The organism is Caballeronia sp. PC1 (assembly GCF_021353155.1).
Taxonomy (GTDB): Bacteria; Pseudomonadota; Gammaproteobacteria; order Burkholderiales; family Burkholderiaceae; genus Caballeronia; species Caballeronia cordobensis.
Genome location: NZ_JAJUBH010000003.1, coordinates 1,200,780 through 1,316,122, shown reverse-complemented (window position 1 = coordinate 1,316,122; position 115,343 = coordinate 1,200,780). Strand labels below are relative to the sequence as shown.

The 115,343-nt window shown below is 63.1% G+C and carries 102 protein-coding genes and 1 pseudogene (2 of these 103 cut by a window edge); 52 read left to right on the top strand and 51 right to left on the bottom strand.

Annotated elements, in window-relative coordinates:
* A protein-coding gene (locus LY284_RS30545) for a DUF2126 domain-containing protein (RefSeq protein WP_233389904.1) crosses the window boundary here: on the bottom strand, positions 1-1,392 show its beginning. It extends 2,019 nt beyond the left edge of the window; 1,392 of the gene's 3,411 nt are visible here — the first part of the coding sequence; it begins with the start codon at positions 1,390-1,392; its stop codon lies off the left edge, out of view.
* A gap of 107 nt (positions 1,393-1,499) precedes the next feature.
* Here LY284_RS30545 and LY284_RS30540 point away from each other — a divergent pair, with 107 nt between their 5' ends.
* Positions 1,500-2,570, top strand: a complete 1,071-nt coding sequence (locus tag LY284_RS30540; RefSeq protein ID WP_156903263.1) for a putative zinc-binding metallopeptidase — start codon at positions 1,500-1,502, stop codon at positions 2,568-2,570.
* Between the two features lie 10 nt (positions 2,571-2,580).
* Here the strand turns inward: LY284_RS30540 and LY284_RS30535 are convergent, their stop codons facing one another.
* Both LY284_RS30535 and LY284_RS30530 read right to left on the bottom strand, forming a co-directional pair.
* Positions 2,581-3,603, bottom strand: coding sequence for an alpha-E domain-containing protein (locus LY284_RS30535; RefSeq protein WP_233389902.1), 1,023 nt, complete (start codon positions 3,601-3,603; stop codon positions 2,581-2,583).
* A 51-nt stretch (positions 3,604-3,654) separates the two neighbouring features.
* Entirely contained in the window at positions 3,655-5,127 is a 1,473-nt protein-coding gene (locus tag LY284_RS30530) for a circularly permuted type 2 ATP-grasp protein (protein WP_014252570.1), read from the bottom strand.
* 299 nt (positions 5,128-5,426) lie between these two features.
* Here LY284_RS30530 and LY284_RS30525 point away from each other — a divergent pair, with 299 nt between their 5' ends.
* From LY284_RS30525 to LY284_RS30510, 4 genes and pseudogenes are all read left to right on the top strand, one after another.
* On the top strand, positions 5,427-6,134 hold the full coding sequence (locus LY284_RS30525) for a YceH family protein (RefSeq protein ID WP_233389900.1): 708 nt from the start codon (positions 5,427-5,429) through the stop codon (positions 6,132-6,134).
* 3 nt (positions 6,135-6,137) lie between these two features.
* Positions 6,138-6,848, top strand: a pseudogene (gene mnmD / locus LY284_RS30520) (tRNA (5-methylaminomethyl-2-thiouridine)(34)-methyltransferase MnmD); the annotation flags it as partial.
* 20 nt (positions 6,849-6,868) lie between these two features.
* Positions 6,869-7,804: an LLM class oxidoreductase gene (locus tag LY284_RS30515; RefSeq protein ID WP_233389899.1), complete on the top strand. Its 936-nt coding sequence runs from the start codon at positions 6,869-6,871 to the stop codon at positions 7,802-7,804.
* Positions 7,805-7,843: 39 nt separating this feature from the next.
* Entirely contained in the window at positions 7,844-9,304 is a 1,461-nt protein-coding gene (locus LY284_RS30510) for an amidase (protein WP_233389897.1), read from the top strand.
* A 19-nt stretch (positions 9,305-9,323) separates the two neighbouring features.
* On the opposite strand, the gene LY284_RS30505 is transcribed toward LY284_RS30510, so the two are convergent.
* Both LY284_RS30505 and LY284_RS30500 read right to left on the bottom strand, forming a co-directional pair.
* Positions 9,324-9,896, bottom strand: coding sequence for an H-NS family nucleoid-associated regulatory protein (locus LY284_RS30505; protein ID WP_233389895.1), 573 nt, complete (start codon positions 9,894-9,896; stop codon positions 9,324-9,326).
* 254 nt (positions 9,897-10,150) lie between these two features.
* Complete coding sequence (locus LY284_RS30500) at positions 10,151-10,591, bottom strand: DUF3331 domain-containing protein (RefSeq protein ID WP_231927964.1); 441 nt, start codon at positions 10,589-10,591, stop codon at positions 10,151-10,153.
* Between the two features lie 345 nt (positions 10,592-10,936).
* On the opposite strand from LY284_RS30500, the gene LY284_RS30495 reads away from it, so the two are divergent.
* The gene (locus tag LY284_RS30495; protein ID WP_233389893.1) at positions 10,937-11,305 is read left to right on the top strand and encodes a DUF1488 family protein; all 369 of its coding nucleotides are present in this window, start codon (positions 10,937-10,939) and stop codon (positions 11,303-11,305) included.
* A gap of 31 nt (positions 11,306-11,336) precedes the next feature.
* On the opposite strand, the gene LY284_RS30490 is transcribed toward LY284_RS30495, so the two are convergent.
* From LY284_RS30490 to LY284_RS30475, 4 genes are all read right to left on the bottom strand, one after another.
* On the bottom strand, positions 11,337-12,620 hold the full coding sequence (locus tag LY284_RS30490; protein WP_233389891.1) for a cytochrome c: 1,284 nt from the start codon (positions 12,618-12,620) through the stop codon (positions 11,337-11,339).
* A gap of 10 nt (positions 12,621-12,630) precedes the next feature.
* Positions 12,631-14,865 carry a xanthine dehydrogenase family protein molybdopterin-binding subunit gene (locus tag LY284_RS30485; RefSeq protein ID WP_233389889.1) on the bottom strand — a complete coding sequence of 745 codons (2,235 nt, stop codon included), beginning with the start codon at positions 14,863-14,865 and terminating at the stop codon, positions 12,631-12,633.
* A 1-nt stretch (position 14,866) separates the two neighbouring features.
* Positions 14,867-15,322, bottom strand: a complete 456-nt coding sequence (locus tag LY284_RS30480) for a (2Fe-2S)-binding protein (protein ID WP_014252580.1) — start codon at positions 15,320-15,322, stop codon at positions 14,867-14,869.
* Positions 15,323-15,575: 253 nt separating this feature from the next.
* Positions 15,576-16,442 carry a LysR family transcriptional regulator gene (locus LY284_RS30475; protein WP_053571526.1) on the bottom strand — a complete coding sequence of 289 codons (867 nt, stop codon included), beginning with the start codon at positions 16,440-16,442 and terminating at the stop codon, positions 15,576-15,578.
* 101 nt (positions 16,443-16,543) lie between these two features.
* Here LY284_RS30475 and LY284_RS30470 point away from each other — a divergent pair, with 101 nt between their 5' ends.
* The gene (locus LY284_RS30470; protein WP_233389887.1) at positions 16,544-17,548 is read left to right on the top strand and encodes a zinc-dependent alcohol dehydrogenase family protein; all 1,005 of its coding nucleotides are present in this window, start codon (positions 16,544-16,546) and stop codon (positions 17,546-17,548) included.
* 4 nt (positions 17,549-17,552) lie between these two features.
* Here LY284_RS30470 and LY284_RS30465 read toward each other — a convergent pair whose 3' ends face one another.
* The 7 genes from LY284_RS30465 to LY284_RS30435 all read right to left on the bottom strand — a co-directional run bounded on the left by LY284_RS30465 (position 17,553) and on the right by LY284_RS30435 (position 25,255).
* Entirely contained in the window at positions 17,553-18,080 is a 528-nt protein-coding gene (locus LY284_RS30465) for a chromate transporter (protein ID WP_014252583.1), read from the bottom strand.
* A gap of 4 nt (positions 18,081-18,084) precedes the next feature.
* A complete protein-coding gene (locus tag LY284_RS30460) occupies positions 18,085-18,693 on the bottom strand; it encodes a chromate transporter (protein WP_233389885.1) in 609 nt (202 codons plus the stop codon).
* 30 nt (positions 18,694-18,723) lie between these two features.
* Positions 18,724-19,710, bottom strand: a complete 987-nt coding sequence (locus LY284_RS30455; RefSeq protein ID WP_233391071.1) for an ABC transporter substrate-binding protein — start codon at positions 19,708-19,710, stop codon at positions 18,724-18,726.
* Between the two features lie 35 nt (positions 19,711-19,745).
* A complete protein-coding gene (locus LY284_RS30450) occupies positions 19,746-20,459 on the bottom strand; it encodes a class II aldolase/adducin family protein (RefSeq protein WP_233389883.1) in 714 nt (237 codons plus the stop codon).
* Positions 20,460-20,490: 31 nt separating this feature from the next.
* Positions 20,491-21,564 (bottom strand): tripartite tricarboxylate transporter substrate binding protein, encoded by a 1,074-nt coding sequence (locus LY284_RS30445; RefSeq protein ID WP_053571531.1) that lies wholly within the window; start codon positions 21,562-21,564, stop codon positions 20,491-20,493.
* 74 nt (positions 21,565-21,638) lie between these two features.
* On the bottom strand, positions 21,639-23,849 hold the full coding sequence (locus tag LY284_RS30440; protein WP_233389881.1) for a tripartite tricarboxylate transporter permease: 2,211 nt from the start codon (positions 23,847-23,849) through the stop codon (positions 21,639-21,641).
* A gap of 167 nt (positions 23,850-24,016) precedes the next feature.
* On the bottom strand, positions 24,017-25,255 hold the full coding sequence (locus LY284_RS30435) for an aromatic ring-hydroxylating dioxygenase subunit alpha (protein WP_045461213.1): 1,239 nt from the start codon (positions 25,253-25,255) through the stop codon (positions 24,017-24,019).
* 297 nt (positions 25,256-25,552) lie between these two features.
* On the opposite strand from LY284_RS30435, the gene LY284_RS30430 reads away from it, so the two are divergent.
* The 4 genes from LY284_RS30430 to LY284_RS30415 all read left to right on the top strand — a co-directional run bounded on the left by LY284_RS30430 (position 25,553) and on the right by LY284_RS30415 (position 29,554).
* Positions 25,553-26,107 carry a MarR family winged helix-turn-helix transcriptional regulator gene (locus LY284_RS30430; protein ID WP_053571533.1) on the top strand — a complete coding sequence of 185 codons (555 nt, stop codon included), beginning with the start codon at positions 25,553-25,555 and terminating at the stop codon, positions 26,105-26,107.
* Positions 26,104-27,276 carry a Gfo/Idh/MocA family protein gene (locus tag LY284_RS39120; protein WP_233389878.1) on the top strand — a complete coding sequence of 391 codons (1,173 nt, stop codon included), beginning with the start codon at positions 26,104-26,106 and terminating at the stop codon, positions 27,274-27,276. The genes LY284_RS30430 and LY284_RS39120 overlap by 4 nt, the downstream gene beginning before the upstream one ends.
* Before the next feature lie 41 nt (positions 27,277-27,317).
* The gene (locus tag LY284_RS30420; RefSeq protein WP_233389875.1) at positions 27,318-28,292 is read left to right on the top strand and encodes a PDR/VanB family oxidoreductase; all 975 of its coding nucleotides are present in this window, start codon (positions 27,318-27,320) and stop codon (positions 28,290-28,292) included.
* A gap of 137 nt (positions 28,293-28,429) precedes the next feature.
* A complete protein-coding gene (locus tag LY284_RS30415; protein ID WP_233389873.1) occupies positions 28,430-29,554 on the top strand; it encodes a VIT1/CCC1 transporter family protein in 1,125 nt (374 codons plus the stop codon).
* 46 nt (positions 29,555-29,600) lie between these two features.
* Here LY284_RS30415 and LY284_RS30410 read toward each other — a convergent pair whose 3' ends face one another.
* The 3 genes from LY284_RS30410 to LY284_RS30400 are packed head-to-tail and all read right to left on the bottom strand — an operon-like array spanning position 29,601 to position 32,538.
* Positions 29,601-30,593: an ABC transporter substrate-binding protein gene (locus tag LY284_RS30410; RefSeq protein WP_233389871.1), complete on the bottom strand. Its 993-nt coding sequence runs from the start codon at positions 30,591-30,593 to the stop codon at positions 29,601-29,603.
* A gap of 59 nt (positions 30,594-30,652) precedes the next feature.
* Positions 30,653-31,693: a 2Fe-2S iron-sulfur cluster-binding protein gene (locus LY284_RS30405; RefSeq protein ID WP_233389869.1), complete on the bottom strand. Its 1,041-nt coding sequence runs from the start codon at positions 31,691-31,693 to the stop codon at positions 30,653-30,655.
* A gap of 26 nt (positions 31,694-31,719) precedes the next feature.
* Complete coding sequence (locus tag LY284_RS30400) at positions 31,720-32,538, bottom strand: IclR family transcriptional regulator (protein WP_081478327.1); 819 nt, start codon at positions 32,536-32,538, stop codon at positions 31,720-31,722.
* A 488-nt stretch (positions 32,539-33,026) separates the two neighbouring features.
* Between LY284_RS30400 and LY284_RS30395 the strand changes: the two genes are divergently transcribed.
* The 6 genes from LY284_RS30395 to LY284_RS30370 all read left to right on the top strand — a co-directional run bounded on the left by LY284_RS30395 (position 33,027) and on the right by LY284_RS30370 (position 38,748).
* Positions 33,027-34,163 carry a porin gene (locus LY284_RS30395; RefSeq protein WP_233389866.1) on the top strand — a complete coding sequence of 379 codons (1,137 nt, stop codon included), beginning with the start codon at positions 33,027-33,029 and terminating at the stop codon, positions 34,161-34,163.
* Between the two features lie 211 nt (positions 34,164-34,374).
* Positions 34,375-35,409 carry an ABC transporter substrate-binding protein gene (locus tag LY284_RS30390; protein WP_014252598.1) on the top strand — a complete coding sequence of 345 codons (1,035 nt, stop codon included), beginning with the start codon at positions 34,375-34,377 and terminating at the stop codon, positions 35,407-35,409.
* Positions 35,410-35,418: 9 nt separating this feature from the next.
* Positions 35,419-36,246 carry an ABC transporter ATP-binding protein gene (locus LY284_RS30385; RefSeq protein ID WP_233389864.1) on the top strand — a complete coding sequence of 276 codons (828 nt, stop codon included), beginning with the start codon at positions 35,419-35,421 and terminating at the stop codon, positions 36,244-36,246.
* Positions 36,243-37,076, top strand: coding sequence for an ABC transporter permease (locus tag LY284_RS30380; RefSeq protein ID WP_233389862.1), 834 nt, complete (start codon positions 36,243-36,245; stop codon positions 37,074-37,076). The genes LY284_RS30385 and LY284_RS30380 overlap by 4 nt, the downstream gene beginning before the upstream one ends.
* Before the next feature lie 25 nt (positions 37,077-37,101).
* Positions 37,102-37,812, top strand: a complete 711-nt coding sequence (locus tag LY284_RS30375; protein ID WP_233389860.1) for a class II aldolase/adducin family protein — start codon at positions 37,102-37,104, stop codon at positions 37,810-37,812.
* A 9-nt stretch (positions 37,813-37,821) separates the two neighbouring features.
* On the top strand, positions 37,822-38,748 hold the full coding sequence (locus LY284_RS30370; protein ID WP_233389858.1) for a GTP-binding protein: 927 nt from the start codon (positions 37,822-37,824) through the stop codon (positions 38,746-38,748).
* A 23-nt stretch (positions 38,749-38,771) separates the two neighbouring features.
* Here the strand turns inward: LY284_RS30370 and LY284_RS30365 are convergent, their stop codons facing one another.
* On the bottom strand, positions 38,772-39,098 hold the full coding sequence (locus LY284_RS30365; RefSeq protein WP_014252603.1) for a non-heme iron oxygenase ferredoxin subunit: 327 nt from the start codon (positions 39,096-39,098) through the stop codon (positions 38,772-38,774).
* Positions 39,099-39,270: 172 nt separating this feature from the next.
* Between LY284_RS30365 and LY284_RS30360 the strand changes: the two genes are divergently transcribed.
* From LY284_RS30360 to LY284_RS30345, 4 genes are read left to right on the top strand one after another with little or no spacing between them, the layout of a single operon-like run.
* Positions 39,271-40,557 (top strand): aromatic ring-hydroxylating dioxygenase subunit alpha, encoded by a 1,287-nt coding sequence (locus LY284_RS30360; RefSeq protein ID WP_233389856.1) that lies wholly within the window; start codon positions 39,271-39,273, stop codon positions 40,555-40,557.
* Between the two features lie 43 nt (positions 40,558-40,600).
* On the top strand, positions 40,601-41,737 hold the full coding sequence (locus tag LY284_RS30355; RefSeq protein ID WP_083747051.1) for a zinc-binding dehydrogenase: 1,137 nt from the start codon (positions 40,601-40,603) through the stop codon (positions 41,735-41,737).
* Entirely contained in the window at positions 41,728-42,228 is a 501-nt protein-coding gene (locus LY284_RS30350) for a hypothetical protein (RefSeq protein ID WP_233389854.1), read from the top strand. The genes LY284_RS30355 and LY284_RS30350 overlap by 10 nt, the downstream gene beginning before the upstream one ends.
* A gap of 47 nt (positions 42,229-42,275) precedes the next feature.
* The gene (locus LY284_RS30345; protein WP_233389852.1) at positions 42,276-43,544 is read left to right on the top strand and encodes an MFS transporter; all 1,269 of its coding nucleotides are present in this window, start codon (positions 42,276-42,278) and stop codon (positions 43,542-43,544) included.
* A gap of 883 nt (positions 43,545-44,427) precedes the next feature.
* Here the strand turns inward: LY284_RS30345 and LY284_RS30340 are convergent.
* Together LY284_RS30340 and LY284_RS30335 are read right to left on the bottom strand one after the other, a co-directional pair.
* Positions 44,428-45,393 carry a PDR/VanB family oxidoreductase gene (locus LY284_RS30340; RefSeq protein ID WP_233389850.1) on the bottom strand — a complete coding sequence of 322 codons (966 nt, stop codon included), beginning with the start codon at positions 45,391-45,393 and terminating at the stop codon, positions 44,428-44,430.
* Positions 45,394-45,435: 42 nt separating this feature from the next.
* Positions 45,436-46,233 carry an IclR family transcriptional regulator gene (locus LY284_RS30335; protein WP_052485887.1) on the bottom strand — a complete coding sequence of 266 codons (798 nt, stop codon included), beginning with the start codon at positions 46,231-46,233 and terminating at the stop codon, positions 45,436-45,438.
* 136 nt (positions 46,234-46,369) lie between these two features.
* Here LY284_RS30335 and LY284_RS30330 point away from each other — a divergent pair, with 136 nt between their 5' ends.
* From LY284_RS30330 to LY284_RS30315, 4 genes are read left to right on the top strand one after another with little or no spacing between them, the layout of a single operon-like run.
* Positions 46,370-47,713 carry a Rieske 2Fe-2S domain-containing protein gene (locus LY284_RS30330; RefSeq protein WP_233389847.1) on the top strand — a complete coding sequence of 448 codons (1,344 nt, stop codon included), beginning with the start codon at positions 46,370-46,372 and terminating at the stop codon, positions 47,711-47,713.
* Between the two features lie 21 nt (positions 47,714-47,734).
* Positions 47,735-48,757 carry an aldo/keto reductase gene (locus tag LY284_RS30325; protein ID WP_233389845.1) on the top strand — a complete coding sequence of 341 codons (1,023 nt, stop codon included), beginning with the start codon at positions 47,735-47,737 and terminating at the stop codon, positions 48,755-48,757.
* A gap of 53 nt (positions 48,758-48,810) precedes the next feature.
* Positions 48,811-49,890 (top strand): ABC transporter substrate-binding protein, encoded by a 1,080-nt coding sequence (locus LY284_RS30320; RefSeq protein ID WP_045461256.1) that lies wholly within the window; start codon positions 48,811-48,813, stop codon positions 49,888-49,890.
* A gap of 49 nt (positions 49,891-49,939) precedes the next feature.
* The gene (locus LY284_RS30315) at positions 49,940-50,305 is read left to right on the top strand and encodes a VOC family protein (protein ID WP_233389843.1); all 366 of its coding nucleotides are present in this window, start codon (positions 49,940-49,942) and stop codon (positions 50,303-50,305) included.
* A gap of 13 nt (positions 50,306-50,318) precedes the next feature.
* Here the strand turns inward: LY284_RS30315 and LY284_RS30310 are convergent, their stop codons facing one another.
* Genes LY284_RS30310 through LY284_RS30280 form a run of 7 tightly spaced genes read right to left on the bottom strand, consistent with a single transcriptional unit; the run spans position 50,319 to position 57,458 of the window.
* Positions 50,319-51,392 (bottom strand): alcohol dehydrogenase catalytic domain-containing protein, encoded by a 1,074-nt coding sequence (locus tag LY284_RS30310; protein ID WP_233389841.1) that lies wholly within the window; start codon positions 51,390-51,392, stop codon positions 50,319-50,321.
* A 33-nt stretch (positions 51,393-51,425) separates the two neighbouring features.
* Positions 51,426-52,463 (bottom strand): NAD(P)-dependent alcohol dehydrogenase, encoded by a 1,038-nt coding sequence (locus LY284_RS30305; RefSeq protein ID WP_233389839.1) that lies wholly within the window; start codon positions 52,461-52,463, stop codon positions 51,426-51,428.
* A gap of 30 nt (positions 52,464-52,493) precedes the next feature.
* Positions 52,494-53,237 carry an SDR family oxidoreductase gene (locus LY284_RS30300; RefSeq protein ID WP_045461264.1) on the bottom strand — a complete coding sequence of 248 codons (744 nt, stop codon included), beginning with the start codon at positions 53,235-53,237 and terminating at the stop codon, positions 52,494-52,496.
* Between the two features lie 10 nt (positions 53,238-53,247).
* A complete protein-coding gene (locus LY284_RS30295) occupies positions 53,248-54,228 on the bottom strand; it encodes a sugar-binding transcriptional regulator (protein WP_014252617.1) in 981 nt (326 codons plus the stop codon).
* A 32-nt stretch (positions 54,229-54,260) separates the two neighbouring features.
* Positions 54,261-55,112 carry a carbohydrate ABC transporter permease gene (locus LY284_RS30290; protein ID WP_014252618.1) on the bottom strand — a complete coding sequence of 284 codons (852 nt, stop codon included), beginning with the start codon at positions 55,110-55,112 and terminating at the stop codon, positions 54,261-54,263.
* Positions 55,113-55,123: 11 nt separating this feature from the next.
* Complete coding sequence (locus tag LY284_RS30285) at positions 55,124-56,053, bottom strand: carbohydrate ABC transporter permease (RefSeq protein WP_041733453.1); 930 nt, start codon at positions 56,051-56,053, stop codon at positions 55,124-55,126.
* Positions 56,054-56,087: 34 nt separating this feature from the next.
* The gene (locus tag LY284_RS30280; protein ID WP_041733455.1) at positions 56,088-57,458 is read right to left on the bottom strand and encodes a sugar ABC transporter substrate-binding protein; all 1,371 of its coding nucleotides are present in this window, start codon (positions 57,456-57,458) and stop codon (positions 56,088-56,090) included.
* 180 nt (positions 57,459-57,638) lie between these two features.
* Here LY284_RS30280 and LY284_RS30275 point away from each other — a divergent pair, with 180 nt between their 5' ends.
* Both LY284_RS30275 and LY284_RS30270 read left to right on the top strand, forming a co-directional pair.
* Positions 57,639-58,760: an ABC transporter ATP-binding protein gene (locus tag LY284_RS30275; protein ID WP_014252621.1), complete on the top strand. Its 1,122-nt coding sequence runs from the start codon at positions 57,639-57,641 to the stop codon at positions 58,758-58,760.
* 349 nt (positions 58,761-59,109) lie between these two features.
* Entirely contained in the window at positions 59,110-59,994 is an 885-nt protein-coding gene (locus LY284_RS30270) for an EAL domain-containing protein (protein WP_233389833.1), read from the top strand.
* 88 nt (positions 59,995-60,082) lie between these two features.
* Here the strand turns inward: LY284_RS30270 and LY284_RS30265 are convergent, their stop codons facing one another.
* From LY284_RS30265 to LY284_RS30255, 3 genes are all read right to left on the bottom strand, one after another.
* Positions 60,083-61,990: a M60 family metallopeptidase gene (locus LY284_RS30265; RefSeq protein ID WP_233389831.1), complete on the bottom strand. Its 1,908-nt coding sequence runs from the start codon at positions 61,988-61,990 to the stop codon at positions 60,083-60,085.
* Between the two features lie 189 nt (positions 61,991-62,179).
* Positions 62,180-62,467, bottom strand: coding sequence for a DUF4148 domain-containing protein (locus LY284_RS30260; RefSeq protein WP_053571553.1), 288 nt, complete (start codon positions 62,465-62,467; stop codon positions 62,180-62,182).
* A 106-nt stretch (positions 62,468-62,573) separates the two neighbouring features.
* Positions 62,574-63,017: a MarR family winged helix-turn-helix transcriptional regulator gene (locus LY284_RS30255; protein WP_014252624.1), complete on the bottom strand. Its 444-nt coding sequence runs from the start codon at positions 63,015-63,017 to the stop codon at positions 62,574-62,576.
* A 103-nt stretch (positions 63,018-63,120) separates the two neighbouring features.
* Here LY284_RS30255 and LY284_RS30250 point away from each other — a divergent pair, with 103 nt between their 5' ends.
* Complete coding sequence (locus LY284_RS30250) at positions 63,121-64,662, top strand: DHA2 family efflux MFS transporter permease subunit (RefSeq protein ID WP_233389829.1); 1,542 nt, start codon at positions 63,121-63,123, stop codon at positions 64,660-64,662.
* 124 nt (positions 64,663-64,786) lie between these two features.
* Here the strand turns inward: LY284_RS30250 and LY284_RS30245 are convergent, their stop codons facing one another.
* Together LY284_RS30245 and LY284_RS30240 are read right to left on the bottom strand one after the other, a co-directional pair.
* Positions 64,787-65,101 (bottom strand): BON domain-containing protein, encoded by a 315-nt coding sequence (locus LY284_RS30245; RefSeq protein ID WP_375294305.1) that lies wholly within the window; start codon positions 65,099-65,101, stop codon positions 64,787-64,789.
* Positions 65,102-65,170: 69 nt separating this feature from the next.
* On the bottom strand, positions 65,171-66,292 hold the full coding sequence (locus tag LY284_RS30240; RefSeq protein WP_077161082.1) for a porin: 1,122 nt from the start codon (positions 66,290-66,292) through the stop codon (positions 65,171-65,173).
* A 304-nt stretch (positions 66,293-66,596) separates the two neighbouring features.
* Here LY284_RS30240 and LY284_RS30235 point away from each other — a divergent pair, with 304 nt between their 5' ends.
* The 16 genes from LY284_RS30235 to LY284_RS30160 all read left to right on the top strand — a co-directional run bounded on the left by LY284_RS30235 (position 66,597) and on the right by LY284_RS30160 (position 85,385).
* Positions 66,597-69,428 (top strand): LuxR C-terminal-related transcriptional regulator, encoded by a 2,832-nt coding sequence (locus tag LY284_RS30235; RefSeq protein ID WP_233389824.1) that lies wholly within the window; start codon positions 66,597-66,599, stop codon positions 69,426-69,428.
* Positions 69,429-69,724: 296 nt separating this feature from the next.
* Positions 69,725-70,864, top strand: a complete 1,140-nt coding sequence (locus tag LY284_RS30230) for an acyl-CoA dehydrogenase family protein (protein WP_077161083.1) — start codon at positions 69,725-69,727, stop codon at positions 70,862-70,864.
* A 39-nt stretch (positions 70,865-70,903) separates the two neighbouring features.
* Positions 70,904-72,088, top strand: a complete 1,185-nt coding sequence (locus tag LY284_RS30225) for a lipid-transfer protein (protein ID WP_233389821.1) — start codon at positions 70,904-70,906, stop codon at positions 72,086-72,088.
* Positions 72,089-72,093: 5 nt separating this feature from the next.
* Positions 72,094-72,528: a MaoC family dehydratase N-terminal domain-containing protein gene (locus LY284_RS30220; protein ID WP_233389820.1), complete on the top strand. Its 435-nt coding sequence runs from the start codon at positions 72,094-72,096 to the stop codon at positions 72,526-72,528.
* Positions 72,529-72,542: 14 nt separating this feature from the next.
* Entirely contained in the window at positions 72,543-72,959 is a 417-nt protein-coding gene (locus tag LY284_RS30215) for a MaoC family dehydratase (protein ID WP_014252634.1), read from the top strand.
* 33 nt (positions 72,960-72,992) lie between these two features.
* The gene (locus tag LY284_RS30210) at positions 72,993-73,814 is read left to right on the top strand and encodes an SDR family NAD(P)-dependent oxidoreductase (protein ID WP_014252635.1); all 822 of its coding nucleotides are present in this window, start codon (positions 72,993-72,995) and stop codon (positions 73,812-73,814) included.
* Between the two features lie 139 nt (positions 73,815-73,953).
* Positions 73,954-75,507, top strand: a complete 1,554-nt coding sequence (locus LY284_RS30205; RefSeq protein ID WP_233389817.1) for a long-chain fatty acid--CoA ligase — start codon at positions 73,954-73,956, stop codon at positions 75,505-75,507.
* 58 nt (positions 75,508-75,565) lie between these two features.
* Positions 75,566-76,339 (top strand): enoyl-CoA hydratase-related protein, encoded by a 774-nt coding sequence (locus tag LY284_RS30200; RefSeq protein WP_233389816.1) that lies wholly within the window; start codon positions 75,566-75,568, stop codon positions 76,337-76,339.
* A 121-nt stretch (positions 76,340-76,460) separates the two neighbouring features.
* Positions 76,461-76,970, top strand: a complete 510-nt coding sequence (locus tag LY284_RS30195) for a 2,4'-dihydroxyacetophenone dioxygenase family protein (RefSeq protein ID WP_233389814.1) — start codon at positions 76,461-76,463, stop codon at positions 76,968-76,970.
* A gap of 36 nt (positions 76,971-77,006) precedes the next feature.
* Entirely contained in the window at positions 77,007-77,717 is a 711-nt protein-coding gene (locus tag LY284_RS30190) for an SDR family NAD(P)-dependent oxidoreductase (RefSeq protein ID WP_233389812.1), read from the top strand.
* 31 nt (positions 77,718-77,748) lie between these two features.
* Positions 77,749-78,795, top strand: a complete 1,047-nt coding sequence (locus LY284_RS30185; protein ID WP_233389810.1) for an alcohol dehydrogenase catalytic domain-containing protein — start codon at positions 77,749-77,751, stop codon at positions 78,793-78,795.
* A gap of 67 nt (positions 78,796-78,862) precedes the next feature.
* On the top strand, positions 78,863-80,167 hold the full coding sequence (locus LY284_RS30180) for an MFS transporter (protein ID WP_233389808.1): 1,305 nt from the start codon (positions 78,863-78,865) through the stop codon (positions 80,165-80,167).
* A gap of 45 nt (positions 80,168-80,212) precedes the next feature.
* Positions 80,213-81,904, top strand: coding sequence for an alkyl sulfatase dimerization domain-containing protein (locus LY284_RS30175; RefSeq protein WP_233389806.1), 1,692 nt, complete (start codon positions 80,213-80,215; stop codon positions 81,902-81,904).
* Between the two features lie 13 nt (positions 81,905-81,917).
* Entirely contained in the window at positions 81,918-82,673 is a 756-nt protein-coding gene (locus LY284_RS30170; protein ID WP_233389805.1) for an SDR family oxidoreductase, read from the top strand.
* A 49-nt stretch (positions 82,674-82,722) separates the two neighbouring features.
* On the top strand, positions 82,723-84,468 hold the full coding sequence (locus LY284_RS30165) for an alkyl sulfatase dimerization domain-containing protein (RefSeq protein ID WP_233389803.1): 1,746 nt from the start codon (positions 82,723-82,725) through the stop codon (positions 84,466-84,468).
* Between the two features lie 11 nt (positions 84,469-84,479).
* On the top strand, positions 84,480-85,385 hold the full coding sequence (locus tag LY284_RS30160; protein ID WP_233389801.1) for an alpha/beta fold hydrolase: 906 nt from the start codon (positions 84,480-84,482) through the stop codon (positions 85,383-85,385).
* A gap of 61 nt (positions 85,386-85,446) precedes the next feature.
* Here LY284_RS30160 and LY284_RS30155 read toward each other — a convergent pair whose 3' ends face one another.
* The 10 genes from LY284_RS30155 to LY284_RS30110 form a co-directional block, all read right to left on the bottom strand.
* Positions 85,447-86,568, bottom strand: coding sequence for an acyl-CoA dehydrogenase family protein (locus LY284_RS30155; RefSeq protein WP_233389799.1), 1,122 nt, complete (start codon positions 86,566-86,568; stop codon positions 85,447-85,449).
* 9 nt (positions 86,569-86,577) lie between these two features.
* Positions 86,578-87,771, bottom strand: coding sequence for an acyl-CoA dehydrogenase family protein (locus LY284_RS30150; protein WP_233389798.1), 1,194 nt, complete (start codon positions 87,769-87,771; stop codon positions 86,578-86,580).
* Between the two features lie 16 nt (positions 87,772-87,787).
* A complete protein-coding gene (locus tag LY284_RS30145) occupies positions 87,788-88,582 on the bottom strand; it encodes a citryl-CoA lyase (RefSeq protein ID WP_233389796.1) in 795 nt (264 codons plus the stop codon).
* Between the two features lie 14 nt (positions 88,583-88,596).
* Positions 88,597-89,109 carry a MaoC/PaaZ C-terminal domain-containing protein gene (locus LY284_RS30140; RefSeq protein WP_233389794.1) on the bottom strand — a complete coding sequence of 171 codons (513 nt, stop codon included), beginning with the start codon at positions 89,107-89,109 and terminating at the stop codon, positions 88,597-88,599.
* A 9-nt stretch (positions 89,110-89,118) separates the two neighbouring features.
* On the bottom strand, positions 89,119-90,267 hold the full coding sequence (locus LY284_RS30135; RefSeq protein ID WP_233389792.1) for an acyl-CoA dehydrogenase family protein: 1,149 nt from the start codon (positions 90,265-90,267) through the stop codon (positions 89,119-89,121).
* Positions 90,268-90,288: 21 nt separating this feature from the next.
* Complete coding sequence (locus LY284_RS30130) at positions 90,289-91,041, bottom strand: SDR family NAD(P)-dependent oxidoreductase (protein WP_233389790.1); 753 nt, start codon at positions 91,039-91,041, stop codon at positions 90,289-90,291.
* A 180-nt stretch (positions 91,042-91,221) separates the two neighbouring features.
* Entirely contained in the window at positions 91,222-93,300 is a 2,079-nt protein-coding gene (locus LY284_RS30125) for a bifunctional diguanylate cyclase/phosphodiesterase (protein WP_233389789.1), read from the bottom strand.
* 106 nt (positions 93,301-93,406) lie between these two features.
* Complete coding sequence (gene cls, locus LY284_RS30120) at positions 93,407-94,678, bottom strand: cardiolipin synthase (RefSeq protein ID WP_233389787.1); 1,272 nt, start codon at positions 94,676-94,678, stop codon at positions 93,407-93,409.
* 87 nt (positions 94,679-94,765) lie between these two features.
* Positions 94,766-95,569: a DUF4410 domain-containing protein gene (locus tag LY284_RS30115; RefSeq protein ID WP_233389785.1), complete on the bottom strand. Its 804-nt coding sequence runs from the start codon at positions 95,567-95,569 to the stop codon at positions 94,766-94,768.
* 183 nt (positions 95,570-95,752) lie between these two features.
* Complete coding sequence (locus tag LY284_RS30110) at positions 95,753-96,610, bottom strand: hypothetical protein (protein ID WP_233389783.1); 858 nt, start codon at positions 96,608-96,610, stop codon at positions 95,753-95,755.
* A gap of 212 nt (positions 96,611-96,822) precedes the next feature.
* Between LY284_RS30110 and LY284_RS30105 the strand changes: the two genes are divergently transcribed.
* The gene (locus LY284_RS30105; protein WP_053571572.1) at positions 96,823-97,611 is read left to right on the top strand and encodes an SDR family NAD(P)-dependent oxidoreductase; all 789 of its coding nucleotides are present in this window, start codon (positions 96,823-96,825) and stop codon (positions 97,609-97,611) included.
* A gap of 21 nt (positions 97,612-97,632) precedes the next feature.
* Here the strand turns inward: LY284_RS30105 and LY284_RS30100 are convergent, their stop codons facing one another.
* Together LY284_RS30100 and LY284_RS30095 are read right to left on the bottom strand one after the other, a co-directional pair.
* On the bottom strand, positions 97,633-99,060 hold the full coding sequence (locus tag LY284_RS30100; RefSeq protein WP_233389781.1) for a UdgX family uracil-DNA binding protein: 1,428 nt from the start codon (positions 99,058-99,060) through the stop codon (positions 97,633-97,635).
* Positions 99,060-100,271, bottom strand: coding sequence for a putative DNA modification/repair radical SAM protein (locus LY284_RS30095; RefSeq protein ID WP_233389779.1), 1,212 nt, complete (start codon positions 100,269-100,271; stop codon positions 99,060-99,062). The genes LY284_RS30100 and LY284_RS30095 overlap by 1 nt, the downstream gene beginning before the upstream one ends.
* A 104-nt stretch (positions 100,272-100,375) precedes the next feature.
* On the opposite strand from LY284_RS30095, the gene LY284_RS30090 reads away from it, so the two are divergent.
* The 3 genes from LY284_RS30090 (at position 100,376) to LY284_RS30080 (ending at position 101,639) form a co-directional block, all read left to right on the top strand.
* Positions 100,376-100,597 (top strand): hypothetical protein, encoded by a 222-nt coding sequence (locus LY284_RS30090; RefSeq protein ID WP_053571575.1) that lies wholly within the window; start codon positions 100,376-100,378, stop codon positions 100,595-100,597.
* Positions 100,598-100,715: 118 nt separating this feature from the next.
* Complete coding sequence (locus tag LY284_RS30085) at positions 100,716-101,036, top strand: hypothetical protein (RefSeq protein ID WP_041733940.1); 321 nt, start codon at positions 100,716-100,718, stop codon at positions 101,034-101,036.
* A gap of 291 nt (positions 101,037-101,327) precedes the next feature.
* Positions 101,328-101,639 (top strand): hypothetical protein, encoded by a 312-nt coding sequence (locus tag LY284_RS30080; RefSeq protein ID WP_233389777.1) that lies wholly within the window; start codon positions 101,328-101,330, stop codon positions 101,637-101,639.
* A gap of 82 nt (positions 101,640-101,721) precedes the next feature.
* On the opposite strand, the gene LY284_RS30075 is transcribed toward LY284_RS30080, so the two are convergent.
* The 3 genes from LY284_RS30075 to LY284_RS30065 form a co-directional block, all read right to left on the bottom strand.
* Positions 101,722-103,143 (bottom strand): MFS transporter, encoded by a 1,422-nt coding sequence (locus LY284_RS30075; protein WP_233389775.1) that lies wholly within the window; start codon positions 103,141-103,143, stop codon positions 101,722-101,724.
* A 211-nt stretch (positions 103,144-103,354) separates the two neighbouring features.
* Entirely contained in the window at positions 103,355-103,609 is a 255-nt protein-coding gene (locus LY284_RS30070) for a DUF6723 family protein (protein WP_014252662.1), read from the bottom strand.
* A gap of 150 nt (positions 103,610-103,759) precedes the next feature.
* The gene (locus tag LY284_RS30065) at positions 103,760-104,686 is read right to left on the bottom strand and encodes a tetratricopeptide repeat protein (protein ID WP_233389773.1); all 927 of its coding nucleotides are present in this window, start codon (positions 104,684-104,686) and stop codon (positions 103,760-103,762) included.
* A gap of 523 nt (positions 104,687-105,209) precedes the next feature.
* Between LY284_RS30065 and LY284_RS30060 the strand changes: the two genes are divergently transcribed.
* Together LY284_RS30060 and LY284_RS30055 are read left to right on the top strand one after the other, a co-directional pair.
* Positions 105,210-110,063: a response regulator gene (locus tag LY284_RS30060; protein WP_233389770.1), complete on the top strand. Its 4,854-nt coding sequence runs from the start codon at positions 105,210-105,212 to the stop codon at positions 110,061-110,063.
* A gap of 487 nt (positions 110,064-110,550) precedes the next feature.
* Positions 110,551-110,826 (top strand): hypothetical protein, encoded by a 276-nt coding sequence (locus tag LY284_RS30055; protein WP_233389768.1) that lies wholly within the window; start codon positions 110,551-110,553, stop codon positions 110,824-110,826.
* 129 nt (positions 110,827-110,955) lie between these two features.
* On the opposite strand, the gene LY284_RS30050 is transcribed toward LY284_RS30055, so the two are convergent.
* Entirely contained in the window at positions 110,956-111,603 is a 648-nt protein-coding gene (locus LY284_RS30050) for a hypothetical protein (protein ID WP_233389766.1), read from the bottom strand.
* Positions 111,604-112,006: 403 nt separating this feature from the next.
* Between LY284_RS30050 and LY284_RS30045 the strand changes: the two genes are divergently transcribed.
* Both LY284_RS30045 and LY284_RS30040 read left to right on the top strand, forming a co-directional pair.
* Positions 112,007-112,168 carry a hypothetical protein gene (locus tag LY284_RS30045; RefSeq protein ID WP_233389764.1) on the top strand — a complete coding sequence of 54 codons (162 nt, stop codon included), beginning with the start codon at positions 112,007-112,009 and terminating at the stop codon, positions 112,166-112,168.
* A 311-nt stretch (positions 112,169-112,479) separates the two neighbouring features.
* Complete coding sequence (locus LY284_RS30040; RefSeq protein ID WP_233389761.1) at positions 112,480-114,246, top strand: DUF262 domain-containing protein; 1,767 nt, start codon at positions 112,480-112,482, stop codon at positions 114,244-114,246.
* A 405-nt stretch (positions 114,247-114,651) separates the two neighbouring features.
* Here the strand turns inward: LY284_RS30040 and LY284_RS30035 are convergent, their stop codons facing one another.
* On the bottom strand, positions 114,652-115,343 hold the 3' portion of the coding sequence (locus LY284_RS30035) for a 3-deoxy-7-phosphoheptulonate synthase (RefSeq protein ID WP_255724899.1). The gene runs 427 nt beyond the window's last position; only the last 692 of its 1,119 coding nucleotides appear in the window; the start codon falls outside the window, past its right edge — the gene reads right to left on this strand; its stop codon occupies positions 114,652-114,654.

Sequence of the window (115,343 nt, the reverse complement as noted above, 5' to 3'; positions counted from 1 at the left end):
GTTCACCGGAAGGCGGCGCTCGCGCCAGAGGTAGTACCACGTATCTTCGTAGGCCGGTTCTATGAATTTTGCATTCAAGGACAGCTTGCCGGCGAGATGGCGAATGAAGCGCGCGGCGTCGTCCGACGTGTACGAGGCGGGCTGCCGTTCATCCGCGAAGAGCGACGGATCGTGCCAGCACGGCTCGCCGTCCGCGCGCCAGTACAGAGACAGCGCCCAGCGCGGCAACTGCTCGCCCGGATACCACTTGCCCTGTCCGATGTGCAGAAAGCCGTTCGCGCCGTATTGTGAGCGCAATTTGTCCATCAGCGACACGGCGTAGGCGCGCTTGGACGGGCCGAGCGCATCGGTGTTCCATTCGGGCGCGTCGCGGTCGCGAACCGATACGTAGGTCGGCTCGCCGCCCATCGTCAGCCGCACGTCCGATGCGCTCAGCCGCGCGTCGACTTGCTCGCCCATGCGCAGCACCGCGTTCCAGTCGTCCTCGGTGTAGGGTTTCGTCACGCGTGGCGTTTCGAGCACGCGCGTGATCGACATCGTGTGGACGAATTCGACTTCGCACTTCTCGACCGCGCCGGAAACAGGCGCGGCGCTGTCCGGCTCCGGCGTGCACGCGACGGGAATATGTCCCTCGCCCGCGAGCAAACCCGATGTCGGATCGAAACCAATCCAGCCCGCGCCCGGCAGATACACTTCGCACCACGCATGCAGATCGGTGAAGTCCACTTCCGTGCCGCTCGGGCCATCGAGCGATTTGGTATCCGGCGCGAGTTGCAGGAGATAGCCCGACACGAAGCGCGCGGCCAGACCGAGATGACGCAGCGTTTCGACGAGCAGCCAGCCCGAATCGCGGCACGATCCCGCCGCGCTTTCGAGCGTTTCCTCCGGCGTCTGCACGCCCGGCTCCATGCGGATCAGATAGCGAATCTCGCTGGCCAGCCGCTGATTGAGCTCGACGAGAAAATCGATGGTCGTGCGCGGCGTCAGGTCGATACTTTCGACGAATGCGGCAAAACGCGGCGTCGGCTCGCGCTTGACCCTGTACGGCGCGAGATCGTGTAGCAAGTCCGGCGCGTACGTGAAGGGAAACTTCTGGGCCGTGGGTTCGAGAAAGAAGTCGAACGGGTTATAGACGGCCATTTCGGCGACGAGATCGATCGTCACCTTGAATTCGCGGGTTTTCTCGGGGAAAACCAGCCGCGCCTGATAGTTAGCGAACGCGTCCTGCTGCCAGTTGATGAAATGATCGCCGGGCTCGACGCGCATCGAATACGACACGACAGGCGTACGGCAATGCGGCGCGGGCCGCAGACGCACGACTTGCGGCGACAGGCCGACGAGCCGGTCGTATCGATAATGCGTGACATGGTTCAATGCAACACGAATGGACACACCGGACTCCTTTGTTCGAATGACGCCGTGCCTGCGGCATGATGTTTGCGAAGCACGACAGCGCGTGCATGGAACATTCCGCGTTTCTCACCTCTACCGGCCACACGATGAAGACCTTTCACTGCAACCGCTGCAATCAGCTGGTGTTCTTCGAAAACACGCATTGCGAAAAATGCGGCGCGCGGCTGGGCTATCTGCCCGAAATCAATCAGATAAGCGCGTTCGAGGAAACGGAGGACGGCCGCTGGCGCAGCCTTCATCCGCTCGCGAAAGATTCGCTTCATCGTCCGTGCCACAACTACGCGGTCGAAAACGTATGCAACTGGGTCGTGCCCGCCGACGAGAGCGATGCGCCCGACGCGCTGTGCCGTTCCTGCCAGTTGACGAGCACCATTCCGAACCTCTCGAATCCCGATAACCGCGTCTACTGGTATCGCATCGAATCCGCCAAGCGCCGCCTTCTCTACACCTTCGCCGAACTCGGCCTGCCTGTGGCGTCGCGTCAGGAAGATCCCGAGCGCGGCCTCGAATTCCAGTTTCTCGAAGGCGATGCGCAAGGCCACGGTGTGATGACCGGTCATAACAACGGCATCATCACGCTGAACATCGCCGAAGCCGACGATGCGCATCGCGAGCACACCCGTTCCGCGCTGCACGAGCCGTATCGCACGCTGCTCGGCCATTTCCGTCATGAATCCGGGCACTATTTCTTCGACCGCCTGATCGGCGATACCGCGCGCATTGCGCCGTTTCGCACCGCATTCGGCGACGAACAGGCCGACTATGCCGCCGCGCTCGATCGTCATTACAAGGAAGGCCCGCCCGCTCAATGGGAAGACAATTTCATCAGCGCCTATGCCACGATGCATCCGTGGGAAGACTGGGCGGAAACCTGGGCGCATTACCTGCATATCGTCGATACGCTCGACACCGCGGTTTCGTGCGGCCTCGTGCTCGTGCCCGACAGCCCGCACGAGCCCACGCTCACGGACCAGACGCCCATCGAGGAAACCACCTTCGATAACCTGATGAACCGCTGGTTTCCGCTCACTTATGTGCTCAACAGCCTGAACCGCAGCCTCGGCATGCCGGACGGTTATCCGTTCACGCTCGCGCCCGCCGTCATCGACAAGCTGCGCTTCGTTCATCGCGTCGTCGCGGCGGCTGCCCGGCGGTAAGCGCACGCCTTCAACTTTTGCTTTGCGTCTGACTTTGCGACTGAGTCTGCGTTTGCGTCTGCGTTTGTTCCGGCGCGGCAGGCGCTTCCGGTGCAATCGGCAAAAGAAACTCGCGGCTCACCAGGCTGGCGAGATCGTTCACGCGCGCGAGAAAATTCACGAGATACGCGTGCAATCCGCCTTTCAGAATGTCGGCGATGCGTCCGTTCCTCAGTTCCGCGCTCAATTGCGCCGCCAGCCGCGCCGCCTCCGTATCGCGCCCCTTCGTCACATGACCGATCAACTGTTCCGCTTCGGCAATGCTGGCCGCAAGCGAACGCGGCCAGTCGCCGTGGAGAATCAGCAAGCCCGCGACTCGCTCCGGCGTGACGACATCGCGATACACGCGCCGATACACCTCGAAGCCCGATACGGAACCAAGCACCGCGACCCAATGGTGGTAATCGAACGGTTGTGCGGAGGTATCGGCGCGTTGCTCCATCATTTCGAACTTCACGTCGAGAATGCGCGCGGTGTTGTCCGCGCGCTCGATGAACGTCCCGAGGCGCATGAAATAGAACGCATCGTCTTTCACGAGCGTGCCGAGCTGCACGCCCCGCGACAGATGCGAGCGGAACTTGACCCATTCGAAAAAGGCATAAGGCTCGCGTTCAAGAATGCCGTCGGCGAGCATGCGCTGACAATCGAGCCACGTCGTGTTGAGCGACTCCCATAGCTCGCTATTGGTGGAACTGCGCACGGCTCGCGCGTTCTCGCGGGCGGCGCGCAGACAACTGACGATCGACGACGGGTTCGACAGATCGCGCGCCATGAAGTCGATCACTTCGCGGCTTTTCATGCCGTGATGCGCAGCCGAATAGATGCCGCTCAACTCCGATATCGACAGCATGGCGCGCCAGCCCAGCTCGGCGTATTCGTCGGACTGCGGCAAGAGCGAAAGCTGATGGTTCGCATCGAGCATCCGTGCGGTGTTTTCAGCGCGTTCGGTATAGCGCGCCATCCAGAAGAGATGATCCGCGGTACGGCTCAGCATGGGTATTCCCGATTTGTTTGTCGTTGTCGTCAGAGCGGCAATGAATGTCGTCTAGCGCTCCAGTACCCAAGTATCCTTCGTGCCGCCGCCTTGCGATGAATTCACGACGAGCGATCCTTCCCGCAACGCGACGCGCGTCAGGCCGCCCGGCACCATCCGCACTTCGGTCCCGGACAGCACGAACGGACGCAGATCGATATGACGCGGCGCAATGCCCGCCTCCACATAGGTCGGGCAGGTCGAAAGCGCAAGCGTCGGCTGCGCGATGTATTTCTCGGGATGCGCTTCGAGCACCGCGCGGAATTCGGCGATCTGCGCCGCCGTCGACGCGGGGCCGACGAGCATGCCGTAACCGCCCGCGCCATGCGTTTCCTTCACGACGAGCTCGGGCAGATGATCGAGCACATACGCGAGGTCGTCGGGCTTACGGCACATCCAAGTCGGCACGTTGTTGAGAATCGGCTCTTCGCCGAGATAGAAACGCACCATGTCGGGCACGTAGGGATAAATGGATTTATCGTCGGCGATACCCGTGCCCACCGCATTGCACAACGCGACATTGCCCGCCCGGTACGCGCCGATCAATCCGGGCACGCCGAGCGCCGAATCCGGGCGGAACACGAGCGGATCGAGAAAGTCGTCGTCGATGCGGCGATAGATCACATCGACGCGCTGCGGGCCTTGCGTCGTGCGCATATACACATAGTCGTTCTCGACGAAGAGATCCTGCCCTTCCACGAGTTCGACGCCCATCTGCTGCGCAAGGAACGCATGCTCGAAATACGCCGAGTTATACATGCCGGGCGTCATCACGACGATGGCCGGATTCTCGGCGGCGGCGGGCGCGGCCGCGCGCAAGGTATCGAGCAGCAAGTCCGGATAATGCGCGACCGGTGCAACGCGATTGCGCGCGAAGAGATCGGGAAAAAGCCGCATCATCATCTTGCGGTTTTCCAGCATGTACGACACGCCAGACGGCACGCGCAGGTTATCTTCGAGCACATAGAACTCGCCTTGCCCCGCCCGCACGATATCGATGCCCGCGATATGCGCATAGATATCCCGCGCGACATCGACGCCGCGCATCTCCGGACGATACTGCGCGTTGCCGAGGATCTGCGCTTCCGGAATGATGCCCGCCCGGATGATGCTCTGCTCGTGATAGATGTCGTGAATGAAGCGATTGAGCGCATTCACGCGTTGCCGCAGACCGCGTTCCAGCGCGCGCCATTCGTCGGCGGGAAAGATGCGCGGAATGACGTCGAAGGGAATCGTGCGCTCGGGAATGATGCCGGGCAGATCGCTCGTGCCATACACCGCGAAAGTAATGCCGACGCGCCGGAAGTTGAGATCCGCCTCGGCGCGCTTGATATCGATCTGTTGATCGTTCTGCGTGGCGAGCCAGATCATGAAGTCGCGGTAATGCGTGCGCGGATTGGCCACGTCACGAAAAGCCGCCGCCGGCACGCCACGCGCTTCAAAATCACTGCGCTCGAACATCTCGTTGAAGAATGCTTGCGTCATAGCCGGTCTTCCATATGAAGTGCATGAGGTGGCGAATTCCATTTCGCTCGTCGTGCTGGTTGCACTCGCAAGACGCTTTGAAGTATCGACTGCATGGCAGCCCATTGCCGAAAATCAAAAAGCAACTTCAATGCCAATAATACGAAGACGTTTGCGCCGTGGGGCGCACGGTATTTGCACCAAAAACGATCATCCTCAAGACCGAAGCAGCGTTGAGATGCCGCATGACGGTGCGCGAGTTTCAGAACCGCGCCGCCACGCCGGTATCATAGGCGTCTCATCGCACGTTACCGACATCCATGAACACGCCTGCCGAAGCCGCACCCCGTCCTGCCCTGCGCGAACTCACGCCCCTCGAAACTCGCGTGCTCGGCGTGCTCGTCGAAAAACAGCATACCGTGCCGGACACGTATCCTCTTTCGTTGAATTCCCTAACTTCGGGCTGCAATCAGAAGACCGCGCGCGCGCCCGTGATGAACGTCAGCGAAGACGAAGTGCTGACGACCATCGACGGCCTCAAGCGTCTGAGCCTCGTCTTCGAAGGCAGCAGCAGCCGGGTGCCGCGCTTCGAGCATAACGTGAACCGTGTGCTCGGCGTGCCGAGCCAGTCGGTTGCGCTGCTCGCGACGCTCTTTCTGCGCGGTCCGCAAACCGCCGCTGAATTGCGCGCGAACAGCGCGAGACTGCATTCGTTTGCGGACATATCATCGGTCGAAAGCTTTCTCGACGAACTCGCCTCGAATGAGCCGCCGCGCGTCGTGAAGCTGCCGCGCACGCCCGGCGAGCGCGAAAGCCGATGGATGCATCTGCTGTGCGGCGAAGTGAACATCGCCGACATGCCTGTGCGTGAAGCGCAAGGCGGCGAGTCGTATTCGCTATCCGAATTCGAATCGTTGAAGTCGGAGCAAAAGCGCCTCGCTCACGAAGTCGCCCAGTTGCGCGCGATGGTTCAGCGCATGGCTGGCGAACTCGGCCTCGAACTCGATCAGCCTTCGCCCGATGCCTGAATCATGGACGAGCCGCTGATTTCGGCATCGCTCGTCTTTCGCGGCGATGGCACGCCGTACTCGCCGCGTCACGACGATATCTATCACAGTGCGGCGGGCGCGCTGGCCCAGGCGCGCCATGTCTTTATCGAAGGCAACGGCTTGCCTGAACGCTGGCGCGGCAAGTCATGCTTCAGCGTGATCGAGACCGGCTTCGGCATGGGCATCAATTTCCTTGCGACGTGGGCGGCCTGGCGTAACGACGCTTATCGCACGGCGACGCTCGACTTCGTTTCGATAGAAAAGCATCCGTTCAGCGCAAACGATTTGCGCGCGGCGCATGCGGCGATCATCGACGACCGCGCGGTTGCGCCGCTCGCTGACTCACTGGCCGCGGCATGGCCGCCGCTCGAACCCGGTCTGCATCGGCTTGCATTCGACGCGGGCGCGGTCACCTTGACGCTCGCTTTAGGCGACGCCGCCCAACTCCTGCCGCGGCTGGCCGATCATGGCGTTGCGGCAGACGCCATCTATCTCGACGGTTTTGCGCCGGCGAAGAACCCGGATATGTGGACGCCCGCGATTTTCGCGTCGCTCGCGCGCATCGCGAGACACGATACGACGTTCGCCACCTATACCAGCGCGGGTGCGGTCAAACGCGCGCTCATGCAAAACGGATTCGCCTATCGCAAAGTCGCGGGCTTTGGCGGCAAGCGTGCGATGCTCGTCGGCAAGCGCTCTTTTCACGGTGCATCATGACCGCAAGCATCGCGAATGCCGTGTTTTCGCCCGGCAAGCTCTCGATCGGCATGACATTGCCCATCACGGACGACGAGCAAGGCGTCGTCGATTTCAGCGAGCAGATCGCGCTCGCGCAACTCGCCGACCGGCTCGGCTTTCGCGCGCTCTGGGTGCGCGACGTGCCGCTCAATAGCATCGATTATCCCGATCCGGTCGGGCATCTCGATCCTTGGGTCTTGCTTGGCGCGCTTGCATCGCAAACGGAGCGCATCGCGCTTATCAGCGGCGCGATCGTGCTGACGCTCAGGCATCCGCTGCATGTCGCCAAAGGCGCGATCTCCGTCGCTACGCTTGCTAAAGGGCGTTTCATTCTCGGCGTCGGTTCGGGCGATCGTCCGCCTGAATATGCCGCGTTCGGCCGCGATCCCGATGATCGGCGCGATCTTTACCGGCGACATTGGGAAACGCTCGCCGCCGCCGTCACCGTGCCTTCGCGCGTGATTCCGGATAACGTTCCCGAAGGCGCGCCCGAGTTCTATCTGTTGCCGCGCCTAAATGCATCGATTCCGCTGCTTGCCGTGGGTTCGGGCGGTCAGAGCGTCGATTGGATCGCACGTCATTCGCTCGGCTGGATGACTTATCATCGCGAGCCGCAAGCGCAGCGAGGCCGCCATAGCATGTGGCGCGCAGCGGTCGATCGCGCGGCCTCCGGCGAATTTCGCGCGTTTGGCGTCGCCATGCGGCTCGATCTCGACGAAGATCCCGACGAGCCCGCAGCGGACATCCCGCTCGGCTATCGCACGGGACGTCGCGGGCTCATCACGGTGTTGCGGGACATGCGCGAAAGCGGCACGCATCACGTCACGCTCAACATAACATCGGAACGCCGGCCGGCGCGCGATATCATCGAAGAAGTCGCGGCTGATGTGCTTCCCGAGTTTCATCGCTGAATCCGCTCGTTCATTGCAACATGCATTCACGACAAGATCATGACTTCAACTTCCAACAACGATATCGTTTCGCTCGACGCCGTTGCGCTCTCGCAATCGATTCATGCACGCGAGATTTCCTGCGTCGAAGTGATGAACGCCTATCTCGCGCAAATCGATCGCCTGAACCCGACGGTCAATGCAATCGTCGCGATGCAGAATCGCGATGCGGTGCTTGCGCTAGCCAACGAACGCGACGCACAGTTATCCAGAGGCGAAAGCCTTGGTCCTTTGCATGGCTTTCCGCAAGCGCCCAAGGATATCTTGCCGGTCGCCGGCATGGTCACGACCAAAGGCTCGCCCATCTATGCAGGCGAAACCAGTCAGGTCGACGCAGTCGTATTCGAACGCGCGCGCAAGGCGGGCGCAATCTTTATCGGCCGCACGAATTCGCCTGAATTCGGTCTGGGCGGTCACACCTATAACCCGGTTTATGGCACCACGCGCAATGCATTCGACCCGTCGCGCTCGGCGGGCGGCAGCAGCGGCGGCGCGGCGGTGTCCGTCGCGCTGCGCATGCTTCCGTGCGCGGACGGCTCGGACATGATGGGTTCGCTGCGCACGCCCGCCGCATTCAACAATGTCTTCGGCTTTCGCACGACGCCCGGATGCGTGCCCTATGCGCCCAGCGACGATGTGTTCTTCCAGCAATTCAGCGTAGCCGGTCCGATCGCGCGCACCATTCCCGATCTCGGCTTGCTGTTGTCCGTGCAAGCGGGCTTCGATACGCGCGCGCCGCTATCGCGCAGAAGCGATAACCCTGCCGCTTTCGTCGATTCGCTGGAGCGCGCAACACACGATACGCGCGATACGCGCATCGGCTGGCTTGGCGATCTGAATGGACACTTGCCGACCGAAGCCGGTTTGATGGATACCTATACGTCGGCGCTGCGCCATTTCGAGAGCGCGGGTTGCATCGTCGATCCTGCAAGTATCGCCTTCGATTTCGATGTTCTCTGGGACGCGTGGATGGATCTGCGCAGCCTTACATTCTCCGGCACGAATGCGCCGCTCTATCGCGACGCTGCAAAGCGCAAGCTGCTAAAGCCCGAAGCAATATGGGAAATAGAACGCGGCCTGAAGTTATCGGGAGAAGATGTATCGCGCGCGGTTCGCGCTCGCGCTGCGTGGTATCAGGCGATCAATGCGCTGTTCGATCGCTTCGATTATCTCGTGATGCCATCCGCTCAGGTATTTCCATTCGACGCCGCGCTGGATTGGCCTCACGTCGTCGCGGACCGGGAGATGGATACGTACCATCGCTGGATGGAAACCGTGGTTCCGGCCACGATGGCTTCGTTGCCCGCCCTGAGCGCTCCGGCCGGCTTCGGGCCGAATGGCCTGCCCGCTGGATTGCAGATCATCGGCCCGACGCAGGACGATCTGGGCGTATTGCAAATCGGGCTCGCCTACGACCGCGCAAGTGGGTATTCGAGCGTGCGCAGTCCGTTGCTTGGCTGACCCATCGCGGTTATCACTATCAGCCCGCAGCGCTCCGGCCGTTCTTGCGCGTGGCTTTCTTGGCCGTCTTGCGGCCGGTTCGCTTGGCTGCCTTCTTTGAAGCTGTGCGGCCGGCCCGCGATGCCGCCCGGGCGCTTTTCCTTCCCGCACTCGAACCCGATGCGGAACCGGCGGCGCCGTCGATCAAAAACGCGCTGCGATCAGGCGCATCCTTGATCCATGCGGGCGGGCGCGCATGACCGCTCCACGTCGCGCCCGATACGGGATCGCGATACTTCGGCGGAAGTCTGGATGCTGTCTTTTTCTTTGCACTGGACGCATTCCCTGCGCCTGCCGGCCGGCCTCGCTTCTTGCCGGTGCCTGAACCGGCTTTCGCGAGATCGTCTGTCGTAATGCCGAATTCGTCCATCATGGCCCGAATCTTAGCGATAACTTCCCCTGACTTTTTCTCGCGCAATGCGTCCGCACGACGCTGCAATTTCTGAATCTGGCCTTCCAGTTGCGCCAGCGTAGCCATCTTCCCTCCTTTAACGTCCTGCATAACCTGACCTGGCCGCGCAAAGAACGCGCGCGACACTTGCAAGACGTTCATCTAATGAATCATTCGACATTTTATTTCCACCACACGCGCATCTTAGCCGCGCAATACGATGATAAGCACTCTTGTGCAAAGTTTATTTGCCTGAACGGGTAAATTTCCAAAATGCATATCATCAGCGCCAAAGCGCGCGATTCAAGCGCCGCTTGACGTGATCAGGCAAATGACGCGCACGCGCGATCGGCGCACCGGCGCGTGCGAATGAAAAACGCGTGCGTTGCGCACGCGTCACGACACTCCTCAGTCCATCAATCGGCGACGACGTCCGATTCCTCTTCGGCAGGCGTCAACGCAAGCGCGAGAATCATTGCACCGCTATTGAGCGGCACCGAGCTGCCGACTCGCCTTGGCCGATAAACCGGCTGTCCGCGCCTGATGGCCTGCCCGCTCAGCGCACAGGTTCCACGCTTGCGGGCGGTGCAGAGCGCCCACACCTGCTCCGAGTAATTGAACGAGGTGGGATCGTGCCAGGACAAGGCGAGTGTCGAATCGCTCAGCCGCTCCAGCACGCGAATATTGACGCAATGTCCCTCCGCCGCTCCTGTGCATGCGCTCTTGTCGGGCACATTGCGTACGAGCGATCGTGTCATCAACGCAAACTTCTCATTCACTTCCAACGGGCGGCTCGAACGGCTGTCGAGCATGGCCAGGGTACGGCTCCAGGGATCCATCAACGATGGATGCTTCATGTTCCGCTCCTGGTGGCGACAACGCACGCCGCAACAGAAGCCGGGGTGGACGTTGCCGGTGGAGTTCCGGGGAATGCGCCGCACGACCCGCTTCCTGAGCCGGTTTGCCGCGCCGCTTCGGATGATCGTTCCTAGAGTAGTACACCTCAGCATGCTTTTGCTTTCATTTTTTCGTGGACAAGCTAGAACATCGCGTCTGCGCGCCGTCCCGCATAGCCGGTGGCGTCATGAATCCGTAAAGGTGCGGAGCCGAACTAATCAGCAGGCAATTAATGCAGATGGCCATGCACGAACGTTCGATTTTGGGCGGGAACCAATGTGGGGCGCGCGCGTGCCCGATTTCGTTTGACCGTTTGCGCACGTTTCGTCCGCATTCGAGGATGCGCGAACTCGCCGATTTCTGACACAATAAAAACCAGTGAACCGCATTTCTCCTGTCGAATCATGACGAGCAAGATCACGATCCATGCCACCATTTCGGCGGACCGCGCGTCCGTCAGCTTCGTTGCGTTCTCCCGCGAGCAGGCGGTTCAGTGCAACATCACACGCAAGGCATTGGAACAGTGCTTCTGGGCGCCCACAGGCGCAAGCGACGAGCGCTTGCTAAAAGCCTTGAGCGATGGCTATGAGCGCATCAGCGCGCGCGTGCATCGAAAGTTTCTTGCGCATCCGTCCAGTTCGGTTCATCTGGACGTCGTCGATTTTGCGTCCTGAAGGCGTACCCGCCTGACACAAGCGGCGCGTGTCAGCGCGCCGCTTGTGTCGCCTTGCGCAGCTTGGCGACATCCTCGGCCTGTACCGCCGGCGTGTTGTTATTCCACGCGCCGCGAACGAAGGTCAGCACGTCGGCGATCTGCCTGTCGTTCAGCACGGGTGCGTAACGCGGCATCGGATAAGGCGCGGGCACGCCATGCAGCACGAGATCGCCGGTGCCGTTGAGCGTCACGTTGATGAGCGACGATGCATCCTTCTCCAACACGTTCGGATTGCCCGCGAGCGGCGCGAGCATCGGCGCAAAGCCGCGGCCGTCCGCGCCGTGGCAATGCATGCAGTAGACGGTATATAAGCGCGCGCCCGAATCCGATGCCGCCGGGCGCGTCAACGATACCTTGCTCGCCTTCGCATCATATGAATAAGGCGCGCGGCTATCGCCACCCGATGCGGGCAAAGACTTGAGATAGCGCGCCATCGCGGCGATATCGGCGTCGCTCAGTTCCTGCGTGCTGTTGTTGATGACGCTCGTCATCGAGCCGAATGCCGATGCATGCGCATTCGCGCCGGTCTTGAGGAAGGTCGCGATATCCTGCTCGGACCATCGTCCGAGACCGGTATTGTGTTCACCCGTCAGGTTGGACGCGAACCAGTTATCGAGCAGGCCGCCGGTCAGATAAGCGCCGCTGCTTTCGTCCAGTCCTTTTTCCTGAAACGCGATGCCGCGCGGCGTATGACACGAGCCGCAATGGCCGAGCCCCTGAATCAGATAAGCGCCGCGATTCCACGCAACATCTTTTCCGGTTTTGTTCTGATAAATGCCCTTGTCGAGAAAAACCGCATTCCATACCTTCAATGGCCAGCGCATGTTGAGCGGCCATTTCATGTCCGGTTCGCGATTGGCCTGTTTCACCGGCGTCACGCCTTGCATGAAATACGCGTAGAGCGCATGCATGTCTTCGTCGTTGATCTTTGCATACGAGGGATAAGGCATGGCCGGATAAAGGTTATGGCCGTCCTTCGCCACGCCGTCGCGCAACGCGCGCGCGAATTCTTCTTCCGTATAGCGGCCAATGCCGGTTTCGGCATCCGGCGTGATATTGGTCGTGTAGATCGCGCCCACGGGCGTCATCATCGGCAATCCGCCCGCGAGCGGCTTGCCGCGCGGGGCCGAATGGCAGGCAATGCAATCGCCCGCCTTGGCGAGATACGCGCCGCGTGCGACGAGCGCATCGTCTGCCGCACGCGCCGAAGACATCATGCCCAATGCGCCCGACGCACACAGCGCCGCAACGAGAGGCTTGAATGCATTTCTCATGACGGCCTCCTCACGCGCTGCGCAATTGATCGCCGACGGGCAACTTCCTCAATCGCTTGCCCGTTGCGGCATGGATAGCATTGGTAATGGCCGGTATCAGCGCGGCCGTGCCCGGTTCGCCGATGCCACCGGGCGCTTCGGTGCTCTTGACGATATGCACTTCCACCGGCGGCGTTTCGTGAATTCGCAGCATTCGATAATCGGTGAAATTGCTTTGCTCGACGCGCCCGTCCTTGATGGTGATTTCGCTATAGAGCGCCGCCGTCACGCCGAATAGAATGCCGCCCTGCACTTGCGCTTCGACCGTATTGGGATTGACGACCATGCCGCAATCCACCGCGCATACGATACGCTTCACCGCGACCGCGCCGTCTTTATCGACCGCGACATCAGCGACGACCGCGAAGAAGCTGCCGAAAGCGTGCATCACCGCAACGCCGCGCCCTTCGCCCTGCGGCACGGATTGCTGCCCCCATCCCGCCGCCTGTGTCGCGACATCGAGCACGTTGAGCGCGCGCGGCGACTTGCCGAGCAGATCGCGCCGGTACTTGACCGGATCGACCTTGGCCTGCACCGCCAGCTCGTCGATGAAGCTCTCGACGACGAAGGTCCCGCGTGTCGGGCCCACGCCGCGCCAGAACGCGGTGGGCACGTTGCGCGGTTCGAGCCGCACGTAATCGATCAACTGATTGGGCAGATCGTAGGGAAGATCGGCTGCGACCTCCACCGCGTCGGGATCGACGCCGTCTTTCACGGCGGGCGGCGCGAAACGCGCGAGGATCGACGACCCGACAATGCGATGCGTCCATGCCACCGGCTTGCCGTTGGCATCGAGTCCCGCCGATATCTTGTCGTAATAGCAAGGGCGATACATGTCGTGCTGAATGTCTTCTTCGCGCGACCACGTCACTTTGACGGGCACGCCGAGCGCCTTGCCGACCTTGAGCGCCTGCGTCGCCATGTCGAATTCGAGCCGCCGCCCGAAGCCGCCGCCAAGCAGATGGTTATGCACGAAGATCTTGTCCGCGGGCAGGCCGGTCGCCTGCATGCCGGCATCGCGAATACGCGTGGGCACTTGCGTGCCGAGCCAGATATCGCAGCCATCGGGGCGCACATGCACGGTGCAGTTGATCGGCTCCATCGTCGCGTGCGCGAGAAACGGCTGGACATAGACCGCATCGACGCGCGTCTTCGCCTTGCCGAACGCGTCATCGACATTGCCTTCCTTGCGCGCGACGGCGCCCCCACGCTGCGACGAATTCGCCATGTCATCGACGAGCTGCTTCGTCGATACGCTGGCGCTCGCGCCTTCGTTCCATTCGATCTTCAACGCGGCCGCGCCGCGTTTCGCGGCCCAGGTATGATCGCCGATCACCGCGACGCCATTGTCGAACCGCACGACCTGACGCACGCCGGGAATCTTTTTCGCATGGCTGTCATCAACGGATGCGAGCGTGCCGCCGAATACCGGGCAATTGACGATCGCGGCGTACACCATGCCGGGCAGGCGCACGTCGAGACCGAACATCGCCGTACCATCCACCTTTTCCGGCGAATCCAGCCGCCTGACCGGCGTTCCGACGATCCTGAAGTCCTTCGGGTCCTTGAGCTTGATATCCTGCGGCACCGGCATTTTCGCGGCCGCTTCGGCGAGCTCGCCATAACTCGCGCTGCGATCTCCCGATGCAAGCATGACCTTGCCATCCTGCGCATGACACGACGATGGATCGCATTGCCATTGCTGCGCCGCTGCCGCCACGAGCATCATGCGCGCGGCCGCGCCGGCCTTGCGCATCGGCTCCCATGCATAGCGCACGGAAGTCGAGCCGCCCGTCAACTGACCACCCAAGAGCGGGTCCGTGAAGAGCGCTTCATTGGGCGGCGCATGATCGATCGTGACGTTGTCGAGCGGCACGTTCAGTTCTTCGGCGATCAACATGGGCAGCGCGGTATAGACGCCCTGCCCCATTTCGACTTTCGGCACGATGAGCACGACCTTGCCGCTCTTGTCGATCTGCACGAAGGCATTCGGCGCGAACACGCCTTCTTGCGGCGTCTCGATGCCATCTCCGCCAATCACGGACTTGCCCTTGCCTTGATCCTGACTCGCGGCGGGCAAGCTGAAGCCGATCAGCAAGCCGCCGCCCGCAGCGACGCCCGCCGTCACGCCGAACTTGAGGAAAGCACGGCGCGAAAACCCTGCGCGCGCCGCGTGACGCCCCGCTTCGATCAATCCTTGCGACATGTCACGCCTCCTTCGCGGCCTGCTTGATGGCGGCGCGGATGCGGTGATAGGTGCCGCAGCGGCAGATATTGCCCGCCATCGCGGCATCGATATCGGAGTCGTTGGGATCGGGGACGGTCGTGAGCAAAGCGGCTGCGGACATCACTTGTCCGGACTGACAGTAACCGCATTGCACGACATCGAGCTTGCGCCAGGCTTCCTGCACTTTCTTGCCTGCGGGCGTGGCGGCAATGCCTTCGATCGTCGTGACTTTACGATCGCCGACGGCAGCGATCGGCAATACGCACGAACGGACGGCGGCGCCATCGAGATGCACCGTGCATGCGCCGCATTGCGCGATGCCGCAGCCGAATTTGGTTCCGGTGAGACCGACGATATCGCGCAATACCCAAAGCAGCGGCATGTCGGGCGGCGCATCGACCGTATGGGTCTGGCCATTGATGGAAAGCGTGGTCATGAGCGCTCCGGCTTATAGGTGGTGTCGGCGGATATCGCAAATGGCCGGCTGCGTGGGGACAGTCGGCTTTTAAGGCTTGGGGATTGTAGCGCCGCTTTTAAAAGCGAGCATGAATGGCGATGTTTCAAGAAAAGTTTTGTAATTGCATTGCCTGAAAGTCCGGCGTGCTTCTATTCGTGATGCGGCTATTGCCTTTGAAGGGGGTAAAGAAAAAGACGGTTAGTTGCAACGTAAATGCGAATGCTATGCGAAGTTATCGCTCGCCGAGGCTCATGGTTTCATCGAGCAATGCGCGCAAGCGGGCGACCCGTTTCAGATCGCGGTGATAACCGAGCCATACGTCGCGTCCCGGCGGCGCTTCGCCGAGATCGAAGCGCACGAGACGCTTATCGGCATCGCCAAGGCGGCATGGCAAGACCGCGAAGCCCGCGCCCAGCGCGCACATCCGCGCCTGCGCTTCGCGGTTATTGCTGCCGAAAACGATGCTCGCCCTGGGCAACATGCGCTTGATCCAGACCACATCCGGCAAATGATCGAATGCGCTATCCATGCTGATCAGCGTCTGCCCTTCTCCATTGCCTATTTCGGGCGAGCCGAGATGCGCGCAGCCATACAGCGCGTAGTCCATATGCATGAGCTTGCGCTGCACGATGTCCGGCTCGTCGAACGGCGTGATGCGAAAAACCAGATCCGCTTCGCGCCGCGCAAGGTTATAGCGGCGCGCATCGGTAACGAGCTCGATCGATACTTCCGGATGCTTCGCCAGAAAGCGCGCGAAGACTGGCGTGAGCACATGCACCCCAAACCAGTCCGACGACGAAACGCGCAGCGAGCCGGTGAGCTTGGCCTCCTGCCCCGCGAGCGCGCGCGTAAAGCCGAGCGCCTCTTCCTCCATGCGCTCCGCATGCGAGAGCACGGCCGCGCCTTCGTCGGTGAGCACGAAGCCGTCGCTCGTGCGCTGGAACAGCACGTGGCCCAGCGCTTCTTCGAGCGCGCGCAGACGCCGTCCCATTGTCGGCTGCGTCTGGCCGATCATGCGCGCTGCCGCGCCCAACGTCCCGCATCGCGCGATCGCGAGGAACACGCGCACATCGCTCCATTCGAGATTCGACCCATTCATTTTCGTATGACCGTCGTGCGCGTTTGTCGATTTACATGCTTCGCTGCATGGCGGAGTATGAACGTATCGCAAGCAACGTTCAATCTTCTCGGGAGCCTTCGATGTCCACCATGCAAGCACTCGTTCTGAATCGTCATCAGGGTCCGCTCGAACTCACCGAGCTGAATCGTCCCGAACCCGGGCCCGGCGAAGTACTCGTGCGTATCGCGGCGAGCGGGCTGAATCCGCTCGACATGAAGATTCGCGCGGGCGAAGCGGCTCACGCGAAACATCCGCTTCCGCTCGTGCTCGGCATCGATATGGCGGGCATCGTCGAAGCGGTCGGCGCGGGCGTCGATGCATTCAAGTCGGGCGATGCGGTCTATGGCATGACGGGCGGCGTCGGCGGCATTCAGGGAACGCTCGCGCAATACGCCGCGGTCGATGCAGCGCTGCTCGCGCACAAGCCCGCGAATCTTTCGATGCGCAGCGCGGCCGCCTTGCCGCTTGCGTTCATCACGTCTTATGCGGGCATCGTCGATCGCGCACGGTTGCAGGCGGGACGCACCGTGCTCGTGCAAGGCGGCGCGGGCGGCGTGGGTCATGTCTCCGTGCAACTCGCACGCGCACTCGGCGCGCACGTATTCGCGACCGCGAGCGAACGCGATCATGATTACATTCGAAGCCTGGGCGCGACGCCGATCGATTACCGCGCGGCGAACGTCGAGCAATACGTGGCCGCGCATACGGGCGGCGCGGGTTTCGATCTCGTCGTGGATACGGTGGGCGGCCCTTCGCTCGATGCTTCCTTCGCGGCGGTCAGACACTTCGGTCATGTCGTGAGCGCACTGGGATGGGGCACGCATGCGCTTGCGCCGCTGTCGTTTCGCGAGGCCAGCTATTCGGGCGTCTTCACGCTGTATCCGCTGCTGACGGGACAGCATCGCGCGCATCATGGCGAGATGCTGCGCGAAGCAACACGGCTTGCCGAAGCGGGCACACTAACGCCACGCATCGATGCGAGACGTTTCGCTCTGCGCGATGCGGAGCGTGCTTACGAAGCGCTATCGGATGGCACGGCGCGCGGCAAGATCGTCGTCGATGTCGATGCCGCGCTCGCCGGATGAAGTCTCAGCCGAACACGCCCGCGAGCCCGAGCAACGCGCTTGCGGCGACGAGGTAGATCGGATTGAGCTTGCTGCGATACGCCACCGCCGCGCACACCACCGTGCAAAGCGTGCGAGACAGGTTCACATCGGTTTCGCGCGCGAACACATAAGCCGCCGATACGAGCAGCCCGACCGTCACGGGTGCGAGCCCTTTGCGAATCGCGGTCACGATGCGCGAATCCTGCCGCCGCTCCACCCATGCGCTCACGAAATACGCCATCAATGAAGAAGGGAGAATCTTGGCGACGGTCGAGACCAATGCGCCGGCGAGTCCCGCCGCCTGAAAGCCGATGAGCGCGACAGCCATGCCGTTCGGCCCCGGCGCGGCCTGCGTGATGGAAAAGAACGTGACGAACTGCTCGCCCGTGACCCAGTGACGCGTATCGACCGCATAGCGCTGGATATCGGCGAGTGTCGCATTCATGCCGCCCACGGCGAGCAGCGACCAGATCGCGCCATGCACGAAGAGATCGGCGAGTGTGCTCCACATCGCGTCACTCCTTGCGCGCGCGGCGCAGCATTGCGATCGTGCCGAGCGGGCCGAGCACGGCAAGCACGATGAGCAAGGGAATCTTCATGATCGCGATGGCGATGAACGTCCCCGCCACGAGCACGATGCTCGCCGCACCGCGCGGCAGACTCGTCACGAGCTTCAATACCGTCGCGATCACGAGCCCCGTCGCCGCGGGCATGAGACCCGCGAAAAGATGCGCCGTGACGGGTGCGTGCCCCCATCGCGCATAGGCGTAGCCGACGCCGATCGTAATGATGGTCGGCGCGAGATACAGCGCGAACACCGCGATGGCCGCGCCCTTTGCGCCATGATATTGCCGCCCGAGCACCGTCGCGATGTTCGCGACGTTCGGCCCCGGCAGCAATTGCGCAAGCGGCAATAACTCGGCGAATTCGCGATTCGTGAGCCAGCCCAGTCTTTCGACCAGCATGCGCCGCGCCCACGGCAACACACCGCCGAAGCCCGTCAGTCCAATGAAAAAGAAAGCTTTGAAAAGCGCGAACGAAGTGGGCGTAGGCGGCGTGCCGGATGGCGTCACTTCGCTCGAAACGGCGGCGGGCGATATCTCGTCGATCGTATGGGCAGTCATCGCGATGCGTGCGGTGTAAGAGAGGCGCGCCTATATCTTGGCCGTTTCGAACGTGGCCGGATGAAAGACCTCTCCGATCGTCAGGCGGCGCTTCGATAAGCCTTGCGAATGATGATGGCGCAGGAAGGTCTCGAGTGTATCGCGGTTCGCCTCGATGCCGTACGACCAGTGATCGTCGCCCATCAGTTCGCGTGCGGCTTTCAATTGCTCTTCGACGAAAGGCAGCGTGACCTTGGTCGCCGATGTATCCGAGAGACGCGCGAGCGCCACGCGCTTGGCCTCGGTGAAGGCCTTGAGAACTGCGGCCGGCAGCCAGGGATGCGCTGCCACGAGCGTCTTGCGAATGCCCACGACATGCATGATCGGAAACACACGCGTGCGACGATAATAGTCCTTCGCCGCCGAGGTCGGATCGCGAAACAGCCAGCCGACGTTCGGATTGGTCGCCGCGCAGCCGGGCGGGCGCGGCGCCATGAAGCCGTCGATATCGCCGCGATCGAGCATCGCCGAGATCGTGTCGTTTTCGGGTGCGGCTTCGAGACGGATATCGGACGGCAGATCGAGTTTGATCTTCTCCGGACGCCCCGGCTCGTCGATGCCGCCGCGCACCCACTGCACATCGGCCGGCTTCACGCCGAAGTCGTCTTCGAGCACGGCGCGCGCCCATACATTCGCCGTCAGTTGATATTCAGGCAGGCCGATGCGCTTGCCTTTCAAATCCTCCGGCCGCTCGATGCGGTCCCTGCGCACATAGATGGACGTATGGCGAAAGGCGCGGGAAAGAAACACCGGTATCGCAACGTAAGGACACGAACCCTCCGCCGTCTTCACCGCATAGCTGGAAAACGACAGCTCGCTGATATCGAACTCTTCGTGGCGAAACGCGCGAAAGAACATCTCTTCGGGCGTGAGCGTCATGAAGACGGGCTCGGCGCCGTCGATCTGCACCTGGCCGTCGAGCAGCGGACGCGTTCTGTCGTAGTCGCCCATCGCGACGGAGAGTTTGAGGTTTCCGATCATCGTGTGAATCTCCTGCAGTGTGCGTACATGGATCAGACCAGGGAATGCAACAGGCCGCGGTTGACCTTGCGGCGCAGGAATTCGAAGTTGATTGCGAACTGCTCGGCGCGCGTCACGGCGTCGTGCAGACGCGCCACGTCTTCCGGCGAGAAGGTTTCGCCGGTGCCGCCCGCCGCCTTGGTCAGCAATTGAATGCGGCAGGCATTGTCCAGAAGAAGCGACAGCACGACCGATTCCTCGATCGAGCGCCCCACGACCGCGACGCCGTGATTGCGCATCAGCACGGCCTTGCTCGACCCGAGCGCGCGCGCCACGCCCGCGCCCATCTCCTGCGTGCGAATCAGGTTCATGGTGTCCGTGTAGTACGGCAGGCCATCCGCGAAATGCACGCTCGGCTGGCTGATCATTTCGAGCGGCTGGCCCGTTGCCGAGAGCGCGACCGCATGCGTCGGATGCGCGTGGATCACGCTCGTCACATCGGGCCGCACCCTGAAGATCTCCGAGTGAATGAAGACCTCGCTATGACGGCGTCCACCGCCGCTCACCTTCTCGCCTTCGAGATTGCAGACGACGATGTTGTCCTCGGTGATCTCGTCGAAGCCGTGGCTATGCGGCTTCATGAGGAAATGCGTGGGATCGCCCGGCACGCGCACGGAAATGTGCCCGCGCGTGAGATCGCCCTGGCCTTCCGCTTCGAGAATGCGGCCGGCATCGATCAGTTTCTGCTTTGCTTCGTTGAGAGTCATGGTGTCGTCCTGCGTTCGAGTAATGAAACGGCTAGTAGCGCCCGCCCACCGCGGCCTTCGCTTTGGAAAGCACATCGGGCGGTGTCTTGTAGAGCTCGTCGAGCAACTGGTCCATGCGCTGCCACGAAACGGGGCGCACTTCGAGGCCCATGCGCTTCGCTTCGGCGAGGAATTGCGGGTCTTTCACGGTCTGCTCGAACGCCTGGCGCAACGCGGCCGTGCGTTCCGGCGGAAGGCCGGGCGGCGCCGCGAACGGGCGCGCGAATACCTGGCTCGCGACGATCACCTTCAGCACCTGCCGGGTCTGATCGTTGGGCGCGAGATCGAGAAGCAGCGGCACGTCGGGCAGTTCGGGATGTTTCTCCAGCGCGACCTGCACGAGGATGTTGATCTTCTTGCCCGAGATCCAGTCGGGATGCCGCGTTTGAATCGTGCTCCACGACACGCCGCATTCACCGTCGATTTCGCCGCGCTCCATCGCAAGCGCCGTTTCGTTGCTGCCCGGATAACCCGTGACGAGCTTCAGTTTCGAGTTGAAGAGATTCTTGATCGTGGAGGCGATCACGTCAGGGTCGGAGCCCGCGCCCTGTCCGCCCATGCGCGCTTCCTTGTCGACGAGATCCTTGAACGTCTTGACCGGCGACGTATTCCACGTCACGCACAGACTCACGTCGCTCGTGATGCTGCCGAGCCACGTGAGCTTGCGCGCATCGAAATTCGCATCGCCGAGAAGCGGCTGTTCGGGCATCGTGCGCCCGAACGTGCCGAAGGTCGCGCCATCTTTCGGCGCGATGCCGTAGAGATAATTCACGGCTTTCAGACTGCCCGCGCCCGGCATGCTTTGCGGCGTGATCGTCGGCTTGCCCGGCAGAAAATTGCCGATGTACTTGCCGAGCAGACGCGCATACGTGTCGTAGCCGCCGCCGACGGAGTAGCCGATCGTCATCGTGACATTGCGGCCGTTATAGAAGTCCGCCACCGATTCGGCGGCCGCGCGGCTCGCGAGCGGCGCGCACAGCATCATGCCCGCGAACGTGAAAGCCGCCGCGCGTGCAGCCGTTCGAAAGCCCGTGCGCGATGGGAACTGCGAGAGTCGATCGTTCATGGTTTTGCCTCCACCAGTGATGACCGGCTGGCCAGAGCGATCCCGCCGCCGGTGTCTTGTGATTGCATGCGTCATCAGACCAGACCGCCGAGTTGGCGCAGCGCCGGCCACCAGTCGCCGATCAGCGCTTGCGGCCACGGCGTCGAAAAGATGCGGCCGAAAACGAGCCATAAAGCGATCGTCATCGCGATCGATAACACGGCCGATGTGCGCCAGCGTTCGCCGAACTCGAAGCGCGCGACGAGCAGCATGAAGATCAGCAAGCCGGGCAGCAATCCGATGACGGCGGCCGTGCCGAGCGCGCCCGCGATCCATCCGAAGAAGCGCACGCCGCGCAGATAGATGGTCCGTGTATCGAGCGACGATGCGAGGCCGTCGTGCAGCGAAGGATCGCCGTGTGCGCCGAACGCTGCGCTTGCCGTCGGGCCCGCATGCGTCTTCGCCATCGCGTTGGCCGCGGTATCGCCCTGGCTTTGCGGTGCGTCGAATGGTGCGCCCGCGCCGGCCAGCGCAAGCTCGCCCATCGGCGCGGAGGTGTCGAACGAAGGCGATGCTTTCGCTTCGGCGCTGACCGCTTCACGCATGAACAACTGCTCGATCAGCACGATGCAGCAGAACACGAGCGCGGCTGCGGCGCAGGTCATCGGCATGAGGCTCGCAGCGAAGGCCCAGTCGCGCGCGACCGTCATCGCGACGATCACGAGGGCCGTGAGGATCAGCGTGAAGACGATCTGCCAGTCGAAGCCGCGCAGCCGCAGCTTGAACGAAGGCGCGAGCGCTGCGCGCGACGGCGCGCCCGAACGCGTGCGCCAGGACTTGCGCAGACCCTTGATCGTGGGGCCGAGCACGACCCACAGCGCGGCAAGCAGAATCACGATCACGACGGGCCGCGTGAACAGGCCGATGCCATAGATCTCGTGAGAGATGAAGTAATAACGCTCGAAGATGCTGCCGAGCACGAGCCCGAGAATGAGCGGCGGACGCGGCCAGTTCAGCCGCTTCATGATCCAGCCGACCGCGCCGAACAGCACGAGCGAGCACAGATCGCCCCAGCTCTGACTCGCATTGAACGAGCCGAGATAGACGATCGCGACGACGAGCGGAATCAGGATGCCGACACGCACCGTCGCGAGCCGCGAAAACAGGCTGCTGCTCGAAAGACAGATCACCGCGCCCATGATGTGCGAGATGGTCAGCGTCCAGATGATCGTGTACGTCACGTCGAGATGCTTGGTCAGCATTTCGGGCCCCGGCGTGAAGCCGTGCATGATGAAGGCCGAGAGCAGCAGCGCCATCGACGCGCCCGCCGGCATGCCGAACGCGACGGTCGGAATCAGATGGCCGCCCTCCTTCGCGTTGTTCGAGCTTTCCGATGCGATGACGCCGCGAATATCGCCCTTGCCGAAGTTCTCCGCGTTCTTCTCGGTGCGAATGGCATGACCGTAGGCCATCCAGTCGATGACCGCCGAACCGATGCCCGGCACCGCGCCGAGCAACGCGCCCAGACCGCTGCATCGCAGGATGAGCCACCAGTGACGCGCCGCGTCCATCACGCCGTCCCATTGCGTGCTCGCGCGCACGCCGGGCTGCGGTTGCGCACGCGCGATGCCGGTGCGCTCGATCGCCATGTCCGCGAGTTCCGGCAGCGCGAAGATGCCGAGCGTGACCGGCACGATCGGCAGATGGTCCCAGAGATACAAGGTGCCGAAGGTCCAGCGCAGCGTGCCCGTTTGCGGATCGGAACCGATCAGCGAAAGCATCAGGCCGAACGAGGCCACCGCGAGACCTTTCATGGGCGCCTTGCCCGAGAGCGTCGCGACCATCGACAGCCCGAAGATGCACATCGCCAGCAATTCCGCCGAGCCGATGTAAAGCACGATCAGGCGCAATACCGGAATCGCGAGCGCAAGCAGCAGCGCGCCGAAGATGCCGCCCGCGAGCGACGACGCATAGCCCGCGCCGAACGCGCGCCGCGCATGACCCTGCTTCGCGAGCGGATGCCCGTCGAGCACCGTGGCCGCGGCGCCCACGGTGCCGGGCACGCCGAACAGCACGGCGGGAATGAAGTCGGACACCGTCGTGACGGCGGCCATGCCGAGCAACAGCGCGAACGCCGTGTAGCCGTCGAGGTGATAGGTGAACGGGATGAGCAGCGCGAGCCCGACGATCCCGCCCAGGCCCGGCACGACGCCGAGCGCGAGTCCGAGCAGCACGCCGCCCAGCATGATCCCGAGACGCAGCGGATCGAGGATCAGGGTGAGCGCATGGAGGGCGGCGTCGAGCATCAGCGCGCCTCCGCTTGAGCTTGCAGCGCGGCACGACAGCGGCCGTGACAACGCGATCGGGTGCTTGTGGGTCGCATCTCGAGTCTCCGGTGATCGCCCGGCTGCGTGGCCGGGCGTTTATAGTCGAACCGCCAGTCTTTCTGCTCGCCGCAGCGCGACGCGCGCCGCTATTCGAAGATGCGCACCAGATCCTGCGCGATCGGCGAATACTTCGCGTGCGTGCGCAGCATGAAGCTCGAGAAGCCGTCGCTGTTGTGGTGCTTCTTGCGTTCGTTCGGCAAGTCGATGCATGCGTTGCGAACGGGATCGCGCACGAGACCCATCGGGTCTTCGCCCGCTTCGACCTTCTTCAGCTCGCGGCGCAGCATGCGGCGATAGATTGCGAGGCCCTGATCGGACGCGCCGAGGTTCTCGCGCGTGCGGTCCGCAATCGCGCCCTGGGTGATCCACGCCATCATGTCCTGCCCGTCCACGTTATCGACGATGAACTCGCCGTCTTCGTCCCTGAATGGCACGTCGTAGGTATGCAGGCGCTCGGTGAGACGCGCCGGCACGTCGATGCCCTTCGGCGGAAGATAGGCGTTGTACCAGAGGTGCAGCGTATGCTCGTCATCGACCGGCACGCGAATCTGGAACGAGTAGTAGCGCGAAGCCTCGTCGCCATTGCCCACGGCGAGCATGTTCGGGAACACGATCGGATGGCCGATGCGCCAGTCGTCCGAGTCTTCCGAATGCCCCGCGAGCAGACGATGTTTCGTCACGCCGAATTCGAATTCGTTGAAGGCGATCTTCTCGTGCTTCGCGCTGATCGCCACCTTCACGCCTTCCTGCTCTTTCTGGAACTCATAGTGATGACCATGCAGCCACTCGGTATGAATCGGATCGACCGAGTTCTCCATGATCTGCAGCCAGTTCACCGGCAAAAGCGCGCGGCCCATCATGCGGATCGCGCCCGGCGCGACGAAGCCGTCGAAGCGCGGCAAGAGCGGACGCGGCTCCGGTCCCATATACGCAAACAGCACGCCGCCGAGCTCTTCTACCGGATACGCATCGGTCGCGACCTTGTCGCGGAAAGCGCAGTTGTCCGGCTCGTTGGGCTGATCGAGGCACTTACCCTCTGCGCTAAACTCCCAGCCGTGATACGGGCAACGGATGCCCTGCTCCGTGGGAATGCCGTGCGCGAACGACGCGCGCCGGTGCGGACACTGCTCCGCGATCAGGCCGCGCCTTCCCTGCCGGTCCCGAAAGAGCACGAGATCCTCGCCGAGCAGACGCACGCGCTGGGTCCACTTGTCGTCGAGTTCCGATGCCGCCGCGAAGGGTTGCCAGTAACGACGCAACAGCTTGCCCATCGGCGTGCCTGGTCCGATGCGCGTCAATGTTTCGTTTTGTTCTGCCGTGAGCATGAATCGATTCCCGTATGTTTGGAGAAAGCCGCCGGAGGCACGCGACGCCGCCGGCCTTGAAATCCATACTATGCTTAGGTACCTAACTTAAAAATCATGGAAAGTACTAAGTGGGATCGCGCACGCCTGAAAAAGCCGTCGCGCGCAATACGGCTCTATATATAGGCGATGTTCGGCACGATTGACCGTCGCACGGCGGGATCCGGATTCACCCTAACATACGGGTCGTTGACAAATTTAACTTAGTTATCTAAGTTTACGAAAAGGCATCCACGCATGCCGGAGACAGGTGAGAGGATGAACAAGAGCGAGCAGAAGATTCCACGCGACCCGCAACCGGGCACGCTCAAACACTGGCGCGAGGCGCTGCCCGAAGAGCGCATGGCGCATCTCGTCAAGGATGCGGCGCGCGGCTTTTCGCGTTCCTTACAGGCTCGTCTCAAAGAGCATTCGGTGCTCTATGGCCACTGGACGTTTCTGCGCATCCTCTGGCAGACCGACGGCCTCACGCAGCGGCAGTTGAGCGAGCAGGCGGGCGTGGCCGAGCCGACCACGTTTTCCGCATTGAAGACGATGGAGAGTCTCGGCTATCTCACGCGCCAGAAGCTGCCCGACAACCGCAAGCAGGTGCGCGTCTTTCTCACGCCGAAGGGCGTCGCGCTGCGCACCATGCTCGTGCCTTATGCGATCGATGTGAACCGCATCGCGCTCGCGGGCATCACGCAGGAAGACATCGCGGCGACGCGGCGCACGCTCCTCGCGATGATCGAGAACCTGGCCGCCGACGACGTCGCCGCGCCGAAGAACGGCCGCGATCCGGCCAATGGCGAACTCAGCGAGGATTCACTGTGACGAACTCGAACGCCGCAGGGAAGACCGTGCGCATCGGCATCGTCGGCTTCGGCACGGCGGGGCGCGCGTTCGTTCCCGCCATCATCGGGCATCCGGGCTTCGTCTTCGCCGGGTTCGCCGATCCGTCCGCGACGGTGCGCGAGACGGGCGCGCGCGAGTTCGGCGTGACGGCGTATGAGAGCATTGACGCGCTGATCGAACACGGCGCGCTCGATGCGATCTATGTCGCTTCGCCGACCACGCTGCATCGCGCGCATGTGGAGCTTGCAGCGGGCGCGCGCAAGCACGTGCTCGTCGAGAAGCCGATGGCCGCGAATCTCGACGATGCCCGCGCGATGGTCCGCGCCGCTGATGCCGCGGGCGTCGTGCTGCTCGCCGGTCATTCGCACAGCTATGACCAGCCGATTCATGCGATGCGCGCGCTCATCGACTCGGGCGAACTGGGCCGCGTGCGCATGGTGCATACGTGGTGCTTCACCGACTGGATCTACCGCCCTCGCCGCCCGGACGAACTGGATGCCTCGCAAGGCGGCGGCGTCACCTTGCGCCAGGGCTCGCATCAGTTCGACATCATTCGCCTGCTCGCGGGCGGCGCGGCGCGCAGCGTGCGCGCGAAGACCTTCGACTGGGACCCGGAGCGACGCGCGATCGGCGCGCACACGGTGTTCATCGAGTTCGACGACGGCGCGGCCGCCACCGCCGTCTATAACGGCTATGGCCGGTTCGCGAGCGCGGAGTTGTGCTTCGACATCGGCGAATGGGGCTTTCCGGCGCAATCCCGCGCGAGTGCGAAAGCGACGAAACCCGCGAGCCTCGAAGACGAATTGCGCGCGAAAGCCGAACGCGCGCGCCATGCGATTCCCGCGAGCGCGCCGCATCAACCCTTCTTCGGCCTGACGCTCGTGAGTTGCGAGCGCGGCGAGATGCGCCAGTCGCCGAAGGGGCTATTCGTTTATACGAGCGACGGAAAACGCGAGATCGAACTGCCGAACGACGTTTCGCCGCGCGAACTCGTCATGCGCGAATTCCACGACGCCATCAGCGGACATAAGCGCGCGATTCACGATGGCCGCTGGGGGCTTGCGAATCTCGAAGTGTGCGCGGCGGCGATCGCATCGTCCGAACGTGGCGAAGAGGTTTATCTGAAGCATCAGGTCGCACTCGCGTGACCGCCTGATTACCTGATCGAACTGTGATGAATACACTTAGCATGCCTGACAAATTGAGTACCGCCGATGCGACACTCGCGCTCACCGTCACGGACAAGCGCGAGATCGCCGAAGATATCTCCCTGTTCGAATTGCGCGACGCCGGCGGCGGCACGCTGCCGCCCTTCACCGCCGGCGCGCATGTGCTCGTGCACACGCCCGCTGGCATCGCGCGGCGTTATTCGCTGTGCAACGATCCCGCTGAACGCGACCGCTATGTGATCGCCGTGAAGCGCGATACCGCGGGCGGCGGCGGCTCGGTCAGCATGGCGCGCGACGTTCACGCCGGTGCGCGGCTCGACGTGTCAGCGCCAATGAACTACTTCGCGCTCGAACACGATGCCGCGCGCTATTTGCTGATTGCGGGCGGAATCGGCATCACGCCAATGCGCGCGATGATGGCTGAACTCGCCGCGCGCCATGCCCATTTCGATGTGATCTATTGCACGCGCTCGCCCGAATCGACGGCATTTCTCGAAGAACTCAAAGGCGGCGATCTGGCTGCGCGCGTGCGCGTGCATCACGATTTCGGCGATCGCGCGCAATCGCTCGCCATCGCGCCGCTCCTGGCCGTTCGTTCCGGAAATACACAACTCTATTGCTGCGGCCCGCGTCCTCTGATGCAGGCGGTGCGCGACGCCGCTTCGCACTGGCCCTCCTCCGCCGTGCATTTCGAAGACTTCGGCACGAGCGCCCATGAAAACGCCGCGGGCGAAAAGCCGTTCACGGTGCGGCTTGCGCGCACGGGCGGATGCGTGAACGTCGCGCCCGGCGAAACCATTCTCGACGCCTTGCGCGCGAACGGCATCGATACGCCGAGTTCATGCGAAGCGGGCACCTGCGGCTCGTGCAGAACGCGTCTGCTCGCGGGCGAAGCGGATCATCGCGATTTCGTGCTCGACGACGACGAGCACGCCTCGGAGATCATGATCTGCGTATCGCGCGCCTGCTCCGACGAACTCGTGCTCGACCTCTGAACGCGTCTGTCTGAACGATGACGACGATGAGACGCGATTCCATTCTCACTCATCGTAAATTGTGGGGGTATTAGCGCCGTGACATGCGCTTCGTCTTTACTCTTGAAAGTATTAGACGAACGATAAAAGGTGACGTCATGGCGTCCCAGACGGAACTCAGGCGCTTTACTTCCAATCTCGCCGACGAACTCGATAGCGCGGCGCTCTACGATACGCTTGCCCAAGCCGAGAAGCAGGAGGACAAGCGCCGTGTCTACGCGGACCTGGCAGCGGCCGAACGCCGCCATGCCGATATATGGGCCGCGAAGCTCAAGGCAAACGGCGTGCCGGTGCGAGCGCATCGAGTCGGTGCAAAAACGCGCATGCTTCGCGCGCTCGCGCGTGCGTTCGGCCCCGACTTCGTGCTGCGCTCCGTCGCCGCGAGCGAAATGGCGGACCGCGACAAATACGCAGGGCAACCCGATGCGGCGCAGATGTCGGCGGAAGAGCGGCATCACGCGGACATCGTGCAGGAAGTGGCGAACCGCAACAAGGGCTTGAGCAAAGGCGGCGCGATTGCGGCGGCGGAGTCGTGGCATCGCGGTGTGGCGTCGGGCAACGACTTGCGCGCCGCCGTGCTCGGTGCGAACGACGGTCTCGTATCGAACTTCTGTCTCATCATGGGCGTCGCGGGCGCGGGCACCGACAGCAAGACGGTTCTGCTCACGGCGTTCGCCGGACTGATCGCGGGCGCGGCGTCGATGGCGCTTGGAGAATGGCTATCCGTCACGAACGCACGAGAACTTGCGCGCACGCAGATCGCCAAAGAGCGCGACGAACTCGATCACATGCCCGATGCGGAGCGTCACGAACTCGCGCTCATCTATCAGGCCAAAGGCATCGACGCGGCCGAAGCGAGACGCGTTGCCGCGCAGATCATGCGCGACAAGGACAAGGCGCTCGATACGCTCACGCGCGAAGAGCTCGGCCTCGATCCGCGCGAGCTGGGCGGCAATCCGTGGACAGCCGCGCTCGCGTCGTTCACGCTGTTCGCAATCGGCGCGATGTTTCCGGCGATTGCGTTTCTATGGGCGAGCGGCGCGCAAGGCATCGCACAGTGCATCGTGCTGAGCGGCCTCGGGCTCGCGGGCATCGGCGTGTTCACGTCGCTCTTCAACGGTCGCGGCGCGCTCTTTTCCGCCGTGCGACAAGTGCTGATCGGGATGATCGCCGCGGGCTGCACATTCGGCCTCGGCAAGTTGCTGGGCGTATCGCTTTCATGAACGATACGCCGCGCAATCGCACGCGCGGCGCACCGTATTCAAGTACTCAGATCTTGAACGACTCGAACGTCTCCGGCGCGAAGATTTCTTCGGGCTCAAGCAGGTGTTTCGACAAACCCTGCTCGAACGAATAACGCAGAAACGTGCGCAGATTTTCGCGGTTCTGGTCGAGCCCGTACGGCCAGAAATCGTCGCCCATTTCCTTGCGCGTCGCTTCGACATGCGCGTTCAGCCACGGCAGCATCGACTTGAGCGCGGCTGTTTCGTTGAGATCCGCATACGTGCGCCGCTGCGATTCGATCAACGCCTTATAAAGCGATTGCGCGGCCCAGCGATTCGCTTCATAGACCTCACGCCTGAGCACGACCGTATGCATGATCGGGAACATCTTCGTGTCGCGGAAATACTGACGCTCCACGTCGATATAGTTTTCGAAAAGACGCTTCACGCGACCCTTGCCATTCACATACGACGACGGCATGCGCGCGGTATAGAGCGCATCGATTTCACCGTCGAGCAGCATCTGCGAGAGCGTCTTGTCCGGACCGATCTGCTCGACGCGAATGTTCGACGGCAGATCGAGCTTCAGTTTCTCGGGGCGATTCGGTTCCTCTTCGCCGCCGGTGTAATACGTGACGCTATCGACGGGCACGCCGTAATGGTCCGACAGAATGCCGCGAATCCACACAGGCGCGGTCATCTGATACTCCGGGTTGCCGATGCGCTTGCCGATAAGATCCTGCGGCTTTTCGATGCCCGAATCCGCATTCACGTAGATGCACGAGTGACGGAAGAAGCGCGACGGAAACACCGGAATCGCGATGAACGGGCGCGGCTCGCGAAAGCACGACATCGTGTACGACGACAGCGACATCTCCGATGCATCGAACTCGTGATGCCGCAGCATGCGAAAGAAGGTCTCTTCCACCGGCATGTTCAGATAGTTGAGATCGATGCCGTCCGGCTGCACGCTGCCGTCCATCAATGCGCGCGTGCGGTCGTAATTCCAGCATCCGAAGGTGAGTCTCAGTTTGGACAAGGTCTGCTCCTGGCAGCGTGGTAGGAATTCATGCGGCGCACTTCAATGCGATGCGGAGTTCAATAGAACTGGTCGAAATGCACCTGCTCGAACGGCACTTTCAACGCGACGAGCGCTCGCTGGATCGCCGCGCCCATTGCGGGCGGGCCGGCGAAATAGATCTCCATGTCGCGCAGGTTCTCGCCGAAGAGCGATTCCGCCACCGTGTGCACGAAGCCGACGTGGCCGTCCCATGCGGTTTCGCTGTCGGGCGCGACATCGGACACGGCAGCCTGGAAATGCAGACGCTCCGCCCATCCCGGCAATGCTTCGAGCATGTCGCGGCCGCAGACGTCGCGCGGCGTGCGGCCGCCATAGAGGAAGTGCAACTTGACGTCGTCGAGCGCGGGCTCGGCCGCGACGCCGCGCGCGATCGAGATCATCGGCGCGAGGCCCGAGCCGCCGGCGATGCAGAGAATGTCGCGCTTCACGTCGCGGCGCAGATAGGCCATGCCATAAGGCCCGTCGATATCGATGCGCGTGCCGATCTCGATGGAATCGAAGAGCACGCCCGTGCCCTGCCCGTTCGGCACGCGGCGAATCTGAAAGTGCAGTTCGCGCGGACCGGCCGTGTGATCGGCGATATTGCTCATGGAGTACGCGCGCGGGCCTTCGACGGCAGGCAGCGTCAGAAGCGCATACTGGCCCGGCTCGAAAGGCATGTCGCCCGACAGCGTGAAGCGGAATTCCTCGATGTCATGCGTGATCGCGCGGCGCTCGCTGAGCGTGGCGCTCACGCGGCGCGGCGCGTGCCTCGGCGCGTATTGCGCGGAAGGACGCAGCTTGATCGTGCAATCGCCGCGCGGCGCGCTTTGACAGCCGAGATAACGGCGGCGCTCGCGATCCTTCGCGGTCCAGCCCGGCGCGTCCGGCCACGCCACATCGACCTCGCCTTCTATCAGCTCGAACTTGCAGTTGCCACATGCGCCCACGTTGCATTCGTAAGGAAACGCGATGCCCGCGCGCAACGCCGAACGCAGCATCACATCGCCGCTCGCGCATTCGTACGTTTGATCAGATGCTGCGAGCGTGATGCGATGTGCGTGGCCGTCCGAATGCATGAATCCACCTTGTTTGATGAGTTATTTCATAGCGGCCGGTGGTATCCGAGGGTTGCGGAAATGCCTTCGGCCGCGGTAAGCAAATGCGGCACCGCTGCGCGCAGCGCCTTCTTCGTGAGCCGTTGCGACGGCCCGCCGACACCCACGGCCGCCACCACGTTGCCGGTGATGTCGCGCACGGGCGCGGCGATGCCGCGCATGCCGACCTCCGACTCTTCGTCGTCGATCGAATAGCCGTCGCGCCGCGCCGCTTCCAGCGTCTTCAGGAAGACCTGCGTGTCGGTGTTGGTCTTCGGCGTGCGCGCGGCGAGCCCTTCCTTCAGCACGCGGGAAATCACATCGGGCGTGCGCGACGCGAGCAGCACATGACCTTCGGCGGTGCAGAACGCGGGCTTGCGCACGCCGATATACGACCGCATGCGGATGGCCTGATCGCTCTCGAGATTGAACAGGTACACGATGCTCGTGTCGTCCAGCACCGCGAGATGCACCGTCTCGTCGGTGTGCTCGCGCAGCACGTGCAGAAACGGCACAGCCTGCTTCGCCACGTCGAAGCGCCGCCGCACGAGCGCGCCCAGCGTGAACAACTGAATGCCGAGGCGATAACGCCCGTTGTCCGCGTTCTGCTCCAGCATGCCTTCGGCAAGCAGCGCACTCGCAAGCCGATGTGCGGTGCTCTTCGCGATGCCCATGCGCTTCGCGAGCACGCTGATACCGATTTCCGGCTCGTGCTCCGAAAACACCTTGAGCAACTGGAGCGCCGCCGTCACCGACGAGAGGCGCTGCGGTCCTTCTTCCTTCTCCTGCGCCTTGCCTGCTTCGTTCTGCATGACTTCAGATTTCATCGAAATATACTCCACGAAATACACAAATGGAATAGCGTTCCGTATAAAGGAACACTCTAAATTAGCTCTTCGACTTCCCCTTCGATTGCAGCGCAGCGCGAAAACAACGAATCGTTCGAAATTCGGACGCTTGCGCTCGACAAGCATGCGGAATAACCCTGACTGGCTTTCGTTCCGCTTGACTTAGGAACCTAAACAAAGGGAAACTCGTTTCGTCCCATTTTAACAGACCATCGTTCTGTATAGCGGAACGAAATTGCACTCCCGGTTTTAATCGCCAACGCTGCGGCAGCGCGGCTCACTCAGTACCGGCGCGGAAGAAACCGAACATTCGTTATAAAAAGACGCGCGAGAAAGCGCGAAAGACGCCCATACGGTTAGGTATCCGTATCAATTCGCGTCACTACAACACGACCAGAAGATTCCGCAGCAAAGCATCCCGGTTTGGTTGAAACCGGCATCGTTATGAATCAAGGGACGGAGACCCCATGAAAAAGACAGCGTTGTTTCTCGCACTTCCCATGCTGGCCGGCGCCGGCGTGGCGCACGCCCAGAGTTCGGTCACGTTGTATGGCCTGCTCGACGCCGGTCTGGTCTACATCAATAATCAATCGGGCCACTCCAACATCGAGACGGTGACGGGACAGACGAACGGCAGCCGCTGGGGCTTGCGCGGCGCCGAAGATCTCGGCGGCGGCATGAAGGCGATTTTCACGCTCGAAAACGGCTTCGATACGTCCAACGGCAAGTTGCTGCAAGGCGGACGCGAGTTCGGCCGGCAAGCCTTCGTCGGCCTGGAAAGCCCTTACGGCGCGCTCACGCTCGGCCGCCAATATGATCCGATGACGCAATGGATCGGCGAGATCGCGGCGACGTCGCTCTGGGCATGGGTCGGCACGCACCCCGGCGACTTCGACAACCTGAACTCGAACTTCCGCGTCAACAATTCGCTCAAGTACATGTCGCCGAATATGTACGGGCTGCGCGTGTCCGGCATCTTCGCGCCCGGCGGCGTCGCGGGCAACTTTGGTTCGAACCGCATCTATACGCTTGCGGCTTCGTATGCGTACGGCCCGATCAGCGCGGCGATCGCGTACGACAACGTGAACAACCCGTCCGTGACCGCGTATGACGGCACCGTGAACCCCGGTCAGCCCGGCTACACGTCGCCGGGCAAGAGCCCGGTGTACAGCGGCTATGCATCGGCGAATTCGCTCGAAATCTTCGGCGCGGGCATTGCGTATAACTTCGGTCCCGGCAAGATCGGCTTCGTCTATACGAACACGCGCTTCAACGACATCCTGCGCACGCCGACCACGCCGAACAGCGGCAAGGCCACCTTCAACAGCTATGAAGTCAACGCGCGCTGGTTCGTGATTCCGACGCTGCAAATCGCCGCTTCCTTCGACTACACGAAGGCGCAAACCGCGAAATACGAGCAGGTCGATTTCGGACCCGACTACTTCTTCTCGAAGCGCACCGACCTGAATCTCGTCGGCGTATGGCAGCACGCATCGGGCATCGATTCGACCGGCAAGCGCGCCGTCGCCGCGATCGGCTCGCTCGGCCAGTCCTCGACGTCGAATCAGGTGGCGGTCAAGCTCTCGCTGCGTCATCGCTTCTGATGGCTTTTACATTGACACCATGATTTCGCGGATGCTAATGTTGTTCCATACAACGACACGTTGTTCCGCATAAAGGAACAATAAGAAAGACGCAACAGGCAAGACTCTCGGCGCCCCACGCTGCTCCCCTGATCGACGAACCAGGGCACGGCGCGCGGGCGCCGCGGCTCATCAGGTTATGCGCAAAAGAAGTTCGATCAAGGAGACAGCAGTGAAAGCAGTCAGGCTAGTGGGCGCGGCGCTCGTCGCGTGTGTCGTATCGGGATCGGCGGCCGCGGCCGATCTGACGACGGTGCGTGTCGGCATTGCCAACGCGAGCAGCGACGTGGCGTTCTTCATCGCCGAGAAGAAGGGCTATTTCCGTCAGGAAGGTCTCGACGCGAAGTTCATTCCGTTCGACTCCGGCGCGAAGATGGTCGCACCGCTCGGCGCAGGCCAGCTCGATGTCGCGGGCGGCTCGCCCTCCGCAGGGCTCTATAACGCGGTGGTGCGCGGCATCGGCATCAAGATCGTGGCGGACAAGGGCTCGACGCCGCCGGGCTATGGGTATCAGCCGCTGCTCGTGCGCGCCGATCTGGTCGCGAATGGCCGCTACAAGTCGCTCGCGGACCTGAAGGGCATGAAGGTCGCGGGCAGCGCGACGGGCAGCGCATCCACCTCGACGATGAACGAGGCGCTCAAGAAAGCCGGCCTCAAGACGAAGGATGTCGAGCGCATCTATCTTTCCTTTCCGCAGCATGTGATGGCGCTGCAAAACAAGGCCGTCGATGCCGCGCTCACGACCGAGCCTTCCGCCACCGAAGCCGTGAAGCGCGGCGCGGCCGTGCGCGTAATCGGCGACGATCAAATCTATCCGAATCATCAGCTCGCCGTCGTGCTGTATTCGACCGGCTTCATCAAGGACCATCCGGACGCGGCCAAGGCTTTCATGCGCGCGTATCTGCGCGCGGTGCGCGACTACAACAACGCGCTGTTGAACGGCAAGATCGCAGGACCGAACGCGCCTGAAGTGATCTCGATCCTCACCGAATACACGCCGATCAAAGACCCGAACGTGTATCGCACGATCGTGCCGCAAGGGACCAGCCCGGACGGCAAGCTCAACGTCGCGAGTCTGGAGAACGATCTCGCGTTCTTCAAGAGCGAAGGCGTGGTGAAGGGCAACGTGACGGTCGCGCAAGTGCTCGACACGTCGTTCGCAGAAAGCGCCGTGAAGGAACTCGGCCCGTACAAACCTCTCAAGTAAGGAGCCGGCATGTCGATTCCCTCGCCTGCCGCAGACGATCCGCCCGTCAAGATCCGCCTGCGCAATCTCACCAAGTCGTTTCAGTCGGGCGGCGGCACCGTGACCGCGCTCGACAACATGTCGCTCGATATTCCGACCGGCTGCTTCTTCATGATCGTCGGGCCGAGTGGATGCGGCAAGTCCACGCTCTTGCGCATGCTCGCGAATCTCGACGAGCCGACGAGCGGCACCGTCGAGATCAGCGCGCCTTCGGAACAGCGTCCGAGCAATTCGATGGTCTTTCAGGGCGATTCGCTCTTTCCGTGGATGACCGTGTGGGACAACGCCGCTTACGGCCTCAGTCTGCGCGGCGTGCCCAAGGCGCAGATTCGCGAAGTGGTCGGGCATTACCTGAGCCGCACGGGTCTCACGCGCTTTGCGAAGGCGTATCCGCATCAACTGTCGGGCGGCATGCGCCAGCGCGTATCGATCGCACGCGCGTTCGCGAACGATCCCGACATTCTCCTGATGGACGAGCCCTTCTCCGCGCTCGACGAGCAGAACAAGGTGCTGCTGCAGGAAGAACTGCTGCGCATCTGGGAAGAAACGCGCAAGACTGTGCTCTTCATCACGCACAGTGTCGATGAAGCGGTGACGCTCGGGGACCGCGTCATGATCATGACGGCGCAGCCGGGCACGGCCAAGCAGATCGTCGATGTGCCTTTCGAGCGTCCGCGCTCCGTGCTCGAACTGCGTTCGCGTCCCGAGTACGGCGAGTTCGTCTATTCGATCTGGGGGCAACTGCGCGAGGAAGTCCAGCGCGCCCGTTCACGCGACCTTGGCGAGATTCACGCATGAAAACAGCACAAAAACTACCCGCACCGGCGATGCCATACAAGTCCTCTCCTTCCAGGCTCAAGCGCTGGTTCTCGGGCAATAACCGCGACCGCATGATCAGCATCGCCTCGCCGGTCGTGCTTCTGATCGTCTGGCAGATTCTCGCGGAAACGGGCGTGATCGACGAGCGTTTCTTTCCCGCGCCGTCGAAAGTGTTCGGCACGTTCATCGCGCTCATCAACGACGGCTCGCTATGGGACAACACCTGGGCGACGCTGCAGCGTCTCTTCTGGGGCACCCTCGCGGGCGGCATTCCGGCGTTGCTGCTCGGCGTTGCGATCGGTCTTTCGCGTCCGCTGCGCGCCGTGTTCGATCCGCTGATTGCGGCGACGTATCCGGTGCCGAAGAGCGCGATCTTTCCGCTGCTGCTGCTGATCTGCGGCCTCGGCGAAGCATCGAAGATCGTGATGGTGGCGATCGGCGTGTTCTTTCCGATGCTCATCAACACCGCCACGGGCGTGCTCGAAATCAACAAGATCTATCTCGACGTGGGGCGCAATTTCCGCGCGAGCCGCTGGCAAGTGTTTCGCACCATCGCGCTGCCGGGCGCCGTGCCGCACATCATGAGCGGCATCAAGCTCGGCATCGGTCTGGGTCTCATGCTGATCGCGATCGCGGAAATGATCGGCTCGAAGAGCGGCCTCGGCTATATGATCTGGAACGCGTGGGAACTGCTCTCCGTCGAGCAGATGTACGTGGGCCTGCTCGTCATCGCCGCGCTCGGCTACTTCATCTCCGTCGTGCTGACCGAGCTCGAACGCAAGCTGATTCCCTGGAAGTCGTCGCGTTGAACGCGCCTCAACATTACGTCACGTCATGAATTCGACCGTAACGAGTCAAACGCAAAACCATACCGGCCAGAAGCGCATGCTGGCCGATGCCATCCTCATGCTGGAGCGCGCCGAAGTCATCGACTTCAACGGGCATGCAAGCTGGCGCGTGCCCGGCCAGGAACGCATGCTGATCAACTCGGGCGCGTCGGTGCGCAGCGCGCTCACGGCGGCGGATATCGTCATCGTCGATTTCGACGGCAACCTGATCGAAGGCGATGCCGCGCCGCCGATGGAGTTTCATATCCATTCCGAGATCTATCGCAGGCGGCCGGATGTCGGTTCGGTCATTCATGCGCATCCGTTATGGTCGACGCTCTTCTCCATGACGGGCAAGCAGGTGTTGCCCGTCATCATGCAGGCGGCCGTGCTCGGCGAAATCCAGCGCTTTCCGAAGACCGCGTCGATCAATCGCAAGGCGCTCGGCGAAGAACTCGCCGAAGCGCTCGGGCCGCATCGCGTCGCCATGCTGAAGTCGCATGGCTCCGTGATCGCGGCGGCGAGCATCCTGGAAGCGTTCGTGCTGGCGTTCTATCTGGAAGAGAACGCGCACCGGCAATATCTCGCGAGTCAGCTCGGCGAACCCGCCGTGCTCGATGCCGACCAGATCGAAACGATCCGGCGCAACCTGTGGAAGCCGAATCTGCTGCAAAAGGTCTGGGACTATCACGCGGGCAAGCTCGGCGCGCGCGACTGACCGGCTCTCATGCATCGCGAACGCATACCGGTCTATGTGATGACCGGTTTTCTCGGCAGCGGAAAGTCCACGCTGCTCGCGCGCTGGCTGAAGGAAGCGCCCTTCTCCGGCGCCGCGCTCATCGTCAATGAAATCGGCGAGGTCGGCATCGATCATGCAACGCTCGGATTCTCGGGCGATGCATCGGTGCTCCTCGCCGATGCGTGCGTCTGCTGCAGCGGCCTGCCCGCGTTGAACGAAGCGCTGGAGCAGTTGTTCTGGGCGCGGCTGCATCGCAGCATCGCGCGCTTCGAGAGGGTCGTCATCGAGACGACCGGGCTTGCCGATCCGGGGCCGCTCGTCGCTTCGCTCAGCCTCAATCCGTTGGTGAAGGAGCGCTATCGCATCGCGGGCACGTTCACGGCCCTCGCCGCGAACAATGCGCTCGACACGCTCTCGCTTTTTGCGGAAGCCAGCGCGCAATTACGCGGCGCGGATGCGGTGATCGTGACCAAGACGGATCTCGTCGGCGCGCAGGAACTCGCTGCGGTGGAAGCGCGATTATCCGGCGCGCGCGTCGCGCATTCGGCCCATGCCAGTCTGGCGCTACGGGATGCGCTCGCGCTGCTTGCCGAACCCGCGCCGCGTGCGGAACGCGCCGTTGCGCCGCGCTCGCCGCCCTTCTCGCGCCCGCGTTCGCACGATGCCATCACGCGCTTCATCGCGATCGAAGCAACGTCCGATATCGATGCATTGCATGCACGCGTGAGCGAACTCAAGGCGCGCTATGGCGACTCGCTATTGCGTCTGAAGGGAATCGTGCGGCTGAAGGACTGCGTCGCCATCGTGCAGTTCGCGCGGGGCGATGCGCGCGCGCAGATCACGGCTGCGCCCGCCGATATGAGCGATGTGAGAAGCGGACTGACCCTGATCGTAAAGCCAGGCGCGGCACGCTGAGCGCGCGCGCCTCGATGGCCGCGTCATTCTCCATCGATCTCGATGGTCACTTCACCCTCTTCGACATGCGTCTTGTAGGTCTTGAGCGGAATCATGCAGGGCGGCGCAACCACCTCGCCTGTCTTGATGTTGAACGAGCCGTTATGGAAATCGCACTCCACCACGTCGCCGTCGATATAGCCCTCGGACAACGATCCCGGACCGTGCGTGCACGTGTCGTTGGTGACGAAGTATTCGCCCTCGATGTTGAACACGGCAAGCGTCAGACCGTTCTTTTCGATCTTGATGGCCTGACCTTCGGCGACGTCGCCGGCTTTGCAGAGGCGGGCAAAAGCACAAGCTTGATGCATCGGTTCGCTCCTTGTTTCGTTTGACATGGAATGGGTCCAATGATAACTTTGTTCCTGTTTGATGAACAGCGTTCCTTTATACGGAACTAATAAAAACGACACACACTAAACGACGCGAAGGCAAGGTCCACACGAACACGTCGAGAGACGGAAGCACACTGAGGCAAGCACTATGTTGAGAAAAGAGCAAAACGATCTGGTCACGCAAACCGGCCCCGGCGCCCCGATGGGCGAACTGTTCCGCCGCTTCTGGCTGCCCGCGCTGCTGTCCGAGGAACTCGCGGAGCCGGGCGGCGAGCCGGTGCGCCTGCAACTGCTGTCGGAGCGCATGCTCGCGTTCCGCGATTCGGAGGGCAAGCTCGGCCTCATCGACGAGTTCTGCGCGCATCGCGGCGTCTCGCTCTGGTTCGGACGCAACGAGGAAGGCGGCATCCGCTGCCCGTATCACGGCTGGAAATACGATGTGAACGGTCAGTGCGTCGACGTGCCGTCGGAGCCGGCTGCAAGCGGCTACTGCAACAAGATCAAGCTGAAGTCGTATCCGCTCGTCGAACAGGGCGGCGTGATCTGGGTCTACATGGGTCCGAAGGACGAACAGCCGCCGCTGCCCGCTTTCGAGTTCTCGACGGTGCCCGCAGGCCAGTCGTTCATGACCAAGCGCCTGCAGGAATGCAACTGGCTGCAGGCGCTCGAAGGCGGCGTCGATTCGAGCCACGTATCGTTTCTGCATAGCGGCAGCCTCAACACGGATCCGCTTTTCAAGGGCTCGCGCGGCAATCAGTACAACCTGTCCGACCTGAGCCCCGTGTTCGAAGTGGTCGAATCGGACGGCGGTCTTTTCATCGGCGCGCGCCGCAATGCCGAGGACGACCAGTACTACTGGCGCATCACGCCGTGGGTCATGCCCTGCTTCACGATGGTCCCGCCGCGCGGCGATCATCCTGTGCACGGCCACTTCTGGGTGCCGATCGACGATGAAAACTGCTGGGCCTGGAGCTTCGACTACCATCCCACGCGCGATCTCACGGAAGCCGAAGTACAGGCGATGAAGGACGGCAAGGGCATTCACGTGCGCTACATCCCCGGCACGTATATTCCGCTGCAAAACAAGACCAACAACTATCTGATGGATCGCGCGGCGCAAAAGGCCGGCATCACGTATAGCGGCGTGGAAGGCATTGCGATGCAGGATGCGTCGCTGCAGGAAAGCATGGGCCCGATTCAGGACCGCACGCGCGAGAACCTGGTATCGACGGACAACGGCATCATCATGGTGCGCCATCGCCTGATGAAAGCGGCGCGCGCGCTTGCAGAAAAAGGCATCGCGCCGCCCGGACGCGATCCGGAATCGCAGAAGGTGCGCTCTGTCGCGATCGTCCTGCATCGCGAGAAGCCGTTCAAGGAAGGCGCGCACGATGCGCTGCACGCCGAAGCCGGCAAGGCCCACACCACCATCTGACGAGGAGGCGCACGGTTTGTCATGAATCGCGCGCCATTCATGCATGAACGAAGCACATCGACATAGCGAGTCTTCGCGCACGTTCAAGGCCGCGGTTGCGGTCGAACCGTCGCGCACGGAGATCCAGACCTTCGAACGGCCGGCCATCACGGCATCGACGGGCCTGTTGCGCGTCGCGATCACGGGCGTGTGCGGCAGCGATGGCCCCTACTATCGCCAGCTGCCGCAAAGCCGCGGGCCGCTCATTCTCGGGCACGAGACGGTCGGGCATATCGAGGAAGCGGGCGAACTCGCACGCGCGCGGTGGGGCCTGAAGGAAGGCGATTACGTCGCGCTGGAAGAGTACGTGCCGTGCGGTCATTGCGAATACTGCCTCTCCAACGAATTCCGTCTTTGCGATGCAACCGACTGGCGTCTCAATGGCTTGCGCTACGGCGCGACCGGCTTGCGCACCGCGCCGAGCTTCTGGGGCGGCTTCAGCCAATATCAGTCCCTGCAACTGAACACGGTGTTTCATCGCGTGCCGTCGAGCGTTGCGCCGACGCATGCGGCGCTTGCGCTTCCGCTTGGCAACGGCATCGAATGGGCGTATCTGCAAGGCGGCGCGGGGCCGGGTCAGGCCGTCGTGATTCAGGGGCCGGGACAGCAAGGCCTGTCGTGCGTCGTCGCGGCGCGTGAAGCGGGCGCGGCGAAGATCATCGTGACGGGGCTGTCGACGAAAACCGACCGCGATCGCCTCGAACTCGCGAAGCGTCTCGGCGCGGATCACACCATTGAAGTCGATCAGGAAGACGTGCTCGAACGCGTCGCCGATCTGACCGGCGGCGCGATGGCCGATCTCGTGATCGATTGCGCATCGGGCGGGCCGGCGACGGTCACGTCCGCCATTCAGCTTGCGCGCAAACGCGGCACGGTCGTGCTCGGCGGCCAGAAGCGCGTGCCGATTCCCGAGTTCAACAGCGACATGATCATCGCGCGCTTTCTCACGGTGAAGGGCATGCGCGGCCACAGCTATCAATCGGTCGAGCTCGCGCTGCAACTCATCGCCGCGAATCGTCACGACGTCACGCGGATGAGCACGCACACCTTCGGCCTCGGCGATACCGATCTCGCGCTGCGCACCCTGCACGGCGAAGGCGTCGAAGGCGCAATTCACATGACGATCGACCCATGGAAGTGACCGTGCCCGATCATCGCGCACCGCCGGAGGTGCGGTACAGAGTACGCGATCCGAATTCCGCGCCGCGCCGTATCAGGGTCATCGCGCTTACCGATGACGATACGGAAGTGAGAAGATGTGCCGAGCACGCGCACGCAGGCGTGCAATTCGTGAGCGCGTGCGAACTCGGCGCACTATTGCAGACGGAAGGCGCGGACGCCGCGAGCATTCTGCGCCGCGTCGATGCGAACGCGGCGGCGCTCGATGCGTGGCTCGGCACGCCGGATATCGTCGTGATCGCGGGCCGCGAGGGCGACGACGCGCGTGCGGGCGCGATCGCGGCGAAGGCGTATCGAAGCCGCGGCGTAACCGTGTCGGGCGTAGTCGGGCCTTCCGTCGATGAGCGCAAGCACGGCGTCACTGCCGACCTGTTGCGCCCTCATTGCACGATGCTGATTCTTCCGGTGAGCGCGGGCTATCTGGACGATCTGCTCGCGGCACTCGGCGCATAAATATTCGCATTCGTCCGCCCACGCGCGGACAGGCAGGAGACAAGGCTTTGAAGCAAGACATCAATCGATGGTGGACCGTCGTTGGCGGCGCGATCTGCCTTTCCGTGGGCGCGGGCGTGATATCGGCGTTCATGTTCGGCACCTTCATCAAGGCGATTGCGGCGGAGAATGGCTGGAGCCGCGCGCAGGTATCGCTCGGCCTCACCATTTTCGAATTCGCGATGGGCCCCGGCACGATCGTGCTCGGCTCGCTGATCGATCGCTTCGGGGTGCGCCGCCCTACGCTCGTGTTCCTGTTGCTTTTTGCTGGAGCGATTGCGCTCGTCGGCGTGATTCCGGTGTCGCTTGCACTCTTCTGCCTCGTGTTCGTGATGGTTGGCTTCTTTGCGCCGGGCAGCAATGCGTTGCCGTATGCGAAAGTCGTTTGCGCGCGTTTCGATCATCGGCGCGGGCTGGCGCTGGGCCTGACCGTGGGCGGCACGGCTATCGGCGCGATGCTGATGCCGCAATATGCGGGCTATCTATTGCGTCATTTCGGCTGGCGCACGGGTTATCTCGGCGTTGCCGCGTTGATGGTCGTGCTGTCGATTCCGGCGCTGTACTTTCTCGTGAAGATGCCGCCTGGCGTCGATGAAGCGATCTCGCGCCGTGCGCGCGAAGCACGTGCCGATCTGCCTTCGCTCTGGACCATCTTTCGCCACGATCGCACGTTTCGTTTGCTGGGCATTGCGATCTTCTGCATGTCGGGCGTATTGCTTGCGCTGCTTTCCCAACTCGTACCGATGATGACCGATCGCGGCGAGACCGTGCGCGCCGCCGGGACGATGTTATCCGTGGCGGGCCTTGCCTCGGCTGTCGGGCGCCTGTTCGCGGGTTATCTGATGGATCGCATTCATGCGCCTTATGTCGCGGCGATGTCGTTCGGATTGACGTTATGCGGCGTGCTGATTCTCGCCGCGGGTGCGACGGGCGATACGGCGATGATCGCATCGGCGATGATTGGCGTGAGCATTGGCGCGGAAGCGGACATCATTACGTTCATCGTGAGCCGTTACTTCGATCTTCGATTGTTCGGGCGCGTTTGCGGTGGGATGTGGGCGTGTTGGGGCTGGGGGGCGGGGATCATGATTTTCCTGTCGGGGCTTTGTTATGACCTCACGCGGTCTTATCATTTGGCGCTTTGGGTGTTTTCGGGGCTGGTGGCCGTGTCGGTGGTTTCTATTGTTCGGCTCGGGCCATATGGGTATCCGGAGCAGGCTGATCCTCGGAAGGCTGTTGCGCATGGTGTTGCTGCTGCGCTCGATAAGTCGGTTTAGGTCCAATTTCGTGGAACTTGCTTTCGTGTTGGTTTATTAGCACTGCCCCTCCCCGGGGCGGGGGTAACTTTCTTTGCTGCTGCAAAGAAAGTCACCAAAGAAAGCAGCTTTCTCACCGCCCGCGGTCACACGCAGTTTGGCTATTTTTCTCCTCGGGGAACGGTCCTCGCCTAAAGAGTGCCCTCAGAGTCCCAACTGGGCTTGGATCGCGCACGGTCTGTCACATTGCGCCGCTTAAAGCATTGGTACAGCCATTTCAAGTCGGTTTAGGCTCAATTTCGTGGAACTTACTTTGGTGTTGGTTTATTAGCACTGCCCCTCCCCGGGGCGGGGGTAACTTTCTTTGCTGCTGCAAAGAAAGTCACCAAAGAAAGCAGCTTTGTCACCGCCCGCGGTCACACGCACGTTGGCCAATTTTCTCCTCGGGGAACGGCCCTCGCCTAACGAGTGCCCCCATAGGCCCAACCGGGCTTGGATCGCGCACGGTCTGTCACATCGCGCCGCTTAAAGCATTGGTACAGCCATTTCAAGCTCCGGCCCGCTTCGCGGCCGACGGGTTAATCGGGTATGCGGGCGGTTTCCCTTGCAAACCCAGCGGCAGCGCGCAGCGCTGTGCCGAAGCTATTTTGTGCTGAGCCAGCGCGCTTAATGTTATGGCTCGTCAGATCGTGTGCGATCCAAGCCCGATTGGGTTTATGAGGGCACTCTTTAGGCGAGGACCGTTCCCCGAGGAGAAAATAGCCAAACTGCGTGTGACCGCGGGCGGTGACAAAGCTGCTTTCTTTGGTGACTTTCTTTGCAGCAGCAAAGAAAGTTACCCCCGCCCCGGGGAGGGGCAGTGCGAATAGACCAACAAGAAAACAGGATTCCACAAAAGAAAAACTCAAAAATCAATAACAAGCCTCTGACTCTTCGCCCCAGAACAACAAATCAACATCGTATCCCCCGCGACCTGCTCGCGCTCACTGAGCACACTATCCCGATGATCCGGCGTCCCCTCGATCACATCAACCTGACAGGCACCGCAAATCCCCTCCTCACAGGAATACGGCGCCGACACCCCCGCCTCCCGCAAAACCTGAAGAATCGTCTTGCCAGCCGGCACATCAAACTGCTGCCCTGTGCGATGCAACTGCACGACAAACCCGCCTTCGCAAGCAGCAGCAGCACGCGGCGCAAAATACTCCGCATGCACGCATTCCGGATCGACCGATGCCGTCGCAACTTCATAGCCGGCAAGCATCGGCTGCGGCCCGCAGCAATAAAAATGCGACCCCTCGCGCGCACGGCCGACGATCGCCGCAATATCAAGCACGCGACCTTCATGCTCGGCATCGAAATGCAGCGTCGCTTGTGGCAACGCGCTCAACGTATCGAGAAACGCAGCGTCGCCGCGCTCCCTGCACGCATAGTGCAACTCGAACGAACGATTCAAACGCATCAAACGCTGCGCCATGCACCAGATCGGCGTAATGCCAATGCCGCCCGCAATCAGCACCGTATGCGCTGCCGTCTCGCACAGCGGAAAGTTATTGCGCGGCCCGCCGATATCGAGCATCTGCCCCACACGCAACTGCTCGTGCATGAATCGCGAACCGCCCCGGCTCGAACGATCGCGCTTGATGCCGATGAGATACGCGCGCTCGTCGCCATCGGCGGTGACGAGCGAGTACTGACGCATGAGGCCGCTCGGCATGTACACGTCGATATGCGCGCCCGGCTCCGCGCGCGGCAAGGCCGCGTTGTCCGGGCGGCGGATTTCGTAGACGTTGATATCGTCCGCGGCATAACGGATCGCCGTCACGCGCATGTTCACCGGGCCATCGACTGCACTCGTCTGCAAAGACATGAAACCACTCCTCCATACGTGCGGCGTAGTCGCGCCGCGAGTTCAATCCTGGCTGGCGTGCCGCGTCACGCTCGTGAGCACGCTCTTCATCGGCAGCCGTGGCTTGAGCGCGGCAGCCGTATCGAGCAGCATCTTGCGGAACACCTTCACTTGATCCGTCGTGAAGCGGGTGAGCAGACCCGATACCGTCAGCGCACCGAGCAATTCGCCGCGCTCGTTCAAGAGCGGAACCGCAACCGCGGCCAGATCGGGATCGCGATCGCCCTTCGATACGACCCAGCCGCGCGAGCGCACCGGCATGCTCGATTCCTCGCCGCGCGACTGCGGATCGAAAGCCCACAACACGCGGCCCGCCGCGCCGCCCTTGAGCGAATGCCGCGAGCCTTCGTCGAGGTGATGCCGTGCCGAACGCGGCGAATTCACGCGATAAAGACAGATGCGCTCGTCGCCATCCCGCACGTAAAACGATGCGGTCTCGCGAGTGAAAGTCGATAGCTTCTGCAAGGCGGGACGCACCAGGTCTTCGAGACTCACATCGGCCTGGCTCAGTGCGCCGAGGCGCCGCAACTCCGGCCCCAGCGTGAACTGGCCGCTCGCGTCGCGCTCCAGAAAACGCATATGCACGAGCGATGCGCACAGTCGCAGGATCGTGCTCTTGTAGAAACCGGAGCGCTGTGCGAGCACCGCGAGTGAAAGCGCTTCGCCGGGAAGCCGGAAGCATTGCAGAAGCGCAAGCGAACGTTCGACCGCTTCGACACGCGGGCGCTTGTCGTCGGCTTCGTGGGTGTCATCGAATGATGCGTCCGTCTGCACTGCCTGCATCGGGTGTTCGAGGTTCATCGCTTCGTCTCCTCAAAAGCTGATTCATGACGCAATTTATAGCCCGCGACCGTGGTTCTGTCCAACAGAATTTGTGCCGCTTGTCAGAACGCCATGCGAACCCTAATCTGCATCCACCTGAACACGGAGACGGAACATGCTGAGTGCAGCGATGAACGAAAGACTCACGCGCGTCGGCCCGGGCACGCCGGGCGGCGAACTGATGCGGCGCTACTGGATTCCCATTGCGCCCTATTCGCAGCTCGACGACGAAAACCCCGTGCACAAGGTGCGCGTGCTCGGCGAAGATCTCGTGCTCTATAAGGACAAAAGCGGCACGCTCGGCCTGATCGGCGATCGTTGCCTGCATCGCAATGTCGATCTGAAGTTCGGTATTCCGGACGAGTGCGGTCTGCGCTGTCCGTATCACGGCTGGCTCTTCAATGAAGACGGCAAATGCGTGGAGCGGCCAATGGAGGCCACACCGCGCGGCGAGATCAGGCAGAAGCTGAAGGCGTATCCGGTGCAGGAACTCGGCGGTCTCGTGTTCGCCTATCTCGGCCCGCAGCCCGCGCCCGCGCTGCCGCGCTGGGACCTCTTCGTGTGGCCGAACGCGATTCGCCAGATCGCGATCATGAAGATCGACTGCAACTGGCTGCAATGTCATGAGAACACCGGCGACCCGACGCACAGCGCATGGGCGCACGGTCACATGTTCCAGTACGTGCTGGAAAAGCAGGGACGTTACGAAGAAGCCGCCGCGCGCGCGGAGCACACCTTGCATACGCGGCTGAAGACGGGCATCGGCATTAAGGAGCTGTATGCGAATCCGAGCCAGCACGGCATTTCAAAGGGCGTGCGCTATTCGAAGGATCTCGGCGCGGACGAAGACTACACGCGCGAGCATTCGACGGTGATCTTCCCGTTCTTTACGCAGACGGGCAAGACCGGCGCACCGCGCAGCGAGTATCAGATTCGCGTGCCGATCGACGACGAGCATACGTATCACATCTGCTACCAGGTCTATGCCGCGCCGCCGGGCGTCGAAGCGCCCGCGCAGGACAGCGTGCCGTGGTACGAGCCGCCGCGTCATGACGAGAACGGCAGGCCGATCCTCGATTATGTGCTCGCACAAGACGCGCTCGTCTGGGATGCGCAAGGCGCGATCACCGATCGCTCGCAGGAACTGCTCGGCCGCACCGACATTCCCATCGTGCTGTTGCGCAAGCAGCTCGACGAGCAGATTCGCCGCGTGGAAGAAGGACTGGAGCCGATCAACTTCTGGCGCGATGCGTCGCCGGACATCATCTACGGTTCGGGCGAAGCCCCGGATTACAGCAAGCCGCTGCTCAAGCATAACTTTCGCAAGCTCTATCATCGCGGCTTCTTCAATGACGACGCGGACCGCTATGGCCCGATCATCGAAGACGTGAAGGACTTGCATCGCCGCATCGAGGAAGCGGAGATCGCCGCGCGCGAAGCCAGCGCGAGCACGACCTGATCACGCACAGCGAGGCTCGCGATGAAATACAGAAGCATGGGCCGCACCGGTCTGAAAGTGTCCGAGATCGGTTTCGGCTGCGGCGGCAATGCGGGTCTGATGGTGCGCGGCGGCTTCGACCAGCAGTTGCGCATCGTCGAGGCCGCGCTCGAAGCGGGCATCAATTACTTCGATGTCGCGCCCGACTATATCGGCGCCGAAGCGAACCTTGGCCGCGTGCTGCGCAGCTTGAGCGCGCGGCCGCTCATCAACTCGAAAGTCGAAATACGCGCGGAGAATCTCGACGATATCGCGGGGCATGTCGTGCGTTCGGCGGAATCGAGCCTGAAAGCACTGGGCGTCGATCGTCTGGACGTGCTGCAGATTCACAATGCGCCCGTTGCAGGCGCGCGCGCGCCCGTGGACCGCGACTATCACACGCTGGGCGTGCAGCATTTTCTCGGGCCGCGCGGCGCGCTCGAAGGCATGCGGCGTCTCGTCGATGCGGGCAAGGTTGCGCACGTGGGCTTCGTCTGTCGCGGCAACGATGGGCCTTATGTGCGCGAATTGCTCGAAAGTCAACCATTCGGCATGCTAAACGTTACCTATACGCTGCTCAATCCCAGCGCGGGCATGACGCTGCCCGCCAACCTCGCCGTCGATAAAGACGGCGGCGCCGTACTCGACGATGCGCGCGAAGCCGGCACGGGCGCGGCGATTTACAGTGTGCTCGCGCGCGGCTTTCTGTCGGATCAAAGTATCGCGGGTGAGGCGCATCATCCGCTTGCACGCGATATTTCCGGCAACGCTTCCGACGCAACGAAGATGCGCGAACGCGCCGCACGCGTAAGCTTCCTCGCGCGTGAATCGGGCATCACGCTCGCCCAGGCCGCGTTTCGCTTCGTGCTCGCGCATCCGGGCGTGACGACGGCGCTCGGCGGATTCTCGTCGATGGAACAATTGAAAGAGCTCTGCGCCGTCTCCGGCATGGGCCCGTTCTCCGACGATCTCAACGCGCAGCTCGAACGCGTATGGCAAAGCAATTTCGCCGAAACGGCGTCATGATGACGAGTGTCTCGCGCCTACAATCAAACCCACGCAAAGGAGATGAGCGCCCCATGTCAACGACGAGAAGAGACGTGATGCGTCTTGCCGGCGCTGCGCTCGCGCTCGGCGCTGCGGGCCTGCCGCTCGCGGCGTGCGCGAAGCAATCGCAGCCGCAGCCGAACCTCGCGCTCGCATCCTATGAAGGTCCGGACCGCGCCGAAAAGATTCTCGCCGCCGCGAAGGAAGAAGGCGAGCTGAACTTCTACACGTCGATTGCGCAGCCGGACGTCGCGCCGCTCATCGATCCGTTCGAGGCGCGCTATGGCATCAAGGTGAATATCTGGCGCGCCGGCGACGAGCAAGTGGTGCAGCGCATCGTCGCGGAATCGCAGGGGCATCGCTATATCGTCGATGCGGTGCATACGGGCTCGTCGTATCTCGATGCCTTGCGGCGCGAGAAGTTGCTTACGCCGGTGTCATCGCCGGTGCTCGCGGAACTCGCGCCCCACGTGGTGCCCGCGCATCGGCAATGGGCGTCGACGATGCTGTCCGTCTGGGTTCAGGCGTACAACACGCGTCTCATCAAACCCGCCGATCTGCCGAAAAGCTATGACGACCTGCTCGCTTCGCACTGGAAAGGCAAACTCGGCATCGAAGCGAAAAGCGCCGACTGGTTCGCGACGGTCGCGACGCAGATGGGCCGCGACAAGGGCATCGAATTTTTCCGCACACTTGTCGATACGAATGGCGTGGCCGCGCGCACGGGCAATTCGCTTCTGAATAACCTCGTGGTCGCCGGCGAAGTGCCGCTCGCGCTCGAAGTCTATAACTACATGCCCGCACAGGCGAAGCGCCGCGGCGCGCCGATCGACTGGTTCGTGTTGCAACCGGCCGCGGCCCGCGCGAACGGCGTCGCGCTGCTCACGCATGCGCCGCATCCGGCCGCCGCGCTGCTGCTATACGACTATCTGCTTTCCGTCGATGCACAGCGCATTCTCGTCTCGCGCGATTATGTACCGACCAATCGCAATGTCGCTTCGCCGATGCAGGGCGTCAACGTCGCGCTCGTCGATCCCGCCATGACGATGCAGGAGCGCGGCCAGTGGAACAAGATGTTCAATCAGATCTTCCTGCACGCATCGGGGCTTTGAGCGGGCGGGGGCGTTACACTGTGCGCTCCCGTCACGATGAGCTTTCACGATGAGCCAAATTCTCGCGCTGCGCCCTTTCGTTCCGGCACAAGACTTCGCACTGTCCAAACGCTTTTACGAAGCCCTGGGGTTTCGCATCACGCATCAGGACGACGACATTGCGATGATGAAAGCCGGCAGCTTCAGCTTCATTCTTCAGAATTTCTATGTGAAGGAATTCGCGGAAAACTGCATGCTGCAACTGCTCGTGCGCGATGTCGACGCCTGGTGGCGCGAGATGAATCCCGAGGCGCTCGCGGGCGAGTTCGGCGTCAATCCCGCGCGCGCGCCTGCGATGCAGAACTGGGGCATGAAAGTCGGCTTCGTGTTCGATCCGTCCGGCGTGCTGTGGCACGTCGGCGAAGTGCCCTTCTGAACGCGCGTTACGCTCACTTCGGCTTGAGCAGCACCTTGATCGAGTCGAGCGAATTCGCGATCTTGATCGCCTCGTCCCATTCATCGAGCGTGAAGCCGTGTGTGACAATGCCCTTCGACGTCACCAGGCCGCGCGCGAGCAGATCGATCGCAATGGGATAGCAATACGGCCCGAGATGCGCGCCGCGCACGTCGAGTTCCTTGCGATCGCCGATGATCGACCAGTCCACCGTCGTATCGGCGCCGAACACGGAGAACTCGACAAAGCGGCCGAGCTTGCGGATCAACTCCAGCCCCTGCGACACACCCGCCGGCACACCCGTCGTTTCGATATACACATCGCAGCCGTAGCGATCCGTGATCGAGCGAATCGTTTCCAGCGCGTCGTCGGTCTTCGGATTGATCGTGATATCCGCGCCATATTCGCGCGCCAGCGCAAGACGTTCCTCGACGAGATCGATCACGACGAGTTTCTTGGGCGTCTTGAGATGCGCGACTTGCGTCATCATCAGCCCGAGCGGCCCCGCCCCCGCGATCACGACGACATCGCTCAACTGGATATCGCCGCGATTCACCGTATGAATCGCGCATGCGAGCGGCTCGATGATCGCCGCGTCTTCCAGCGAAATGCCGTCGGGAATCTTATGGACGATGGCCGTCGGCGGAAAGCGCATGTATTCGGCCATGCCGCCATCGGCCACTTCGCGCTGAAAACCGAAGATGTTATGGACCTCGCACATCCAGTATTCGCCCGATTTGCAATAGCGGCATTTCGCGCACGGTACGATCTGCTCGGCGATAACCCGGTCGCCCTTTTTCACGCCGAAATGGTCTTCCGCGCCCTCGCCTAGCTCTTCTACATAACCGAAGAATTCATGCCCCGGAATCACCGGCGCTTTCACCCACGGATTCGGGCCGCCCCAGAACATCTTCGCGCCCGACCAGCATTTGCAATCGCTCGCGCAGATGCCGCATGCGGCGATGCGAATCACGACTTCGTTTCGCGCGGCACGCGGGCGCTGCACGCGTTCCACACGATAATCTTTCGGCGCGCGGCATACGATCGCTGTCATCTGTTCGTCGGCCATGACGTGTCTCCCTGTTGTGATGTGCGTTGCGATTCACGCTTCCAGTACGATCTGCACCTTCACGTCGGTCGGCACGCCGCTCGCCGCTTCCTCGAAAGCCTTGATGCCTTCCGCGAACGGGAACGTGCGCGAGATGAACGGCTTCACGTCGAGCTTGCCCGATGCGATCAACTGGATCGCGCGCGGGAAGATATTCGCGTAACGGAACACGGATTCGATGCGCGCTTCCTTGATCTGGACCGCGACGACATCGAGAGGAATCGCATGTTGCGGCATGCCCACGAGCACGAGACAGCCGCCCGGACATAGCAGATCGACGATGCCGTCGAATGCCTTTTCGTTGCCGCTCGCCTCGAACACGATGTCGGCGCCCCACCCATCGGTCAGTTCATGCACCACGTCGAGCACGCGTTTTTCGCGGATATTCACCGCGGTCACGCCCTGCACGCCGCCGATGAGTTCGAGCTTCTCCGGCACGAGATCGCACACGATCGCGCGGCTGCATCCGCCCGCGAGCGCGGCCAGCGCGCACATCATGCCGATGGTGCCCGCCCCCAACACGACGGCAACGTCGCCCGGCTTGATCGCGGCCTTCTTCGCCGCCTGCAAGCCGATGGATAGCGGCTCGACGATCGCGCCTTCCGCGAAGCTCACGTTATCGGGCAGCTTGTAAGTGAACGCAGCCGGGTGCACGACGTAGGGCGCGAGGCAGCCATGCACGGGCGGCGTCGCCCAGAAGCGCACTTTGGGATCGAGGTTATAGAGGCCTTCGCGCGACGCGCGCGATTCCATGTCCGGCACGCCCGGCTCCATGCACACGCGATCGCCCGCTTTCAGATGCTTCACGTCATCGCCGACCTCGACGACCGTGCCCGATGCTTCGTGCCCGAGCACCATCGGCTCGTTCACGACGAACGGCCCGATGCGGCCATGCTGATAGTAGTGAATGTCGCTGCCGCAAATGCCCACCGTATGAATCTTGATGCGCACGTCGCGCGGCCCCACGACCTGCGGCAAGCTGAACGGACGCAAGCTGATGCGTTTCGCTTCCTCGAGAACCAGTGCTTCCATCGTCGTTCCTTTGATAGAGAAATAGGCGGTTCAGCAGGACTGGAATCCGCCATCGACCAATAAGCTGACACCGCTCACCATGCTCGAATCGTCACCGAGCAGATAGGCGATGGTGCGCGCCACTTCCACCGGCTCGACGAAACGGTTCATCGGAATGCGCGCAAGCATGGGCGCGGATTTGGCGGGATCGCTCCAGGCGCGCTCGCCCATCGGCGTCATCGTGACGGTCGGCAGCACGGCGTTCACGCGAATGCCATGCGGGCCGAGTTCGTTCGCCATCACGCGCGTCATCGCGTCGAGTCCGCCTTTGGATGCGCAATACGCCGCATGCAGCGCAAAGCCCACGTTCGCGGACAAGCTCGACACATTGACGATCGAGCCGCCCGCGCCGCGCGCGATCATGCTTTTCGCGCACTCTTGCGCGACGATCATCGCGGCGCGCAGGTTCACGTTGATCGTGAGATCGAAGGCTTCGACGCTCGTGTCGAGAAACGATTCGAGCACGGCGATGCCCGCGTTGTTCACGAGCAGATCGACGGGTTGCACGGCGCGCGCGGCTTCACGCGCGGCGTTCGCATCGGCGAGATCGACGGCGATGGTGTCGCAGCCCGTCTCGGCCTTCAGGGCATCGAGATCGGCGGCGCTGCGGCTCAGCGCGATCACGCGCGCGCCGCGTTCGATCAGCAAGTGCACCGTCGCATGGCCGATGCCCTTGCCCGCGCCCGTGACGAGCACGGTCTTGCCCGCGAACTCGCGGTTTCTGTCAATGGTCATGGTGTGGTCTTCAAGGCTCGTCGCACAGACGGCGCGCCGTGTCTTCGTCGGTCACGAGCACGGACGGATAGCGCCCGCGCAACGCCGCCCGCGTCACATGAAATTTCTTCTTGCCGCCGCTCACGAGAATCACGCGCTTGATCTTGCGCAGATCGTCGAGCGCGATCGCCACCGTGCGGCGATTCAGCGGATGATCGATCAGCTCGCCGTCTTCATCCATGAAATGACCGAGCATGTCGCCAACCGCGCCCGCCTTTTCCAGCGTGCGCAACTGCTCGGGATTGTCGATGCCGTATGTCACCACCAGCGATTCCGTGAGATCGCCGCACGTGAGCAGCGCGAGATTCGCGTTGCGTGCGAGCTCGTAAGTCTCGCGCACGGTCTCTTCCTGCAGGATCACATCGCGCGCCTTCTGACTGCTCACGTAGATGGGCGCGGCGAAGAGATAACCATCGGCGCGGCAAATGTCCGCGAAGTCGGAGACGATATCGAACGTGTTGATGCTCGGGCAATGCGACAAGCCGCCTTGCAGCGACACCGCCGACACCGCTCCGTACGAGCGCTGCGGCATCGCGCGCAACACCGCGCGAATCGTACGGCCCCAGCCGAGCCCGATGGTTTGCCCCGCGACGATCTGCTTGGCGAAGTACGCCGCCGCGCCGATACCGAGCGCCGCGTTGTTCGCCTCGTTGTTCGCGCCGGTGGGCACGACGACCGCGCATTCGAGCCCGAAGCGCCGCGCGAGCGCTTCTTCCAGCGCGACGCACGGCGCGATCTTGCTGTTGATCGTAATCTGCACGAGGCCGGACTCGCGGCTCGCGGCAAGCAGGCGGTTCACGCGCACGCGATTGCTGCCGATGCGCTGCGCGATCTCCTGCTGCGTCAGATTGCCGACGTAGTAATGCCACGCGACGCGCGCCTGCAGCTCTTCCTCCGAATCGATGGAATCGTCCGCTTCAGCGACGGCGATGGGCGGTGCGCTCTTGCTCATGTTGCTCCGGTGTTCAATCAAAAGCGGCGATTTTATTTCACGGCGCCCATCGTCAGGCCTTGCACCAGCCGGCCCGAAACAGCCAGCGCGAACACGACCATCGGCAGCACGATCAGCGTGCCCGTCGCCATGATTTCGCCCCACGGCAACTCGTAGCCGCTCATATAGCTCGTCGCGGCGACGGGCGAGGTGATCGCGTCGCTGCGTGTCAGCACGAGCGCATAGAGCAGATCGTTCCACGAGAAGATGAACGCGAAGATCGCCGAGACGACGATGCCCGGCATCGCGAGCGGCAGATTGATCCGCCAGAACACGCGCCACGGCGATGCGCCGTCCAGACGTGCGGCTTCATCGAGCTCGACCGGAATGTTGCGAAACTGGTCCGTGCAGATCCACACGACGATAGGCAGCGAGAAGGTCAGATAGAGCAGGATCAGCACGATATGCGTATCGACGAGTTCGAGCTTGGTCGCGATCAGAAAGAACGGCACGGCCAGCACGACGGGGCTCACCATGCGGTTCGAGATGAACCAGAACCACAGGTCTTCCTTGCCGCGGAACTCGTAGCGCGCGAGCGCATACGCGGCTGGCGCGCCGAGCAGGATCGCCAGCACCGTCGTGCTGCTCGCGATGATGAGCGAGTTCAGCAGGCTGCCCGCCACGTCGTGTTCGAAGAGCGCCGCCGAATAATGATGGAACGTCGGCGAAAAGAGCCACTTCGGCGGATACGCGAGCGCGTCGGACTGGCTCTTCAGACTCGTCGTGACCATCCAGTAGAACGGAAACACCGACGACATGAACACGATCACAAGGCCGATGAAGTGCCATACCGTGGCGCGTTTTCTTGCGGCGCGTGCGCGCTTGGCGCGTTGCGTGGTCTGCATGCTGGTCGAACTCACGCGGCCTCCCGATACACGAAACGGATATAAAGACGCGACAGCACGATCGTCAGAATCAGCAGAATGATCGCCTGCGCGGACGCCATGCCCTGATCGAAGAGACGAAAGCCCACGCGCTGGATATAGACGCTGATGAACTCCGTCGCCGCGCCGGGGCCGCCGCGCGTCATCGTGAAGACGGCATCGAACATCTTGAGCATGTCGGCGGAGCGCAGGATCAGGATCGCGGTGAGGCCGGGCAGCAGATAAGGCCGCTGCAAGTGCCAGAGAATCATGCTCCACTTCGGCGTTTCGAGGCGCGCGGCTTCCTCGGCTTCTTTCGGCACCATCGAGAGCCCGGCGAGCAGAATCAGCGCGCAAAACGGCGTCCATTGCCAGACATCCATGATCATCACGGAGACGAACGCAAGCGTCGGGTTGGCGAGCCAGTCTTGCGGCGGAATGCCGATCAGTCCCGTCAGATAGTTCGCCACGCCGAACTGGCGGTTGAAGATCAGGCGGCCAATGAGACCCACCACCGCATAAGTCGTCGCCATCGGAATGACGAGACTCACGCGCGCCGCCGCACGCAGCCAGGGCAACTCCATGCGGTGCAGCAGCAGCGCGGCGAACAGACCGAGCGCCACTTCGATCGGCAACGTGAGGCACAGGAACAGCGCGGTGCGTCCGAGCGCTTCCCAGAAGGTCGGATCGGTGAGCGTGGCGATGTAGTTGTCGAGCCCGATAAACGGCGTGCCCGAACCGAGATCCGCGAGCTTGTACTGATGAAACGAGTTATAGAGCGCAAGCAGCAGCGGATAGATGCCGATGATCGCGAGCGCGGCTATCGCGGGAATCAGGAACCAGAAGGCGGGCGAACGCGGCAGGACGCCGAAGTAGCGCGTGGGCTTGCGGGGTCCGCGCGCGTGCAGTGCGGGTGATGCCATTCGATCGCCTCCTGTTTCCTGTATGTCGAGCGCGTTATTTCAACAAGGGCTTCTTGCCGTCGTAATAGCCCGCTTTCTTCAGGATGTCCTCGGTCTTCTGACCGATGGTCTGCGCGCCCTCCTTCACCGTCACCTGGCCGAGCATCATCTTGCTGCCCCATTCGCCGATGACTTCCGAGACCGCCGGCCATTCCGGGAAGCGCGGACGATAATCCGGCACGCCGCCCTGCCACGATTCGACCATCGGCTTCACGAACGGATACTTGTCCTGCACGGCCTTGTCCTCGTAGACCGCCGTGCGCGCCGGCACGCCGCCCGCTTCGAGATACGGCTTGGCCATGGCTTCGGACGTGATCCATTGAATGAAGAGCCACGACGCGGCCTGCTTCTTCGCATTGGACTTGGCGTTCACCGCGAGCGAGAAGCCGCCGAGCGCGGGCTTGAGGCCTGCCGGGCCCTTCGGTTCGGTCGTGATCGCGAGACAGTTGCCGAGCTTGGACTTGCTGGGATCTGTGAGCGTCGGATAGAACGCGGACCATTCGGTGATCATCGCGACCTGGCCTTGCGCGAGCGCATTCACCGCTTCGGCGTGATCGAAATCGACGATGCCCGGCGGCATGTACTTCATGAGCTTCTGCCGGTATTCGAGGCCCGCCTGCGATTGCGGCGACATCAGGTTCGACTTGAACTTCGCGTCGAGCAGCGAACCGCCGTTGGGCCACAGCACGCGCATGAAGCTGTCCGCCGACTGGGTTTCGCCGCGCCGCGATTGCAGCGCGAAAGCGAACTTGTCGCCCTTCGTGAGCTTCGGCGCGTAGGTGTTGAGCAGATCGTCCCAGGTCTTCGGCGGCTCGTCGAAACCGGCGTCCTTCAACATGCACTTGTTGTAGAACATCAGACCCGAGTAGTTATCGAACGGCAGGCCATAGGTGACCTTGTCCCACGTGCCGAACGAATCGAGCAGGATCGGGAAGAAGCCCTTCAGGTTGAGATTCGGGTCGGCGAGCTTGGGGTCGTCGGTGAACTTCTTGATCGGCACGAGCCACTTGTTGCTCGCGAATTCGCCGATCCACACGACATCGACGAGCACGATGTCCTGATCGCCGCCGCCGACGAAGTTGAGCACTTCCTTCTCGCGCGTGTTCTCGTACGGAATCACTTCCCAGCGCACCTTGATGCCCGTCTCTTTCTCGAACTGCGGAATGAGCTGTTGCGCCGCCTTATAGCCGGGACGGTCCAGGAAAATGGCCTTGATGGTGGTGCCCGAATACGGCTGCGCCGCTTCCTTGAGCGTCCAGGCCTGCGCGTTCGATGCGGCGAACGCCGCGCTCGCCGCCAGTAGCGCGACCGCCGCGACGTGTTTGATCGGGCCGAGCTGCCGGGCCGGGATGAAGCGCTTCTTCATGCCTGTCTCCTTGGTTTTTTTCGAGCGGGTGTGACTTGCGGATGCGTCCTGCGGCTTGCCTCGTTTCACTTGTAATTTCGGTTTTACAATTGTATATTTTGGCGCGAACAGGTTGTCAAGAACAAATTCAACGATGCATCCGATGCTGCGCTGCCGCAGCGGCACACTGGAGACAACGTAATGAGCGCAGTTCACTTGCAGCAGATCCGCAAGGCCTTTGCAGGCGTCGATGTGCTGAAGGGCGTCGATATCGAAGTGACCGACCGCGAGTTCATGGTGTTCGTCGGTCCTTCGGGCTGCGGAAAATCCACCTTGCTGCGCACCATCGCGGGCCTTGAGCGCAGCGACTCGGGGCAAGTGATGATCGGCGGCGAAGACGTGACCGATCTCGAACCCTCGCAACGCGGCGTGGCGATGGTGTTTCAGTCGTATGCGCTCTATCCGCACATGACGGTGTACGAGAACATCGCGTTCGGGCTGCGCATGCTCAAGCTGCCGGAGGCGCAGATCAAGGAACGCGTGCATCGCGCGGCGGAGATTCTGCAGATCGGCCAGTTGCTCGAACGGCGTCCGCGCGCGCTTTCAGGCGGGCAGCGTCAGCGCGTCGCGATCGGACGCTCCATCGTGCGCGAGCCGAAAGTCTTTCTCTTCGACGAACCGCTTTCCAATCTCGACGCCGCCTTGCGCGTGCAGATGCGCCTGGAGCTCATCAAGCTGCACAAGCAGCTCAACGCGACGATGATCTACGTCACGCACGACCAGACCGAAGCGATGACCATGGCCGATCGCATCGTCGTGCTGAATCATGGGCGCGTCGAACAGATCGGCTCGCCGCTGGAGTTGTATCGCACGCCGCACAACCGCTTCGTGGCGGGCTTCATCGGCTCTCCGAAGATGAACTTCATGGACGTGCGCGTGACGCGCGTGGATGCCGCGGGCGTCACCATCGAACTGCCCGGCGGGGATGCGCTCACGCTGCCGTTCGCAGCGGCCGCGGTGAAGGCGGGCGAGACGCTCACGCTCGGCATCCGGCCCGAGCATTTCATCGAATCGTGCGGCGGCGATATCGACAGCGGTCTCACCGGCGAAGTCATGGTGATCGAGCATCTCGGCGGCGAAACGCTCCTGCATGTGCGTCTGCCGAACGAACTCGTGATCCAGGTGAAGGGCTCGGGCGAATCGACAGCGGTCGAAGGCCAGCGCCTCAACGCGGGCTTCAGCATTCGTCACGTGCATCTGTTCCGCGAGGATGGCAGCGCGCTCGAACGCATGCGGCCAGTGGCCGAAACCGCGACCGTCTAAATGACGCATCAGCAGTACTTGTTATTGCGATCAGGAATGCGGCCCGTTATCGGCGGTAGTCGGGATTACAAAAGTTCCAGAAAGCACGCGCCAAAACTGCAAAACGGCGAGAAGCGCCGGTCATCGCCTTGTGTGCGGCGCCGCACATATCCGGTGATGCGTCCCGGATTCGATACGCTTCGCGTTTGAATCCGGGATATCCTGTCGCGCAATCGTGACAGCATCGTTCCGCGCCCAGCATTCGCATCGCGCCCGATCGCGTTCACAGACCGATCGGAGCCGTTCGCAGCGACTCTGGCACGACTCGTGCGACCGCTTCCACGACCAACTGGCAGGGGATGGTTAGAGCATGAAAAGAACGACTGACGGCTCGCATGTCGCGAAAGCCGCGCCGAACTCGAATCATGCATTCAGGCATCGCGTGCTCGAAGGCCTCAGGGCCGGAGAATTCTGCATCGCCTATCAGGGAATCTACCGAGTCGGAAGCGGCGAGCTCGCGCAAATGGAAGCGCTGATTCGCTGGCGTCATCCCGAGTACGGCGTGATGCTGCCGGGCGCATTCAGCGATGCGTTCAAAGACGCCGAGATCATGCGCGAATTCACCTGGTTCGTGCTGGACGCGGTGGCGGCGGAAATCGCGGCGTGGCGCAGCCGCGGCGGCGCGCAGTATTCGGTGGCGGTGAACGTGCCGCCATCGGTCGCGGCGTTGCCGGGCTTTGCCGGGCGCCTGGAATCGATTTGCCGCGCGCACGGCGTCAAGCCGGACTGCATCGAGCTCGAATTGCTGGAAAGCGAGGATCTGGCGCGCATGCCGTCCATGCCCAAGGTCGTGCAGCGTCTGAGAAACAAGGGCGTGAGCGTCGCGATGGACGACTTCGGCACGGGCTATTCGTGTCTCGCCGCGCTCGGTCCGATCGACTTCGGCACGGTGAAGATCGCGAAGGAACTGCTTTCCGGCGCGCCGCGCTGCCCGAACGCGTGTCTGGTGTTTTCGTCGGTGCTCGCGCTGCTCACGCGGCTCAAGGTGGCGATCGTCGTCGAAGGCGTCGAGACGGCGGCGCAGGCGCAGTGGCTCGCACAATGGCCGCATGTGCTCGCGCAGGGATACTTTCTGGCGCGGCCCGCATTCGGTATCGGCAACGTGCCCGGCGCGCAGTCGGCGAGCGCGATGGCGCAGCGCAAATCGGCGCGCCGCGAGGGACCGCGCACGATCCGCCTCGCCGATGCCGCGTAAAGCGTTCATCCCATTCTGGCAGCCCTCGTAAGCCAGGATTTCGCCGGCGCATGGCGTGTGCCGGCGTTTTTTTGTGCTTTCTTGGGCGTCAGATGCGCGTACGCGTCAAATCCATCGGCGGCGTCTTCAGCTTCATCCCGGCGACCGCCGCGCGCGTGGCGCTATCCACCGGCAAGCCCCATCGCGAAAAGAATTCCGTGAGATCGAGATTCGCCGCGATACACGCGCGCAGCACGAAGGTCTGCACTTCGTTGCGGTCGCCGCCTTCGTCTTCCGTCAGCGGATGCAACCGATACGCCTTGTGCAGCCGCGCATAAAACGCGTCGCCGAGCGCGCGGCGCAACTGCTCGTACATCACGAGCCGGATCCAGAGCGCTTCGGACGGCACGGGAAACGACGCATCGTCGAGAAAATTGCGTGACGGCTGCGCGAGATAGCGCGTCGCGAGATCGAGCCGGCTTTTTGCGCCGTGTGCGTCGACGGTTCGCAGCAGGGGCGAAATCATCGGTGTGCCGAGGCGCTGAAGCGCATGCAGCGAATAGATGTTGACCGTCGTTTCCGTGACGCCCGGCCAGGTCCAGTCCCATTGCTGATACATGTGGCCGAGTTCGTGCCACACGCCCCATTCCTCGGACTTCGCGGGCTTGAGCAAGGTTTCGGCCGCGCTGTCGAGCGGCAGGCCGATCATGTAGTAGGTCGCGTACATGTAGGCATCCTGCAACTCCGCGTGCGTGGAGATCGCGTCCTGTACGAAATGCACGCGCAACGGCGAAGGCGTGTCGAGCGCGCTCGATCCATCGAGCCCGGAGAGTGCGTCGTAATAGCCCATGACGCGCTCGACATAGCCGAGCAGCATCGACGGGTCGGCGGCGCCCGCCTTGTCGTACATCGCGCGCGAGACGGTGAACATCGTCCTGTTGCCCGCCATTTCGATGAGCGGCGCATCGGCGTAGCGTTGCAGCATCGCGCGCCATTCGCCGGGCGTCGTCACGCCTTCGACATAGAACGGCGCCGGCCGCCCGCCTTCGCGCACGAATACATCGATCGATGCGCGCGGCCGCTCGTTGAAGCCGCTGTCGGTATATTCGAAGTACAGCAGCCCGTCACGCGAGGCGACGAAGGTGTTGCGCCCTTCGGTTGCGAGAATCATCTGCGGATCGCCCGCGGGCTGACGCCGGTAGAAGCCGTTTTTGTTGCCGACCAGGATGACGAGGCCATCGGGGCCGTCGTCAGCGAGACCCGTTACGTCGATCACCACGGACTCGCCCTTCGACACATGCAGCCCCGACGGATGGTAGTCCGTCCAGCGAAAGCCGCGCAGCCGGTCGGCCTCGATCGCATCCGGCGCGAACGCGTTCAGGTGATAGCGCCTGTTGGCGTGGTCGTAGGTCGAGCGGGCGGCCGCATCGAGCGGGCGATAGGCATGATCGGCGCTGGCGTTGCCGACTTCGTACAGACGCCACTGTCCGGCCTGCGCGTTGACTTCGACCCGCGCGCCATCGCGCAGCGCCTGACGCTCGATGGCGAGGCCCGTCTTCGTGCCGGTCGCCGCGATCGTCACCGCGTTGGCAGCGGCTTCGATGCTCCAGTTTTGCCGCGCTTCGCCGGATGCCTCGTCGAGATCCACGCGCGCGCCGAGCGTCACGTAACGTTCATGCAGCCTGGAATAAAGACGAAAGCCGCTGCCTTCTTTCGTCACGGTCCAGATCTGGCTCGCGGCGAGTTCGGGCGTCCATTTCGACTGCACGAGCATGATCGTGCAGTCGCTTTGCACCTGCGCCGTCAGGGCCTTGAACGAGGCATTCGAGACGATGTAGAACTCGCCTTCCCTGACCTTCGCGCCCGCGCCATAGGGCACCAGCATGGCGCCGGGCGTCGAGGCGAAGCGCGAGACGCGCACTGCATCGTGCGGATAGAAGGTCATCGGCGCGTAATAGCGCGAGGCGGCGTGCGCATCGCACAACGCGAACATCAACAGCCAAGAAAGCCAGCGCATGTTCGCGCCCTCCCCGTTTCAGCGGCCGTGGTTCCGTTTCTTTCGCCATCTGCGATGACGGTACGGCAACTCGGGCGGCGCGTCGAGCGCTTCGTGGAGGTAGAGGGGGTATCGCGGAAGGTGAGCCGGCGACCGGCGTCACCTGTCTTTGAGCGGATCGTGGCGCGGACAGTGCGTCCGCGCCATTCATCAGGGTGCCGACGCCGCAGCCGGCTTGGCCGCCTTCTGCGCGTTGATCTTCGATTGGGCGTTCTGCAGATTCTGCGGATAGTTGGTCTGCTCGCCCGCCGGGTTGTAGCCGTTCTTTTCCAGTTCCTTCAGCTCGGCATTCTTCTTCGCGCGCGCCGCTTTGCGTTCCGCTTTCTTGATCTGCTTCGGCGTTGAGGCGGCCGTGTCCTGCGCCTGCGCGACGGGCGCGGCGACGAGCGCGGCGACCGACAGGGCGAGGATGGCCAACGGTGCGGTGCGTTTATTCATGATCGATCTTCTCCGGGATGGATGATGACGGTTGACGACGCTTGCGCGAATCGCGTGAGCAATCTGCGATCCACGCGCGGCACGTTAGCACGGCTCGCGCGATCCGTCAGCGATCCACGATGCGGCTCAGATTCCCGCGCACGCGTTGCAGCAGCGCGATCAACTGCTCGCTTTCCTGGCGGCTGAAACCGGCGAGCGCCTCCGAAGCGATCTCGTCGCCGACGCGCCGCGCCCGGTCCAGCGCCTTTTCGGCCTTCGCGGTCATGCGCACCTGCCGTTCGCGCCGGTCGTCGGGATTGAGCCGCCGCTCGATCCAGCCGCCCTCTTCCATGCGGTCGAGCAGCCGTCCGGCGGAAATCGGCGCGACTTCGAGCAGCCCCGCGAGCCGCGCCTGATTGACCTCGCCGTAATGCGAGAGATACGCGAGCACGCGGCATTGCGCGCGCGTGAGATTGAGCGACGACTTCGCCAAGACGTCGAAACGATTGCCGCACAGGCGGTCCACGTCCGCGACCAGGAAGCCGAAGCGTTTGTCGAGTTGGGTTTCCATCGCGCGATTATATGTAAGACGCGCGCGCCGTTGCCGACTCGGTATAATAAGCCTGCTTACTATAACCCTACTCATGAAAAGCCGCTTTCCCGCGGCCGTCCCCATGTCCTCCGAAGCCTCCACGGAAAGCGCCGCGGCGCCCCTGAACCGCGGCATGCTGACCGTTTCGATCATGCTCGCGACGCTGATCCAGACGCTCGACAGCACCATCGCGAACGTGGCGCTGCCGCACATGCAGGGCAGCCTGTCGGCATCGCAGGACGAAATCACGTGGGTGCTGACGTCGTATATCGTCGCGGCGGCGATCGCGACGCCGCTCACCGGCTGGCTGTCCGACCGGCTGAGCGTGAAGAAGCTGCTGTGCATTTCGATTGCGGGCTTCACGGTGGCGTCGGCGCTGTGCGGCTTGTCGGAGACGCTGGCGCAGATCGTCGGCTCGCGACTGTTGCAGGGCATTTTCGGGGCGTCGCTCGTGCCGCTGTCGCAGTCGATCCTGCTCGACATCAACCCGCGCGAAAAGCAGGGCCAGGCGATGGCCGTGTGGGGCATGGGCGTCATGGTGGGGCCGATTCTCGGTCCGACGCTCGGCGGCTGGCTCACCGACAGCTACAACTGGCGCTGGGTGTTCTTCATCAACGTGCCGATCGGCGCCTTCGCGCTCTTTGGCGTGTCGACATTCCTGCCGGCGCAAGCGGCGAAGCGCGCCGTGAAATTCGATGCGTTCGGTTTCGCCACGCTCGGTCTCGCGATCGGCGCGTTTCAGGCCATGCTCGACCGCGGCGAGCAGCTCGACTGGTTCGGCTCGATCGAAATCCGCATCGAGGCGCTGCTCGCGGCGGTCAGTTTCGTTTTCTTCATCGCGCATACGGCGACGGCCGGCGCGCGCTCGTTCTTCAAATATCAGCTTCTGAAAGACCGCAACTTCGCGACCGGCACCTGCTTCATCTTCGTGATCGGCGCGGTGATGTACGCGACGCGCGCGCTTCTGCCGCCGATGCTGCAGAACCTCATGAACTATCCGGTCGCGACGACCGGCCTCGTCACGGCCCCGAGCGGCGCGGGCACGATGATCGCCATGCTGGTCGCCGGGCGCATGCTGAAGCACATCGATGCACGCGCGCTGCTGCTCGCGGGCTTTCTGATTTCCGCGTTCGCGCTGTGGCAGATGATGCATTACACGATCGTGCTGTCGGCATCGGATATCGTGTGGCCGGGCGTGATTCAGGGCTTCGGCCTCGGGCTCGTGTTCGTGCCGTTGTCGGCGCTGACGTTTTCGACGCTCACACCGGAACTGCGCGCCGACGGCACCGCCACCTATAGTCTGATGCGCAACATCGGCAGCAGTATCGGCATTTCGATCGTGCAGACGCTGATGACGCGCAACACGCAAGTCGCGCACGCCGACCTCGCTGCGCAGGTGACGCCCTTCAATCCGGCGGTGCAGCCGATGCTCTCCGGCGGCTCGATGCAGGACATGGCCATGTTGAATCAGACCATCACGCAGCAGGCTTCGATGATCGCGTATCTCAACGACTTCAAGCTGATGTTCGTCGCGACGTTGCTGGTGGTGCCGTTGTTGCTGCTGATCCGGCCAGCGGGGAAGAGTGCGGCCGAGGAGTCGGTCGCGCATGCGGCGATGGATTGAGCGATTGAGCGGACAGCTTGATTATTGCTGCTCTTGTTTTGCTTGCCGGCATTGATGCGTCCCGCGTAAAAAGCGGCTGGCGAGACAATCCATCGCGCTCCCGGCGATGGACCGCAGCCTCTTGTCAGAACGTCGACAAGGTCAGCGCGCTTTTCACCGAAGTCACGCCGGGCACGCTCGCCGCCGCACGCGTCGCAAGATCCATTTGCGCCTGTTCAGGCACCGCGCCTTCCAGAATGACCGCGCCGTTGTTCGCCCGCACGGTGATAGCGTTGCTCTGCAAGCCCTTCGTCTTGGTGAGCGCACGCACGACTTCCTTGACGAGCGCGCGGTTGGCCTGCTTCGTCGCCTTCGTGCTCGACGCCGCGCTCGCCGGCGGCGCTTCGGGTGTTGCGCTGGATTGCGCGTTCGCGTCGAACGGAATGGAAGCCATCAGCATCCCGAAGCATAATGCGCATGATAAGATCGATTTCATATTCATTCCCGATAAGTTCGCTCAAAAGCACGCTTAGAAGCGGTGCGTCATGCCGAGCGCGCCAATGACCTGCTTCGAACCCGGCGCGACCGGCGTGATGCCCGGCCAGCTTGCGTTGCCCGAGCCGTTGTTCTTGATGTAACCCGCGCGCGCGTAAAGCGACGTGCGCTTCGACAGCGCGTGATCATAGCCGAGCTCGACGCCCCAGTTGTTGTCATGCACGCCGCGCACCACGCGCTGCACGCCTGCGATCTCGATGGTATCGAATGGCGTCGCCTGAATCGTCGCGCCGACTTCCATGATCGAGAACGAATGCCCCGCGTTCAGCCGCTCCGCCAGCGATCCCGCCGGCGCGTCCTTCGGACGGTTGTACGAGTAGTTCGCCTGCAGGTTCACGATACCGATGCGGTAAGCAAGCGCGGCCGTGTAGTGCTCGATGCCAAGCATGTTCAGCGTGCCCGGCAAGCCCGGAATGTTGGCCGTCCCGCCGTGCTGGTTCGAATAGGCCAGCCCGCCGTAGAAGCCATACCCCGAATACGTCACCGCGACATCGAGATAGTTGCCGGTCTTCGCCGGATACGGCTGCGTCGTCGTATCGGAAAAGCCATAGAGGCCGCGCAGCGTCACGCCCGCCATATTCGGCGACACGTAGACCACCGTGTTGCTGAGACGCCCGGGCTGCCGCTGGCTCGCAAGCGTGTTGCGGTCGGTCGACGTCGACACCGACATCGCCGCGAGCGGCGACAGAACCTCGTCGGCGCGAAACGGCTCGCTCGGATAGATCGCCCAGAACGTCGGCTGATATTGCCGCCCGAACGTGAGCGTGCCGTACTTCTCATCCGAGAGTCCGACCCAGGCCTGCCGATAGAACATCATCGAACTGTCCGCGAAGAACGCACCGTTGTTGACGGTGAATCCGCCTTCGAGCGTGAAGATCGCGGACAAACCGCCGCCGAGATCTTCCTTGCCCTTGAAGCCGATCATCGAGCCGGTGTTGCCGCCGCTTCGTTCCGATACCGAACTCTGACCGCCGTTGTTCAAATACTGCATCCAGACGTCGACCACCCCATACAGCGTGACGCTCGACTGCGCCGACGCCGCGCTCGCGACGAGCGCTAATGTCGCACCGCAAATGCCTTTACTGATGCTGCGCATGCAGGTCTCCTCTCCATGTTGACGCCACCGACGATGCCGGTGCGCACCAATGTTGACGAAACCGCGGTTCGCCTCCCCCACCCCGGATGGGGTAGGCACGGGAATACCCGAGGAGTCCGCACCAAGCGGACATACGGCAGACCGGCGTCAGACATCGCGGGACTTATCAGCGAACGCAGAAAAGGACACCTCTCGGCTTTACCTATATGGGTGGGGCCAACTCGACGTTACAATGCCCCCGCATCATTTCGCCGTCTGGTGGCGTCGCATCTTACCGCGCCATCACTGCAAGTCGAAGGTCGCCATGCCGCAAACCCATCCGAGCATCGAAGCACTTCCGCACCGTCCGTCCGGCATGGAATTCCAGCCCAGTCCGAAGCTCAGCCCGCCTCGCAACGCGGCGCGCGTCGTCGTGCGCAACCGCCTGCTGAGCCAGTTGCTCGACGCGCGGCGCAGGCGCTGCATCGTGCTTCAAGGCCCGGCGGGATGCGGCAAGACGACGACGCTTGCCAACTGGCGCGAGGAATTGCTGCTTCTCGGCTTCGATGTGCCCTGGCTCACGCTGACCGCGGAAGACAACGATATGTCCGCGTGTCTCGGCTATCTTGTCGCGAGTCTTTCGCAGATCGATTTCGCGTTGACGCGCGATGCGACGCTGCTCGGCGGACGCGGCGTCGACGAGGAAGCCGTGGAGCGCACGCTGATCGCGCTGGTGAGCGCCATCGCGAGGCATCCGAACGAACTGGTGCTGATCCTCGACGATTTCCACCACGTCACCGACAGCCGCGTGCACGGCGTCTTCCAGTGGCTGCTCGACTACGGCCCGCAGAACCTGCATATCGCGTTGATGACGCGCGCCAACCCGCCGCTTTCGCTCGGCCGGCTGCGCGACCAGTCGCAGCTTCTCGAACTCGACATGCGCGATTTGCGCTTCACGCTCAGCGAGTCCGAAGCGTTTCTGATGACGCAGTCGAACGCGATCGACGAGCGCGAGGCGCGGCGGTTGCACGAACTCACCGACGGATGGATCGCCGGCCTGCAACTGCTCGCCTTCGGCCTCAGGAAAAACCGCAAGGTCGGCGCGGAACTCGCGCCGCTGGACGAATGCGTGCATCCCGCATTGCGCGACGCCTCCTCGTTCTCGGACTATTTCCAGAGCGAAGTGCTGTCCCGTCTGCTGCCGCTCGAAGTGGAAGTGCTCGTGCGCATGTCGATCTGCTCGCGCGTGTGCCCTTCGCTGTGCGCCGCGCTGATCGCCGACGAACCGGGCATGACGCACGTCCTGCCGTTGCTGTCCAAGCTCACCGCGGATAGTTTCTTCATCACGCTCATCGAGCGTCCGGGCGACGAAACGTGGTATCGGCTCAACCCGCTGTTTCGCGAAACGCTGCTCGCGCGTTTCCGTGCGAGAAGCGAAGCGCAGCAGCGCGACATCCATCGCGCGGCGTGGATATGGTTTCGCGAACATCATCTTCCGGACGAAGCGGTGCGTCACGCACTCATGGCCGGGGAATCGTCCGCGGCGGCCAACCTCGTGCAGCAGGTTGCGCGGAACATGCAACGCCAGGGCAATCTGCGCAAGCTCGTGCGGCTGATACGGCTTTTGCCGCTCGCGGAAATTCAGGCGCGCCCGTCTCTGCAGTTGTGGACGCTGCAACTCGATCTCTACGCGCGTGACTTCGATACCTGCGCGGCGAGCATCGCGCGGCTTCGGGTCACGATTCCGATGGAAGACCCGCGCTTGCGGTTCCGGCTCGTGCTGCTCGAAGCGGGCCTCGCGGTCCAGCGCGACGACCTCGAAACCGCGCTCTCCACAGTGCCCCGCCTGCTCGATCCGCCTCAGGACGTGGACGGATGGCACATCATGGCGCGCAACACGCTCATTTCGTGGATTCATCTGCGCACGGGACGGTATGCGGAAGCACGCTGCGTGCAAGAGGAATCCGCACAAATCCTGATAGACGGCGCGCCGCTTCTCGGCACGTCCGGCGGCGTGCTCAACGGGCGCTGCATCGCGGGCTTCAGCCATGCCATGGAAGGCAACCTTCAGGAAGCGGAGCGCATCAGCCGCGACGTGCTGTCCGAAGCGGAAAAGCTCGGCAGCTCGGGCATCGAAGCGACGTGCTTCGCCGCGGCCCTGCTCGCCGAGGCGCAGTACGAATTCAACGAACTCGAAGCGGCGCGCAAGCTGCTGGAAGATCGCGTGGACGTGCTCGAACGCGTTTCCATCCCCGATTCGGTGTTGCGGGTTCTGCTCGCGCTTGCCGGCGTTCATCGGGTCGCGGGGCATGATCTCGATGCCTTCGCCTATCTCGAGCGTCTCGAAGAATATGCGGTCAAATTCGGCATCGACCGTCTGCTCGCGTATAGCCTGTCCGAACAGGTGCGCCAGCACGCGCAGTCCGCCCACTTCGATACCGCGGAAGCGGTCCTCGCGCGGCTCGACGCGCTCTGCACCCGCAACGCATCGCGCAACGCCGACGCCTCGGCGGAAATTCGCCTCATGACCGAGCGGGCACAGATCGACTGGTGCATCGCGAGGAAGGACAACGACGAAGCCGCCACGCGGCTCGACGCGCTGATCGAGGAATGCGCGCGTCACGGCTGGCAACGGCACGTCGTGCATTTCCAGATGTGCGCCGCGATGGTCGACGCCCGCCGCTACGGGGCCAACGCCGCGCGCAACGCGGTCATGACGGCGCTGCGAAGCGGCCATCGCTTGGGCCTGATCCGGAGCATTCTCGACGTCGATGCGGGCATCCTCGACCTCATCGAACGCGTCATGGAAAGCGAGCCGGCCGATCCCGTGCTGAGCTTCTACGTCCGGCGTCTGCGGGCCGCGGAGGAAGCTGCGCGCGCGATCGTCGATACGCCTTCCGTGACCGGCTGCAAGAGCGCCGCGTCCTCCTGTTCGTCGATCCTGAGCGAGCGAGAATCGGCCGTGGTGCGTCTGCTCGGCCAGGCGCTGCCGAACAAGAAGATCGCGCGCACGCTCGGCATTTCGCCTGAGACGGTCAAATGGCATCTGAAGAACATCTACAGCAAGCTCGGCGTCTCGTGCCGCGACGAAGCCGTCAAACGCATGCGTGATTTCGAACTCGAAGCCGCCGCCGACGACGGCCGCGCGCGCCGCTAACCCCGCCAGCACCCCCGCCCGCCACCCCGCGCGGGTGGTTACCTCCCCCTCCCCGACGTCCTATTCTCAGTCTCATGGGAGATCGCGTTACGCGTTTCTGATCGAGACCGCGCCGGGGCTTCGCGCCTCGCGCATCGAGCGCAATCCGTCGTAGCCGCTTTCCCTCCGTACTCCGTATCGAACCACGATCCGACGGCGATGGCCCGGCCGCGCACTATCGCTTCGTCGCTTCGTCGCTTCGTCGAAGGCAAGCACGGCGGTCAGGATTTCATCCTTCATGTTTCAGGACATAACACATGCACATCAACCGCACCGTTCTTCGCGACGATCATGAAATGCTTCGCACCACGGCCCGCCGCTTCTTCGAGCGCGAATGCGTGCCGAGACAGGCGGAGTGGGACAAGGCGGGCCGCGTCGATCGCGAGACCTGGCTCAAGGCCGGCCGCGAAGGTCTTCTGTGCGTCACGCTGCCGAGCGAATATGGCGGCGGCGGCGGCGATTTCGGCCACGCGGCGGTGCTCAACGAGGAAGTGAACCGCGCGGGCCTGAGCGGGCTCGGCTTCAGCGTGCATTCCGACATCATCGCGCCCTACCTCGCGCGTCTGGGCGACGAAGCGCAGAAGCGGAAATGGCTGCCCAAAGTGTGCTCGGGCGAAGCCATCCTCGCGATCGCGATGACCGAGCCCGGCACCGGCAGCGACCTCAAGGCCGTGCGCGCCACCGCCGTGCGCGACGGCGACGAATACGTCATCAACGGCAGCAAGACCTTCATCAGCAACGGGCTCACGGCGGATCTCGTCATCGTGATCTGCAAGACGGACCCGGCGGCGGGTTCGAAGGGCGTGAGCCTGATCGTGGTCGAAGCGGACCGGCCCGGTTTTCGCCGCGGCCGCAAGCTCGAGAAGGTGGGCATGCATGCGCAGGACACCGCCGAGCTCTTCTTCGACGACGTGCGCGTGCCCGTCAGCAACCGTCTCGGCGAAGAAGGCAAGGGCTTCATGTACCTGATGGGCGAGTTGCCGCAGGAACGCCTGAGCATCGCGATCGGCGCGGCCGCGAAGCTCGAAGCGTGTCTGGAACACACCATCAACTACGTGAAGGAGCGCAAGGCCTTCAACCAGACCGTGTGGGATTTCCAGAACACGCGCTTCAAGCTCGCCGACATCAAGGCGCAGGCCGTCGCGGTGCGGCTCATGGTCGATCACTACCTGAGCGAGCACGTGCGCCGCCGCCTCACGCTCGAAGAGGCGGCCATCGTCAAACTCTTCGCGACCGAAAGCCTCGGCAAGGCGCTGGACGACATGGTGCAACTGCATGGCGGCTACGGCTACATGCTGGAGTATCCGGTCGCCCGCGCGTTCGCCGATTCCCGCGTGAACCGCATCTATGGCGGCACCAGCGAAGTCATGCGCGATCTCATCGCGCGCAAGCTGTGATTCCACATCCATCAATCGAAGTCAACAGGAGCAACGCACATGAGCCGCAAAGTCTTCGTCGCCGGGGTCGGCATGATTCCCTTCAAGAAGCCGGGCACCAGCGACACGTATGACGTGATGGGCGGCAACGCGATCCGCGAAGCGCTGGCCGACGCCGGCATCGAGTACGCCGACGTGCAGCAGGCCTATGCCGGCTACGTCTATGGCGATTCGACGTGCGGTCAGAAGGCGCTGTATCGCGTCGGCATGACGGGCATTCCGATCATCAACGTCAACAACAACTGCGCGACGGGCTCGTCCGCCCTCTTCCTCGCGCGTCAGGCGGTGCAAAGCGGCGAAGTGGACTGCGCGCTGGCGGTGGGTTTCGAGTTCATGAAGCCGGGCGCGCTGACTTCGAACTGGCCCGACCGCGCGGCGGCCCTCGAACGCGCGCATCTGCTCGTGAACGAAACGGTCGGGCACGAAGATCTGCCTCCCGCCATCCGCCAGTTCAGTGGCGCGGGTCTGGCGCACATGCAGAAATACGGCACCAAGCTCGAAACGTTCGCGAAGATCCGCGCGAAGGCGAGCCAGCACGCCGCGCGCAATCCGCTCGCGCTGTTCCGCAACGTGCTGAGCGTGCAGGACGTGATGGATGCGCCGATGCTCTGGGACGGCGTCATCACGCGCCTCATGGCGTGCCCGCCGACCTGCGGCGGCGCGGCGGCCATCATCGTGTCGGAAGCGTTCGCGCGCAAACGCGGCCTGCGCACCGACGTGCTGATCGCCGGTCAGTCGCTCACCACCGACCTGCCGAGCACCTACGATGCGCGCGACATGATCCGCGTCGTCGGCTTCGACATGACGCGCACGGGCGCGCAGAAGGTGTACGAGCAGGCCGGCGTGGGCCCGAAGGACATCGACGTGATCGAACTGCACGACTGCTTCGCGCAGAACGAGCTGATCACGTACGAAGGTCTGGGCCTGTGCGGCGAAGGCGAAGCCGAAAAGCTCGTCAACGACGGCGACAACACGTATGGCGGCAAGTGGGTCGTGAACCCGTCGGGCGGCCTGCTTTCGAAGGGTCATCCGCTCGGCGCGACCGGTCTCGCGCAGTGCTACGAGCTCACGCATCAGTTGCGTCACACGGCGGGCGACCGTCAGGTGAAGGATGCAAAGGTGGCGCTCGCGCACAACGTCGGGCTCGGCGGCGCATGCGTGACGACGCTGTATCAATCGGCGTGACCGTCATGATCGATAAAGCCAATATCGGCAAGCAGTTGCCGGTTTTCAGGGCGAGCGCGGACGCTTGGCGTCTGCGTTTCTTCGCCAAGGCGATCGGCGAAACCGATCCGGTCTACTTCGACGAATCCGCCGCGCGCGACGCGGGCCATCCCACGCTGCCGCTGCCGCCCACGTTTCTGTTCTCGCTGGAATTCGAGCAGCCGTCCTCGGCCTGGCGCGACGAACTCGGCCTCGTCGTGTCGCGCATTCTGCACGGCGAGCAGTCGTTCACATATCACCGCATGGCTTACGCGGGCGACGTGCTGCAGTTCGAGAGCCGCATCAGCGACATCTACGAGAAGAAGGGCGGCGCGCTGACCTTCGTGGTTCGCGACACGAAGGTCACCAATCAGCGCGGCGAGCATGTCGCCGATCTGCGCAGCATCATCGTTCAGCGTTAATCCGGAGCATGCAGATGAGCACCCTCACCTTCGACACCGTCAACGTGGGCGACACGCTGCCCGCGCTGGCCCTGCCCGCGATCAACCGCACGACGCTCGCGCTGTTCGCGGGCGCGTCGGGCGATCACAACGCCGTGCATATCGATCTCGACTATGTGCGCCGCGCCGGCATGCCCGATGTCTTCGCGCACGGCATGCTGTCGATGGCCTATCTCGGACGCCTGCTCACGCAGTGGGTGGAACAGCGTCAGTTGCGCCAGTTCGGCGTGCGCTTCGTCGGCATCACGCAACTCGGGCATCAGATCACGTGCACCGGCAAAGTCGTCGAGAAATTCGAAGCGGAAGGCGAAAAGCGCATCAGGCTCGAAATCCAGACGGCGAATCAGTATGGCGAGCCGCGCATCCTCGGCGACGCGGTCGTTGCCCTTTAACCCCCATTCATTGAAGTCTGGAGACTCGACACCATGAAGAAACTCGACGGAAAAGTAGCATTGGTCACCGGCTCCGGCCGCGGCATCGGACGCGCGATCGCGCAGAAGCTCGCGAGCGAAGGCGCGCGCCTCGTCATCAACGATCTCGACGAGGAACCGGCGCAGGAGACCGTCGAACTGCTTAAGAAGCAAGGCGTGGATGCGGTGGCGTGTGTCGGCAACGTGGCCGCGGCGGATTTCGCGGACCGCTTCATCAACACGGCGATGAAAACGTATGGCGGCATCGACATCATCGTGAACAACGCCGGTTTCACGTGGGACGACGTCGTGCAGAAGATGACCGACGAGCAATGGTATGCGGTGATCGACTGCCATATGACTGCACCGTTCCGCATCCTGCGCGCGGCGTATCCGCACATCAAGGCGCTCGCCGCCGCCGATAAGGAAGCCGGCCGCGAGATCTATCGCAAGATCGTCAACGTGTCGTCCACGTCGGCGCTCAACGGCAACGCGGGCCAGATGAACTACTCGTCGGCGAAGGCGGGCATCATCGGCATGACGCGTGCGCTGGCGCGCGAGTGGGGCCGCTTCAACGTCAACGTGAATTGCGTGGCGTTCGGGCTGATCCATACGCGCATGACGGTCAGCACGGAAGCGGCGCAGTCCGTGAAGATCGACGGCCGCGACATTCGCGTCGGCCTGAACGCGGACATGCTCAAGGCGCACGCGCAACGCAATCCGATGGGACGCGGCGGCACGCCCGAAGAAGCGGCCGGCGGCGTGTACTTGTTCTGCTCGCCCGAGTCGAACTACATCACTGGCCAGACGGTCGCGGTCGCGGGTAACATCCAGTAAGAAGGCGCGGCGCATGACGCTTCGGGCATCCGCTTAATTGTTCGCGGATGCCCGAAGCGATGCACGCCGCACGCGGCACAACGCGCGAGGCACGGCCGCACTGCCCGCGCGCAGAACAGATAAAAGTAAGGAGACGAGCGTGTACCTCACCAATTGCCTTCACCGCGCGCTGCAGCAGACACCCGATCAGCTCGTCACGAGTTTTCGCGGCCGCACGCGCACTTATCGCGCGTTCTGCGATCGCGTCGCACGTCTTGCTCACGCGTTGCAGGCGTTGGGCATGCAGCCGGACAGCCGCGTAGGTATGCTCGCGCTCAACTCCGACCGTTACTTCGAGTACATGATGGCGGTCTGGTGGGGCGGCGGCGTGCTGAATCCGGTCAATATCCGCTGGAGCGTGCCCGAGATCGTCTATTCGCTCGACGACTGCAATACGCGCATTCTTATCGTCGACGAACACTACGCGCACCTCGCGGCCTCGATTCGCGAGTCCGCCGCCTGCCCGCCGAAGCTGATCTATGCAGGCGACGGCGAAGCGCCCGCCGGCATGCTGTCGTTCGAAAGCCTGATCGCGAGCCATGCGCCGGTCGAAGACATGCGGCGCGGTTACGAAGACCTCGCGGCCATCATGTACACCGGCGGCACGACGGGTTCGCCCAAGGGCGTCATGCTGAGCCACCGGAACCTGTGGACGGGATGCGTCAACCGCCTCGTCGACGCTCCGCCGATTCCGAACGGGAAGACGCTGCACAGCGCGCCCTTCTTTCACATCGCCGCGATGACGCGCGCGCTGTTGCAGTTCATCCGCGGCGACATGAACGTCATCATTCCGATGTTCCAGCCCGCCGAAGTGCTGGAGACGATCGAGCGCGAGCGCATCACGGACATCGCGCTCGTGCCTATCATGATTCAGGCGACGATCTCTCACCCCGACTTCCAGCGCCGTGATTTGTCGAGCCTGCAACGTGTCGCATACGGCGCATCGCCGATGACGGCGGCCGTGCTGGAGAAGACCATCGCCATGCTGCCCAACGTCGAGTTCAATCACTCGTATGGCCTGACCGAAGGGATGATCGTATCGTCGAACCCCGCCGAAAATCATCATGAAGCGGCCCGCAAGAAGGGCTTGCATACGTCGGCGGGGCGCTCGATCTGCGGCACCGAAATCAAAATCGTCGACGGCGAGGATAACGAAGTGCCGCGCGGAACGGTCGGCGAAATCATCGTGCGCGGCCCGACGGTGATGCAGGGCTACTGGAACAAGCCCGAAGAAACCGCGCAGACGTTACGCGGCGGATGGCTGCATACCGGCGACGGCGCTTACATGGATGCGGACGGCTACGTGTTCATCGTCGATCGCATCAAGGACATGATCGTCAGCGGCGGGGAAAACGTCTATTCGGCGGAAGTGGAGAACGCGATCGCGCGCCATCCGGCCGTCGCGATGTGCGCGGTCATCGGCATTCCGCACGAGATTTGGGGCGAGGCGGTGCACGCCGTCGTCGTGCTGAAGCCGCAGTCGACGTTGAGCGAAAACGATCTGCGCCTTCACTGCCGCGAGCATATCGCGGGCTACAAGTGTCCGAAGAGCATCGAGTTTCGCACCGAGCTGCCGATGTCGGCAGCGGGCAAGATCCTCAAGCGCAACCTGCGCACGCCCTACTGGGAAAACAAGTCTCGCGCTGTGAACTAACGCGCGCGCGGCCTTCGGGCCGTGCGCTTTCGCGCTGGTTATTTCAATAGGATTCCAAATGAATGACCTCGTGAACTACCACGCGGACGCTGGCGTCTGTACCGTGACGATGAACCGGCCCGAGGTGCTCAACGCGCTCGACCGGCCGCTGCTCGCCGCGTTGGGCGAGGCCTTCGTGCGCGCGTCGGAGGATCGTGCGGTGCGCGCCGTCGTCGTCACCGGCGCGGGGCGGGGTTTCTGCGCCGGGGCCGACTTGCGCGGATGCAGCGAAGGTAACGATCCAGGCAGCCTGTTGCGAGACTTTCTTCATCCGCTCGTGCTCGCTATGCGGAACATGCCCAAGCCCGTGATCGTCGCGGTGAATGGCGTGGCGGCCGGTGCTGGCATGAGTCTCGCCCTCGCAGGGGACATCGTTCTGGCGGCGCGTTCCGCGACCTTCCTGCAGGCGTTCACGAAGATCGGCCTCATTCCCGATGCGGGCAGCACCTATTTCCTGCCGCGTCAGGCGGGCGAGATGCGTGCGCGCGCGCTCGCCATCCTCGGCGAGAAGATCGACGCATCGGAGGCCGAGCGCATGGGCCTCGTCTGGAAGGTCTTCGATGACGACGCCCTCGCCGCCGAAAGCATGAAGCTCGCGCACCATCTCGCGAGCATGCCGACCACCGCGTATGCGCTGACCAAGGCGGCGCTCAACGTCAGCCTCGACCAGGACCTCGCGCACCAGTTGGAACTGGAAGCGTCGCTGCAGGCGCGCGCCTACCGGACCGACGACGCGCGCGAAGCACTCAGCGCCTTCGCGCAACGCCGTACGCCCTCTTTCAAGGGAAGCTGAACGCGCCGTAAGGGTTAATCCGCCCCCCGCGTAAGGTAGGTCGATTGTTGCGGGCGATGCCGGCGGGTATCGTGACTGAGTCGGCCACCGTGCGCCGAACCTCGACTCGTAGGAGATAAGAATGGCATTGCCCACGCATCACAAGCAGGATAAAGATCTGTTCACCATCGACTCCAGCAAGGAGCCGTGGGTCAAGGATTTTCCGCATCGCGGCTCTGACGTCTGCCCGCTTTTCTTCGATGCGCAAAACGGCACCTGGGTGCTGCGCGCGCGTCTCGCGCCGGGCGTCTTGCTGCCGAATCATTTCCATACGGGCACCGTGCATCTGTTCACGATGGCGGGCCAGTGGAACTACACGCAGTATCCGCATCAGCCGCAAACCGCCGGCAGCTATCTCTACGAACCGGGCGGCTCGATCCATCAATTCACCACGCCCGCCAGCAACAACGAGATGACCGACATGTTCATGGTCATTCAAGGCGCGAATATCAACTTCGACGACGAAGGCAACTTCATCAACATCGCCGATGCGGGCTTCATCGAGGCGATGATCAACAAGGCCGCCAAAGACCGCGGCATGTCGCCGCTGAACTACATTCGCGCCCTGGGCGCGCGTTCGACCGCGATGTAATTCCCGAGTCTGCCTCCCGAACCACCGGAGTCTGAAGTGCCTGATTTCAACGTAGCCGGAAAACGCGTGCTGATCACCGGCGGGACGGGCGGCATCGGCGGTGCATTCGCCCGCGCCTTTCTCGAGCACGGCGCGCAGGTGATCGTCGCCGATCTCGCCGCGCCGCCCGCAAACGCCGATGCGCGCATTCGCCACGAACCGCTCGACGTGCGCGATGACACCGCCGTCGAAGCGCTCGCTGCGCGCATCGATACGCTCGATGTCCTGATTCATTGCGCGGGCCGCGCAAGCCCCGGCGAATACGAACCGGATATCTTCGCCGACGTCCTGGACGTGCATCTCGTGGGCGGCCTGCGGCTCGTCAACGCGTTTCACCCGCATCTGAAGGCGAGCGCGGGTTGCGTGATCAACATCGCCTCGATGTATTCGTTCTTCGGCTCGCCGATGACGCCCGCGTATGGCGCGGCCAAGGCGGGCGTCGTCGCGCTGACGCGTTCGCTCGCGCTGCGCTTCGCCGCCGATGGCATTCGCGTCAACGCCATCGCGCCGGGCTGGATCGACACGGCCCTGACACGCGCGGCGCGCGACAACAAGGCGTTTTTCGAGAACACGCTGAGCCGCATTCCCATCGGCCGATGGGCCGAGCCGGACGAAGTGGCCGGCGCCGCGGTGTTCCTCGCTTCCCCTGCTGCGCGCCTCATCACCGGTATCACCCTTCCCGTCGACGGCGGTTATTCGGCGGCCTGATCGCGTTGCGCACGCGTCAATCATTCACCTCATGCCGATCATGAAAGTCATCGCCTTTGAAAGTATCGACAAGCCGCTCAGGCTGGCGGAACTGCCCGTTCCCGCCCCCGCCGCGGACAGCCTCACGGTCAGAGTTCATGCCTGCGGCATCTGCGGGTCCGATCTGCACGCCGCGCAGACGCCCGGCATGTTGCGCGAAGGCTCCGTGCTGGGCCACGAGTTCGCCGGGGAAGTCGTCGAAGTCGGCGCGGACGCGGGCGCGGACTGGCGCACGGGCGACCGGATCGTGGCGCTGCCCTTGCGCGCGTGCGGCACATGCGCGCCGTGCCGCGACGGACGTCAGGCGTCGTGCGAAGCCCCCGCAACGCAGGGCTTCAACCCCGCATTGCCGGGCGCGTACGCGGAATACGCCTCATGCCAGGCCGTCATGGCGATGAAGATCCCCGACACCATGAGCTACGACGAAGCGGCGATGATCGAGCCGTTCGCCGTCGCGCTCAACGCGTACAAGATGGCGAAGGTGCCGCCGGGCGCGGACGTGCTGATCGTCGGCGCGGGCGTGATCGGGCTGGCCATCGCGACGTGGGCGCGCTTTTTCGGCGCGGGCGACATCGCAATCAGCGATCTCGTGCCCGAGCGGCTCGCGCGCGCACGCGACGCGGGCGCGGCAATACTCATCGACGCGTCGAATGTCGCGGACCCGGTCGCCGAGCTACGCCGCGCGACCGGCCGCCCGCCGATGTTCATCTTCGAATGCGTCGGCCGGCCGATCTTGCAGAAGCTCATCAACATGGCGCCGCCGAAGGCGCATCTCGTGATCGCGGGCGCGTGCCTCGAACCCGAAAAGGTGTCGGTGCTGAGCGCGACGATCAAACGGCTGCGCGTAAGTTTCGCATTTACCTACGAACGTGAGGACTTCGAATTTTCACTGCGCATGCTGGCGGACGGGCGCATCCGCGCGACGCCGTTCATTTCGTCGGTGATCGGTCTCGACGAGGTTCCGGCCACCTTCGAAGCGCTCAAGAAACCGAACACGCACTGCAAAGTCATGATCCGAAATCAGGCATCGGCTGCATGAGGGCGCGCCCTCGCCCTGCCCTTTTTGCTTCGTCAACCTACGCCACGCGAGATACCCGTCCGAGATCATGAATACATCGACCGAATACCCGTCACGCACCGCATGGCGCGTGTCCGCGCTACTGACTAGCCTCGCGCTCATCAATTTCATCGACAAGATTTCCCTCGGCATGGTGGCGGTGCCGCTCATGGACGAATTGAAGCTGACCTCCGCCCAGTTCGGCGTGCTGGCGGGCAGCATCTTCTGGCTGTTTTCGCTTTCGAGCATCGTCGTCGGATTTTTTGCGAACCGCTTTCAGACGCGCTGGATTCTGTTGGTGATGGCGGCAAGCTGGGCGCTGCTGCAATTGCCGCTCGTCTACGCCACCGCGCCGCTCACGATCCTGGTTTGCCGTGTGTTGCTCGGCGCGGCCGAAGGGCCCAGCGCGCCGCTTTCGATGCATGAGCTGTTCAAGTGGTTTCCCGACGCCAAACGCGGCCTGCCCGTCGCGATCCTGAACCAGGGCGCGGTCATCGGGCTGATCATAGTCGGGCTGATCATTCCCGTCGTGTCGCGCAACTGGGGATGGCGCATGAACTTCGTGCTGCTCGCCGTGATCGGCGCGGTATGGTGCGTGCTCTGGCTCATCTTCGCGGAACGCCGCGATCCGCCCGCGTTCGCGGCGCCGGCTCACATGATTTCGCGCACCGATGCCGCACACCAGACGTTGCTGCCGTACCGCAAGCTGCTGCTTTCGCCGCCTGTGCTGATCGTCATCCTGCTCGGCTTTTCCGCTTACTGGTCGTCGGGACTGATGCTGACGTGGCTGCCCGCCTACCTCGAAAAAGGCTACGGCTTCGATCACGTCACCGCCGGGCGGATCTTTGCCCTGGTGATTCTCTTCACGATGCCGTACACGCTCTTTCTGAGCTGGTATTCGCAGCGCTTGCAAGCGCGGGGCGCGTCGAGCCGTCAGGCGCGCGTGCAGATCATCAACGGAGCTTTCATCACGGGCGGCGTGTTGCTTCTGCTGCAGCATTTCGTCGCGATGCCCGCCGGGCTCAAGCTCACGCTCTTCGCCGTGGGCAATGGTCTCGCCACCATCTGCTTCGCGCTCGCGCCGGCGATCCTCGGCGAACTCGCGCATGAACGTCAGCGCACCGCGCTGCTCTCGGTGTACGCGGCGCTCGTCACGTCAGCCGGGGCCATCGCGCCCGCCGTCGCGGGACGGTTCATTCAGGCGAACGGCGGCAATAACATCGCCGGCTATGAAACGGCTTTCGTTATCGGTGCGGGCTTGTTGCTGTTGTCCGCCGCGCTGAGCATGCGTTATCTGCATCCGGAACGCGCTCGCGAAAGACTTTCGGCGCTCGGCGTTTCGCGCTCGGTGTAATCCCCCGACGCCTTCGCTCACTCACACTTCACAGGTACGCATCGCATGAAGAACCCCGCCGCTCATCAAGCCGTGTCCGCGGTCAATGGCGCGCTCGTCAATCGTAGCGTGCTCGAAAACGAACGGCTCGTCAGGCACCAGGACACTACGCCCTACGAGTTGACCGATCGCGTCTGGGTGCTGCCGGGCACGGCGCTGAACGCGGCGGTCATCGTCGGCGACGACGGTCTCATCGTGTGGGAATCCGGCGAGCATCTCGAACACGGCAGGCAGTATCGTGAAGCGATCCGCCGCATCAGCACGAAGCCGATCAAGGCGATCATCTACAGTCACACGCATTACGCGCTGGGTGCGCGCGCGATCCTCGAAGGCGAGGACAACGTGGCGGTCATCGGCCATGCTCGCCTCAACGAAAACATGCGCGTGGCCGCGCTCGGAAGCTATTTTCCCGAGATTCAGCCGCTCCAGCACGCGCGCGCCATGCAACATGCGCAAGCCCTGCTGCCCCATTCGGGCGACGACGCGCAATATGGCTTCGTGATCGAACACGGGCCGACGGGTTTCGTACCGGTGAATACGCCGGTCGCGCATGGGGAGATGCTCACGATCGCCGGCGTGCGCATGCAGTTCTTCACCGAAGGCGGCTCCGACACCGACGACTGCGTGACCGTCTGGCTGCCCGATCAGAAAGTGGCGCTGAACAACATTCTGTGGCCGTGGCAGCCGAACTTCTATACACCCCGCGGCGCGAAGTTTCGCGATCCGCGCGTGTGGTCGGAAGCGCTCCGGCACCTGCTCGCGCTCGAACCCGCGTATCTCATCAGCCAGCATGCGCGCTCGATCACCGGCGCGGCCGAGATCGAACGCACGCTGCGCAATTACCTCGATTTCACGATGCTGGTGCTCGATCAGACCTTGCGCGGCGTGCTCGCGGGCAAGGGGCCTGACGAGCTGCGCGGCTTCATCGAACTGCCTCGGCATCTCAAGGAAGAGCCGTGGCTATTCGAAGCCTATGGCCGCCTCGACTGGCACGCGCCCTACATCATGAATCACGCGCTTGGCTGGTGGGATGGCGACGCCGCGACGCTCGAACGCCTTGCGCCCGCGGATATCGCCGGGCGCATGACGACGCTGCTCGGCGGCCGGGCGCGCGTGCTCGACGCCGTTCACGAGGCGCGTGCGCAAGGCGACTACGCCTGGGCGCTCGAATTGCTCAACTATCCGCTGAAGCTCGCGCCGGACGACGCCGAACTTCGCCAGCTCAAGGCAAGCCTTCTGCGCAGCAGCGCGCAGGCGACGACTGCGAGCATCGCGCGCGGCTTCATGCTGAGCCAGGCGCTTGCGCTGGAAGGCAAGATCGATCTGCCGCGTCTCGTGCCGCCTTCGAAGCGTCAGATCGCCGCCGATCCCGCGACCTATGTCGATCATTTGCGCGTGCGCGTGAATCCGGTTCAGGCGCAGCATATCGACGCGATCATGCGCTTCGATTTCATCGACGGCGCGCGCCCTTCCGTTGCGCTGCACGTGCGCCGCGGCGTCGCCGAATTCATCGCACGGCCGCACGAACTCTCGCGCCATGCCGATTTCATTCTGACGCTCGACGGCAAGACCTTCGCGCAGCTTTTCGTGAGTCCGTCGTCGCTGCAAACACTGCTGCGCGAGGAAGCGCTGCAACTCGCAGGCGATGCAAGCGCCGCCTGCGCGGTGCTCGCGACGTTCGACGCGCTTCGCGCATGACATGGAGGGCATCTTGAACACTACTTCATTTGCACCAGACAACGGTGCGGCCCCGCTCGCCGGCAATGTCGCAGTGATCACCGGCGGCGGACGCGGCATCGGGCGCGCGATCGCGCACGCCTACGCGGAAGCGGGCGCGGCCGTCGTGGTCGCCGCGCGCAGCAGCGAGGAACTCGATGCCGTCGTGCGGTCCATCGAGGCGCGCGGCGGCAAAGCGCTCGCATGCCCTGTCGACGTGACCGACTACGCGAACGTCGAAGCGATGTATGCGCAAACCGTCGAGCATTTCGGCGGCGTCGATATCGTGCTCGCGAATGCAGGCCTCGGCACGCCCGGCGGCCCGATCGAAACCGCGAATCTCGACGCGTGGAAGCGCACGTTCGAGGTCAACCTCTACGGCGCGCTGCACACGGCGCGCGCGGCCATTGCGCCCCTGCGAAAGCGCGGCGGGGGCAAGATCATCATGACGGGATCGGGTTCGCGCCATCGCCCGATGCCGGGGCTTTCCGCTTACGCCACATCGAAGCTCGCCTTGTGGATGCTCACGCAGACCATCGCGCTCGAAGTACAGGACGCGAACATCAGCGTCAATGAACTGATTCCGGGCCCGGTCAGAACTGAAATGACGGGCTTCGGCAAAGTCGCGTTTCCGCCCGGCGAGTGGATGAAAGAGCCGGAAGACGTCGTGCCGCTCGCGATGTTCCTCGCGACACAACCGCTCGTCGGCCCGACAGCGCAAAGCTTCAGCCTCATGCGCCGAGCCGGATGAATTCAGGCGCGAGGGAGCCCCATCTACCAACACACATGAGGACACAAGCGTGAACAGCGAAGCCTTTTATCGCGGCGGTCAGGATCACAACAAGATGGCCGCGCCGAACGGCGCGATCGTCAATGGCGATTTTCTGCGCTTTGCCGCAAAGACGCAGTCGAGGATGCAGGTTCATCAGGTATGCGAGGGCCTTCGCGTCATTACCGGCTATCACAGCGTCAACTGCATCGTGGTCGAAGGGCTGACGGGGCTGATCGTCATCGAGACGGGCACGAAGTTCGGCCACGGACGCGATCTGCGCGCGATCATTCGCGGCTTCAGCGACAAGCCTGTGAAGGCGCTCATCTATTCGCACCATCATTACATCGGCGGCGCGGCGGGACTGCTCGACGGCGAACGCATCGAAGATGTCCAGGTGTTCGCGCATCCGCAGACGGAACAACTGGCCGCCACCACGTCGAACATGCTCGGCCCGATGCAGCTCAGGCGCATCGGCATTCAGTTCGGCGCTTACCTGCCCGATCGCGGCCCGGACGCGCGTCTCGGCAAAGGCGAGAAATCTTTCGACGATCCGCACCTGAATGCCTTCGCGCCGTTGGCGGTCACGCATGCCGTCGCGGATGGCGAGTCGATCACGGTCGATGGCGTGAGCATGCGCTTTCATCACATCATCGGCGATACGCGCGATTCGCTCGCGATCGAATTCCCGGACCTCGATGCGGTGGTCGCGAATTCCGCGCTCGCGCCGATGGCGTATCCCATGTACACGCTGCGCGGCGATTTCTTCCGCACCCCGGATGAACTGATCGCCGCGCTCGACCTGCTGCGCGATCTCGACTACACCTATGTGGTTCCCGTACACGGCAATCCGTATCTCGATCGCGCGAGCGCGCAGGCGGCGCTCACCGCGCATCGGGACGCCTACGCGTTCATCTGGAATCAGTGCCTGCGCGCGATCAATCGCGGCATGACGCCGGACGAGATGGTCGCGAGCATTCGTCTGCCCGAACATCTGCTAAACGATCCTGTGTTGTATCCCGGCTATGTGGACTGGGAGTACGGCATTCGCGGCATCTATCGCGGGCTGGTGGGCTGGTATAGCGAAGACGGCGCGGATCTTCATCCGCCCGCGCGCGGCGAACTGGGCGGCGTGCTCGTCGAAGGCTTCGGCGGCGCGAGCGCTTTTCTCGACCGCGCGCGCACCGCGATGGACCAGCGTAAATACAATCTGGCCGCGAGCCTCGCGAGCCTGCTGATGGCGGCGGAGCCGGGCAATCAGGCCGCCAGACAGTTGAAGGCCGACGCGCTGCGCGCAATGGCGCAGAGCACCCGCACCGGCATTCAGACGCGCAACTTCATGCTGACCGAAGCGCTGCACCTCGAAGGCAAGACCGACTGGCACATCCCGTCGCCGCATTCGTTCTTCGGTGCGCCGAGCGTCGATTCGCTCATGCAGCGGCCGCCGCAGGAACAGGTGAAGCTGCTCGAACAGCGTGTAGATGCGAACGCCGCGGCGGCTTTGCGGGCGAACGTGGCCTTTCGCTTCGACGGTCACGGCGAGTGCGGTCTCCTGCTGCGTCCGTCTGTCGCCGAATTCCGCAGCGATGCGCCCGCGCACGCCGACGTCACCTTCTCGCTCGATGCGCGAACGATGGCTCGCCTGAGCCTGCGCGAGACCGGCCTGACCGAGGCCATCGAAGCCGGCGACGTTCGCGTGAGCGGCAACGAAACGTTGATTTCCAAAATCGAAAACGCATTGACGCTCGCGTCATCTGCCGTGTCGTCGGAACGATAAAAGGCCTTCCCATGTCATCGAAAATCGAACATCACTACGCTACGCTCAACGGATTCAAGTTTCATTACGCGACCTGCGGCCAGCCCGACAAGCCGATGCTGCTATGCGTGCACGGCTTTCCCGAAGGCTGGTTCGCATGGCGCGGCGTGATGGAGTCGCTCGGCGAGCAGTATTACGTCGTTGCGCCCGACACGCGCGGCATCAACGAATCCGCCGGACCGGACAATGTTTCCGGCTATCGCGTCTCGAACATGGTCAGCGATCTGCTCGCGCTGCTCGATCATCTCGGCCAGCGCAAGTGCATTCTCGCCGGGCACGACTGGGGCGGCGCGATCGCGTGCTCTTTCGCCATTGCGCATCCGGAACGTCTGCATGGGCTCGTGATGATCAACACCACGCATCCGGGTATCTTTCTTCGCGAGCTCGCGCGCAATCCGCTGCAACGCGCTGCGAGCGCCTATATCAACCTCTTTCTGAGTGAGGGCGCCGAAGCCGCCATCAGCGCGCACGGTTTCGCCACGCTGCGCACCGGACTCGGCGTGGACCCGCGCACGGGCGCGTCGCCCGCGTGGCTCGACGATTCGCTGCGTGATCTCTACACACGTTCGTGGTCCACGCCGGGCTCGCTGCGCGCGGGTCTCGGCTACTATCGCGCGACGCAAGCGCGCGGCGCAGAGAAATCGTATGCCGACGATGCACGCTATCGCGTCAGCGTGCCGACGCTCTTCATCTGGGGCGAACAGGACCGTTATCTGCTGACGGGTTGCGTCGAAGAGCTCGATTCGTTCTTCTCCGATGTCCGCGTCGAACGCATTCCCGAAGCCACGCACTGGATCATCCACGAACAGGGCGGGCGCGTGAGCGCGTCAATGGCGAAGTTCATCGAATCGATCGAAACGGTTTCTGAAGAAGAGTGATGCAATGAAAAACGCCCGCGTTTGAATGACGCGGGCGTAAGAGGCAGGAAGCTCAGATCGATCAGATCGCCTGAGCGTACAGGTCCGTATGATGACTCGCGTCGCCGAACATCTGCCCGGCTGCCGTGAGAAACTTGAAGTAATCCCCCACGGCAAGCTCAGCCGTCACGCCGATGCCGCCGTGCAACTGAATGGCCTGCTCGCCAACAAAACGCCCCGCCTTGGCGACGACCGTCTTCGCCGCGCTGATGTCGCGCCGCCGCTGCGCCGCGTCCTGCTGTTGCACGGCGGCGATCGCACAATAGGCCATCGAGAGCGCCATTTCCTTCTGCACCATCATGTCGGCCAGGCGATGACGCAGCGCCTGGAACGCCGCGAGCGGCTGCCCGAACTGACGGCGCGTGTTCAGATACTCGGCCGTCATTTCGATGAGGCGCTCCATCGCGCCCACCGATGCCCCGCACAGCGCCGCGATGCCGCGCCCGATGCCCGCTTCGAGAATGTCCGCGCCGTCGCGCGCATGGCCGAGCATGTCCGCCGCCCGCACGATGACCGCATCGAAATGCACTTCGGCCGCCTGCTGGCCATCGACGGTCGGATACGCGCGCACGGTCACGCCCTTCGCGTTCGCGGGCACGATAAAGAGCGTTACCGCCTGCGCATCCGCATTCCACGCCGAGACGATGAACGCGTCCGCCGCCCCGCCATGCCACACATGCACCTTGCAGCCGTCGATGCGAAAGCCTTCGCCCTCTTTCGATGCGCGGGTTTTCGGCGCGCGGAAGTCGTAGCGCGCGTCGCGCTCCTGCCAGGCCGGCACGACGATCTTGCGGCCATCCGCCAGCGACGGCAGCCACGTATCCTTGAGCTGCGTACCGCCGTGCGCCGCGAGCATGCTTGCGCTCATCACGCTGCTCGCGATGACCGGTTCGAGCAGCAACGCGCGGCCCGCTTCGCGCTGCACGGCGAACACATCGGCGGCACCGTTGCCGAATCCGCCGTATTCTTCCGGCACGTCGAGCCCGAGCACGCCGAACTCGGCATACGCGCGCCACGCATCGCGGCACAGGCCCGCATGATCGCGCGTGACCGTGCGCCGGTGCTCCGCCGTGTATTCGTTCTCGCTGAAGCGCCGCAGCGTATCGGCCAACTGGCGCTGCTCTTCGGTGTAGTTAAAGTCCATGTTGCCGCCTCACTGTTCGAGGATTGCCTTCGCGATAATCTCGCGTTGCACTTCGTTGGTGCCGCCATAGATGGTCGGCTTGCGCAACTCCAGATAGCCGCCCGTCACGCCCGCCGCATGCACGGGGCCGGGCGTCCAGCCGTCGAAGCCGCCCGCGAGCCACGCCGATGCATACGGCCACGCGTCCGGACCCAGCACCTCGAGTTGCAGCGCGGCGATTTCCTGCTGCAACTCCGAGCCGCGAATCTTCAGGATCGACGCCTCCGGGCCCGCGCCACGGCTGCGCGCCTCGGTCGCCACGCGCAGCAACAGCATCTCCAGCGCGGTGATCTCCATTTCCACGCGCGCGATCTTCTCGCGCACGCGGATATCCTCGATGAGCGGCTTGCCGCCCGATTGCGCGCCTGCCGCGTAGTGCTTGAGCAGGTTCAACTCGCGCAGACAATTGCCGACGCCCGCAATGCCCGTGCGTTCGTGACCGAGCAGATACTTCGCGTAAGTCCAGCCCGCGTTTTCCTCGCCGACGAGATGCTCCAGCGGCACTTTCACGTCGTCGAAAAAGACTTCGTTGACGTCGCACGCGCCTTCGAGCGTCGTGATCGGACGCACGGTGATGCCCGGCGTTTTCATGTCGATGAGCAGCAGCGAAATGCCCGCTTGCGGCTTCGCCTGCGGATCGGTGCGCACGAGACAGAAGATCCAGTTCGCGTACTGCGCATACGACGTCCACATCTTCTGGCCGTTCACGACATAGTGATCGTCCTTGCGCACGGCGCGCGTCTTGAGCGATGCGAGGTCCGAACCCGCGCCCGGCTCCGAGTAGCCCTGACACCACAACTCATCCGACGAGAGGATGCCCGGCAGGAAGCGCTTTTGCTGCGCTTCATTGCCGAATTTCATCAGCACGGGTCCGATCATGCTGAGACCGAACGGCAACTGCCGCGGCGCGCCCGCGAGCGCGCATTCCACTTCGAACAGATGACGTTGCAGCGTGGTCCAGCCCGTGCCGCCGAACGCGACCGGCCAGCCCGGCGCGCCCCAGCCGCGCGCGTGCAGGATGCGCTGCCACTGCACGAAGTCCTCGCGCCCGAGATGACGATGACCCAGCACCTTGTCGCGAATGGATGCCGGAAGCTTTTCCCGGACGAAGCGCTTCACTTCCTCGCGAAAAGCCAGATCTTCTTTCGAATACGTTATGTCCATATGCAATCCTTATCGTTCACGATACGCGCTTCTGCGCACGCACCGGAATCTCGTTGCGCGGGTCCTGCGTCAGAACGAGATCCCAGAGCGCCTGCCCGACCGGCTCCTTGCGCTCTTCATAAAGATGGCCGATCAGCCCCGCCGCGCGCCCCACCAGCATGAAGCCACGCGCGAGCAGCGGATCAAGCCCCATGTCGCCGATGATCGCGCCGATCGCGCCCACCGCGTTGATCGGCAGCGCCTTGCCGCGCTCCTCGCGAAACACGCGCTCGATCGCGAACATCAGGCGCCAGTGCTTGCCGAAGTAGCCGTTCTCGCGCGAGACGCCCGCGAGCGTCGCCACGCGCGGATCGCCGTTCACATGGATCGGATGGCCCACGCCGTAGATCGGCTGCTTCTTCTCCCGCGCGCGCGCCAGCGCCTGACGCGCGCATTCGAGCACGGCTTCGTCGCTGGCGTCGTCGCTCAAGTCCTTCGCCGCTTCGATCAGCATTTCCGCCGCGTTCTGCGTCGTACCGAGAAACACGCTGCCCGCGCCGAGCAGACCGGCCGCGACCGCCGCCTGCATCGCCTCGGGCGCGCCGAGATAGGTCAGCCGCGCACTCATTGCGCTCGGCGTGAGACCGTGATCGCAGGCCGTCACGAGAATCAGATTGATCATGCGTTTCTCGCGCGCGTCGGGCACGCGGTTCAGGATGGTCAGCATCATCGTTTCGATGAAATCCATCTTGCCGAGAATCTCGTTCGACAGATCCTTGCCGCGCACGGTGATCGTGTCGATGGTCGTATAGCCGATTTCCGTCTTTATCATGAATCGTTCCCTGTTCATTGAGCGGCGGGCGTCGCGCCGGGACGCCTGCTCACCATCATCTTCACGAGGCATTCGCACACCACGTCGCCGTGCTGGTTGAGCGCGACGCGCCGGAATTCGACGATGCCCCGCGCGGCATTCGAGGTCTCGCGCCGCCCCGTCACTTCGATGCTGACCTTGATGGTGTCGCCGATCAGCGTCGGACGCGGAAAGCGAAAGCTCGTTTCGAGCATGCCGACGAGCGACGGCTCCAGCAGTTGATTGATTACCGTGCGCGTATTGAGCCCCGACATGATCGACGCCACCAGCATGCCGTGCGCGATGCGCGTACCCCACGCGGTGCCCGCCGCATATTCGGCATCGACGTGCACGCGGTTATAGTCCGCGCTCAAGGCCGCGAAGCTCACCACGTCCGCTTCGGTGACGGTGCGGCTCGACGTTTCGAATTGCAGGCCCGGCGTCATGTCTTCCCAGTAAAAGCGCAGCGCCGAGACATCGTGCGGTGCGCAGACTTCCATCGTGCTCATGACGCGCTCCTATACGATGGCCGACATGCCGAGCACTTCGCGCCCGACGATGAGCGTCTGCACCTCGGCGGTGCCTTCCGGAATGACGCCGCCGCTCGTGTCGCGGAAAATCCGTTCGAGCGGATATTCCGTCGAATAGCCGAGGCCGCCGTGCACGGCGATCGCGATCTTCGCCACTTCGTGCGCGGCTTCGGCGGCATAGAGCTTGGCGATCGAGCATTCGATGCGCGACGGCAAGCCCTTTTGCAGCGAGACGGCAGCCTTGTAACCGAGCGCGCGCGCCGCTTCCGTGCGCACCATCATGTCGACGATATGTTTTTGCACGAGCTGGAACTGGCCGATCGGCTTGCCGAACTGCTTGCGCGTCTTCGCATATTCGACCGACAGGTCGAGCGCCGCCTGCGCCGCGCCGACCGCGCCCATCGCGATGTTCATGCGGCCGTAGTTCAGGCCGATCGCCATCGACTTGAGCGCCGTGCCTTCTTCGCCAAGCAGATTTTCTTTCGGAATGCGAATGTCTTCGAGAAAGAGCTCCGACGTGCCCGAGGCCTTCAGCACCATCTTGTCGACGAGACGCGCATCGATGGGCGTTGCCGCTTTGTCGACGAGAAAGAGCGAGGGTTTGCCGTCCGAGGTCGCGCTGTAGGTGCGCGCGAGCACGATCGCATAGTCCGCCGCGACGCCGTTGGTGATCCACAGCTTCGTGCCGTTGAGGAGGTAGTGATCGCCCTTGTCTTCCGCGCGCGTCTCGACGCCCGCCGGGTTGGAACCGTGATTCGGTTCGCTGAACGCCACGCAGGCGGCCTTCTCCGAGGCGAGCACGGGCGCGAGAAAATGCGCTTTCTGCCGCGCGTCGCCGTGCTGGCTCACGAGCCGCAGGAACACGTTGGTGATATTGACGATGGTGCGCAGCGAGCCCCAGTAATAGCCGGCTTCCTCCAGCATCATCGCCCAGGTGACGAAGTCGAGCCCCATGCCGCCCGATTCCTCGGGCAACATTCCGCCGATATAGCCGAACTGGCTTACGCCCGCGAGCACGTCGAGGGGAATATGCCGCGCCTTCTCGCATTCGTCGATGCGCGGCGCGACTTCATTGCGCAGATAGCGGCGGATGCTGTCGCGCAGCGTGATCTGATCCGCGTCGAATTCAAAGTCCATCGTTGATCTCCGGTGCGAGTATCAGGAAGAGAAACGTCCGCCGGTCACGTAGAGCGTGACCCCGGAGATATAGCGCGCGCGCTCCGACGCCATGAACGCCACCGCGGACGCGATGTCGTCCGGCACACCGAGAAAGCCCACGGGCGTTCTCGCGACGGCGTTCTCGCGCAGCGTTTCGTAGGTCGGATTGGCGCGCATCAGCTCGGTTTCGACGAAGCCGGGCGCGACCGCGTTGACGGTGATGCCGAACTTCGCCTGCTCAAGCGAGAGCGCACGCGTGAAGCCGACGAGGCCGAGCTTGGCGGCGCTGTAATTCGTCTGCCCCGGATTGCCGAAGACCGAGCGCGACGCAATGTTCACGATGCGCCCCCACTTGCGGGCCATCATGCCGCCCAGCACCGCGCGGCTGCAGTGAAACGCGCCCTTGAGGATGGTGTCGATCACGGCGTCCCACTCCGTCTCGTCCATCTTCGTGAGATAGCGGTCTTTGTTGAAACCCGCGTTGTTGACGAGAATATCGACAGCGCCGAATGCCTCCGATGCCTGCGCGACCATGCGTGCCACGGCGTCGCGATCGCATACGTCGCAGCGCGTCGCGATGGCGCGCGCGCCGCTCGCCTCGATCTCGGCCGCGACCTGCTCGGCGGCGGCGAGATCGATGTCGGATATGACGACGTGCGCCCCTTCGCGCGCAAGCGTGCGCGCCACCTCGGCGCCGATGCCCCGGCCGCTGCCGGTGACGAGCGCAGTCTTGCCGCTGATGCCCAAATCCATGTCTTGCGTCTCCCGTTTCTGTCTTCTCGAAACGCGCGGCGCGACCTCTTGCGCCACTCGTGCGGATACAGACTACGAGTTGGGAGCGCCGCGTTCAACGCGGAAAACGGGTGGTGGGCGGGGAGATTCGGGTGGGAGGAAGAGAAAGCGCGCCCTTGCGAACGAAGGGCGCGCCGCGGATCAGGCGGTGAGTTCGCTGACGGCGCCGCTTTCCAGCATCACGCCGAATGCGTCCGCCGAAAGGGGCACGGCCAGCAGGAAACCCTGCATTTCATCGCACATCATGTCCTGCAGCCGGTCGAGTTGCGATCCGGTTTCGACGCCTTCCGCGACGACGTCCATATCGAGCGAATGCGCGAGCGCGATGATCGCCGAGACGATCGCGCGCCCTTCCTGCCCGTTTTCGTCGAGTCCGTTGGTGAAGAAGCGGTCGATCTTCAACTGCTTGGCGCGAAAACGCTGCAAATACGCGAGACTCGAATAGCCCGTGCCGAAATCGTCGATGGCGATCTCGAAGCCATTGTTCTGAAACGCGCGGATCATGTCGATGGTGCGCGGCGCGTCCTGCATCGCCACCGTCTCGGTGATCTCGAACATGAGCTGCTCGCTCTCCACGCCTTCCTCGCGCACGATCCGCAGAATATGCGCGACGAGGTCCGCCTCGTGCAACTGCCGCGGCGACAGATTGATCGCCACCTTCACGAGCGGATGGCCTTCGCCGCGCCATTTCGCGAGTTGCCGGCAGGTCTCGCGCACGACCCAGTAGCCGATCTCCACGATCTGCCCGGAACGTTCCGCGATTGGAATGAATTCGATCGGCGTCAAGGTGCCGATCTCCGGATGATCCAGCCGGATCAGCGCCTCCGCGCCCGCCAGTTCGCCGCTCTTGCCGCGAAACTTCGGCTGGAAGAGCAGATAGAAATGACCGGCGTTCAGCGCCTCGTGCAGCGCCTGCTGAATCTGCATCGTACGCAAAGCCGCTTCGTTCATGCTCGCCTCGAAGAAGCGATACGTGCTGCGCCCGCCGCGCTTGGCCTCGTACATCGCGACATCGGCGTGCTTGAGCATCGATTCGACGCTCTCGCCGTCCTGCGGATACAGCGCAATGCCGATGCTCGGCATCACCTGCAACGGATGATTGCCCGCGTGCAGGCCCTTTCGCATGGTGTCGAGTATGCGCTCGGCCATTTTCTCGGCGTCGGCCGGCGCGTTGAGGTTTTCCAGCATCACGACGAACTCGTCGCCGCCCAGACGCGCCACGGTATCGCCGCCGCGCACGCATTCCTGCAGCCGTCGCGCGAACGCCTTCAGCACTTCGTCGCCGACGGTATGGCCGAGCGAATCGTTGATGGTCTTGAAGCCGTCGAGATCCATGAAGAGAATCGCGAAGCGGCTGCGGTCGTGCCGCGCGTTCCTGATCGCGCGGTCGATGCGCTCGTTCATCGTGCGGCGGTTCGGCAAATCCGTGAGCGTGTCGAAGGTCGCCATGCGCACGATCTGCCCGTTCAGGCGCGACACGGACCCGGCGAGCAGCGCCGTGCGCGCATCGAAGCGCGACAGGACGAGCGTGATGATCAGGATCGCCAGCGTGAACATCGCGATCGTCGTGGCGAGCCAGCGCGCATCGACGTCGTTGGCCGCGCCGCAAATCGAGCCGGGCAGAAACTGCGCCGCCGCGTTGCCCGTGTAATGCATGCCGGTGATCGCGATGCCCATCACCACGGCCGACGCGATGCGCTTGCCCAGCACGTTCTTCTGGCTCGCGTCGGCCAGCGTGTGCGCGATCCACAGCGCCACGCCCGACGCGACCACCGCGATCACGATCGATGCCGCAAAGAGCCACGGATCGTACTGGATCGCCGGCTGCATGCGCATCGCGGCATCGCCCGTATAGTGCATGGCCGCGATGCCCGCGCCCATCAGCAGGCTGCTCGTGAGAATGCGGCGCGCGGTGAGCCGCCTGCTCGTGATGACATGGAGCGCGAAAAACGACACGAGCACGGCGATGCCGAGCGACGCGGCGGTGATCTTCAGATCGTAGCCGAGCGGAATCGGCAGTTCGAACGCGAGCACGCCGATGAAATGCATCGACCAGATGCCGATGCCCATCGACGCCGCGCCGCCCGCGAGCCAGACATGCCGCATGCGCGACTGCGAGAGCATCGCGATGCGGCCGGAGATATCGAGCGCGGTGAAGGAAGCGAGCGTCGCCACGACCAGCGATGCCGCGACCAGCCAGAAGTTGTAGGTGCCGTGCATAGCTGCCAGTAGCCGGAGACTTGTTTGCGTGAGCGTCTTATCGGCTTGCAGGCGTGCTTCTTTAGGCTCGAAACAGTGAATATTCGCGGCGCGTGGCGCGCAAACGTCAAAGCTGCGAATCGAGCAGCGCGACGATGCGTTCGATGAGCTTTTCAGCAAGCGGACGGCGGCGCCAGTCATCGAGCGTGATGCGTTTCGCGTGGGTGACGTCGTCGTCGAAAATCGCGGTCTGCTGGCGCGCGAAATCGCGATCGTAGATATTGAGGTTGGCTTCGTCGTTGAGCTTGAACGAGCGGCTGTCGAAATTGGTCGAGCCGACCGACACCAGATACTCGTCGACGACGATGAGCTTGCAGTGGAACATCGTCGGCTGATACTCGAACATCTCGACGCCCGCCGCGAGCAGATCGCCCCAGCACGCGCGCGACGCCTCGCGCACGGTGTGCGTGTCGATGCGCTTGCCCGGCGTGATGATGCGCACCTCGACGCCGCGCCGCGCCGCCTCGACGATCGCGTTGATCGTCAGCTTGTCCGGCACGAAGTACGCGCTCGACAAATGAATGGAACGCGTCGCGGCGGTGATCGCCATGAGATACATCAATTGCATGTCGTCGCTGCCGCCCGAAGGCGAACTGCTGAACATGTGCGCGAGGCCGTCGCCCGCGGCGTCGATTTCCGGAAAATAGTTCGCGCCATGCAGCACGTTGCCGGTCGCCTTGACCCAGTTGTCCATGAAGACGGCCTGCATCTGCCCGACCGCCGGGCCTTCGAGGCGAAAATGCGTGTCGCGCCAGTGCTTTTCGTCCTGCGCGTGCCCGGTCCATTCCTCGGCAATGCCGACGCCGCCCGTGAAGCCGATACGCCCGTCGATCACGAGCAACTTGCGGTGCGTGCGGTCGTTCATGCGCCCGAGGCCGGTCCAGTGCGGCTTGTGATACTGGATCACTTCCGCGCCCGCCTCGCGCAGCATGCGCAGATAGCGCTTGTCCATCTTCGACGAGCCCACCCAGTCGAGCAGGACATGCACGGCGACGCCCTCGCGCGCCTTCTCCGACAATGCGCGGGCGAAATCCTCGCCGATCGCGCCCGACCAGTAGATGAACGTCTCGAAGGTGATCGTCGCCCGCGCCGAGCGGATGCCTTCGAGCATCGACGGGAAAATCGCGTCGCCGTTCACGAGCACCTGGAAGCGGTTGCCGCCGATCACGGGCGGGCCGAGCAGCAGGCCCATCGAGCGGATGAATTGCGGATCGTGGCTGCCGTACAGGCGTTCGATCTTGTGCTCGATTTTCTTCTCGCCGCTCGTCAGGTTCGCGATCACGAGCACGACGGCGAGCGTCGCCACCACCGTCAGGACTATCAGGGCAATCGTCGGCATGCGCGGCCTCGCGAAGCGAACATTCGTCCGGAAGTCTAGTTTAAGCACGTTCCGGACCGCGCGTTCCGTGCTTGCCTGATCCGCCCCTTAGCTCTTCGCCGGCATCCAGCCCTGATCCTGGCCGAGTTTGGCGATCTGCTTGGCGATGCTGTCGCCGAGGCGCTTCTCGTCCGACGACACATCCGCGTGCTTCTTCTCCGACAGGCCGTGCACCCCGCCCGACACCGCGAGCGAGGTCGCGACATGGCCGGCCACCGCGCCGACGCCCGCCATTTCCGCCACGCCCGGCATGTGGCCGCTGTCGGCGTTCGCGTCGAACTGTTCGAGCAATTGCGGCGTGCCGTGCGCGGGCTTGTAGACGAGCTGGACGGTCGCGCCGACCTTGCTTTCGCCCGCGCCGAGACCGATCAGCACGCGGCGGCGGCGATTGCCGGCGTCGATCGTGCTGAAGTTGCCTTCCACGACGAGCACGTTCTGGTCTTGCGGCGGCGGCACGTCGGCGCGCACGGCGCGCAGGCCCATCGACTGAAGTTTCGCGACGATTTCGTTGGCGACTTCCTCGCGCGCCGCGATGGCGTCCTGCGCTTCTTTCTGCGCCTGCGAATCGCCCGAAAACGCCGAGCCGATCTTCGAGATCATGCCGTGATTGTCGAGCTTGACCTCGCTTGCGTCGCTGGCGAAGGGGTAGACGTAGATGGTGTCGGGGCGCGCGGGCGCGGCGGCGGTCTGCACGTATTGGCTGGCGCTCTGGCTATATTGAGTCGCGGCTTGCGCGGGATTGCTCGCGAAACCCGCGAACACCGCCGTGCCGACGAAGAGCCCGGCCAGCGCCGCGCCACGCGCCTTGTTGACGATTGCGCCGAGCGACGAGAATTTGATCGAGTTGGACATGTTGCATCTCCGTGCCGGCCGCGCCGGGAATATGAGTGGATGGATGCGTGATGCGGCTCTCGTTTCTCGCTGCTGCTTCGTTTTTCGATCACGCAGGCGCACTATGAACGACGGCTGCGCGCGAGGCTATCGAGCATTTATGTCGCGGGGTTTCATCGGGCACAAAGGCCCGTGGCGCAAGGCTCAGCGGCGTATCGGGCCGTACAGGCCGAGCTGCTCGATCTGCGTGGATTCGCCCGTGCGCGGAACGATCGACGCGCGCTGTGCGGCGAACCAGCGGCCGAAATCGCCTTCGAACTTCATGCCGCCCTGATGAACGAGATTCGACCGGGTGTCGATGACGGGACGCACGCCCAGCGCCGCGACGCGCCGGCAAAACGCGTAATCCTCGGACAGATAAAAGCCCGTTTCGGGATCGATCATCGTGTCGAAGAAGGTGTAGTGGAAATCGGCGTTCGCGGCACGCGCCGCTGTGCCGAACTCGCTCGGATAAGGCTTGTATTGCAGTTCCGGGAAACGTTGCATGAGTGCGAGCAGCACTTCCCGCTTGATCATCATGAAGCCAGTGGGCACATCGACGACTTCCAGGAAGCCGTCTGCGTCGGGGGAGCCGGATGCGGCGTGCGGGCTCACCGGGAAACGCGAGAAGCGCGCGCGGAAATCGGCGCGGCGCGTGCCCGCGGGCAACGCTTCGGCCAGGCCGGATGCCGGCCAGCCGTCAACTTTCAGCGGATAGACACCTGCGGCGACGGGCCGGTCCGCATGCAGGAGCCGGAACACGTCAGCAGCCGTGAAGCCGATGTCGCTGTCGATCCACATGAGATGCGTGAAGCGTTCATCGGCGAGAAAGTTGGCGACCATCACGTTGCGCGCACGCGTGATGAGACTCTCGAAATTGTTGAAACCCACGGTAAAGGTCAGTCCTTCTCTGGACCCGGTGTGGGTCAGATCGAGCAGGCCGTTGATGTAGCACGTGGCGGCGGTCCCGCCGTAACTGGGCGTCGCGATATATAGATGCGCTGGCGTGGGGGAATCGCTCATGGTCTCGTTGAATCGATGGACGTGCCCGGAATGGACCGCAAAGTATAACGGCCTCTATTTGTCATCCTAACTAGATAGTTCCTAAGCGGCCTCGCCATAAAGACGACGTTCGGCATGTTTTGTGCACAACAGGCTGCTTCTGGTTAACATCGTCGGAACGCGTCGCGCACGTTCTCGACGCATTCCGCAACACCTTTCCCAAAGGAGCACACATGGATCTCAAGATCGCCAACAAGCTCGCGCTCGTATCCGGATCGACGAAGGGCATCGGTCACGCCATCGCCGTGGCGCTCGCGCGCGAAGGTGCGCGCGTGATCGTCAACGGCCGCTCGCAGGCGTCCGTCGATGCGGCGCTCGCGAAGCTGCGCGAGCTCGTGCCGAACGCGCAGGCCGAAGGTTTCGCGGGCGACGTATCGGACGCCGCGCAGGTCGACGCGCTCGTGCAGCGCTTCCCTCACGTCGATATCCTCGTGAACAACATGGGCATCTTCGATCCGAAGCCTTTCGAGGAAATTTCCGACGACGAATGGCTGCGCTTTTTCAACGTGAACGTGATGTCGGGCGTGCGGCTCTCGCGCGCGTATCTGCCGAAGATGAAGGAGAAAAACTGGGGCCGCGTCGTGTTCATCAGCAGCGAGAGCGGCATTCAGATTCCCGTCGAGATGATTCATTACGGGCTCACGAAAACGGCGCAGCTCGCGCTTTCGCGCGGACTCGCGGAAACGTGCGCGGGCACGGGCGTCACGGTCAATTCGGTGCTGCCGGGGCCGACGAGCTCCGAAGGCGTCACCGATTTCGTCGAAAAGCTCTCGGGCGGGCAAAGTTTCGACACCTTCGAAAAGCAGTTCTTCGAAGAAGCACGCCCGACCTCGATTCTCAAGCGTTTCATCACGCCCGAGGAAATCGCCAACACGGTGGCTTACGTGTGCTCGGAATTGTCGTCGGCGACGAACGGCGCGGCCTTGCGCGCGGACGGCGGCGTCGTGCGCGCGGCGTTCTGAGCGCGCGCCGCTGCTTCGACGTTATTTCGACGCGAGTTCGCGCGCCTGGTCGAGCGCGGCGACGATGGCCGCGACGGTTCGCTCGCGCGCGGCCTCGTCGTTCTGCCGCAGCGCATACGACGGGTGATAGGTCGCGACGACGAGCCTGTCGCCGTACGGCACGACCCGCCCGATGTGCGCCGAGAGCGTCGCGCGCCTGCCGAACAGCGCCGAGAGTGCGGTCGCACCGAGCGTGACGATCACGCGCGCGCCGGTGCGCTGCAATTCCTGATCGAGCCAGTACGAACACGCCTCGACTTCCTGCTGCGCGGGCGTCTTGTGCAGACGGCGCTTGCCGCGCGGCTCCCATTTGAAATGCTTCACCGCGTTGGTCAGATAGACCTGCTCGCGCGGCACGCCGGCGCGTTGCATCGCGTCGTCGAGCAATTGTCCCGCCGGCCCGACGAACGGCTCGCCCTTCAGATCCTCCTGATCGCCCGGCTGCTCGCCGAGCAGCATGATGCGCGCATCCGCCGGCCCCGCGCCGCCCACGGCCTGCGTCGCGTTGCGCCACAGATCGCAGCGGCGGCACGTATCGAGCGAGGTGGGCGCATCGCGTTCGGGCTGCGCTTCGCTCGCTTCGACCTGAACCGCCTTGCCGCCGAGCGCGCCCACGCGCGGCGCCTGCGCGACGCGCCGTGCGCCGCCGCGCGCATCGCTCACGAGTTGCGGAATGAGCGCGCCTTCGGGCAAGCCTTTCCAGAAGCGCACGGGCATGTGCTGTTCGAGCGCGGATTCGTTCAGGCGCGCGGGATTGAAAATGCTGCGGTAGTAGGTCATCCAGAGCGCTTCGGCGGCGTCGGGCGTATCGGGCGAATGTTGGCTCGCGTATTCCGATGCCAGCGCGCGGCGGCGCTCCAGTTGCAGGCGTTCGCCGTCGAACAGGGCCGCGCCGTCGGGCGTCGCGATGAGCCACGTCGAGCGGCCCATGCGCGCCGCGAAATGCTCCGCGCCCCAGGCGAGCACGTCGTGGTCCGGCTCGTACCAGGCAACGTACTCGGGCGCGCCGAGCGACGCGTCACGCTGGCGAAAGCGCACATACGCGATCATGTCGTGCTGCGCGCGGCGCACGGCCTTCGCCATCTTGTAGAGACGCGCGCCGTCCTCGTCCGCGGGCGATGCCGCCGCGCGGTCGCCCCGCGCCCAGCGCCACAGCACGCGATACAGAAAACTCCAGCGGCGCGCATCGCGGAAATGGGCGGCGTCTTTCAATAGCGCCGCGAGTTCGCGCGACACGCGGATCTGCGGCGCGTCGGCCGAAGCGACATGCGCCGCGGTGTCGCCGAACAACGCGGGCGCCGCCTGCGACGTGCGCCAGTCGACCGACTCGGGCGTCAGCCCTTGCGCGAGCGCATCGAGCGCGGCGGCGCGCCAGGCGTCGAAATCGTCGTCGATGGCGATGACGCGCATCAGATCAGCGAAAGCTGCACCGGACCCGTGGCGAGCGCGCGCCGCAAATCGTCCGACGACGCCTCGGTGAGCGGCGGCCGGTAATCCGCCGTGACGATGAACGGTTTCACCTTGTCCATGCCGCAGCGCAGCCGCACGAGATCGTGATAGCGCACGCGCCGCGCACGCCGCAATTCGACGATGCGCTTCGCGTTGCGCATGCCGATGCCCGGCACGCGCGCGATCATGCGGGCGGGCGCGGCGTTCAGGTCGACGGGAAAGCGTTCGCGATGCGCGAGCGCCCACGCGAGCTTCGGATCGACATCGAGCGGAAGGTTGCCGGCCTCGCCGAGCAATTCGGCCGCGCCGAAGCCGTAGCCGCGCATCAGAAAATCCGCCTGATACAGCCGATGCTCGCGCAACAGCGGCGGCGCTTTGGACGGCACGCCCGACGGGCTGTCGGGAATCGGGCTGAACGCCGAGTAATAGACGCGCTTCAACTGATACGAGCCGTACAGCGTTTCGGCGGTGCCGAGGATGGTGCGGTCGTCGGTTTCGTCCGCGCCGACGATCATCTGCGTGCTCTGCCCCGCCGGCGCGAAACGCGGCGCGCGCGGCTCCGCTTCCGATTCCTCGCGCGCGACGCGGATATTGCCCATCGCCAGCTTGATCGTGCGGCCGCTTTTTTCCGGCGCGAGACGTTCGAGGCTGATCTCCGTCGGCAACTCGATGTTCACGCTCAGGCGATCCGCGTAACGCCCCGCCTGCGCGATGAGTTCGGGGTCGGCGTCCGGAATCGTCTTCAAATGGATGTAGCCGCGAAACTGGTGCTTCTCGCGCAGCATCTTCGCGACGAGCGCGAGTTGCTCCATCGTGTAGTTCGACGAACGAATCACGCCGGAACTCAAAAACAGGCCGTCGATGTAATTTCGGCGGTAAAAATCGAGCGTCAGGCTGACGACTTCTTCGGGCGTGAAGCGCGCGCGCGGCACGTTGCTCGAGCGGCGGTTGATGCAATAGCGGCAGTCGTACAGACAAAAGTTCGTCAGCAAAATCTTGAGCAGCGAGACGCAGCGCCCGTCCGGCGTGAAGCTGTGGCAGATGCCCGAGCCGGTGCTGGCGCCAAGGCCGTCGATGCCGCGCGACTCGCGCTTGGGCGCGCCGCCGCTCGCGCACGACGCGTCGTACTTGGCGGCGTCGGCGAGAATTTCGAGCTTTTCGGAGAGATCCATCTTGAAGGCTATACTGTATGTATATACAGTATCTCACATGGGTATTCGAGTCAACGGTTGCGCACACTTCGGACCTGCCCACGAACTCATCACCGGAGCCGCTCATGCGTTTCGACTACAAGACGTTCCATATCGACTGCACCGCGCGTCATGACGAAGACGGCAGCTACTACGCGCACGCGCGAATCACGCGTTCGCCCGGAGATCACATCGGGCATCTTGAAGTGTTCGAATCAGGCGAACTCGATGCCTTCGCAAGCGAATGGGACGCCGTGCATTGCGCACGCGCGTGGGCTATCGAATGGTGCGACGAGGCGGTGGCCTAGCGCATCGTCAGCGCGCGGGCACTGCCGCGCGGCACGGCGATTGCGGAAGATGGTTGGCGGCGCCGCATTCGTTTGTCAGGCGGCGCGTACCAAGACCATCGATCAACGGGAGGACACCATGAAGAACGCGAAGAGAAGCTTGCTTGTTTCGGCCATGATCCTGAGCCTGTCGGGCGCGGCGTTCGCGCAGGGCGCGGGCGGCGGCGGAGGGGGCGGAGCCGGCGCTGGCGGCGGCACGGCGGGCGGCAATGGCGCTGGCCAGGGCGGCACCGGCATGAGCACGCCGAACAGCGGCGGCGTGACGGGCTCGACCTCGGGCGCATCGGGCGCTAACACCATGGACTCGTCGCAAGGCGGCAAGATGCACAAGAACAGCAAGAGCGGTTCGAGCAGTTCCGGCTCGGGCTCATCGAGCGGCGGGGCTTCCAAGTCGTACTAAGCGTATCGGCTTGCGCCGTGCGTGCTCTGTGAATTTGCTCGCGCTCGGGTTTCGCAACGAACCCGGGCGCGTTTTTAACGTCGTCTGTCGGCTTACCCCTCCAATGCATCCCTGCGAAATAGGGATTTCCTGCTCGCTCGCATCGCCGTAACTTGGCTCCTGAGCGCTTTCGTCGTTCAGACGCGGCTGCATTGCCGTTTTCAGCGCTCGATCCTGTTTATCGACCAAGCTGCAAGGAGTCCGAGAATTGCGTTCCCGGCTGCTTGTGCGTTCGTTTCAAGGAGCTGGAACATGAAGGCGAAACTCAATCCGAAATTCTTCGCGATGATGGCCGCTTGCGCGCTCGCGACCAGCGTCGCCAGCATCGGCGCGGCGCGGGCTCAGGGCATGACCGAAGCGCAACAACAACTGATTCAGACGATGCGCCCGATGGTTATGGCGCAGGCCACGCCCGATCAGCAGCAGACTGCCGCGATGCCCGCAGCGCAAACCGACGAAACCGCATACGGCGGCATGTCGGCCGGCATGAGCGCTTCCGCGGGCGGCCGCGCTCAGGGTGGCTGCAGCGACAAGCCGCGTTGCGACGTTTTCTTCGGTCAGTGATGTAACGAGGCATTCGGCGCGTAAAAAAACCAATGGCCCGGCGCACACACGCCGGGCCATTGTCCATTCGACGCCAGAACAATCAGGCGTGCCGATGCTCCGTCATCCCCTCATGCGCCGCACCCTCGGAAGCATCACGCGCCATCGCAGCCTTCTTCGCCCCCGGCGTCTCCCGCCCACGCAGCGAGCACCCCACCGTCTCGGTGACGAACACCAGCGCAACCGCGCCCACCGCGCACGCGGCCATCATGTAATACGCCGGCACCAGCGTGCTGCCCGTGCGGCCGATCAGCCAGTCGGTGACCATCGGCGCGGTGCCGCCGAAGATCGACGTCGACACGTTATAGGCGATCGCCATGCCCGCATAACGCGCCTGCGTCGGGAACATCGCGGGAAACATCGCCGAGATGCTCGCCAGTTGCGGCACGTAGAGCAGCCCCAGCACGGCGAGTCCGATCAGCGCCCCCGCGATGCCATGCGACATCAGCGTGAACATCGGCACGGCGGCGACGAAGAGGCCGACCAGCGACAGCCACCACACCTTCTTGCGCCCGATGCGATCCGACAGCGCGCCCGCGAACGGCAGCAGCACCATCATCGACAACATGCCGATCAAGGGCAGCAGCAGCGAAAGGTTGTCGCTCATGCCGAGTTCCTTCTTCATGAAGGTCGGCATATAGGCGAGCAGCACATAGTTCACGACGTTGAGCGCCACGACGAGGCCGCCGAGTTGCAGCAATGGCTTCCAGTACTGCGAGAACAGTTCGCGCAGCGGCACGCCCTTGTGCTGCTCGCGCTCCGCCGCTTCGGCGCATTCGCGGAACACCGGCGTGTCTTCCATCTTCGAGCGCAGGTACAGGCCGATCAGACCGAGCGGCGCCGCGACGAGAAACGGCAGGCGCCAGCCCCACGCGTGCATCGCGTCGTTGCCGAGCACAACCGAGCAGCCGAGCATCAGGAACGCGCCAAGCGAGAAGCCCGCGAGCGTGCCGAATTCGAGGAAGCTGCCGCAAAAACCGCGCTTGTGATCGGGCGCGTACTCGGCCATGAAGGTCGCCGCGCCGCCGTACTCGCCACCCGTCGAGAAGCCCTGGATCATGCGCAAGGCGATCAGCGCCACGGGCGCCCATATGCCGATGCTCGCATACGAAGGCAGCAGGCCGACGACGAGCGTCGCCATCGACATGATGAGAATGGTCAGCGCGAGCACGTGCTTGCGGCCGAGCCGGTCGCCGAGCGGTCCCCAGAACAGTCCGCCGAGCGGCCGCACGAGAAAGGAAATCGCGAAGGTCGCGAGCGCGAAGAGCGTCGCCTGCGCGGTGCTGCCGGGAAAGAGCGCGGCCGAGATGTAGGTGAGGCCGTAGCTGTAAATGCCATAGTCGAACCACTCGGTCGCGTTGCCGATGGCCGATGCCGCCATCGCGCGTCGGATCGGGCCGCGCGCGTGGGCATCGCCGGACGATACCTGCGCGTCCTGCCTCGTGGTGGGTTGCACGTAACTCATAGTCGTTTTCCGGATGCGTCAGTGACCCGGTGCCGCGCGAATTCGCGCATCGCACCGCCTTGAGGTCAAGATACAGACGCATGCCGCCCGCCCGGCATGTCCTAGGACGATTAGCGCGCTGGGGTTTTCCCCGAAGCCCGGCCGATTCTCGCCGCCCGCCGAGCAACGCGAGCGCGTGTCATAGGACATTCAGCGCGCCGCCAGACGGCGTTCACGGCTCGGGATTGGCGATGTCCGCCGCGACGATACGCCCGCCGAGCGCCTCGGCCGCGCGCCGCGCATCGTCGCTCGATTCGAACGGGCCGATGGTCTCGCAGCCGTCGAAAGGATAGAGCACGCGCTTGTCGCGCTTTCTCACGACTTTCAGGGTGCCGATGTGCATGCCCGTCGCGTTCACTACGTACGACGCATAGATGTCGAAGCCTTCGTGGGTCCCGGCTTCGGATGTCGGTGTGGTTCTGGGCATCGGTCTGGACATGTTTCGCTTGGGACGGGTCGGCAAAAGTGATGGCGAGAACGGTCGCATCTCGTCGATGCGACGCGTCTGCGTTCAGCGACACGTCCAGCAAACTGCGTTCCGCGCCATGGGCGGCGGCGACCGGCAGAGGTCGGAAGACTATGCCTGCGTGCGGGCGTCTCTCGCGCCCGCGGCCGGGAGAACGTTGGCGCTCGCTCGCAGCACCGGCTTGTTGGTGTCCATCTGGCGCGCCAGAACGAAAGTCAACGCGTTTTTAGCGCCGACATCCTCGGGCTGAAGCGACAGCGCGTTCCGAAGCAACGCTTCGGCTTCGATGAAGTGCCCGGTATCGATCAGCACGAAGCCGAGACCGCGGCATGCTTCGAAGAATACGGGCCGCAGCGCCAGTGCCTGTCTGAACTGCGCTTCGGCGCCGCGGAAGTCCATACGACGGTGCGCGACCAGGCCGAGGCCGCAATGCGCCTCTGCCGATGCGGGTTGCATCGTGCGGGCGAGTTCGTAGGCGGCCTCGGCGTCCGCGAGCTTGCCGGCGGCAAGATGCACGTCCCCGAGCCCGAGATGGAAGTCGATTCTTTCCGAGTCCAACGCAAGGCCGCGGCGAAACGCGGCTTCCGCTTCGGCAAGTTTTCCCTGCCGGCGCAGCGCATCGCCCAAAGAGAAATGCGCTTCGACGAGCGCCGGTTCGCTCGCTATGGCCTGATCGAGCGCCTCCGTGGCTTCGATCAGACGGCCTTGCATAACTCTGACGCAGCCGAGCACATACCGGGTGATCGCACCTTCTGGATCGAGCTTCACGGCCTGGCCGATCATCGCCTCGGCCTCGTCGCCGCGTCGCATGTTCATCAGGAGGAGCGCGAGATTCGCATGGACCGGCGCCGAGTCCGGAGCAAGTTGCAGCGCGCGCTGCAGCAGGGCTTCCGCATCCGGGAAGCGGCCGAGTTGCCGCAACACGAGCGCCAGGTTGTTATGCGCCGCGACCGAATCCGGATGCTCGGCCAGATTTTGACTCAGTGCTTGTTCCGCCTGTTCCAGACTCATTTCAAGACGGCTATTGGTTTGATTCATGTGACTCTCGTGCAAGCAAAGGATGGATATGAATGGCGAACGCCGCGCCAGCATCGGCACAGGGCTTTCACCGCGAAAGCCAGTCTAGGTAAGGACGCGGCGCGCAACGATAGGAACGTTCAGAAAATGTCTTAGCTCCCCGGGCGAGGCACCTTAAGCAAAGCCTTGTCTCACGGCCTTCCGCCGTTTCATGCATGAATTCCGTAACAGACATTTTCGAATTGGCGCGTGGAACGCAGGCAGACCGCCCGATCGGCTAACGGATCAGGTCGGCAAATTGCTGGTGATCCCGGCGCGATTCGCCGCATCGATTTTTTGTCGCCGGGCGTCCCGCAGCGCCTTTAAGCACGGGCCTGCCGCGCAAGGCCTGCGCGAACGCAAGCGTTTTCCGTGCGAGAATCCGAGAATCGTTTCGCCCGCCGCAACAGGGGCGCGCCGCGAGATCGATTCGAACTCAATATGGGCGCCGTTGCGCGCCGGAGCGCCGCCACTTCGAGAGACAGGGCGAGGAGATCAAGCGTCGATGAAAGCTGACAATCTGATCGCGGATACGAGGATGAGCGGGCTCGACCCGAGCTTCCTATTGGGCGGCGGCGAAATGGGCGCGCTCATCCGTGGTTTCGACTGGACGCAAACGTCGCTCGGCACGCCTGCGCACTGGCCGCAAAGTCTGAAGACAGCCATCCGCATCATGCTGACTTCGCGCCAGCCGATCTGGGTCGGCTGGGGCCCCGACCTGCTGTTCTTCTATAACGACGCGTACAAGTCGATCATCGGCGGCAAGCATCCGCAGGCGCTCGGCCAGCCGACGTCCGCCGTGTGGCGCGAAATCTGGAACGAGATCGGCCCGCTGCTGGACACCGCGCTCACGGGAATCGAAGGCACCTACGTCGAGCAGAAGCTCCTCATCATGGAGCGCAACGGCTTTCCGGAGGAAACGTACTACACCTTCTCCTACAGCCCGATTCCCGATGACCGCGGCGGCGCGGGCGGCATCATCTGCGCGAACAGCGACGACACCCAGCGCGTGCTCGGCGAACGGCAGTTGAACGTGCTGCGCGAGCTCGCGGCATCGGCAACGGATGCCCGCAACTGGCGCGAGGCGTGCGAGCTGTCGATGCAGGCGCTCGAAGGCGCGTCGCGCGACATGCCCTTCGCCCTGCTCTACGCCGCCGAGCCAGGCGGCGCGACGGCGACGCTCGTCGGCCGCTGCGGCATCGAAGCGGGACATCCAGCCGCGCCGCCGGTACTGGATGCGGCGCATGCGCATCCGTGGCCGGTCGCCGACGTGCTGCGCGACAACGAGGCGCGCCTCGTCACCGACCTCGACCCGCGCGTGAGCGCACCGCTGCCGGCAGGCGCATGGCGCACGCCGCCGAACAGCGCGATCCTGCTGCCCATCGCGCCGTCGGGCGAGACGGGCCGCGCCGGCGTGCTGATCGCGGCGCTCAATCCGCACCGGCTCTTCGACGAAAGCTATCGCGCTTTCATGAATCTGGTCGCGAGCCAGATCGGCGCGGCGATCGGCTATGCCCACGCCTACGATGAAGAGCGCCGCCGCGCCGAAGCGCTCGCCGAAATCGACCGCGCGAAAACCACGTTCTTCTCCAACATCAGTCACGAGTTCAGGACGCCGCTCACGCTGATGCTCGGTCCGCTGGAAGAACTGCTGGCGAGCCCCGAGCGCATCGGCCGCGAGGATTTGCGCATCGTCGAGATCATGCATCGCAATGGCTTGCGGCTGCTCAAGCTCGTGAACGCGCTGCTCGACTTTTCGCGCATCGAGGCGGGGCGCATCGAGATGCATCGCCAGCCGACCGATCTCGCCGTGTTCACCGCCGAGCTCGCGTCGCTCTTTCGCTCGGCGATCGAAACGGCTGGCCTGCGTCTGGAGATCGACGTTCCGCCGACACCCGTGATCGCGGACATCGACCGCGACATGTGGGAAAAGATCGTGATGAACCTGCTGTCGAACGCGTTCAAGTTCACGTTCGATGGCGCGATCCGCATTGCGCTGCGCGCGAACGCCGATGGCATCGAGCTGTGCGTGCGCGATACCGGCATCGGCATTCCTGAAGACGAGCTCGCGCGCGTGTTCGAGCGCTTTCACCGCGTCGCGGGCGCGACGGGGCGTTCGGTCGAAGGCAGCGGTATCGGCCTCGCGATGGTGCAGGAACTCGTGAAGCTGCACGGCGGCTCGATCGGCGTGCAAAGCACGCTCGGCGACGGCGCGTGCTTCACGATCGCGCTGCCCGCGCCGGCCGGGCTCGCGAGCGCGGAGCACGGCGCGCCGCACGCGGAAGCGAGCGTGCGCGCGCTCTCGTATGTCGATGCCGCCATGCGCTGGATGCCCGATGCGCGCGCGCCGTCCGACCTCGAGAGCGAGGACGACGCGTCGCTCGGCGTGAGCGCCGCCGACGAGCCCGCGCCGCCCGGCGCGACGCCCGGCCGCGTGCTGATCGTCGATGACAACGCTGATCTGCGCGACTACATGCGGCGCATGCTCGCCGCGGTGGGTCACGACGTGAGCGTCGCCGCCGATGGCGAAGCCGCCCTCGCGATGGCGCGTGAAGTGCGCCCGGAAGTGATCGTCTCCGACGTAATGATGCCGCGCCTCGATGGCTTCGGGCTGCTCGCCGCGCTGCGCGAAGACGAGGTGCTGCGCGAGACGCCGGTCGTGCTGCTCTCGGCGCGCGCGGGCGAGGAAGCGCGCGTGGGCGGCCTCGAAGCCGGCGCGGACGACTATCTGACCAAGCCGTTTTCCGGGCGCGAGCTGCTGGCGCGCGTGGCGAGCAATCTGCGGCTCGCGCGCTTGCGTCACGCGACGGAACAGAAGCTGCGCGACGAATCGCGCACGCTGGAGATTCTCAATCGCGTCGGCACGACGGTCGCGGGCGAGCTCGAACTGAGCCGCGCGGTGCAGGTCGTCGTCGATGCCGCAACCGAACTGACGGGCGCCGCATTCGGCTCGTTCTTCTACAACGTGCTCGACGACAAGGGCAGCCGCTACACGCTTTACACGCTGTCGGGCGTGCCGAAGGACACGTTCTCGAAGTTTCCGATGCCGCGCAACACCGCCGTGTTCGGGCCGACGTTCGAAGGTGTTGGCATCGTGCGCTCGGACGACATCACGAAAGATCCGCGCTACGGTCACAACTCACCGCATCACGGCATGCCGAAGGGCCATCTCGCCGTGTGCAGCTATCTCGCCGCGCCCGTGGTTTCGCGTACCGGCGAAGTGCTCGGCGGGCTGTTCTTCGGGCATCCGGAGCCGGCCGTCTTCAACGAGCGCGCGGAGCGCATCGTGACGGGCATCGCATCGCAGGCGGCGATCGCCATCGACAACGCGCGTCTCTTTCAGGCCGCGCAGAGCGAGATCGCCGAACGCACGAAGGCGCAGGACGCGCTGCGCGATCTGAACGAAACGCTGGAGCGCCGCGTGGCCGATGCCGTCGCGGACCGCGACCGTCTGTGGGAGTTGAGCGAAGACCTCTTCTACGTTGCGAGCTTCGAGGGTGCGCTGTTGCGCGTGAGCCCTTCATGGACGAATCTGCTCGGCCTCGATTTTCAGCGCCTGCATTCGCATACGGTGATGGACCTCGTGCATCCCGACGACGCGCGCGCCGCGGCCGCCGCGCTCGACAGGCTGCGCGTAAGCGGCCTGCCCGTGCGCTACGAATGCCGGCTCTCCCGCGCCGCGGGCGGCTGGCGCTGGATCGCGTGGACGGTGTCGCTCGATCCGCGCACGCGGCGCATCCACGGCGTGGGCCGCGATGTCACCGCTGACCATGAAACTGCCGAAGCGCTGCATCACGCGGAAGAAGCGTTGCGCATGGCGCAGAAGATGGAAGCGATCGGCAAGCTGACGGGCGGCGTCGCGCATGACTTCAACAATCTGCTGCAGGTCATCGGCGGCAATCTGCAATTGCTCGCGAAGGACGTCGCCGGACAGGACAAGCCCGAACAGCGCGTGAAGAGCGCGCTCGCGGGCGTCGCGCGCGGGGCGAATCTCGCTTCGCAACTGCTCGCGTTCGGGCGGCGTCAACCGCTCGCGCCGAAGGTGGTCAATCTGGGGCGCTTCGTGCGCGGCCTCGACGACATGTTCCGCCGCGCGCTCGGCGATGGCATCGAGATCGAAACGGTGGTGTCGGGCGGGCTGTGGAATACGCTCGTCGATCCGTTTCAGGTCGAGAACGCGCTGCTCAATCTCGCGATCAATGCGCGCGACGCGATGACCGGTCACGGCAAGCTGACCATCGAAGCGGGCAATGCATCGCTCGACGAAGCCTACGCGATGCGCAACGCCGATGTCTCGCCGGGCCAGTACGTGATGGTCGCCGTGACCGACACGGGCTCGGGCATGTCGCCCGAAGTGCAGGAGCGCGCGTTCGAGCCGTTCTTCACGACCAAGCGCGAGGGCCAGGGCACGGGCCTCGGCCTCTCGATGGTGTACGGCTTCGTCAAGCAATCGGGCGGGCACGTGAAGGTGTATAGCGAACAGGGACACGGCACGACGGTGCGCGTCTATCTGCCGCGCGCGCGTGCGGAAGAGGATCTGGAGACGAACATCGATGCCGGTCCGGCGAAGGGCGGCAGCGAGACCATTCTCGTCGTCGAGGACGATGAGGAAGTGCGTGCGACTGTCGTCGAACTGCTCGCCGATCTGGGCTATCGCGTGCTGCGGGCGAAGGATGCGCAAAGCGCGCTGGCGATCGTCGAGAGCGGCGTGCCGGTCGATCTGCTTTTCACCGATGTCGTGATGCCCGGGCCGTTACGCAGCACCGAGCTTGCGCGGAAGGCGCGCGAGCGGGTGCCGGGTATCGCGGTGCTGTTCACATCGGGTTATACCGATAACGCGATCGTGCATGCGGGGCGGCTCGATGAAGGCATCGATCTGTTGAGCAAGCCTTATACGCATGAGGCGCTGGCGCGCAAGGTCAGGCTCGTGTTGGGGCAACGCGTTCCGGTGGCGGTCGATGCGAGCGTGCCCGACGTCGCGCAGGACGATGCGCTTTCGCGCATGCGTGTGCTGTTCGTGGAAGACGACGAGCTTGTGCGTGCGAGCACCGCGGAGTTGTTGCGCACGTTCGGGCTCGATCTCGTGGATGCGGGGGGCTTCGATGAAGCCATCGGCTTACTGCGCGAGCAGCGGTATGACCTGCTGCTGACCGATGTGGATCTTGCAGGGCAATCGGGGGTCGAGCTCGCCATTGCCGCTTGTCGTGAGACGCCGGGGTTGGGGGTCGTGTTCGTGACGGGTTATGAGCTCGCGCTCAGCGAGGATCAACGGAGAGCTTTGCCCAAAGCCGTGCAGTTGAGGAAGCCTTTTGATCCGCTTGCTTTGATTAATGCTTTGAATTTGGCGGGGGGGAGGTAGGGGGTTTTGTTTTGCTTGCGCTGGTTTCGTGGAATCCTGATTTCTTGTCGGTCTATTGGCACTGCCCCTCCCCGGGGCGGGAATAACTTTCTTTGCTGCTGCAAAGAAAGTCACCAAAGAAAGCAGCTTTCTCACCGCCCGCGGTAACACGCACGTTGGCCACTCTTCTCCTCCGGGAACGGCCCTCGCCTAAAGAGTGCCCTCGAAGGACTAACCGGGCTTGGATCGCACACGGTCTGCCGCATCGCGCCGCTTAATGTGTTGGTACAGCCATTTCAAGTTCCGGCCCGCTTCGCGGCCGATGGGTTAATCGGGTTTGCGAGTGCGTTCGTGTTCGCTGGTTTCCCTCGCGTACCCCACGGCAGCGCGTAGCGCTGTGCCGAAGCTATTTTGTGCTGAACCGGCGTGTTCGAAGTTATGGTTTGTCCGACCGTGCGCGATCCAATCCCGGTTAATTCTTGAGGGCGACACTTAGGCGAGTGCTACCGTGGAGGAGAAGAGTGGCCAAACCGCGCCGGACGATTGCCCGGACGCCGACGAAGCGTGGGTCATCGCGCTACCGGCGCGTGATGAACGGGAAACCGCGGTGTGGACGTCCGCCATTGCACAAGCGTGGGCCATTGCGCGGCCGGTGCTGGAGGCCGATAAAATTCTCCCGGCTTTGACGCTACGCGACGCGCGGAAGTCGTTTCCGCCGCCGTTCGCGCGGCACGTCTGCAAATCGCACACGCGGTATCGCATGGGCGCGGCGCGTGCTCGATGAGACACGTATCAAGCTGGTTCCGGCGCTCAAGCTCGCTTTCGCCCGTGAGGTGCTGCGTAAGTGGAGCGCGGGCGACGACCAAGACCTCGACGGGAGCGCGGCATGAGAGACGGATGTTCAAAGACGCGCTCAGTTGTCGGATGTCGAATCTTGTGCTGCGGCTTGACATGTCTTGATGACGGTCAAGAGAAGCGTGTACCCTTCCTCAAGAAGAGCATTCCACATATCCAGTTTCGTTTGCTTCTCTTCGTCGGTTGCCTCTATCGTGCATCGAGAGCGGTCTGCTTCGAGTATTTCATCGACCGTCGTTTCCAATAAGGAAATCGCACGTGCAAGGCGAAGGGCGCATTCATCCGGAAGCGGCGCAAGCGCGGCAAGCCGATCATCCAAAATCGCGACAAACGCAGCGCGGTTGAACACGCGCGCCTGGGCGAAAACCATCGATTTAATGTCAAGGATGGCATATTCGCGTCGATCTGGGGACAGGCGCTCGCGAAGTGCCAATGCATCGTCTCCGCAACGAGCGAGCAACGGGAGCAGTCGGGCGGCTACGAGCTTCGCGCGCGTGTCAGCATCGCGTCGATTCTGGATCAGTTGACCGCCGCCAAGGATCAGCGCGATGATAGCTGCGAGCATCGTCCCGACAGAGGAAAAAATTGTCCAAAAGCTGTCTTTCGATCCAAGCATCTGACTGAGTTTGTAGATACCCGCAATCCAAACACAGGACGCCAGAAGGCATGCGGCAACTCCGAAGAACTGCTTGACGTCTTGCTTCATTGCATCTCCGATATTGGCGCGGCCGATCGTAGCACAGTGGCCCATGGGTACCGGCTGTGGAGACGTTCGTGACTGCGCTCGTCTTCACGATCTACGCGAAGCCGGCAGCAAATCGAATTCGCGCGATATTGTCACGCATCGCTATCGCGACGATGCGGGCCGAATGAGTCACGCCCCATGTCGATCAAGTCGGGGACAAAGCGCGCGCCTTCGAACGCGCGGCGCCGCTGCAAATCTTCGCGTATTGCCGCGTCGAGCTAATCGGCGCGGTGTTCGTGAAGATGCGCATCTACTACGCGAGCGAGAGTCCGGACCTCGACGAAAGTCTGATTCTCGACGTCATGCAATCGCGTTCTCGCAGCGTGACGCGCGGCGGCAAGAAGGTTCAAGAGTGTTTATCGCAATGATCGACAAGTGCGCGCGCTTCGTCGTTCACGGCATCGACCGCGAACGCCCGCGCGCAAATATTTACGTCGAGCCGCTCACGCCGCAGCAAATCGCGCTTGCGCTCGTCTCTCCGCTCGAAGAGTTAGACCCGCTGGAGGTATGGACCATGAGTCCATGACAAAGGGAGATCCGCGTTATGCGCTCTGACATCGTTCGCGCTCGCGCGCTGCACGATGCCGCCCGACTGCGCGACTGCGCGAGGCGCTCGCGCTGATCGCAGACATGGCAGAACGAACGACATCGGCGCTCGTGTTGCATGACATTGCCCGCATCGCGCGCGGAGCGTTGGTTGCTTCATCGCCAGCCGATCCGCATCTGATCGACAAAGGCGACTCATCGAAGCACTGAAGTGGGCAAGCGCTTTCGTTCGGAAGAGATACAGAACGCGAGCCAATCGTATACCATACGATTTTGTCCATCGAAACCGCCATGTTGGAACTTGCTTCGCAAACAGCTTCGATTCAGTCGATTTACTCAATGTATCGGCAAGACAAATTATTCGTAAACCGCAGGTATCAGCGAAAGTTAGTCTGGACGTTGGAAGAAAAGCAACGTCTCATCGAATCGATCATGAAGCGATACCCAATCCCGGCAATTCTGATCGCTGAGAAAAAATCGAGCGATGGCTACGAAATAATTGATGGACTTCAACGATTGCACGCAATTGTATCATTCATTGAGAATCAATTTTCTACCCTGGATAATGCGTATTTTAATATAAAGCACTTCCCGACAGCGCAGGCATACGCAGACGAAGGGTCATTCTCGATTGCTGACACGGATCAGTGGGTTAGTCAGAAAGACGTTGGCGCGCTTCTGGATTATACACTTGCTCTCTCAGTAATGAGAAATGCCACCGACGAAGAGGTAAACGACGTATTTGGTCGAATTAACACATATGGACATCGGTTAAGCGACCAAGAGCGACGCCAGGCCGGTGTTGAAAATGATTTCTCGCAGATGGTTCGCCTTATTGCATGCGAAGTCCGAGGCGATGCATCGGCCGATATACTGCCTCTTAAATCAATGCCTAGCATCAGTATTGACATGCCGAGTATGAAACACGGGTATGAGGTCAAGGCAGACGAAGTGGTTTGGGTTGAACAAGGTGTATTGCGGTCGACGGATCTGCGGGACAGCATGGACGAGCAATGCATCGCAGACATCTCAGCATGCATCGTTGGTGGAGAATTGATTGAGCGCTCGAAAGATGCTTTGGACGAAATCTATGACTCGTCAACGAGTGAGAGCGATCGCGTGAACACTGCTCTCGAAGTATATGGAGCATCCAAGTTCGCGGAAGAGTTTAAGTTCTGTTTGGATCAAGTGCTTTCCGTTTGCAATGCGGAAGGGCGCGGTAAACTCAGAAGTATTATTTTCGCGAAGGAAACGACGAATGCATTTCCCGCAGTATTCGCGGTGATTATGATTGCCTTCTACGAACTGATTGTTAAGGAAGGAAAGATTATCGCGAATCACGGGGCCGCAAAACAAGCATTGACAGGGTTGGCAAATCGAATCGATACCAGCCGAGGCGCTACTTCCCCTGTCGAGCGTCGTAAGAACATCGATACTGTCAAGGGGCTTATTGGTACCAGTTTCGTGCAAGCGGATGTGGGCAAGCTCATATATGGGAATCATGCAACCGTAGATATTGAATCGGTTATCCGCAGGTCCGAAATTGAACTGTCTGATTACGAACTCAAACAGGGCATGTTGCAGTTGGACGCGAAGCGGAGCGAAGATAAAGGGATTATCGAAAAGGTACTGACGACGCTGTGCGCGATTGCCAACAACGGCCCGGAGCGTTCCGGAAAGATTCTGATCGGTGTGACGGATAAGGACGCTGATGCTATGAGGGCCAAGAAATTGGATGCTGTCGAGCCCAAGAAGATCGGAAAACGCTACGTGATTGGCGTAGCGCGAGAAGCAAAGGTGCTCAATGTCTCAATCGAGAGCTATTATTCGAAGTGGAAGGATGCGATTAAAAACTCGAAGCTTTCCAACTCGCTGCGTGACTCTGTCTTGTCTCACATCGACTACAACAATTTCTATGGTCTTGGCGTCATTGTATTGACAGTACCTCCACAGAAAGAGCTCTCCTATTTTGGGGATGATGTGTACTGGCGCGACGGGGATAGCACCGAAGTTGCCAAATCCCCCAAGGTTATCGCGATGCTCGCTCAGCGTTTCTAGCAGTGCCGAAACGTGGACTGACGAGCATTAGGCCGCGAAGTGGAACGGGAGCGATTTACATTTTACAAAACCTGTCCAATTTCCGCGTTTATATGGAATATCGATTCTCGCGCCCGCTGACGCTGCATTGTTCGTCCCATCGCCCGGGCTCAGCCCGCTCAACGCGGGTTTTTTTCGTCTTTGTCTCCTGACACGCTCTCTCATGCGCGACAGCTATTGACGTTGGGGGGCGCGGGTCACGTGCACGTCGACCCGCACACACACTGTCCGCTGACGTAAAACACGGAATGGCAGTCACTCGCAGTCAGGCCGTGCGTTATCGGATTAAGAAAGTTACCCCCGCCCCGGGGAGGGGCAGTGCTAATAAACCGACACGAATACGGGATCCGGCAAAAAAACAAAACCTCACACCCCACGCCGCTTCCTAACAGCCTCAGCAAGCAACTCAAGCACTGGCTCACTCTGAGCCCACCCAAGGCAAGCATCGGTAATCGACACACCATGCCGCAACGCCACGCCAGGCTTCAAATCCTGCCGCCCTTCTTCCAGATGACTCTCGATCATCACACCGGTAATGCGGCGCTCTCCCACTTCAAGCTGCCGCGCAATATCCTCAGCAACCTCCACCTGCCGCAGATGCGACTTGTTCGAATTCGCATGCGAGCAATCGATCATCACCTGCTCGCGCTGTCCGAGCGCACCAAGCGCGCCGCACGCCGCCGCGACGCTCGCGGCATCGTAGTTCGGTCCCCGCGTGCCGCCGCGCAAAATGACGTGGCAGTCGTCGTTGCCGCGCGTCTCGAAGATCGCCGCCATGCCCATCTTCGTCATGCCCATGAACGCATGGCTCGCGCGCGCCGCGACGATCGCGTCCGCCGCCACTTGCACGCCGCCATCGGTGCCGTTCTTGAAGCCGATCGGACAAGAAAGCCCCGATGCCAGTTGCCGGTGACTCTGGCTCTCGGTCGTGCGCGCACCGATCGCGCCCCACGCGATCAGATCGGCGATGTATTGCGGGCTCAGCAGATCGAGAAACTCGGTCGCGGTCGGCAAGCCCAGACCGCTGATGTCGAGCAAAAGCTCACGCGCGCGGCGCA

Coding starts and splice junctions, on each gene's coding strand:
- LY284_RS30255 (WP_014252624.1), bottom strand. CDS start 63,017: ATGGAAACCCAACTCGACAAACGCTTCGGCTTCCTGGTCGCGGACGTG.
- LY284_RS30140 (WP_233389794.1), bottom strand. CDS start 89,109: ATGAGCACGATGGAAGTCTGCGCACCGCACGATGTCTCGGCGCTGCGC.
- LY284_RS30125 (WP_233389789.1), bottom strand. CDS start 93,300: ATGCACGGCACCTACAACTTCTGGCTGGTCGCGGCATCGCTGGTCGTG.
- LY284_RS30460 (WP_233389885.1), bottom strand. CDS start 18,693: ATGACTGCCCATACGATCGACGAGATATCGCCCGCCGCCGTTTCGAGC.
- LY284_RS30070 (WP_014252662.1), bottom strand. CDS start 103,609: ATGCCCAGAACCACACCGACATCCGAAGCCGGGACCCACGAAGGCTTC.
- LY284_RS30225 (WP_233389821.1), top strand. CDS start 70,904: ATGAGCCGCAAAGTCTTCGTCGCCGGGGTCGGCATGATTCCCTTCAAG.
- LY284_RS30200 (WP_233389816.1), top strand. CDS start 75,566: ATGAATGACCTCGTGAACTACCACGCGGACGCTGGCGTCTGTACCGTG.
- LY284_RS30215 (WP_014252634.1), top strand. CDS start 72,543: ATGAGCACCCTCACCTTCGACACCGTCAACGTGGGCGACACGCTGCCC.
- LY284_RS30155 (WP_233389799.1), bottom strand. CDS start 86,568: ATGGACTTTAACTACACCGAAGAGCAGCGCCAGTTGGCCGATACGCTG.
- LY284_RS30040 (WP_233389761.1), top strand. CDS start 112,480: ATGTTGGAACTTGCTTCGCAAACAGCTTCGATTCAGTCGATTTACTCA.
- LY284_RS30370 (WP_233389858.1), top strand. CDS start 37,822: ATGCATCGCGAACGCATACCGGTCTATGTGATGACCGGTTTTCTCGGC.
- LY284_RS30450 (WP_233389883.1), bottom strand. CDS start 20,459: ATGACTCTCAACGAAGCAAAGCAGAAACTGATCGATGCCGGCCGCATT.
- LY284_RS30365 (WP_014252603.1), bottom strand. CDS start 39,098: ATGCATCAAGCTTGTGCTTTTGCCCGCCTCTGCAAAGCCGGCGACGTC.
- LY284_RS30095 (WP_233389779.1), bottom strand. CDS start 100,271: ATGGATCTCTCCGAAAAGCTCGAAATTCTCGCCGACGCCGCCAAGTAC.
- LY284_RS30090 (WP_053571575.1), top strand. CDS start 100,376: ATGCGTTTCGACTACAAGACGTTCCATATCGACTGCACCGCGCGTCAT.
- LY284_RS30260 (WP_053571553.1), bottom strand. CDS start 62,467: ATGAATAAACGCACCGCACCGTTGGCCATCCTCGCCCTGTCGGTCGCC.
- LY284_RS30245 (WP_375294305.1), bottom strand. CDS start 65,101: ATGCTGATGGCTTCCATTCCGTTCGACGCGAACGCGCAATCCAGCGCA.
- LY284_RS30050 (WP_233389766.1), bottom strand. CDS start 111,603: ATGAAGCAAGACGTCAAGCAGTTCTTCGGAGTTGCCGCATGCCTTCTG.
- LY284_RS30275 (WP_014252621.1), top strand. CDS start 57,639: ATGAGCGCAGTTCACTTGCAGCAGATCCGCAAGGCCTTTGCAGGCGTC.
- LY284_RS30535 (WP_233389902.1), bottom strand. CDS start 3,603: ATGCTGAGCCGTACCGCGGATCATCTCTTCTGGATGGCGCGCTATACC.
- LY284_RS30530 (WP_014252570.1), bottom strand. CDS start 5,127: ATGACGCAAGCATTCTTCAACGAGATGTTCGAGCGCAGTGATTTTGAA.
- LY284_RS30440 (WP_233389881.1), bottom strand. CDS start 23,849: ATGCTCGACGCCGCCCTCCATGCGCTCACCCTGATCCTCGATCCGCTG.
- LY284_RS30480 (WP_014252580.1), bottom strand. CDS start 15,322: ATGACCACGCTTTCCATCAATGGCCAGACCCATACGGTCGATGCGCCG.
- LY284_RS30400 (WP_081478327.1), bottom strand. CDS start 32,538: ATGAAATCTGAAGTCATGCAGAACGAAGCAGGCAAGGCGCAGGAGAAG.
- LY284_RS30465 (WP_014252583.1), bottom strand. CDS start 18,080: ATGTGGAGCACACTCGCCGATCTCTTCGTGCATGGCGCGATCTGGTCG.
- LY284_RS30385 (WP_233389864.1), top strand. CDS start 35,419: ATGTCGATTCCCTCGCCTGCCGCAGACGATCCGCCCGTCAAGATCCGC.
- LY284_RS30230 (WP_077161083.1), top strand. CDS start 69,725: ATGCACATCAACCGCACCGTTCTTCGCGACGATCATGAAATGCTTCGC.
- LY284_RS30525 (WP_233389900.1), top strand. CDS start 5,427: ATGAACACGCCTGCCGAAGCCGCACCCCGTCCTGCCCTGCGCGAACTC.
- LY284_RS30060 (WP_233389770.1), top strand. CDS start 105,210: ATGAAAGCTGACAATCTGATCGCGGATACGAGGATGAGCGGGCTCGAC.
- LY284_RS30250 (WP_233389829.1), top strand. CDS start 63,121: ATGTCCTCCGAAGCCTCCACGGAAAGCGCCGCGGCGCCCCTGAACCGC.
- LY284_RS30075 (WP_233389775.1), bottom strand. CDS start 103,143: ATGAGTTACGTGCAACCCACCACGAGGCAGGACGCGCAGGTATCGTCC.
- LY284_RS30360 (WP_233389856.1), top strand. CDS start 39,271: ATGTTGAGAAAAGAGCAAAACGATCTGGTCACGCAAACCGGCCCCGGC.
- LY284_RS30115 (WP_233389785.1), bottom strand. CDS start 95,569: ATGTCCAACTCGATCAAATTCTCGTCGCTCGGCGCAATCGTCAACAAG.
- LY284_RS30110 (WP_233389783.1), bottom strand. CDS start 96,610: ATGAGCGATTCCCCCACGCCAGCGCATCTATATATCGCGACGCCCAGT.
- LY284_RS30130 (WP_233389790.1), bottom strand. CDS start 91,041: ATGGATTTGGGCATCAGCGGCAAGACTGCGCTCGTCACCGGCAGCGGC.
- LY284_RS30500 (WP_231927964.1), bottom strand. CDS start 10,591: ATGAAGCATCCATCGTTGATGGATCCCTGGAGCCGTACCCTGGCCATG.
- LY284_RS30355 (WP_083747051.1), top strand. CDS start 40,601: ATGAACGAAGCACATCGACATAGCGAGTCTTCGCGCACGTTCAAGGCC.
- LY284_RS30135 (WP_233389792.1), bottom strand. CDS start 90,267: ATGGACTTTGAATTCGACGCGGATCAGATCACGCTGCGCGACAGCATC.
- LY284_RS30295 (WP_014252617.1), bottom strand. CDS start 54,228: ATGAGCAAGAGCGCACCGCCCATCGCCGTCGCTGAAGCGGACGATTCC.
- LY284_RS30280 (WP_041733455.1), bottom strand. CDS start 57,458: ATGAAGAAGCGCTTCATCCCGGCCCGGCAGCTCGGCCCGATCAAACAC.
- LY284_RS30505 (WP_233389895.1), bottom strand. CDS start 9,896: ATGAACGTCTTGCAAGTGTCGCGCGCGTTCTTTGCGCGGCCAGGTCAG.
- LY284_RS30105 (WP_053571572.1), top strand. CDS start 96,823: ATGGATCTCAAGATCGCCAACAAGCTCGCGCTCGTATCCGGATCGACG.
- LY284_RS30270 (WP_233389833.1), top strand. CDS start 59,110: ATGAAAAGAACGACTGACGGCTCGCATGTCGCGAAAGCCGCGCCGAAC.
- LY284_RS30380 (WP_233389862.1), top strand. CDS start 36,243: ATGAAAACAGCACAAAAACTACCCGCACCGGCGATGCCATACAAGTCC.
- LY284_RS30065 (WP_233389773.1), bottom strand. CDS start 104,686: ATGAATCAAACCAATAGCCGTCTTGAAATGAGTCTGGAACAGGCGGAA.
- LY284_RS30240 (WP_077161082.1), bottom strand. CDS start 66,292: ATGCGCAGCATCAGTAAAGGCATTTGCGGTGCGACATTAGCGCTCGTC.
- LY284_RS30510 (WP_233389897.1), top strand. CDS start 7,844: ATGACTTCAACTTCCAACAACGATATCGTTTCGCTCGACGCCGTTGCG.
- LY284_RS30305 (WP_233389839.1), bottom strand. CDS start 52,463: ATGGAAGCACTGGTTCTCGAGGAAGCGAAACGCATCAGCTTGCGTCCG.
- LY284_RS30315 (WP_233389843.1), top strand. CDS start 49,940: ATGAGCCAAATTCTCGCGCTGCGCCCTTTCGTTCCGGCACAAGACTTC.
- LY284_RS30435 (WP_045461213.1), bottom strand. CDS start 25,255: ATGCTCACGGCAGAACAAAACGAAACATTGACGCGCATCGGACCAGGC.
- LY284_RS30375 (WP_233389860.1), top strand. CDS start 37,102: ATGAATTCGACCGTAACGAGTCAAACGCAAAACCATACCGGCCAGAAG.
- LY284_RS30320 (WP_045461256.1), top strand. CDS start 48,811: ATGTCAACGACGAGAAGAGACGTGATGCGTCTTGCCGGCGCTGCGCTC.
- LY284_RS30150 (WP_233389798.1), bottom strand. CDS start 87,771: ATGGACATAACGTATTCGAAAGAAGATCTGGCTTTTCGCGAGGAAGTG.
- LY284_RS30430 (WP_053571533.1), top strand. CDS start 25,553: ATGAACAAGAGCGAGCAGAAGATTCCACGCGACCCGCAACCGGGCACG.
- cls (WP_233389787.1), bottom strand. CDS start 94,678: ATGCCGACGATTGCCCTGATAGTCCTGACGGTGGTGGCGACGCTCGCC.
- LY284_RS30265 (WP_233389831.1), bottom strand. CDS start 61,990: ATGCGCTGGCTTTCTTGGCTGTTGATGTTCGCGTTGTGCGATGCGCAC.
- LY284_RS30080 (WP_233389777.1), top strand. CDS start 101,328: ATGAAGGCGAAACTCAATCCGAAATTCTTCGCGATGATGGCCGCTTGC.
- LY284_RS30185 (WP_233389810.1), top strand. CDS start 77,749: ATGCCGATCATGAAAGTCATCGCCTTTGAAAGTATCGACAAGCCGCTC.
- LY284_RS30395 (WP_233389866.1), top strand. CDS start 33,027: ATGAAAAAGACAGCGTTGTTTCTCGCACTTCCCATGCTGGCCGGCGCC.
- LY284_RS30405 (WP_233389869.1), bottom strand. CDS start 31,693: ATGCATTCGGACGGCCACGCACATCGCATCACGCTCGCAGCATCTGAT.
- LY284_RS30220 (WP_233389820.1), top strand. CDS start 72,094: ATGATCGATAAAGCCAATATCGGCAAGCAGTTGCCGGTTTTCAGGGCG.
- LY284_RS30180 (WP_233389808.1), top strand. CDS start 78,863: ATGAATACATCGACCGAATACCCGTCACGCACCGCATGGCGCGTGTCC.
- LY284_RS30145 (WP_233389796.1), bottom strand. CDS start 88,582: ATGATAAAGACGGAAATCGGCTATACGACCATCGACACGATCACCGTG.
- LY284_RS30475 (WP_053571526.1), bottom strand. CDS start 16,442: ATGAATGGGTCGAATCTCGAATGGAGCGATGTGCGCGTGTTCCTCGCG.
- LY284_RS30175 (WP_233389806.1), top strand. CDS start 80,213: ATGAAGAACCCCGCCGCTCATCAAGCCGTGTCCGCGGTCAATGGCGCG.
- LY284_RS30160 (WP_233389801.1), top strand. CDS start 84,480: ATGTCATCGAAAATCGAACATCACTACGCTACGCTCAACGGATTCAAG.
- LY284_RS30340 (WP_233389850.1), bottom strand. CDS start 45,393: ATGTCTTTGCAGACGAGTGCAGTCGATGGCCCGGTGAACATGCGCGTG.
- LY284_RS30210 (WP_014252635.1), top strand. CDS start 72,993: ATGAAGAAACTCGACGGAAAAGTAGCATTGGTCACCGGCTCCGGCCGC.
- LY284_RS30310 (WP_233389841.1), bottom strand. CDS start 51,392: ATGGCCGACGAACAGATGACAGCGATCGTATGCCGCGCGCCGAAAGAT.
- LY284_RS30515 (WP_233389899.1), top strand. CDS start 6,869: ATGACCGCAAGCATCGCGAATGCCGTGTTTTCGCCCGGCAAGCTCTCG.
- LY284_RS30195 (WP_233389814.1), top strand. CDS start 76,461: ATGGCATTGCCCACGCATCACAAGCAGGATAAAGATCTGTTCACCATC.
- LY284_RS30335 (WP_052485887.1), bottom strand. CDS start 46,233: ATGAACCTCGAACACCCGATGCAGGCAGTGCAGACGGACGCATCATTC.
- LY284_RS30415 (WP_233389873.1), top strand. CDS start 28,430: ATGGCGTCCCAGACGGAACTCAGGCGCTTTACTTCCAATCTCGCCGAC.
- LY284_RS30445 (WP_053571531.1), bottom strand. CDS start 21,564: ATGAACGATCGACTCTCGCAGTTCCCATCGCGCACGGGCTTTCGAACG.
- LY284_RS30540 (WP_156903263.1), top strand. CDS start 1,500: ATGAAGACCTTTCACTGCAACCGCTGCAATCAGCTGGTGTTCTTCGAA.
- LY284_RS30490 (WP_233389891.1), bottom strand. CDS start 12,620: ATGAGAAATGCATTCAAGCCTCTCGTTGCGGCGCTGTGTGCGTCGGGC.
- LY284_RS30470 (WP_233389887.1), top strand. CDS start 16,544: ATGTCCACCATGCAAGCACTCGTTCTGAATCGTCATCAGGGTCCGCTC.
- LY284_RS30235 (WP_233389824.1), top strand. CDS start 66,597: ATGCCGCAAACCCATCCGAGCATCGAAGCACTTCCGCACCGTCCGTCC.
- LY284_RS30285 (WP_041733453.1), bottom strand. CDS start 56,053: ATGGCATCACCCGCACTGCACGCGCGCGGACCCCGCAAGCCCACGCGC.
- LY284_RS30485 (WP_233389889.1), bottom strand. CDS start 14,865: ATGTCGCAAGGATTGATCGAAGCGGGGCGTCACGCGGCGCGCGCAGGG.
- LY284_RS30330 (WP_233389847.1), top strand. CDS start 46,370: ATGCTGAGTGCAGCGATGAACGAAAGACTCACGCGCGTCGGCCCGGGC.
- LY284_RS30100 (WP_233389781.1), bottom strand. CDS start 99,060: ATGCGCGTCATCGCCATCGACGACGATTTCGACGCCTGGCGCGCCGCC.
- LY284_RS30085 (WP_041733940.1), top strand. CDS start 100,716: ATGAAGAACGCGAAGAGAAGCTTGCTTGTTTCGGCCATGATCCTGAGC.
- LY284_RS30045 (WP_233389764.1), top strand. CDS start 112,007: ATGATCGACAAGTGCGCGCGCTTCGTCGTTCACGGCATCGACCGCGAA.
- LY284_RS30300 (WP_045461264.1), bottom strand. CDS start 53,237: ATGACCATTGACAGAAACCGCGAGTTCGCGGGCAAGACCGTGCTCGTC.
- LY284_RS30325 (WP_233389845.1), top strand. CDS start 47,735: ATGAAATACAGAAGCATGGGCCGCACCGGTCTGAAAGTGTCCGAGATC.
- LY284_RS30350 (WP_233389854.1), top strand. CDS start 41,728: ATGGAAGTGACCGTGCCCGATCATCGCGCACCGCCGGAGGTGCGGTAC.
- LY284_RS30420 (WP_233389875.1), top strand. CDS start 27,318: ATGCCTGACAAATTGAGTACCGCCGATGCGACACTCGCGCTCACCGTC.
- LY284_RS30290 (WP_014252618.1), bottom strand. CDS start 55,112: ATGCAGACCACGCAACGCGCCAAGCGCGCACGCGCCGCAAGAAAACGC.